General features: G+C 74.4%; 105 protein-coding genes (2 of these 105 cut by a window edge). 50 read left to right on the top strand and 55 right to left on the bottom strand.

Annotated elements, in window-relative coordinates; all coding sequences use genetic code 11:
- From ACLQ20_RS15860 to nadA, 3 genes are all read right to left on the bottom strand, one after another.
- Nucleotides 1-456 carry the 5' portion of a DUF3043 domain-containing protein gene (locus ACLQ20_RS15860; protein WP_151456662.1) on the bottom strand. The gene continues 153 nt to the left of window position 1, outside the view, so 456 of the gene's 609 nt are visible here — the first part of the coding sequence; it begins with the start codon at nt 454-456; its stop codon lies beyond the left edge, outside the window.
- Between the two features lie 73 nt (nt 457-529).
- The gene (murA, locus tag ACLQ20_RS15855; RefSeq protein WP_151456661.1) at nt 530-1,885 is read right to left on the bottom strand and encodes a UDP-N-acetylglucosamine 1-carboxyvinyltransferase; all 1,356 of its coding nucleotides are present in this window, start codon (nt 1,883-1,885) and stop codon (nt 530-532) included.
- Between the two features lie 212 nt (nt 1,886-2,097).
- Nucleotides 2,098-3,297: a quinolinate synthase NadA gene (gene nadA / locus ACLQ20_RS15850; RefSeq protein WP_425856147.1), complete on the bottom strand. Its 1,200-nt coding sequence runs from the start codon at nt 3,295-3,297 to the stop codon at nt 2,098-2,100.
- A gap of 68 nt (nt 3,298-3,365) precedes the next feature.
- Here nadA and ACLQ20_RS15845 point away from each other — a divergent pair, with 68 nt between their 5' ends.
- The 3 genes from ACLQ20_RS15845 to ACLQ20_RS15835 all read left to right on the top strand — a co-directional run bounded on the left by ACLQ20_RS15845 (nt 3,366) and on the right by ACLQ20_RS15835 (nt 6,185).
- Nucleotides 3,366-4,505, top strand: a complete 1,140-nt coding sequence (locus tag ACLQ20_RS15845; RefSeq protein WP_151456664.1) for a glycerate kinase family protein — start codon at nt 3,366-3,368, stop codon at nt 4,503-4,505.
- A gap of 163 nt (nt 4,506-4,668) precedes the next feature.
- The gene (gene erpA / locus ACLQ20_RS15840) at nt 4,669-5,037 is read left to right on the top strand and encodes an iron-sulfur cluster insertion protein ErpA (protein WP_091104634.1); all 369 of its coding nucleotides are present in this window, start codon (nt 4,669-4,671) and stop codon (nt 5,035-5,037) included.
- A gap of 170 nt (nt 5,038-5,207) precedes the next feature.
- Nucleotides 5,208-6,185 carry a carbohydrate kinase family protein gene (locus tag ACLQ20_RS15835; RefSeq protein WP_151456659.1) on the top strand — a complete coding sequence of 326 codons (978 nt, stop codon included), beginning with the start codon at nt 5,208-5,210 and terminating at the stop codon, nt 6,183-6,185.
- Between the two features lie 120 nt (nt 6,186-6,305).
- On the opposite strand, the gene ACLQ20_RS15830 is transcribed toward ACLQ20_RS15835, so the two are convergent.
- Entirely contained in the window at nt 6,306-6,539 is a 234-nt protein-coding gene (locus tag ACLQ20_RS15830; RefSeq protein WP_151456658.1) for a sulfurtransferase TusA family protein, read from the bottom strand.
- Nucleotides 6,536-7,687 carry a cysteine desulfurase family protein gene (locus ACLQ20_RS15825; RefSeq protein ID WP_425856144.1) on the bottom strand — a complete coding sequence of 384 codons (1,152 nt, stop codon included), beginning with the start codon at nt 7,685-7,687 and terminating at the stop codon, nt 6,536-6,538. The genes ACLQ20_RS15830 and ACLQ20_RS15825 overlap by 4 nt, the downstream gene beginning before the upstream one ends.
- A 189-nt stretch (nt 7,688-7,876) precedes the next feature.
- Between ACLQ20_RS15825 and coxB the strand changes: the two genes are divergently transcribed.
- Nucleotides 7,877-8,848 (top strand): aa3-type cytochrome oxidase subunit II, encoded by a 972-nt coding sequence (gene coxB / locus ACLQ20_RS15820; RefSeq protein WP_132236131.1) that lies wholly within the window; start codon nt 7,877-7,879, stop codon nt 8,846-8,848.
- Between the two features lie 10 nt (nt 8,849-8,858).
- Nucleotides 8,859-9,287: a cytochrome c oxidase subunit 4 gene (locus tag ACLQ20_RS15815; RefSeq protein ID WP_357578187.1), complete on the top strand. Its 429-nt coding sequence runs from the start codon at nt 8,859-8,861 to the stop codon at nt 9,285-9,287.
- Between the two features lie 153 nt (nt 9,288-9,440).
- On the opposite strand, the gene ACLQ20_RS15810 is transcribed toward ACLQ20_RS15815, so the two are convergent.
- The 4 genes from ACLQ20_RS15810 to ACLQ20_RS15795 all read right to left on the bottom strand — a co-directional run bounded on the left by ACLQ20_RS15810 (nt 9,441) and on the right by ACLQ20_RS15795 (nt 12,449).
- The gene (locus ACLQ20_RS15810) at nt 9,441-9,644 is read right to left on the bottom strand and encodes a hypothetical protein (RefSeq protein WP_151454495.1); all 204 of its coding nucleotides are present in this window, start codon (nt 9,642-9,644) and stop codon (nt 9,441-9,443) included.
- A 146-nt stretch (nt 9,645-9,790) separates the two neighbouring features.
- Nucleotides 9,791-10,837, bottom strand: a complete 1,047-nt coding sequence (gene trpD, locus ACLQ20_RS15805) for an anthranilate phosphoribosyltransferase (RefSeq protein WP_151454494.1) — start codon at nt 10,835-10,837, stop codon at nt 9,791-9,793.
- Nucleotides 10,838-10,923: 86 nt separating this feature from the next.
- Nucleotides 10,924-11,319, bottom strand: coding sequence for a hypothetical protein (locus ACLQ20_RS15800; RefSeq protein WP_132236139.1), 396 nt, complete (start codon nt 11,317-11,319; stop codon nt 10,924-10,926).
- Nucleotides 11,320-11,504: 185 nt separating this feature from the next.
- Nucleotides 11,505-12,449, bottom strand: a complete 945-nt coding sequence (locus tag ACLQ20_RS15795) for a cytochrome c oxidase assembly protein (protein ID WP_327029172.1) — start codon at nt 12,447-12,449, stop codon at nt 11,505-11,507.
- Nucleotides 12,450-12,557: 108 nt separating this feature from the next.
- Here ACLQ20_RS15795 and ACLQ20_RS15790 point away from each other — a divergent pair, with 108 nt between their 5' ends.
- The 5 genes from ACLQ20_RS15790 to ACLQ20_RS15770 all read left to right on the top strand — a co-directional run bounded on the left by ACLQ20_RS15790 (nt 12,558) and on the right by ACLQ20_RS15770 (nt 17,699).
- A complete protein-coding gene (locus ACLQ20_RS15790; protein WP_151454492.1) occupies nt 12,558-13,157 on the top strand; it encodes an aa3-type cytochrome oxidase subunit III in 600 nt (199 codons plus the stop codon).
- 72 nt (nt 13,158-13,229) lie between these two features.
- On the top strand, nt 13,230-14,063 hold the full coding sequence (locus ACLQ20_RS15785; protein WP_132236145.1) for a cytochrome bc1 complex diheme cytochrome c subunit: 834 nt from the start codon (nt 13,230-13,232) through the stop codon (nt 14,061-14,063).
- A gap of 67 nt (nt 14,064-14,130) precedes the next feature.
- Complete coding sequence (locus ACLQ20_RS15780) at nt 14,131-15,219, top strand: cytochrome bc1 complex Rieske iron-sulfur subunit (protein ID WP_151454491.1); 1,089 nt, start codon at nt 14,131-14,133, stop codon at nt 15,217-15,219.
- The gene (locus tag ACLQ20_RS15775; protein ID WP_151454490.1) at nt 15,216-16,847 is read left to right on the top strand and encodes a cytochrome bc1 complex cytochrome b subunit; all 1,632 of its coding nucleotides are present in this window, start codon (nt 15,216-15,218) and stop codon (nt 16,845-16,847) included. Before ACLQ20_RS15780 ends, ACLQ20_RS15775 begins: the two co-directional genes overlap by 4 nt.
- Nucleotides 16,848-17,024: 177 nt before the next feature.
- Nucleotides 17,025-17,699, top strand: coding sequence for a DUF4142 domain-containing protein (locus tag ACLQ20_RS15770; RefSeq protein WP_151454489.1), 675 nt, complete (start codon nt 17,025-17,027; stop codon nt 17,697-17,699).
- Nucleotides 17,700-17,807: 108 nt separating this feature from the next.
- Here the strand turns inward: ACLQ20_RS15770 and ACLQ20_RS15765 are convergent, their stop codons facing one another.
- From ACLQ20_RS15765 to ACLQ20_RS15745, 5 genes are all read right to left on the bottom strand, one after another.
- Nucleotides 17,808-18,095, bottom strand: coding sequence for an Lrp/AsnC family transcriptional regulator (locus ACLQ20_RS15765; RefSeq protein WP_088999172.1), 288 nt, complete (start codon nt 18,093-18,095; stop codon nt 17,808-17,810).
- Between the two features lie 36 nt (nt 18,096-18,131).
- On the bottom strand, nt 18,132-18,980 hold the full coding sequence (locus tag ACLQ20_RS15760) for a nucleotidyltransferase family protein (protein ID WP_327031265.1): 849 nt from the start codon (nt 18,978-18,980) through the stop codon (nt 18,132-18,134).
- Nucleotides 18,981-19,123: 143 nt separating this feature from the next.
- Nucleotides 19,124-19,666: an NUDIX domain-containing protein gene (locus tag ACLQ20_RS15755; RefSeq protein ID WP_132236153.1), complete on the bottom strand. Its 543-nt coding sequence runs from the start codon at nt 19,664-19,666 to the stop codon at nt 19,124-19,126.
- A gap of 53 nt (nt 19,667-19,719) precedes the next feature.
- On the bottom strand, nt 19,720-21,507 hold the full coding sequence (locus ACLQ20_RS15750; RefSeq protein WP_425856428.1) for a RelA/SpoT family protein: 1,788 nt from the start codon (nt 21,505-21,507) through the stop codon (nt 19,720-19,722).
- Between the two features lie 129 nt (nt 21,508-21,636).
- Complete coding sequence (locus tag ACLQ20_RS15745) at nt 21,637-23,391, bottom strand: DEDD exonuclease domain-containing protein (RefSeq protein ID WP_425856139.1); 1,755 nt, start codon at nt 23,389-23,391, stop codon at nt 21,637-21,639.
- 127 nt (nt 23,392-23,518) lie between these two features.
- Between ACLQ20_RS15745 and ACLQ20_RS15740 the strand changes: the two genes are divergently transcribed.
- Both ACLQ20_RS15740 and ACLQ20_RS15735 read left to right on the top strand, forming a co-directional pair.
- On the top strand, nt 23,519-25,108 hold the full coding sequence (locus ACLQ20_RS15740; RefSeq protein ID WP_425856138.1) for an NYN domain-containing protein: 1,590 nt from the start codon (nt 23,519-23,521) through the stop codon (nt 25,106-25,108).
- A gap of 144 nt (nt 25,109-25,252) precedes the next feature.
- Complete coding sequence (locus ACLQ20_RS15735) at nt 25,253-25,465, top strand: hypothetical protein (protein WP_151454486.1); 213 nt, start codon at nt 25,253-25,255, stop codon at nt 25,463-25,465.
- 75 nt (nt 25,466-25,540) lie between these two features.
- On the opposite strand, the gene ACLQ20_RS15730 is transcribed toward ACLQ20_RS15735, so the two are convergent.
- The 4 genes from ACLQ20_RS15730 to ACLQ20_RS15715 all read right to left on the bottom strand — a co-directional run bounded on the left by ACLQ20_RS15730 (nt 25,541) and on the right by ACLQ20_RS15715 (nt 28,807).
- Complete coding sequence (locus tag ACLQ20_RS15730) at nt 25,541-26,332, bottom strand: ABC transporter permease (protein ID WP_151454485.1); 792 nt, start codon at nt 26,330-26,332, stop codon at nt 25,541-25,543.
- The gene (locus ACLQ20_RS15725) at nt 26,329-27,285 is read right to left on the bottom strand and encodes an ATP-binding cassette domain-containing protein (protein WP_425856137.1); all 957 of its coding nucleotides are present in this window, start codon (nt 27,283-27,285) and stop codon (nt 26,329-26,331) included. Before ACLQ20_RS15725 ends, ACLQ20_RS15730 begins: the two co-directional genes overlap by 4 nt.
- A gap of 83 nt (nt 27,286-27,368) precedes the next feature.
- The gene (locus ACLQ20_RS15720) at nt 27,369-28,214 is read right to left on the bottom strand and encodes a DUF4097 family beta strand repeat-containing protein (protein ID WP_151454483.1); all 846 of its coding nucleotides are present in this window, start codon (nt 28,212-28,214) and stop codon (nt 27,369-27,371) included.
- A gap of 77 nt (nt 28,215-28,291) precedes the next feature.
- Nucleotides 28,292-28,807, bottom strand: coding sequence for a hypothetical protein (locus ACLQ20_RS15715; protein WP_151454482.1), 516 nt, complete (start codon nt 28,805-28,807; stop codon nt 28,292-28,294).
- 234 nt (nt 28,808-29,041) lie between these two features.
- Between ACLQ20_RS15715 and ACLQ20_RS15710 the strand changes: the two genes are divergently transcribed.
- Nucleotides 29,042-30,301, top strand: a complete 1,260-nt coding sequence (locus ACLQ20_RS15710) for a M48 family metallopeptidase (RefSeq protein WP_151454481.1) — start codon at nt 29,042-29,044, stop codon at nt 30,299-30,301.
- The gene (locus ACLQ20_RS15705) at nt 30,298-31,422 is read left to right on the top strand and encodes a glycosyltransferase family 4 protein (RefSeq protein ID WP_132236171.1); all 1,125 of its coding nucleotides are present in this window, start codon (nt 30,298-30,300) and stop codon (nt 31,420-31,422) included. Before ACLQ20_RS15710 ends, ACLQ20_RS15705 begins: the two co-directional genes overlap by 4 nt.
- 13 nt (nt 31,423-31,435) lie before the next feature.
- Here ACLQ20_RS15705 and ACLQ20_RS15700 read toward each other — a convergent pair whose 3' ends face one another.
- The 5 genes from ACLQ20_RS15700 to ACLQ20_RS15680 form a co-directional block, all read right to left on the bottom strand.
- Nucleotides 31,436-33,091 carry a putative bifunctional diguanylate cyclase/phosphodiesterase gene (locus tag ACLQ20_RS15700; protein ID WP_425856426.1) on the bottom strand — a complete coding sequence of 552 codons (1,656 nt, stop codon included), beginning with the start codon at nt 33,089-33,091 and terminating at the stop codon, nt 31,436-31,438.
- Between the two features lie 115 nt (nt 33,092-33,206).
- On the bottom strand, nt 33,207-34,016 hold the full coding sequence (locus ACLQ20_RS15695; RefSeq protein ID WP_151454480.1) for an SAM-dependent methyltransferase: 810 nt from the start codon (nt 34,014-34,016) through the stop codon (nt 33,207-33,209).
- A 194-nt stretch (nt 34,017-34,210) separates the two neighbouring features.
- Complete coding sequence (locus ACLQ20_RS15690; protein ID WP_007072219.1) at nt 34,211-34,879, bottom strand: response regulator transcription factor; 669 nt, start codon at nt 34,877-34,879, stop codon at nt 34,211-34,213.
- Between the two features lie 7 nt (nt 34,880-34,886).
- Nucleotides 34,887-36,581 (bottom strand): GAF domain-containing sensor histidine kinase, encoded by a 1,695-nt coding sequence (locus ACLQ20_RS15685; RefSeq protein WP_425856135.1) that lies wholly within the window; start codon nt 36,579-36,581, stop codon nt 34,887-34,889.
- Nucleotides 36,582-36,595: 14 nt separating this feature from the next.
- Nucleotides 36,596-38,398 carry an AMP-dependent synthetase/ligase gene (locus ACLQ20_RS15680; protein WP_425856133.1) on the bottom strand — a complete coding sequence of 601 codons (1,803 nt, stop codon included), beginning with the start codon at nt 38,396-38,398 and terminating at the stop codon, nt 36,596-36,598.
- A 194-nt stretch (nt 38,399-38,592) separates the two neighbouring features.
- On the opposite strand from ACLQ20_RS15680, the gene ACLQ20_RS15675 reads away from it, so the two are divergent.
- From ACLQ20_RS15675 to ACLQ20_RS15650, 6 genes are all read left to right on the top strand, one after another.
- Nucleotides 38,593-39,048, top strand: a complete 456-nt coding sequence (locus ACLQ20_RS15675; RefSeq protein WP_425856131.1) for an SRPBCC family protein — start codon at nt 38,593-38,595, stop codon at nt 39,046-39,048.
- 31 nt (nt 39,049-39,079) lie between these two features.
- Complete coding sequence (locus ACLQ20_RS15670) at nt 39,080-39,724, top strand: hypothetical protein (RefSeq protein ID WP_151454533.1); 645 nt, start codon at nt 39,080-39,082, stop codon at nt 39,722-39,724.
- A gap of 76 nt (nt 39,725-39,800) precedes the next feature.
- Nucleotides 39,801-40,748, top strand: a complete 948-nt coding sequence (locus ACLQ20_RS15665) for an ROK family glucokinase (protein WP_151454534.1) — start codon at nt 39,801-39,803, stop codon at nt 40,746-40,748.
- A 10-nt stretch (nt 40,749-40,758) separates the two neighbouring features.
- The gene (locus ACLQ20_RS15660; protein ID WP_151454535.1) at nt 40,759-41,466 is read left to right on the top strand and encodes an endonuclease/exonuclease/phosphatase family protein; all 708 of its coding nucleotides are present in this window, start codon (nt 40,759-40,761) and stop codon (nt 41,464-41,466) included.
- Nucleotides 41,467-41,557: 91 nt separating this feature from the next.
- A complete protein-coding gene (locus tag ACLQ20_RS15655) occupies nt 41,558-42,967 on the top strand; it encodes a flavin-containing monooxygenase (RefSeq protein ID WP_327029164.1) in 1,410 nt (469 codons plus the stop codon).
- A 132-nt stretch (nt 42,968-43,099) separates the two neighbouring features.
- Complete coding sequence (locus ACLQ20_RS15650; protein WP_151454554.1) at nt 43,100-43,903, top strand: alpha/beta hydrolase; 804 nt, start codon at nt 43,100-43,102, stop codon at nt 43,901-43,903.
- Nucleotides 43,904-43,972: 69 nt separating this feature from the next.
- On the opposite strand, the gene ACLQ20_RS15645 is transcribed toward ACLQ20_RS15650, so the two are convergent.
- The 4 genes from ACLQ20_RS15645 to ACLQ20_RS15630 form a co-directional block, all read right to left on the bottom strand.
- Nucleotides 43,973-45,391 carry an alpha,alpha-trehalose-phosphate synthase (UDP-forming) gene (locus ACLQ20_RS15645; protein WP_151454537.1) on the bottom strand — a complete coding sequence of 473 codons (1,419 nt, stop codon included), beginning with the start codon at nt 45,389-45,391 and terminating at the stop codon, nt 43,973-43,975.
- 181 nt (nt 45,392-45,572) lie between these two features.
- A complete protein-coding gene (locus tag ACLQ20_RS15640) occupies nt 45,573-46,424 on the bottom strand; it encodes a DUF308 domain-containing protein (protein ID WP_151454538.1) in 852 nt (283 codons plus the stop codon).
- Nucleotides 46,425-46,681: 257 nt separating this feature from the next.
- Nucleotides 46,682-47,353, bottom strand: a complete 672-nt coding sequence (locus tag ACLQ20_RS15635) for a response regulator transcription factor (protein ID WP_151454539.1) — start codon at nt 47,351-47,353, stop codon at nt 46,682-46,684.
- Complete coding sequence (locus ACLQ20_RS15630) at nt 47,350-48,534, bottom strand: sensor histidine kinase (protein ID WP_425856128.1); 1,185 nt, start codon at nt 48,532-48,534, stop codon at nt 47,350-47,352. The genes ACLQ20_RS15635 and ACLQ20_RS15630 overlap by 4 nt, the downstream gene beginning before the upstream one ends.
- A 277-nt stretch (nt 48,535-48,811) precedes the next feature.
- Here ACLQ20_RS15630 and ACLQ20_RS15625 point away from each other — a divergent pair, with 277 nt between their 5' ends.
- Entirely contained in the window at nt 48,812-49,519 is a 708-nt protein-coding gene (locus ACLQ20_RS15625; RefSeq protein WP_425856127.1) for a lysophospholipid acyltransferase family protein, read from the top strand.
- Nucleotides 49,520-49,544: 25 nt separating this feature from the next.
- Here ACLQ20_RS15625 and ACLQ20_RS15620 read toward each other — a convergent pair whose 3' ends face one another.
- Nucleotides 49,545-53,108, bottom strand: a complete 3,564-nt coding sequence (locus ACLQ20_RS15620) for an ATP-binding protein (RefSeq protein WP_192581387.1) — start codon at nt 53,106-53,108, stop codon at nt 49,545-49,547.
- A gap of 163 nt (nt 53,109-53,271) precedes the next feature.
- On the opposite strand from ACLQ20_RS15620, the gene ACLQ20_RS15615 reads away from it, so the two are divergent.
- Nucleotides 53,272-53,481 carry a hypothetical protein gene (locus tag ACLQ20_RS15615; RefSeq protein ID WP_091629607.1) on the top strand — a complete coding sequence of 70 codons (210 nt, stop codon included), beginning with the start codon at nt 53,272-53,274 and terminating at the stop codon, nt 53,479-53,481.
- Nucleotides 53,482-53,534: 53 nt separating this feature from the next.
- Here ACLQ20_RS15615 and ACLQ20_RS15610 read toward each other — a convergent pair whose 3' ends face one another.
- Nucleotides 53,535-54,227 (bottom strand): Crp/Fnr family transcriptional regulator, encoded by a 693-nt coding sequence (locus tag ACLQ20_RS15610; protein WP_121400498.1) that lies wholly within the window; start codon nt 54,225-54,227, stop codon nt 53,535-53,537.
- A 251-nt stretch (nt 54,228-54,478) separates the two neighbouring features.
- Between ACLQ20_RS15610 and ACLQ20_RS15605 the strand changes: the two genes are divergently transcribed.
- The 4 genes from ACLQ20_RS15605 to proC all read left to right on the top strand — a co-directional run bounded on the left by ACLQ20_RS15605 (nt 54,479) and on the right by proC (nt 57,639).
- On the top strand, nt 54,479-54,976 hold the full coding sequence (locus tag ACLQ20_RS15605; protein WP_089003323.1) for a polyadenylate-specific 3'-exoribonuclease AS: 498 nt from the start codon (nt 54,479-54,481) through the stop codon (nt 54,974-54,976).
- 61 nt (nt 54,977-55,037) lie between these two features.
- On the top strand, nt 55,038-55,541 hold the full coding sequence (locus ACLQ20_RS15600; protein ID WP_358116561.1) for a pyridoxamine 5'-phosphate oxidase family protein: 504 nt from the start codon (nt 55,038-55,040) through the stop codon (nt 55,539-55,541).
- Between the two features lie 178 nt (nt 55,542-55,719).
- Nucleotides 55,720-56,748 (top strand): 6-phosphofructokinase, encoded by a 1,029-nt coding sequence (locus ACLQ20_RS15595; protein ID WP_132236203.1) that lies wholly within the window; start codon nt 55,720-55,722, stop codon nt 56,746-56,748.
- Nucleotides 56,749-56,820: 72 nt separating this feature from the next.
- Nucleotides 56,821-57,639, top strand: coding sequence for a pyrroline-5-carboxylate reductase (gene proC / locus ACLQ20_RS15590; RefSeq protein ID WP_358087561.1), 819 nt, complete (start codon nt 56,821-56,823; stop codon nt 57,637-57,639).
- Nucleotides 57,640-57,912: 273 nt separating this feature from the next.
- On the opposite strand, the gene ACLQ20_RS15585 is transcribed toward proC, so the two are convergent.
- The gene (locus tag ACLQ20_RS15585) at nt 57,913-58,491 is read right to left on the bottom strand and encodes a TetR/AcrR family transcriptional regulator (protein ID WP_151454545.1); all 579 of its coding nucleotides are present in this window, start codon (nt 58,489-58,491) and stop codon (nt 57,913-57,915) included.
- A gap of 90 nt (nt 58,492-58,581) precedes the next feature.
- On the opposite strand from ACLQ20_RS15585, the gene ACLQ20_RS15580 reads away from it, so the two are divergent.
- Both ACLQ20_RS15580 and ACLQ20_RS15575 read left to right on the top strand, forming a co-directional pair.
- The gene (locus ACLQ20_RS15580; RefSeq protein ID WP_151454546.1) at nt 58,582-59,028 is read left to right on the top strand and encodes a DUF1772 domain-containing protein; all 447 of its coding nucleotides are present in this window, start codon (nt 58,582-58,584) and stop codon (nt 59,026-59,028) included.
- Nucleotides 59,029-59,232: 204 nt separating this feature from the next.
- Nucleotides 59,233-59,622 carry a hypothetical protein gene (locus ACLQ20_RS15575; protein WP_151454547.1) on the top strand — a complete coding sequence of 130 codons (390 nt, stop codon included), beginning with the start codon at nt 59,233-59,235 and terminating at the stop codon, nt 59,620-59,622.
- A 1-nt stretch (nt 59,623) separates the two neighbouring features.
- Here ACLQ20_RS15575 and ACLQ20_RS15570 read toward each other — a convergent pair whose 3' ends face one another.
- The gene (locus ACLQ20_RS15570) at nt 59,624-60,919 is read right to left on the bottom strand and encodes an exo-beta-N-acetylmuramidase NamZ family protein (RefSeq protein WP_151454548.1); all 1,296 of its coding nucleotides are present in this window, start codon (nt 60,917-60,919) and stop codon (nt 59,624-59,626) included.
- Nucleotides 60,920-61,090: 171 nt separating this feature from the next.
- Here ACLQ20_RS15570 and ACLQ20_RS15565 point away from each other — a divergent pair, with 171 nt between their 5' ends.
- Complete coding sequence (locus ACLQ20_RS15565) at nt 61,091-61,441, top strand: DUF2203 domain-containing protein (protein ID WP_151454549.1); 351 nt, start codon at nt 61,091-61,093, stop codon at nt 61,439-61,441.
- 90 nt (nt 61,442-61,531) lie between these two features.
- Here ACLQ20_RS15565 and ACLQ20_RS15560 read toward each other — a convergent pair whose 3' ends face one another.
- Complete coding sequence (locus ACLQ20_RS15560; protein WP_151454550.1) at nt 61,532-62,479, bottom strand: threonine ammonia-lyase; 948 nt, start codon at nt 62,477-62,479, stop codon at nt 61,532-61,534.
- Nucleotides 62,480-62,622: 143 nt separating this feature from the next.
- Complete coding sequence (locus ACLQ20_RS15555) at nt 62,623-63,576, bottom strand: NAD(P)-binding domain-containing protein (RefSeq protein ID WP_425856122.1); 954 nt, start codon at nt 63,574-63,576, stop codon at nt 62,623-62,625.
- 15 nt (nt 63,577-63,591) lie between these two features.
- Here ACLQ20_RS15555 and ACLQ20_RS15550 point away from each other — a divergent pair, with 15 nt between their 5' ends.
- Nucleotides 63,592-64,032: a DUF4259 domain-containing protein gene (locus ACLQ20_RS15550; protein ID WP_425856120.1), complete on the top strand. Its 441-nt coding sequence runs from the start codon at nt 63,592-63,594 to the stop codon at nt 64,030-64,032.
- A 7-nt stretch (nt 64,033-64,039) separates the two neighbouring features.
- Here the strand turns inward: ACLQ20_RS15550 and ACLQ20_RS15545 are convergent, their stop codons facing one another.
- Together ACLQ20_RS15545 and ACLQ20_RS15540 are read right to left on the bottom strand one after the other, a co-directional pair.
- Entirely contained in the window at nt 64,040-64,471 is a 432-nt protein-coding gene (locus tag ACLQ20_RS15545) for a hypothetical protein (protein ID WP_327029152.1), read from the bottom strand.
- A gap of 78 nt (nt 64,472-64,549) precedes the next feature.
- Entirely contained in the window at nt 64,550-65,044 is a 495-nt protein-coding gene (locus tag ACLQ20_RS15540) for a glutathione peroxidase (protein WP_327029151.1), read from the bottom strand.
- A 169-nt stretch (nt 65,045-65,213) separates the two neighbouring features.
- Between ACLQ20_RS15540 and ACLQ20_RS15535 the strand changes: the two genes are divergently transcribed.
- From ACLQ20_RS15535 to ACLQ20_RS15520, 4 genes are all read left to right on the top strand, one after another.
- Nucleotides 65,214-66,839, top strand: a complete 1,626-nt coding sequence (locus tag ACLQ20_RS15535; protein ID WP_327029150.1) for a glycosyl hydrolase family 18 protein — start codon at nt 65,214-65,216, stop codon at nt 66,837-66,839.
- Between the two features lie 247 nt (nt 66,840-67,086).
- Nucleotides 67,087-67,569 (top strand): hypothetical protein, encoded by a 483-nt coding sequence (locus ACLQ20_RS15530; protein WP_327029149.1) that lies wholly within the window; start codon nt 67,087-67,089, stop codon nt 67,567-67,569.
- An 87-nt stretch (nt 67,570-67,656) separates the two neighbouring features.
- The gene (locus ACLQ20_RS15525) at nt 67,657-69,063 is read left to right on the top strand and encodes a class II 3-deoxy-7-phosphoheptulonate synthase (protein ID WP_151456989.1); all 1,407 of its coding nucleotides are present in this window, start codon (nt 67,657-67,659) and stop codon (nt 69,061-69,063) included.
- Between the two features lie 89 nt (nt 69,064-69,152).
- Nucleotides 69,153-70,190: a threonine aldolase family protein gene (locus ACLQ20_RS15520; protein WP_425856119.1), complete on the top strand. Its 1,038-nt coding sequence runs from the start codon at nt 69,153-69,155 to the stop codon at nt 70,188-70,190.
- 19 nt (nt 70,191-70,209) lie between these two features.
- Here ACLQ20_RS15520 and ACLQ20_RS15515 read toward each other — a convergent pair whose 3' ends face one another.
- Together ACLQ20_RS15515 and pknB are read right to left on the bottom strand one after the other, a co-directional pair.
- A complete protein-coding gene (locus ACLQ20_RS15515; RefSeq protein WP_151456991.1) occupies nt 70,210-71,073 on the bottom strand; it encodes a deoxyribonuclease IV in 864 nt (287 codons plus the stop codon).
- Between the two features lie 2 nt (nt 71,074-71,075).
- The gene (pknB, locus tag ACLQ20_RS15510) at nt 71,076-73,061 is read right to left on the bottom strand and encodes a Stk1 family PASTA domain-containing Ser/Thr kinase (RefSeq protein WP_358116578.1); all 1,986 of its coding nucleotides are present in this window, start codon (nt 73,059-73,061) and stop codon (nt 71,076-71,078) included.
- A gap of 164 nt (nt 73,062-73,225) precedes the next feature.
- Between pknB and ACLQ20_RS15505 the strand changes: the two genes are divergently transcribed.
- Nucleotides 73,226-73,618 carry an Rv2175c family DNA-binding protein gene (locus ACLQ20_RS15505; RefSeq protein WP_425856117.1) on the top strand — a complete coding sequence of 131 codons (393 nt, stop codon included), beginning with the start codon at nt 73,226-73,228 and terminating at the stop codon, nt 73,616-73,618.
- Between the two features lie 130 nt (nt 73,619-73,748).
- Here the strand turns inward: ACLQ20_RS15505 and ACLQ20_RS15500 are convergent, their stop codons facing one another.
- Together ACLQ20_RS15500 and ACLQ20_RS15495 are read right to left on the bottom strand one after the other, a co-directional pair.
- Nucleotides 73,749-74,831, bottom strand: coding sequence for a polyprenyl synthetase family protein (locus ACLQ20_RS15500; protein WP_327029146.1), 1,083 nt, complete (start codon nt 74,829-74,831; stop codon nt 73,749-73,751).
- A gap of 9 nt (nt 74,832-74,840) precedes the next feature.
- Entirely contained in the window at nt 74,841-76,199 is a 1,359-nt protein-coding gene (locus ACLQ20_RS15495) for a helix-turn-helix domain-containing protein (RefSeq protein WP_425856116.1), read from the bottom strand.
- Nucleotides 76,200-76,453: 254 nt separating this feature from the next.
- Between ACLQ20_RS15495 and metF the strand changes: the two genes are divergently transcribed.
- Entirely contained in the window at nt 76,454-77,371 is a 918-nt protein-coding gene (gene metF, locus ACLQ20_RS15490) for a methylenetetrahydrofolate reductase [NAD(P)H] (RefSeq protein WP_151457013.1), read from the top strand.
- Between the two features lie 43 nt (nt 77,372-77,414).
- The gene (locus tag ACLQ20_RS15485; RefSeq protein ID WP_151457012.1) at nt 77,415-78,104 is read left to right on the top strand and encodes a CDP-alcohol phosphatidyltransferase family protein; all 690 of its coding nucleotides are present in this window, start codon (nt 77,415-77,417) and stop codon (nt 78,102-78,104) included.
- Between the two features lie 111 nt (nt 78,105-78,215).
- On the opposite strand, the gene ACLQ20_RS15480 is transcribed toward ACLQ20_RS15485, so the two are convergent.
- The 7 genes from ACLQ20_RS15480 to ACLQ20_RS15450 all read right to left on the bottom strand — a co-directional run bounded on the left by ACLQ20_RS15480 (nt 78,216) and on the right by ACLQ20_RS15450 (nt 84,741).
- Nucleotides 78,216-79,703: a phytoene desaturase family protein gene (locus tag ACLQ20_RS15480; protein WP_425856112.1), complete on the bottom strand. Its 1,488-nt coding sequence runs from the start codon at nt 79,701-79,703 to the stop codon at nt 78,216-78,218.
- Nucleotides 79,704-79,714: 11 nt separating this feature from the next.
- Entirely contained in the window at nt 79,715-80,842 is a 1,128-nt protein-coding gene (locus tag ACLQ20_RS15475; protein WP_425856110.1) for a glycosyltransferase, read from the bottom strand.
- Nucleotides 80,839-81,723 (bottom strand): carotenoid biosynthesis protein, encoded by an 885-nt coding sequence (locus tag ACLQ20_RS15470; protein WP_425856108.1) that lies wholly within the window; start codon nt 81,721-81,723, stop codon nt 80,839-80,841. Before ACLQ20_RS15470 ends, ACLQ20_RS15475 begins: the two co-directional genes overlap by 4 nt.
- Nucleotides 81,720-82,295 carry a GNAT family N-acetyltransferase gene (locus ACLQ20_RS15465; protein WP_132236245.1) on the bottom strand — a complete coding sequence of 192 codons (576 nt, stop codon included), beginning with the start codon at nt 82,293-82,295 and terminating at the stop codon, nt 81,720-81,722. The genes ACLQ20_RS15470 and ACLQ20_RS15465 overlap by 4 nt, the downstream gene beginning before the upstream one ends.
- The gene (locus ACLQ20_RS15460) at nt 82,292-83,056 is read right to left on the bottom strand and encodes a monooxygenase (protein WP_327029142.1); all 765 of its coding nucleotides are present in this window, start codon (nt 83,054-83,056) and stop codon (nt 82,292-82,294) included. The genes ACLQ20_RS15465 and ACLQ20_RS15460 overlap by 4 nt, the downstream gene beginning before the upstream one ends.
- Before the next feature lie 76 nt (nt 83,057-83,132).
- The gene (locus tag ACLQ20_RS15455) at nt 83,133-83,621 is read right to left on the bottom strand and encodes a YbaK/EbsC family protein (protein WP_311411600.1); all 489 of its coding nucleotides are present in this window, start codon (nt 83,619-83,621) and stop codon (nt 83,133-83,135) included.
- A gap of 34 nt (nt 83,622-83,655) precedes the next feature.
- Entirely contained in the window at nt 83,656-84,741 is a 1,086-nt protein-coding gene (locus tag ACLQ20_RS15450; protein WP_327029141.1) for an EamA family transporter, read from the bottom strand.
- A gap of 488 nt (nt 84,742-85,229) precedes the next feature.
- On the opposite strand from ACLQ20_RS15450, the gene ACLQ20_RS15445 reads away from it, so the two are divergent.
- The 9 genes from ACLQ20_RS15445 to ACLQ20_RS15405 all read left to right on the top strand — a co-directional run bounded on the left by ACLQ20_RS15445 (nt 85,230) and on the right by ACLQ20_RS15405 (nt 96,086).
- Nucleotides 85,230-85,679, top strand: a complete 450-nt coding sequence (locus ACLQ20_RS15445) for an SAV_6107 family HEPN domain-containing protein (RefSeq protein WP_132236251.1) — start codon at nt 85,230-85,232, stop codon at nt 85,677-85,679.
- Between the two features lie 89 nt (nt 85,680-85,768).
- Nucleotides 85,769-86,569, top strand: a complete 801-nt coding sequence (locus ACLQ20_RS15440) for a hypothetical protein (protein WP_358116598.1) — start codon at nt 85,769-85,771, stop codon at nt 86,567-86,569.
- Between the two features lie 28 nt (nt 86,570-86,597).
- Nucleotides 86,598-88,160: a DNA polymerase Y family protein gene (locus tag ACLQ20_RS15435; protein WP_425856105.1), complete on the top strand. Its 1,563-nt coding sequence runs from the start codon at nt 86,598-86,600 to the stop codon at nt 88,158-88,160.
- Between the two features lie 339 nt (nt 88,161-88,499).
- Complete coding sequence (locus ACLQ20_RS15430) at nt 88,500-91,991, top strand: error-prone DNA polymerase (RefSeq protein WP_425856103.1); 3,492 nt, start codon at nt 88,500-88,502, stop codon at nt 91,989-91,991.
- 99 nt (nt 91,992-92,090) lie between these two features.
- Entirely contained in the window at nt 92,091-92,264 is a 174-nt protein-coding gene (locus tag ACLQ20_RS15425; protein WP_192581451.1) for a hypothetical protein, read from the top strand.
- Nucleotides 92,265-92,321: 57 nt separating this feature from the next.
- Entirely contained in the window at nt 92,322-93,086 is a 765-nt protein-coding gene (locus ACLQ20_RS15420) for a methyltransferase domain-containing protein (protein WP_151455434.1), read from the top strand.
- Complete coding sequence (locus tag ACLQ20_RS15415; RefSeq protein WP_425856101.1) at nt 93,083-94,264, top strand: alkaline phosphatase family protein; 1,182 nt, start codon at nt 93,083-93,085, stop codon at nt 94,262-94,264. The genes ACLQ20_RS15420 and ACLQ20_RS15415 overlap by 4 nt, the downstream gene beginning before the upstream one ends.
- 51 nt (nt 94,265-94,315) lie before the next feature.
- Nucleotides 94,316-95,575 carry a DNA polymerase IV gene (locus tag ACLQ20_RS15410; protein ID WP_151455425.1) on the top strand — a complete coding sequence of 420 codons (1,260 nt, stop codon included), beginning with the start codon at nt 94,316-94,318 and terminating at the stop codon, nt 95,573-95,575.
- 115 nt (nt 95,576-95,690) lie between these two features.
- Complete coding sequence (locus ACLQ20_RS15405) at nt 95,691-96,086, top strand: DUF3040 domain-containing protein (RefSeq protein ID WP_132236265.1); 396 nt, start codon at nt 95,691-95,693, stop codon at nt 96,084-96,086.
- A 370-nt stretch (nt 96,087-96,456) separates the two neighbouring features.
- Here ACLQ20_RS15405 and ACLQ20_RS15400 read toward each other — a convergent pair whose 3' ends face one another.
- Genes ACLQ20_RS15400 through ACLQ20_RS15390 form a run of 3 tightly spaced genes read right to left on the bottom strand, consistent with a single transcriptional unit; the run spans nt 96,457 to nt 101,291 of the window.
- Complete coding sequence (locus ACLQ20_RS15400; protein ID WP_425856100.1) at nt 96,457-98,919, bottom strand: transglutaminase TgpA family protein; 2,463 nt, start codon at nt 98,917-98,919, stop codon at nt 96,457-96,459.
- Nucleotides 98,920-98,935: 16 nt separating this feature from the next.
- Nucleotides 98,936-100,234: a DUF58 domain-containing protein gene (locus ACLQ20_RS15395; protein ID WP_151455427.1), complete on the bottom strand. Its 1,299-nt coding sequence runs from the start codon at nt 100,232-100,234 to the stop codon at nt 98,936-98,938.
- Between the two features lies 1 nt (nt 100,235).
- Complete coding sequence (locus ACLQ20_RS15390) at nt 100,236-101,291, bottom strand: AAA family ATPase (protein ID WP_151455428.1); 1,056 nt, start codon at nt 101,289-101,291, stop codon at nt 100,236-100,238.
- A 581-nt stretch (nt 101,292-101,872) separates the two neighbouring features.
- Here ACLQ20_RS15390 and leuS point away from each other — a divergent pair.
- Complete coding sequence (gene leuS / locus ACLQ20_RS15385) at nt 101,873-104,707, top strand: leucine--tRNA ligase (protein WP_425856097.1); 2,835 nt, start codon at nt 101,873-101,875, stop codon at nt 104,705-104,707.
- 131 nt (nt 104,708-104,838) lie between these two features.
- Here the strand turns inward: leuS and ACLQ20_RS15380 are convergent, their stop codons facing one another.
- Nucleotides 104,839-105,693: an ABC transporter permease subunit gene (locus tag ACLQ20_RS15380; protein WP_425856095.1), complete on the bottom strand. Its 855-nt coding sequence runs from the start codon at nt 105,691-105,693 to the stop codon at nt 104,839-104,841.
- Nucleotides 105,690-106,604, bottom strand: coding sequence for an ABC transporter ATP-binding protein (locus tag ACLQ20_RS15375; protein WP_425856093.1), 915 nt, complete (start codon nt 106,602-106,604; stop codon nt 105,690-105,692). The genes ACLQ20_RS15380 and ACLQ20_RS15375 overlap by 4 nt, the downstream gene beginning before the upstream one ends.
- 132 nt (nt 106,605-106,736) lie before the next feature.
- Between ACLQ20_RS15375 and ACLQ20_RS15370 the strand changes: the two genes are divergently transcribed.
- Nucleotides 106,737-107,975, top strand: coding sequence for a sensor histidine kinase (locus ACLQ20_RS15370; RefSeq protein WP_425856091.1), 1,239 nt, complete (start codon nt 106,737-106,739; stop codon nt 107,973-107,975).
- Complete coding sequence (locus ACLQ20_RS15365) at nt 107,972-108,628, top strand: response regulator transcription factor (protein WP_334605854.1); 657 nt, start codon at nt 107,972-107,974, stop codon at nt 108,626-108,628. The genes ACLQ20_RS15370 and ACLQ20_RS15365 overlap by 4 nt, the downstream gene beginning before the upstream one ends.
- A gap of 28 nt (nt 108,629-108,656) precedes the next feature.
- Here the strand turns inward: ACLQ20_RS15365 and ACLQ20_RS15360 are convergent, their stop codons facing one another.
- Genes ACLQ20_RS15360 through ACLQ20_RS15345 form a run of 4 tightly spaced genes read right to left on the bottom strand, consistent with a single transcriptional unit; the run spans nt 108,657 to nt 112,152 of the window.
- The gene (locus tag ACLQ20_RS15360) at nt 108,657-109,505 is read right to left on the bottom strand and encodes a phosphotransferase (protein WP_425856090.1); all 849 of its coding nucleotides are present in this window, start codon (nt 109,503-109,505) and stop codon (nt 108,657-108,659) included.
- A 7-nt stretch (nt 109,506-109,512) separates the two neighbouring features.
- A complete protein-coding gene (locus tag ACLQ20_RS15355) occupies nt 109,513-110,196 on the bottom strand; it encodes a TVP38/TMEM64 family protein (protein WP_425856089.1) in 684 nt (227 codons plus the stop codon).
- Nucleotides 110,193-110,915 carry a type 1 glutamine amidotransferase gene (locus ACLQ20_RS15350; protein ID WP_151457254.1) on the bottom strand — a complete coding sequence of 241 codons (723 nt, stop codon included), beginning with the start codon at nt 110,913-110,915 and terminating at the stop codon, nt 110,193-110,195. Before ACLQ20_RS15350 ends, ACLQ20_RS15355 begins: the two co-directional genes overlap by 4 nt.
- Nucleotides 110,905-112,152: a MurT ligase domain-containing protein gene (locus ACLQ20_RS15345; protein ID WP_151457258.1), complete on the bottom strand. Its 1,248-nt coding sequence runs from the start codon at nt 112,150-112,152 to the stop codon at nt 110,905-110,907. Before ACLQ20_RS15345 ends, ACLQ20_RS15350 begins: the two co-directional genes overlap by 11 nt.
- A 355-nt stretch (nt 112,153-112,507) precedes the next feature.
- On the opposite strand from ACLQ20_RS15345, the gene mraZ reads away from it, so the two are divergent.
- On the top strand, nt 112,508-112,774 hold the 5' portion of the coding sequence (mraZ, locus tag ACLQ20_RS15340; RefSeq protein WP_132236289.1) for a division/cell wall cluster transcriptional repressor MraZ. 165 nt of this gene lie beyond the right edge of the window; only the first 267 of its 432 coding nucleotides appear in the window; the start codon lies at nt 112,508-112,510; its stop codon lies beyond the right edge, outside the window.

The raw sequence follows: 112,774 nt of genomic DNA, 5'->3' as shown, positions 1-112,774 counted from the left end.
CAGGAGCGAGTCGACCACCACACCCAGGGCGAGCGCGCCCCAGAGGATGTTGGAGACCAGGCGGACGACCGGCGGCATCGCGGCGTTCGAGCCGATCAGCACGATCAGCGCCCCACCGAAGAACCAGGTGCCGACCGTACGCCGGGAGTCGACCACGTTGCGGGCCAGCAGCCGCTCCGGGCCGCGGTCGCGGGGGCCGCCCTCACGACGGAACTCCTCCGCCGCCTCGGCGCGCAGCTGGCGCTTGCGCTCCCGCTGCTCCTCCTTGGTCAACGGCTTGGTGGCCGCGGCCGGCCGACGGCCGGCGGTGGGCCGCTTCGGGGTGGCCTTGCCCAGCTCCTTCTTGCTCGGGGTGTAGCCCCGGGGCTGGGCAAGCGTGGACTCCTCGTCGGGGGTCACCGGGGTGACGGCCTCGTCGACGAGGTCGGAGGACTTGCGGCGAAACAGCGAGGGCACGCGGAAAGGGTAGCCAAACGACGGCGCCCGGTGCACATCGCGGTGCACCGGGCGCGTACGGGAGTGGTCGACGTTACGGGCGCTCGACGTGCGCGCCCAGGTCGGCCAGCTTCGCCTCGAAGTCCTCGTAGCCCCGGTTGATCAGGTCCACGCCGTAGACCCGGGAGGTGCCCTCGGCGGCCAGCGCGGCGATCAGGTGGCTGAAACCGGCCCGCAGGTCGGGGATGACCAGGTCGGCGGCGTGCAGCTTGCTCGGCCCCGCGATCACGGCCGAGTGCTTGAAGTTGCGCCGGCCGAAGCGGCACGGCGTGCCGCCCAGGCAGTCCCGGTAGACCTGGATGTTGGCGCCCATCGAGTTGAGCGCCTCGGTGTAGCCCAGCCGCTGCTCGTAGACCGTCTCGTGGACGATGGACAGGCCCCGGGCCTGGGTGAGCGCCACCACCAGCGGCTGCTGCCAGTCGGTCATGAAGCCCGGGTGCACGTCGGTCTCCAGCGCCACGGCGTGCAGCTCGCCGCCCGGGTGCCAGAACCGGATCCCGCCCTCCTGGCCCGGGTCGCCCAGCTTCGGCGGCCGGGCGTCGGTGACCTCGTACTCGCCGCCGACGGAGCGGAAGATGTTCAGGAAGGTCATCATGTCGGCCTGCTGCGCGCCGAGCACCTCGACGTGGCCGCGGGTGGCCAGCGCCGCTGCCGCCCAGCTCGCCGCCTCGATCCGGTCCGGGATCGGCCGGTGCGTGTAGCCGTGCAGCTTCGGCACACCCTGGATCTCGATGACCCGGTCGGTGTGCACCTTGATGATCGCGCCCATCTTCTGCAGGATGCAGATCAGGTCGATGATCTCCGGCTCCACCGCGGCGTTGCGCAGCTCGGTGACGCCCTCGGCCATCACGGCCGTCAGCAGCACCTGCTCGGTCGCGCCGACGCTCGGGTACGGCAGGGCGAACTTGGTGCCGTGCAGCCCGTTCGGCGCCGACAGGTGCAGCCCTTCCGGGGTCTTCTCGACCGTCGCACCGAACTCCCGCAGCGCCTGGAGGTGGAAGTCGATCGGGCGCGGCCCGATGTGGCAGCCCCCCAGGTCGGGGATGAAGGCGTGGCCGAGGCGGTGCAGCAGCGGCCCGCAGAAGAGGATCGGGATCCGGCTGGAGCCCGCGTGCACGTTGATCTGGTCCGTGCTGGCGCTCTCCACGTTCGCCGGGTCGAAGACGAGCTCGCCGTCCTCCCCGCCGTCGGTGACCTTGACCCCGTGCAGGCCGAGCAGGCCCCGGACCACCTCGACGTCGCGGATCTTCGGTACGTCGTACAGCCGGCTCGGGCTGTCACCCAGCAGGGCGGCGACCATTGCCTTCGAGACCAGGTTCTTCGCGCCGCGCACGCGGATCCGCCCTTCGAGCGGGGTACCTCCGTGTACGACCAGGACGTCGTCGGTCAACGCAACCTCCAGCGCGTCGGTGCTGCCGTGTTGATGGTGGGGCACACGATTGTCATCGCTACCCGGAATGCGGCCATGTCGAAACGGCCCGCGTGAGTCGTCGCACCGGCAGCATAGCCCTCGGTGACGATCATGGACCCGGTCACATCGTCCCTGAGGGTACTTATCGGTGATCGGACCCTTTTCCGTGCCAATACGGCTACGGAGGGTGATCAGCCCGCTGCGGGCGGCGGGGTGTCGGCCCCGGGCAGGGCCAGCATCTTCTCCAGCGCCACCCGGGCGTGGTGCGCGGTGTCCGGGTCGACGGTGATCTGGTTGACCAGCCGGCCGGCGACCAGCTCCTCCAGCGCCCAGACCAGGTGGGGCAGGTCGATCCGGTTCATGGTCGAGCAGTAGCAGACGGCCTTGTCCAGGAACATGATCTGCTTGTCCGGGTGGGCCAGCGCGAGCCGGCGGACCAGGTTCAGTTCGGTGCCGACCGCCCAGGCCGAGCCGGCCGGGGCCGCCTCGATGGCCTTGATGATGTATTCCGTCGAACCGACGAAGTCGGCGGCGGTGACCACCTCGTGCCGGCACTCCGGGTGGACCAGCACGTTCACCCCCGGCACCCGCTCCCGCACGTCGTCGACGCTGTCCAGCGTGAAGCGGCCGTGCACCGAGCAGTGCCCGCGCCACAGGATCATCCGCGCGTCACGCAGCTGCTGCGGGGTGAGCCCGCCGTTGGGCTTGTGCGGGTCGTAGAGGACGCAGTCGTCCAGCGAGAAGCCCATCTCCAGCACCGCCGTGTTGCGACCCAGGTGCTGGTCGGGGAAGAAGAAGACCTTCGACCCCTGCTCGTACGCCCACTCCAGCGCCCGCTTCGCGTTCGACGAGGTGCAGACCACGCCGCCGTTGCGGCCGACGAAGCCCTTGATGTCCGCCGAGGAGTTCATGTACGTCACCGGGACGGTCTCCGCCGCGATGCCCAGTTCGGTGAGCACGTCCCAGGCGGTCTCGACCTGCGACAGCACCGCCATGTCCGCCATCGAGCAGCCGGCGGCCAGGTCGGGCAGGATGACCTTCTGCGCGTCCGAGGTGAGGATGTCGGCGCTCTCGGCCATGAAGTGCACGCCGCAGAAGACGATGTACTCCGCGTCGGGCCGGGCCGCCGCCTCGCGGGCCAGCTTGAACGAGTCACCGGTCACGTCGGCGAACTGGATCACCTCGTCGCGCTGGTAGTGGTGCCCCAGCACGAAGACCTTGCTGCCCAGCGCCGCCTTCGCCGCCGTCGCCCGGGCCACCAGGTCCGGGTCGCTGGGCGCCGGCAGGTCACCCGGACACTCGACGCCGCGCTCCGTGGCGGGGTCGCTGCCCCGGCCGAGCAGCAGCAGTGCCGTCGCGGTGTTGGAGGGTTCCACCCAGGTCGAAGTCACGTGCCCCATGGTCCCACAGTGCGGCCTCGGCGCAGCCTCCAGCGGTGTGTGCTGCCACACTGCTCGACATGCGCGTGCTGCTCTGTCCGGACAAGTTCGCCGGCACCCTGCCGGCCCCGCAGGTCGCCGATGCCGTGGCCACCGGCTGGCGGGAGGTCGCCCCCGGCGACGACCTGCTCGTGCGGCCCCTGTCGGACGGTGGGCCGGGCTTCATCGACGTGCTCTCCGACGCCCTCGGCGGACGCCGGATTCCGGTGCCGACCGTCGACCCGCTGGGCCGCCCGACGACCGGTGAGATCCTGCTCACCGACGGCGGTGCGACCGCCTGGCTGGAGAGCGCCCAGGCGTGCGGGCTGCACCTGCTCGACGCGGCCGAGCGGGACCCGAAGACCACCTCCTCGTACGGGCTGGGGGTGCTGGTTGCCGCCGCCCTGGAGGCCGGGGCCCGGACGGTCGTGATCGGGCTGGGCGGCTCCGGCACCAACGACGGCGGCGCGGGCATGCTCACCGCGCTCGGCGTGACCCCGCTGGACGCCACCGGCCAGGCACTGCCGTACGGCGGGGGCGCGCTCGGCGCGGCGGACGCCCTCGACGGCGCGCCCCGGCTGCGCGACGCCCGCCTGGTGGCCGCCACCGACGTGGACAACCCGCTGCTCGGGCTGCACGGGGCCAGCAACGTGTTCGGCCCGCAGAAGGGCGCCGACCGGGCCGACGTGCTGCTGCTCGACGCCGCGCTGGAGCGTTTCGCCGCCGTGCTGGAGCGGGACCTGCCCGGCTGCCCCGAACGGCTGGGCGCGCTGCCCGGCGGCGGCGCGGCCGGCGGGCTGGGCGCGGCCGTCCTGGCGCTGGGCGGGCACTGCGAGTCGGGCATCGGCCTGGTCACCCGGGCGATCGGGCTGGACGTCACCCTCGACGAGGTCGACCTGGTGATCACCGGGGAGGGCTCGTTCGACCACCAGTCGCTGCGCGGCAAGGTGGTGGCCGGGGTGGCCGGCGCCGCCCGGGACCGGGGCGTGCCCTGCGTGGTGGTCGCGGGCCGGGTGAGCACCGGGCGGCGGGAGGCCGGGGCGGCCGGGGTGACCGACGCGTACAGCCTGGTGGAGCACTTCGGGGGCGAGGAACGCGGCGGGCTGGCCGCCGCGATGGAGCGCCCGGCCGAGGGGCTGCGGGCGCTCGGCACCCGGCTCGCCCGGCAGTGGAGCCGCTGACCACGGCCGGTGCGGAGGCGCTCCGGGCGGCGGCCCTGGTCACGCCGGACGGGTGGGGCCGGCCGTGGCGGCGTACCATCGGATCTGGACCACACCGGGAATGGCTGGGCGACAGGAGATGTTGGCCAGTGCGTCCGGACCCAACCGCGCAGGGAGATTTCACGTGACCACGCCAGCGCAGACCGAGTCGACCGAGGCCAAGGCCCCCACGTCCGTCGTCCTCACCGACGTCGCGGCGCAGAAGGTCAAGGCCCTGATCGAGCAGGAGGGCCGCGACGACCTGCGGCTCCGGGTCGCCGTGCAGCCGGGTGGCTGCTCCGGCCTGCGGTACCAGCTCTTCTTCGACGAGCGGTCGCTCGACGGTGACGTCGTCACCGACTTCGACGGTGTCGAGGTCGTCGTCGACCGGATGAGCGCCCCCTACCTGGCCGGCGCCACCATCGACTTCGCCGACCGGATCGACGCCCAGGGCTTCACCATCGACAACCCCAACGCGGGCAACTCCTGCGCCTGCGGTGACTCGTTCAGCTGAGCCAGACCTCCGCTGACCACGGCGGGGCCGTCCTCCGGGGCGGCCCCGCCGTCGTCTTCCGGTCGGAAACGAGCCGTCGGGAAGATGACCCGGGGCCGACCGACCGGTCATCCTGAGGGGGCCGGGCCGGTAGGCTGACCGGCGCCCTGCTCCCGACCCCGAGGGTTGACATGAAGATCGCCGTGACCGGCTCGATCGCCACCGACCATCTGATGAGCTTCCCCGGTCGCTTCGCCGACCAGTTCATCGCCGACCAGTTGCACAAGGTCTCGCTCTCCTTCCTGGTGGACGACCTGGTGCTGCGGCGTGGTGGGGTGGCGGCCAACATCGCCTTCGGCATGGGGCAGCTCGGCCTGCGCCCGGTCCTGGTCGGCGCGGTCGGCGCGGACTTCGCCGACTACCGCTCCTGGCTGGAGCGGCACGGCGTCGACTGCGACTCGGTGCACATCAGCGAGGTGGCGCACACCGCCCGGTTCGTCTGCACCACGGACACCGACATGTGCCAGATCGCCTCGTTCTACGCCGGGGCGATGAGCGAGGCGCGCAACATCGAGCTGGCGCCGGTGGCCCGCCGCCTCGACGGGCTGGACCTGGTCCTGGTCGGCGCGAACGACCCGGAGGCGATGCTGCGGCACTCCGCCGAGTGCCGGGAGCGCGGCTACCGGTTCGCCGCCGACCCGTCCCAGCAGCTCGCCCGCATGGACGGCGAGGACGTCGTCGGGCTGATCGAGGGCGCCGAGTACCTGATGACCAACGACTACGAGAAGTCGCTGCTGCAGAGCAAGGCCGGGCTGACCGACGCGCAGCTGCTCGACCGGGTCAAGGTGCGGGTCACGACGCTGGGCAAGGACGGGGTGGAGATCGCCGGGCGGGACTTCGACCCGATCCACGTGCCGATCGCGCGGGAGACCCAGGCGGTCGACCCGACCGGTGTCGGCGACGGCTTCCGGGCCGGCTTCTTCACCGCCCTCTCGTGGGGGCTCGGGCTGGAGCGGGCTGCCCAGGTCGGCTCCCTGCTCGCCACGCTGGTGCTGGAGACCGTCGGCACCCAGGAGTACGAGGTCCGCCGCGACCTGTTCGTCAAGCGCCTGGCCGAGTCGTACGGCGACGTCGCCGCCGAGGACGTCCGCCCGCACCTCGTGCCGTGACGTGACACCGGCGCTGGTCGCGTCGCCGGGCCGCCGGGAGTGGTGAGGAACACCCCCGGCGGCCGCCGGCATCGGCGGGAACGGCGGCGTGGTGCGGGTCGGGCCCCTACGCCACCCGGGTCAGTGGCGGCGGCGGACGTCGAAGGCGGGGCCGTCCGGGCCGGTGACCGTGCCGAGGAACTCGTGGCCGCGCATCCGGCACCAGGCCGGGATGTCCACCGCCGCGGCCGGGTCGTCGGCGAGCACCCGCACCACCGTGCCGACGGGCAGCTCGGGCAGCCGCCGGGCCGCCGCGATCACCGGCAGCGGGCAGCGCTGACCGCGGCAGTCGAGGATCTCCGCCGGCGCCGTCACAGCCCCACCACCCCGGCCTCGGCGCGCAGTCGCGCCACGACACCGGGCAGTTCGGTGAGGAACCTCTCGATGTCGGCCTCCGTCGTCTCCCGGTGGAGCGAGACCCGGACGTTGCCGTGCGAGAGCACCCCCATCGCCTCCAGCACGTGCGACGGCCGCAGCGTCGACGACGTGCACGAGGAGCCCGAGGAGACGGCGAACCCGCGCCGGTCGAGCGCGTGCAGCAGGGCCTCGCCGTCGACGTAGAGGCAGGAGAAGGTCACCAGGTGCGGCAGGCGGTGGTCGGGGTCACCCACCACCTCCACGTCGGGCACATCGGCCGCCACCCGGTCCCGGATCCGGGCCACCAGCGGCGCCAGCCGGGCCGCCTCGGCCGCCGCGTCGGCCGCCGCCGCGCGCAGGCTCGCCGCCGCCGCCACCACCGCCGGCAGGTTGAGCGTGCCCGGCGTACGCCCGGCCTCCCGCTCGTCGGCCGGCCAGGGCGACTCCCAGCGGGTGCCCTTGCGCACGACCAGCAACCCCACCCCGGGCGGCCCGCCCCACTTGTGCGCGCTGGCGGTCAGCATCGACCAGCCCGCCGGCACCGGGGCCCGGCCCACCACCTGGGCGGCGTCCACGCACAGCGGCACCCCGGCCTCGGCGCACTCCCGCGCGGCCCCGGCCACCGGCTGGAGCGTGCCGACCTCGTGGCTGGCGGCGATCAGCGCGGCCAGCGCCACCCCCGGCGCCCGGACCGCCGCCGCCCAGCGGTCCAGGTCGAGCCGGCCGAGCCGGTCCACCGGTACGGACGTGGCCGTGCCGCCCGCCGCGACGTGCTTCTCGGTGGCGTGCAGCACCGCCGAGTGCTCGATCGCGGAGTGCACCAGGCCGGCGCCCACCCGACGCCGGCCGGTCAGGCCCCCCAGCACGGCGGAGTGCGCGGCCGTCGTACCGCTGGGGGTGAAGGACAGCTCGTCGGCGCGGACGCCGAGCGTCTGCGCGCAGGCCTCGCGGGCGGCGTCGAGGAGTTGACGGGCGCGGCGGGCCTGCGTGTAGAGCCGGCCGGGGTCGGCCCAGCCGTCGTCGAGGGCGGCCAGCAGCGCCTGTCGGGCGACCGGATGCAGCGGCGCGGCGGTGGCCGCGTCCAGGTAGACCGGGGATGCGCTCACGCGAGCCAACGTATCGCGCCGGTATGCCCAAGATCCCCCCGATGGGGGCCGACAGCGACCCCAACACGGTCCAGCCCGTCATGGTCGAGTAATCTGCGACCGTCGGTGACGCCTTTGCCGCTGGTGCTGTCGCTCCGCAGGCGGAGGGCAGGGACAAGACACCGCGGCGCGCTAGGGAGGCAGGACCAGGTGGTCGCAAGGAGTTCGGAGGTACGGCCGTCGGCCGTACGGCACAGCGCTTCCCCAGGAGCCGGTGGGCGCCGGGGACGTGGTGCCGGTCGGATCGCCGGGCTCGGCCTCGGCGGAGCGGCGCTGCTGGTCCTGCTCACGGGCTGCGACGTCGGCGCGGCGTTCGGCGGCTTCGGCTGGCCGCAGGGCGGCATCACGCCCGAGTCGCACCGGATGTACGACCTGTGGATCGCCTCGTGCATCGCGGCGCTCGCGGTCGGCGTCTTCGTGTGGGGCCTGATCTTCTGGTGCGTCGTGCGCTACCGCAAGCGGGGCAACGAGCTGCCGGTGCAGACCCGTTACAACATGCCGATGGAGTTCCTCTACACCATCGCGCCGATCCTGATCGTCTCCGTGCTGTTCTACTACACGGCGGTCGTGCAGACCGACGTGGTGCGGACGACCAAGAACCCCGACGTCACGGTCGAGGTGGTCGCGTTCAAGTGGAACTGGCAGTTCAACTACCGCGACGGTCAGGGCCAGGACGCCAACACGGTCGCCTCCGTGCTCGGCACCAGCGAGGTCATCCCGATCCTGGTGCTGCCGACCGACCGGTCCATCCGGTTCGAGGAGACCAGCCGCGACGTCATCCACTCGTTCTGGGTGCCGGAGCTGCTGTTCAAGCGCGACGTCATGCCGGGCAAGATCCGCAACGTCTTCGAGGTCTCGAAGCTGGAGTCCGAGGGCGCCTACGTCGGCCGCTGCGCGGAGCTCTGCGGCAGCTACCACGCCTTCATGAACTTCGAGCTGCGGGTCGTCTCCCCGGAGAAGTACGAGCAGTTCCTGGCGGCCAAGCGGGACGGCAGGTCCACGCAGGAGGCGCTGACGGCCATCGGCGAGGACCCGTACGCGAAGACCACGAAGCCGTTCGAGACCCGTCGCACCGAGGCCAACTTCAACCCGGACGACGCGCCGGCCGGCGCGGGAAGCTGAGGGATCGGGCATGAAGACCGAGTGGCGCATCTTCCTGGTCATCGCCGGGTTCCTGCTCTTCGCCACCGTCCTCTACGGCGGGTGGACCGCCGCCGACTCCGGCGGCCAGGTCGAGTGGGTCGGCACGGTCGCCCTGCTGCTGAGCTTCCTGCTCTGCACGATGTGCGGCGGCTTCTTCTGGTTCGTCTCCCGCCGGATCGACCTTCGGCCGGAGGACCGGCCGGACGGCGAGATCGCCGACGGCGCGGGCGAGATCGGCTTCTTCAGCCCGGGCAGCTACTGGCCGTTCGGCCTGGCGATCGCCGTCGGGATGGCCGGTTTCGGCCTCGCGTTCTGGCAGTTCTGGCTGCTCGGCCTCGGCATGCTGGCGGTCACGTTCTCCGTCTGCGGCCTGCTGTTCGAGTACTACAGCGGCACCCGGCGCACCGCCGAGCACTGATCGGTCGGTCACCCGCGAACGTCCCGAAGGCCCGCCTCCCCGGGGAGGCGGGCCTTCGGCGTGGAACGGGTGGCGCGGGCGCGGGACGTGGTCGGCAGCGGCGCTGAGCGGACACCGCGGGGGACCGACGCCCGCTCAGCGGTGGCGGCGGTTTCAGGCGGCGCGGCGGCGGCTCGCCGGGCGGTGCCGGCCGCTCGGACGCGCCAGGCGGAACGTGAAGGTGGTGACGAGCACGGCCGCGCCGCAGCCCGTGCAGACCAGTTCGGGGCAGTCGGCGCCGTGGCCGTCGGCGCACGGCGGCGCCTCGAACGGCTCGACGCCCTCACAGGTGTCGCAGTAGAGCTCGCGCTCCGACACGGGCGTCTCCTCTCGCTCCGGTCCCGCGGGGGCGCGTCGCACACGCCCGACGGGGATTGCCGCGCTCGACGGCGCAGGACGAATGTGGGAACTACTCAGCTGTAGTTTCCCACGGGGGTCCGACAACCTTCGGCGAGGCCCGGGGCTCAGAGGGCGCGCGCGACCTCGATCCAGCGGTCGAGGACGCGGGCGGCGGCCCCGGAGTCGACGGACTCGGCGGCCCGGTCGATCCCGGCCCGCAGGGCCGCGGTGAGGTCGCCGTCGAGCGGGCCCTGCGTGGCCAGCGCCGCCGCCGCGTTGACCAGGACCGCGTCGCGCACCGGGCCGGTCTCGCCGGCCAGCAGCCGGCGGACCACGTCGGCGTTGAAGGCGGCGTCACCGCCGCGCAGGTCGGCCAGGGTGGCCCGGGGTACGCCGAGGTCGGCGGCGTCCAGCAGCGACTCCCTGACGACGCCGCCCTGGGCCGCCCAGACGCGGGTCGGTGCGGCGGTGGTGAACTCGTCCAGCCCGTCCTCGCCGCGCATCACCAGCACGGAGTCGCCCCGGGCGGCGAAGACGCCGGCCATCACCGGGGCCATCCGGGCGTCGAAGCAGCCGACCGCTCCGGCGCGGGGCCGCGCCGGGTTGGTCAGCGGGCCGAGGAAGTTGAACACCGTGGGCACGCCCAGCTCCCGGCGTACCGGGCCGGTGTGCCGCATTCCGGGGTGGAACCGGGCCGCGAAGCAGAAGCCCATGCCGGCCTCGGCGACGCACCGGGCCACCCCCTCGGGGCCCAGGTCGAGCGGCACGCCGAGGAACTCCAGCACGTCGGCGGTGCCGCAGGAGGAGGAGGCCGCCCGGTTGCCGTGCTTGACCACCCGGACACCGGCGCCGGCCACCACCAGCGAGGCCATGGTCGAGATGTTGACGGTGTGCGCGAGGTCACCGCCGGTGCCGACCACGTCGAGGGCGGTGGCGCGCAGCTCGTCGGGCAGCTCGACCGGGACCGCCCGGCCGAGCATCGCCTCCACCAGACCGGCCAGCTCGGCCGAGGTCTCACCCTTGGCGCGCAGCGCGACGACGAAGCCCGCCATCTGCGCCGGGGCGGCCGAGCCGGCCATGATCTCGCCCATCGCCCAGGCGGTGTCGGCGGTGGCGAGTTCCTCGCCGCGCAGCAGCGCGTTGAGCAGGTGCGGCCAGGTCCGATCGCCCAAGGCGGGCCTCCCGAGCGTGCGAGATGCGGGTGGGATGGAACCGGCACCGGTCGGCCCGGCGCCGTGGCGGGCCGGAGCGGGGGACGTCAGGCGGGTGCGTGCGTCCGCAGCAGCTCGGCCACCGTCGTGCCGGTGGTCACCGGGTCGAGCGGGTGCACCAGGGTGGCGTCGACCTCGGCGTACGCCGCGAGCCACCGGTCGGCGGCGCGGGCGATCACCACGCAGGTCGGGGGGGCGTCGGCCCGGTCGTCCTTGATCTGCCGGGCGATGCCGATGCCGCCGCCCGGGCTCGCCTCGCCGTCGAGCACCAGCAGGTCGATCTCGTAGTCGTCGACGAGCCGGACGCACTCGGCGTAGTCGGACGCCTCGACGAACTCGACCCGCAGGCCGGGCGCGGGGCGCGGCCCGACGGCGAGCCGCATCCGGTCGCGGACCTCCGGGTCGTCGCTGTAGAGCAGGACGGTGCAAAGACGATCGCTCATGCCGGCACTCCGCTTCGCTCCGTGCCGTCGTGCGGCACCATCACACTGAGCTTGATGATTCGTTCGCTGCGCGCTCGTCGGTCGGACTGGCTCCCACCTCGTGGCCGCCCGCTGATCGTACCGGTCGGTGTGAGGTGTGCGACGTCCGCCCGGCGGCGGCGCCGGGGCGTACCGGCCGGCCCGGCTCAGGCCGTGGACTCCGCGGCGCGCTGACGGGCCTCCTGGCGGTCCAGGTCGCGGTCGACGCGGCGGGCCTCCCGCTCGGCGTGCCGCATCCACTGCACGACCAGCACGGCCAGCATGGTCACGCTGACGAACTCGCCGCCGGCCCAGAGGATGCCGCCGGCGACCACCTGGTCCTGCCACGGGTCCGACCAGGTGAGCCCGAGCGACGGGTACCAGTCGCCGCCGAAGAGCGTGCTGCTCTGCATGATGGTGAGTCCGAGCACGGTGTGGAACGGCACGGAGAGCAGCATCAGCAGCGCCCGGGCCGGGTACGGCCAGCGGCCCGGCAGCGGGTCGAGCCCGAGCAGCGGCCAGAAGAACACGCAGCCGGTCATGATGAAGTGCGCGTGCACGACCTCGTGCGCCCACACGTTCTCGAGGGTGTAGCGGTACAGGTCGGTGAAGTAGAGCGCGAACGGGTTCACCACGAAGATGGCGAACGCCACCAGGGGGAAGCTGTAGATCCGGGCGATCCGGCTGTGCACGACCGCCAGCAACCGCTTGCGCGGTCGCGGCGGCAGGGTGCGCAGGGCCAGCGTCACCGGCGCGCCCAGCGCGAGGAAGATCGGCGAGATCATGGAGAGCACCATGTGCTGGACCATGTGCACCGACAGCAGTGCCGTGTCGTACGCGTGCAGGCCGCTGACGGTGACCGCCGCGATGCCGCCGAGGCCGGGGCCGAGGAAGAAGACCGTCCTGGCTACCGGCCACCGGTCGCCCCGGATCCGCAGCCGGTGCACCCCGTAGAGGTAGACGCCGGCGGCCAGCACCAGGCCGACGGCGAGCCAGCTGTCCAGCCTGGTCTCGGTGAACACCGAGGTCACGGTGAACGGTGGCGGGGTGGCCGCGCTCGCCGCCGGCGCGGCGACGGCGGCTGCGGCGGAGATCGGATCGGCGTGCAGCACGCTTTTCAGCCTAGGTCAGGCGAACCGGACTGCCCCGATCGGGCTGTGGATGCCACGGGTTTGGCCCCCCGCTGATCGGCGGCCCCGGTCAAGGGCAATAATGACCGCGTGACTGCGGCCCCAGCCATTGACAAGAGCCGGATCCACTCCCTGACCCGACCCAACATGGTCAGCGTCGGGACGATCGTGTGGCTCTCCAGCGAACTCATGTTCTTCGCGGCGCTGTTCGCGATGTACTTCTCCATCCGCGCGGCGGCGCCGGAGCAGTGGGCGAAGCACACCGAGCACCTCAACATCCCCTACGCGACCACCTTCACGGTGATCCTGGTGTTGTCCTCGGTGACCTGCCAGCTCGGGGTGTTCGCCGCCGAGAAGGGTGACGTCCACGCGCTGCGGCGCTGGTTCACGATCACCTTCGTGATGGGCCTGATCTTCGTCCTCGGCCAGCTCAACGAGTACCGCGAGCTGGTGCACGCGGGCATCAAGATCAACGAAGACGGTTACGGGTCGATGTTCTACCTGACCACCGGCTTCCACGGCCTGCACGTGGCCGGCGGTCTGGTCGCCTTCGTCATCTTCATGATCCGCACCACCATGGGCCGGTTCACACCGGCGCAGGCCACGTCGGCGATCGTCGTGTCCTACTACTGGCACTTCGTCGACGTCGTGTGGATCGGGCTCTACGCCATGATCTACTGGCTTCAGTGATCTTGGCGCGTCACGAACCGCGCCGCTGCTCCGTCCCCTGAGACAAGGTCCAACCGGTTAAGGACACAGGTCATGACTTCTGACAACGACCGCCGACGCGGTCTGCTCGCGCGGCTGCGCGAGCGGCCCGCGGCGCGCAGCAGGGGCCGCCGCCGGCTGGGTGCCGCGGTCCGGCTGTTCGCCGCGCTGATGCTGGCCGGCGGCGCCTACACCGTCTTCGCCCCCGGCGTGCAGGCGCAGGACACCCCGCTCACCGGTGCCGCCGCGGAGGGCAAGGCGCTGTTCGACGTGAGCTGTGTGACCTGTCACGGTCGCAACGCGCAGGGCGTCGAGGGGCGCGGGCCGAGCCTGATCGGCGTCGGCGCGGCCTCGGTCGAGTTCCAGGTCGGCTCCGGCCGCATGCCGATGGCCCGGCAGGAGGCCCAGGCCCAGCGCAAGCCTGAGCTCTTCACCGACGAGGAGACCCGCCAGCTCGCGCAGTACGTCCAGGAACTCGGCGGCGGCCCGGTGGTGCCCGACGGTGACAACCTGCACGCCGACGGGAACGTCGCCGCCGGCGGCGAGCTGTTCCGGATCAACTGCGCGCAGTGCCACGCCTTCGGCGGCGGCGGCGGCGCCCTGTCCTCCGGCAAGTACGCGCCGAGCCTGCGCCCGGCCACCGACCGGCAGATCTACGCCGCCATGCTGAGCGGCCCGCAGAACATGCCGGTCTTCGGCGACAACCAGATCTCCCCGGACCAGAAGGCGGACCTCATCGCCTACATCCAGGAGACCCTGAAGCACGACCAGGACCCGGGCGGCTTCAACCTCGGTCGGTACGGGCCGTCCACCGAGGGCCTGGCGATCTTCCTGGTGGGCATCGTCGCGCTCGTCTTCGCGAGCCTGTGGATTGCGGGCAAGTCGTGACCGGGCGGCTCATCCGATTCAGTGCCGTGGTGCCGCAGCGCGGCACCGCCCGTAGCGAGGTGACGGCATGACCACGCACACCGAGCACCAGGCCCAGCAGGGCCGGGAGCCGCTCGACGTGAACACCCCCGGGCTCAGCCAGTTCGACATCGTCCGGGAGGGCGCGCGCCGGGACGATATCGAGATCGTCCACTACGAGCCGCAGGTGGCGCCGGGCAGCAAGGCCGAGCGCCGGCTGACCCGTACGGTCGCGTCGTTCTTCCTGCTGACCGGCCTGGCGGCGACCGCGTTCCTGGTGATCTACATCTGGTGGCCGTGGGAGTACTCCCCGGGCAGCGGCGGCGACAAGTGGTACACGCCCCTGCTCGGCGTCACCCTCGGCGTGGCCCTGCTCGGCATCGGCTTCGGCATCCTGACCTGGGGCAAGAAGCTGCTGCCGAAGGAGGTCTCGATCCAGGACCGGCACGAGGGTGCCGTCGCCTCGGACGACCGGATCATCACCGGCCAGACCATGCTCTACATGGCCGACGAGCTGGGCGTGAAGCGCCGGCCGCTGCTCGGCATCTCGCTGCTGGCCGGTCTCGCGCCGGTCGGCGCGGTCGCCGCGGCGCCCCTGGTCGGCGGCCTGATCTCCCAGCCGCACAAGAACAACCAGATGTTCAGGACGGGCTTCGCCCCGACCGAGAGCGGCGAGAAGATCCGCCTGGTCCGCGAGGACGGCCGGCCGGTCCGCCCGGCGGACGTCAGCGCGGGCGGCCAGATCACCGTCTTCCCCGGCATCGACCACGGCGTGAGCAACCTGCACGCGGACTCGCCGACCCTGCTGATCCACCTGCGGGACTCCGACGCGCAGAAGTCGCGCCAGGCCAACGAGCGTGAGCAGCACGGCGACTACATGTGGGGCAACTACGCCGCGTTCTCCAAGATCTGCACGCACGCCGGTTGCCCGGCGAGCCTGTACGAGCAGCAGACCAACCGCCTGCTCTGCCCGTGCCACCAGTCGCAGTTCCTGATCACCGACAACGCCCGGCCCATCTTCGGCCCGGCCAGCCGACGGCTGCCGCAGCTGCCGATCGAGGTGGACTCCGAGGGCTACTTCGTGGCCAAGTCCGACTACACCGAGACCGTCGGGCCCGACTTCTGGGAGCGGCCGTGAAGCGGCGCAAGTTTGACAAGGCAGCAGTCCCGGGGAACGTCGCCCGGGGGGTGGACGACCGCTTCCAGGTGGCCACCCCGCTGCGCCGGCTGCTGAACAAGGTCTTCCCGGACCACTGGTCGTTCCTGCTCGGCGAGATCGCGCTGTTCTCGTTCGTCGTCCTGCTGCTGACCGGCGTCTTCCTGACCTTCTTCTACGAGCCGGCGATGACCGAGGTCGTCTACAACGGCAGCTACGCCCCGCTGCGGGGCACGCCGATGTCGGCCGCGTACGCCTCCAGCCTGGACATCTCGTTCGACGTCCGCGGTGGCCTGATCATGCGGCAGATGCACCACTGGTCGGCGCTGCTGTTCATGGCCGCCATCGTGGTGCACATGCTCCGGGTCTTCTTCACCGGCGCGTTCCGCAAGCCGCGTGAGACCAACTGGATCATCGGCTCGCTGCTGTTCTGGGTCGGCTTCCTCGCCGGCTTCACCGGCTACTCGCTGCCGGATGACGGCCTCTCCGGCACCGGCCTGCGGATCGCCTCGGCGATCATGCTCTCCATCCCGGTGATCGGCTCCTGGGTCACCTCGTCGGTCTTCGGCGGGGAGTTCCCGGGCACGATCATCATCAGCCGGTTCTACATCGCCCATGTGCTGCTCGTCCCGGGCCTGCTGCTCGCGCTGATCGGCGCCCACCTGGGCCTGGTCTTCAAGCAGAAGCACACCCAGTGGCCCGGCCCCGGCCGGACCAACGGCAACGTGGTCGGCGAGCGGATGTTCCCCCGCTACGCGATCAAGCAGGGCGGCTTCTTCATGGTCGTCTTCGGCGTGATCGCGCTGATGGGCGGCCTGTTCCAGATCAACCCGATCTGGCTGTTCGGCCCGTACGAGGCGTGGGTGGTCTCGGCCGCCAGCCAGCCCGACTGGTACGTCATGTTCCTCGACGGCTCGACCCGCCTGATGCCCAACTGGGAGATCAACATCCCGATCGGCGACGGGTACGTGATCCCGCCGCTGTTCTGGCCGACGGTCGTGCTGCCGGGCATCCTGGTCGGCCTGTCGACGCTCTACCCGTTCCTGGAGGCCCGGCGCCTCAAGGACACCAGGAGCCACAACCTGCTCCAGCGTCCCCGGGACGTGCCGGCCCGGACCGGCCTGGGCGCCATGGCGCTGGCGTTCTTCGTCGTGCTGACCCTCTCTGGCGCCAACGACGTCATCGCCGACAAGTTCCAGATCAGCCTGAACGCGATGACCTGGGCCGGCCGCATCGGCCTGCTGGTGCTGCCGCCGCTGGCGTACTACGTCACCTACCGGATCTGCCTGGGTCTCCAGCAGCACGACCGGGAGGTGCTCGCCCACGGTGTCGAGACCGGCATCATCCGGCGCCTGCCGGACGGCCGGTTCGAAGAGGTGCACCAGCCGCTCGTGGCCGCCGACGGGCACGGCGACGGCCACGGCGCGCTGCCGTACGCCGGCTGGGTCGTGCCGAAGAAGATGAACCGGCTCGGTGCCCTCGGCCCGGCCATCCGGGGCTTCTTCTACCCGATCGAGAAGCCGGCCGAGGCGCCGGTCTCGCCGGGGCACCCGCCGGTCGAGCCCCGACCGGAACGGGAGGAGATCGGCAGCGGCGAGAGCCGCCGCTGACCCCGCGACACCTCGACGTGGCGCCCACCGGAGTCCTCCGGCGGGCGCCACGTCCGTTTCCGCCCCCCGACGGTCCGACACGGGCGTGTCGGTCGGTCGCCTCCCCGACGGGGGATCGCAGGAATAACCCCGGTCAGCCGGGTATCCGTGCGATCCAACGTCTCAAGGGGGGGAAGCATGTTGGGTATCAAACGCCTCGGCCTGCTGGCCGCGCTGGTGCTGGTGGGGATCGCGCCGGCCGCGGCGGCACAGGCCGCGGTGCAGCCGTCACAGCAGGACACCCAGTACCTGCAGGCCGTGCACCAGGTGAATCTGTTCGAGATCACCGCGGGTGACCTGGCCCAGCAGAAGGGCCAGAGCCAGGGGGTCAAGGACCTGGGCGCCCGGCTCAAGACGGACCACACCCAGCTCGACCAGACGGTGCAGCAGACCGCGTCGCAGCTGGGCGTGGAGTTGCCGAGTGAGCCCACCGCGGATCAGCAGTCCGTCATCGACCAGCTGAACAACGCCAGCGGCGAGGAGTTCGACCGGCTCTGGGTGACCAGTGAGCTGGCCGGCCACGTCCAGGCCATCCAGGCCACCCAGACGGAGATCTCGCAGGGCTCCGAGCAGTCGGTGGTCCAGCTGGCCCAGACCGCCCTGCCGACGCTGCAGGCGCACTACGACGCGCTGGTGCAGCTGGCGGAGCAGCTGGGCATCCCGGTGCCGCAGACCAGCGCCAGCGGTACCCCGAGCCCGGGCGGCACGACGCCGGCTCCGGGCGGCACCACCGAGACCCCGGCTCCGGGCGGCACCACCGAGTCGCCGGCTCCGGGTGGCACCGAGGAGGCGCCGGCTCCCACGCAGAGCTGACGTCCGCGCGCCACGACGGCCGGTCCATCCTCAGGGGTGGGCCGGCCGTTCGGCGTACCGCCCCGGCCGCCACCTGCCTCGCTCCGTCGGCGGCGCCCGGCGTCCGCGTCAGTCGGCGTTCGCGAGGCCGATCGCGAAGGCCTCCTCCAGATCGTGCTGGGAGTACGCCCGGAAGGCGATGTGCGACTCGGTGTTGAGCACCCCGGGCACCTTGGAGATGCTGCCGGCGATCACCTGCGCGATCTGCTCGAACTCCCGGACCCGGACCATCGCGATCAGGTCGACGTGGCCCGCCACCGAGTAGACCTCGCTGACGCCGGGCAGGTTGGCCAGGTTCTCGGCCACCTCGGGGATCGAGTCGGTGGCGCAGTCGATCAGCACGATCGCGGTGATCACGGGACATTTCTCCGTTCGTCGGCGTCGTCGCCCATGCTAGAGGCTTCCCCGGCCCGGGGACGGCGGTGTGCCGGGGACGGTGAGGGCGGTGCCGGCGCGTACCGCGTCGCGCAGGTGCTCGCCGGGGCCGACGGTGGCGCCGGGCCAGACGACTGCCCGCTCCACGTCGCCGTGCACGACGGCGCCCGCGCCGACCACCGCCGAGCGGCAGCGGCCCGTCACCGTGGCCGTCGGGTCCACCAGGTTGCCGCCGCCGGCCGCGTGCAGGTTGGCCGCCAGGTAGTCGGCCGGGGTGCCGGTGTCGTAGAAGGTGCCGGGGTACGGCACGACGGTCAGCGCGCCGGCCGCCTCCGCCGGCCGCCAGAGCGCCCGGACGAGGTCGCCGAACCCGACCGGCAGGCCCCGCACCAGCCGCCACGGCAGCAACGAGAAGCCGGTGAAGACGTGGCCGTCGAAGGTGCCCGGTGCCGCCGGGTCAGGGGCGGGCTGGCCGAGCAGGCGTACGGAGTCGCCGTCCCAGTCGTGCAGCAGCGCGGCGATGTCGGGGCCCGGGGGACGGGCCGGGTCGGCGAGGTAGGCGTCGGCGTTGCCGACCAGCACCCCGCGCCCGGCGATCCAGTCCCGCAGGTTCGCCACGCCGCCGGCGGTGCCGAGCGGGTCGCCCGGCTCGACCGAGAGGTGGGCGCGGTCCCCGACGTGGTCGACGACCTGGTCGCCGAGGTAGCAGGCGTTGACGGCGACCCGGTCGGTCCCGACCAGGCCGAGCCCGGCCAGCCGGTGCAGCGCCCGGTCGAGCAGCGGCACGTTGCCGACCGGGCAGAGCGCCTTGGGTAGCCGCTCGGTCAGCGGCCGCAGCCGGGTGCCCTCGCCGGCGGCGAGCACCACCGCGCAGACCTCCGCCCGGGCGACTGCCGGGCCGTGGCCGGTCCTGGCGGTGGGGTCCGGGACGCGGCCGGTTCCGGTGGCGGCTGCCGGGCTACGACCGGCCTCGGTGGCGGCTGCCGGGCCGCGCTCGCCGGGGGCTGCGGTCACGGCTTCTTGTCGGGCACCGGTGGCGGGAACTGCCCGGCCAGCGGCCCGATGTCGTAGTACGCGAGGAGCCGGGCCGTCGGCCAGGTCAGCTTGGGCAGGTCGTCCAGCGGGTGCCAGGCGGCCTCGTAGACCTCGGCCCCGTCGACCTTCAACTCGGTGCTCGACGCCGGTACCTCGGCGGTGAACACGACGTCCACCCAGCCCTTGGCGTGCACCACGGCGTTCGGCACGGCGGGGCTCAACTGCCGGGGCGACAGCCGGATGCCGGACTCCTCGTGCAGCTCCCGGGCGGCGCCCACCACCGGCGCCTCGCCCTTCTGCAACAGGCCGGCCGGCAGCCCCCAGCCCCTACCGGGCGGCTGACGCAGCAGCAGCAGCCGGCCCGCGCCCTCCGCCTCGCTGTCCCGGACCAGGGTGACCGCGCCGACGATGTACTTCGGCACGGCCAGCCGGACCAGGCGGCGGCGTACCGGCAGTGGCAGCCGGTAGAAGACCTGGTAGGCGACGGCTCGACCGGTGGCGCGCGAGCGGGGGATCATGCGTCCAGGCTAGTGGCCGCGAGGAGCGTTCGGACCACCCGGGCCCGGGGCGGTCACTGCCGGTGGTCCACCAGGTCGATGAGCTGGCGTACGACCGTGTCCGGTTCGATCACCCGGTCGAAGACCGCGACCAGCAGCGTCTCCAGGTCGGGGTAGCCCAACTCCTCCGACAGCCGCAGCAGCGGCAGGTCGCTGGCGAGGCCCCGGTCGTGCTTGCGCAGGGCCAGCCCGATGGTGGCCCGGCCGAGGCGGACCTTGTCGGTGATGGAGATGCCGGGCTCGGTGTGCTCGGCGAACCACCGGCTGATCTGCATCTGCGCCTGCGGCGACTTGACGAAACCGAGCCACTCCCGGCGGGGGCCACGCGGGGCGGCGTCGGCGTCGAAGCCGTTCGCCGCGTCGGTCTCGGTGAAGATCTCCACCACGTCGCCCTCGTCCAGTTCGGAGGAGAGCGGGGCCAGCCGGCCGTTGATCCGCGCCGCGAGGCAGTGGTCGCCCCGCGCGGTGCCCAACTCGTACGCGAGGTCCACCGGGGTCGCCCCGGCGGGCAGCACGACCTGTCGCCCGTCGGCGAAGACCTGGATCTGCGCCTCGGCGAGGTCGCAACGCAGCGACTCGAGGAACTGGGCCGGGTCGGCCGCGTCCTGCTCCCAGTCGAGCACCCGACGCAGCCAGTCGAGCTGCTCCGCCCGGGCCGTGCCGCCGCCGGAACGCGGGAAACGGAAGTCGGCGGCGACCCCGTACTCCGCCGAGCGGTGCATCTCCACGGTGCGGATCAGCACCTCCACGGTGCGGTTCCTGGGCCCGCAGACGGTGGTGTGCAGCGAGCGGTAGAGGTTGTTCTTGGGGGAGGCGATGAAGTCCTTGAACCGGCCGGGGACCGGCCGCCACACGCCGTGGACCGCGCCGAGCGCCGCATAGCAGTCGGTCGCCGGGCCGTCCACCACGATCACGATGCGGGGCAGGTCGAAGGGGGCGCTGTGGCCACCGGCCACGGTGTCCTTCCAGATCGAGTAGAGGTGCCGGGAGCGGGGGGTCACCGCCGCGTCCACCCGGCTGCGGCGCAGGGCCGACTTCGCGTGGGTGACCACCTCGTCGAGGTACGCGTCCCAGCCGGGCCGGTCGTGCACGTGCCGGGCGATCCGGGCGTGCTCGTCGGGCTCCAGGTGCAGCAGCACCACGTCGTCGAGCTCGCGCTTGAGCGTCTGGATTCCGAGCCGGTCGCAGAGCGGGACCAGCACCTCCTGCGTCTTGCGGGCGATCCGCTCCCGGGACGCCGCGGACCGGACGCCCAGGGTGCGCATGTTGTGCAGCCGGTCGGCCAACTTGATGATCAGGACCCGGACGTCCTTGCCGGCCGCGATGATCATCTTGCGGATCGTCTCGGCCTCGGCGGCCTTGCCGTAGAAGGCCTTGTCGAACTTGGTCACCCCGTCGACCAGGTGCGCCACCTCCGGCCCGAAGTCCTCGGCGAGCGCCTGGAGGGTGTAGCGGGTGTCCTCCACGGTGTCGTGCAGCAGCGCGGCGACCAGGGTGATGGCGTCCATGCCGATCTCGGCGCAGATCTGGGCGACCGCCAGCGGGTGCGTGATGTAGGGCTCGCCGCTCTTGCGGAACTGCCCGCGGTGCATGTTCTCCGCGATGGTGTAGGCCCGGCGCAGCACGGAGGGCTCGGTGCCGGGATGGATCGTCCGGTGGGCCCGGACGAGTTGGCTGACCGGGTCGGTGTCGGCGGTGGGCCAGCTCAGCAGCGAGCGCAGCCGGCGGGCCAGCGGCAGCTCGCCCGGTTGGGTCGGAAGCGCGCCCCCCAGGGCGGCGCCGCGTCCGGCGTCGACGTCCACGTGGGACACCTCCTCACCCCGGCTCCGCGGCCGCCGACACCCGGCAGCCGGGAGCAGGCCCACGAAACGGGCAGGACTGCACTTCTCTAACAGCCTAAGGGAGTGGAGGTAGTCCGATCGGTCACTTGGTCATGGGCGTTCGGTCGAGCTTTGGTGGGAAGCGGCGTTCTCGGCCTTGCGCAGCAGGTCGCGGAAGCGGGCCGCACCGGCCACCGGGGACGCCCACCCGGACGACATCTCCACCAGCCTGGTCTCCGGTCGCTCCAACCAGGACAGGATGCGTTCGGTCTCCTCGGCCGAGGCACGCGGGACCGGGCCGTGGCCGGGCGGGACGGTCTCGGCGGTCGCCCGGATCGCGGCGATCGTCGGTCGGGGGTGGACGCCGGGGGGTGAGACCCCCGCCCCGGCCAGCCGGCCGTGCCGCACCAGCGCCAGATCCCAGCCGCCGCGGGCCGCCGGACGCGCGGCGGCCAGCTCGGCGATCCCGGTCAGCGCCGTCAGCCGTTGCATCCGCACGGTCGCCCGCAGCACCGCCGCCAGCCGGGACCGGGCCACCGCCGCCTCCTCGTAGCGCTGGGCGTCCGAGAGCGTGTCGATCCGGGCGAGCAGGGCGTCGACCACCCGCTGCGGGTCGCTGGCGGTGGCGGTGCGGAACGGCGCGACCGCGCGGGCGTCGTACTCCTCTGGGGAGATCCGGTGCTCGCAGGGCGCCGGGCAGCGACCCAGCTCGGCCAGCGCGCAGGCCGGCGTGACCGTGCGCAGCGAGAGCCGGTGGGTGCACTGGCGCAGCGGCACGGCGTCGTGGAAACCGGCGGCGGCCAGCTCCGCCGCCCGACGGGAGCTGAACGGCCCGAGGTAGGCGGCGTCGCCGGGGGAGATGGCCCGGACCACCGACAGCCGGGGGTACGGCCCGTCGGTCAGCTTCAGCCAGAGCACCCGCTCCGGGAACTTCGACCGCCGGTTGTACGGCGGGGCGTGCGCCCCGATGAGCCGCAGCTCGCGGACCTCCGCCTCCAGCGAGTGGGCGCACTCCACCGCCTCCACCCGCTCCGCGGCGGCGAGCATCTCGGAGATGCGGGCCCGCTTCTCCGCCGCCGTGAAGTAGCTGCGCACCCGGGTGGCGATGTCGCCGGAGGTGCCGACGTAGAGCGGCCGGTCGTCGGCGGCCCGGAAGATGTAGACCCCCGGCGCCTTGGGCAGGCCCTCGGCCAGGTGCCGCTTGCGCCGCTGGGTGGGGGTGACCGCCCGGGCGAACTCGATGGCGTCGCCGACGGTGTCGACCCGGTGCCCGCCGAGGCGGGCGATCAGCCCGTGCAGCACGTCGACGGTGGCCTTGGCGTCGTCGAGGGCCCGGTGGGTCGGCTGGGTGGCGGTGCGGAAGTAGGCCGCGAGGGTGCCGAGCTTGCGGTTGGGCACCTCGTCGCGGGTGAGCACCCGACGGGCCAGCGCGGCGGTGTCGAGGACCCGCGGGTTGGGCCAGCGGTAGCCGTGCTTCGCGCACGCGGCCTTGAGGAAGCCCACGTCGTAGGGGGCGTTGTGGGCGACCAGCACGGCGTCGGTGATGAACTCCAGGAAGCTCGGCAGCACCTGCTCGATCGGCGGGGCCGGCACCAGCATGGCCTGGGTGATGCCGGTGAGCACGGTGATGAACGGGGGGATGGGCACGCCGGGGTTGACCAGGGTGGCCAGCACGCCCAGCTCCTCGCCGCCGCGCACCTTGACCGCGCCGATCTCGGTGATCCCGCCGCCGTCCGGCGCGCCGCCGGTGGTCTCCAGGTCGACCACCACGAACGTCGTCGCGTACAGCGGCAGCGCCGGGTCGACCCCGCCCGCGCCGGGGTCGAAACCGGCCAGCGGCTCCTGGACGTACTCGGTCTGTGCCATCGGCGGCACGCTAACGGTCCGGTCCGACACTCCCGTCCCAACGGCATCAGACATCACCACCGGTCTAGGATGAGAGATCGGCTCACTCACCGGGCGGTGGGCCCGGTCGCGGTGGGAGACTTGCCACATGCCCCTCACCGAGCCGCACGACGACCACCTCCGGCAGGAGGATCCGGTCGACGCTGCGCGCGACCCCGGTGAGGGCGCCCCCGCCGGGACCACCCCGCCCGGCGCCGCGGCCGCCGCGGCTTCGGCGCCCGAGTCCGAGGCGTCCGATTTTGCAGCGCCCGAGCCTGCGGCGTCGGCTTCCGAGCCTGAGGCGCCTGCGCCTGCGGCGTCGGCGTCCGAGCCTGAGACGTCTGCGTCGGCGCCCGAGCCTGAGGCTGCCGAGCCTGAGGCGGCGGCGCCCGAGCCGGAGCCCGTGCTGCCGGAGGCGGTCAGGCAGCGCATCGTGGCGCTCACCGCGACGGTGCTGCCCGGGCTGCCCGCCGACGAGGTGCCGGTCCCGCTGCGCCGGGTCGCCAAGTTCGCCCCCAACCGCCGGGCCCGGCTCGGCGCCCCGGCCATCGCCGCCCAGCTCGCCGCGGACCCGCTGTTCCGCCAACGGATCACCGCCCGGGTCCTCGCCGACACCGGCGACCTGGGCGCCGCCGTGCTGGAGGGCACCGCGCCGGCCGCCGCCGACCCGGTCGAGGTGGCCGCGCTGGCCTACCTGGCCCGCCCCCGGGGCTGGCGGGAGCTGATCGAGGCCAGCGGCGCGGCGGTCCGCGCCGAGGCCGACAGCGCGGTGGTCGCCGAGCTGGTCCGCGAGGCCGAGCAGCGGGCCACCCGCGCCGAGCACGACCGGGCGGTGGCCCGGGTCGAGGCGGAGAAGCTCCGCGACGAGCTGGCCCGGGTCCGCGAGGAGCTCGGCCAGCTGCGCGAGGAGAGCCGGCAGCTGACCCGGTCGCTGCGCGAGACGCAGGCCCGCGAGCGCAAGGCCACCGAACTGCTCGCCACCGAGCGGGGGCGGGCCGCCCGCGCGACGGCGGACGCCGACGCCGAGCTGCGCCGGGTGCGGGCCCGGCTGGCCGAGGCGGAGGCGGCGGCGGGGGTCGCCCGGGCCAGCGCCAAGGAGGCCCGCTCCGTCGACGACGCCCGGCTCTGGCTGCTGCTGGAGACCATCGGGCAGGCCGCCGTCGGGCTGCGCCGCGAGCTGGCGCTCGACCCGGTCGACAAGCTGCCCGCGGACTTCGTCGCCGACGCCTTCGCCGACCAGACCGCCGCCCCGGCCGCCGGCGCCGCGACGCGCGCCCGGGACACCGACGACCCGGCCCGCCTCGACCAGCTGCTCGCCCTGCCCCGGGCGCACCTCGTCGTCGACGGCTACAACGTGACCAAGCGCGGCTTCGGCGAGATGTCCCTGGAACAGCAGCGCAAGCGGCTGATCACCGGCCTGGGCGGGATCGCCGCGCAGACCGGCGACGAGGTCACGGTGGTCTTCGACGGCGCCGAACGGATGCACGGCCTGCCGCCGGCGCCGCGCGGCGTACGGGTGCTCTTCTCCCGCAAGGGGGAGACCGCCGACGAGCTGATCCGGCGCCTGGTGCGCGCCGAGCCGCCGGGACGGCCGGTGGTCGTGGTCTCCTCCGACCGGGAGGTCGCCGACGGCGTACGCCGGCACGGGGCGTACCCGCTCGGTGCCGACTCGCTGCTGCGCCGCCTGGCCCGCTCCTGATCGGGGTGCTTGATCGCTTTCGGGCCGTCCGCGACCGGTTGTCCCTTTTCTGTCGTACCCCCTGCCTACCGTCGTGGTGACGGACGGTGCTCGGGCGGCGACGGTGACGCCGCGCCCGGTCACCGCAGCGCATCAGGAGGCGAGATGCTCATCGACTGCGCGGGGTGCGGTATCCGGGGGACCGGCTGCGGCGACTGCCTGGTGACCGCCCTGCTCGACGATTCGTCCCCGGCCGCCGGGCTGGACGGCGCGGAGGCCCGGGCCATCGAGGTGTTCGCCCGGGCCGGGTTCGAGGTGGAGGTCCTGCCCGCTCCCGGGCCGGCCGGGCGGCGCACCCGACGCCGCCGCGTCGCGTGACGGGCCACGGCCGGTGCCCCGACTACGCCCGTTCCCCGGGCCGGTGGCTCGGGGAACGGGCGTCGGTGACGACGGTCAGCGGGACGGGTCCCGGTTGAACAGCTTCTTCGACCAGAGATAGCCGACCAGCGCGATGGCGGCGCACCAGGCCGCCGCGAGCGCGGCGTTCGTCCCCACCGGCCCGCCGGTCAACAGGCCACGCAGGGTCTCGATGATGGGGGTGAAGGGCTGATACTCGGCGAACTGCCGCAGCCCGTCGGGCATCGAGTCGGTGGGCACGAACCCGCTGCCGATGAAGGGCAGGTAGGTCAGCGGCATGGGGAGGTTGCTCGCCGTCTCGACGCTCTTGGAGACCAGCCCCAGCGCGACCGAGAGCCAGATGAAGGCGAAGGCGGTCATGACCAGCACGCCGGCGGCCGCCAGCCAGGCCAGCGCCCCCGTCGTGGGTCGGAATCCGATAAGCAGGGCGACCCCGGTGACCATCGCCAGGCCGAGCATGCTCTGCGCCAGGCTGGCCAGCACGTGGCCGGTCAGCACCGACGCCCGGGCGATCGCCATGGTCCGGAAGCGGGCGATGATGCCCTCGGTCATGTCCATCGCGACCGACACCGCCGTCCCGGTGGCCGCCAGGCCGGCGGTCATCAGCAGGATCCCCGGGGTGACGTAGTTGACGTAGTCGCCCCGGTCGCCCGCACCGCCGCCCAGCCCGGCGCCGAGGGTGCCGCCGAAGACGTAGACGAACAACAGCAGCAGCATGACGGGCATGCCGACGAGCAGCACCGTCATCGACGGGTAGCGCACCCAGCGGCGCAGGTTGCGGCGCAGCATCGTGCCGGAGTCGCGGACGGCGTACGTCACAGTGCTCATCGGGGGGTTCCCACCTTCTCGGGCTGGCCGGTGAGGGCCAGGAAGACGTCGTCGAGATCGGGCGTGTGCACCGACAGCGACTCCACGGCGATCGACTCGCTGTCCAACAGGTCGAGCAGGTCCCGCAGCGACCGGACCCCGCCGTCGCCGGGCACGTGCAGGGTGAGCTCGGCGGCGTCGCGGGACTGCCCGGGCAGCACCCGGACGGCCGTGTCGAACGCGGCCCGGTCGGCGAAACGCAGGCTGACGTGCCCGCCGGGGACGAGCCGCTTGAGCTCCGCCGGGCTGCCCTCCGCCACCAGGCGGCCGTGGTCGAGCACGGCGATCCGGTCGGCGAGCTGGTCCGCCTCCTCCAGGTACTGGGTGGTGAGGAGGATGGTGACGCCGTCCGCCACCAGGTCCCGGACGATCTGCCACATGGCCTGCCGGCTGCGCGGGTCGAGCCCCGTGGTGGGCTCGTCGAGGAAGACGACGCGGGGGCGGCCGACCAGACCCATGGCCAGGTCGAGTCGCCGGCGCATCCCGCCGGAGTAGCTGCCGGCGGGCTTGCCGGCCGCCTCGACCAGGTCGAACATCCTGAGCAGGCCCCGCGCGCGCTGCCGTCCCTCCGCCCGGGGCAGGTGGTGCAGGTCGGCCATGAGCCGCAGGTTCTCCTCGCCGGTGAGCAGTCCGTCGACGGCGGAGAACTGGCCGGTCACGCCGATCGCGGCGCGTACCGCGTCGGGCTCCCGCGTGACGTCGTGACCGGCCACCCGCGCCTCGCCGGAGTCGGCGCGGATCAGGGTGGACAGGATCTGCACGATGGTGGTCTTGCCGGCGCCGTTGGGGCCGAGCAGGGCGAAGATCGTCCCTGCGGCGACGGTGAGGTCGATCCCGTCGAGCACCACGTGGTCGCCGAAGGACTTCCGGAGGGCGGTGACCGTGATGGCCGCCGGGGCCGAGCTGGGTGGCATGTCTTCTCCTTCACGCCGGCCGTCGGGCCGGTCGGGGCGGGCCGGCCGTCGGGGCCGGTCGGGCGGGCGGGCGGAGCGGTGGTTCAGCAGCGGCGGATCACGATGTCGCCGAAGGAGGTCCGGGCGGTCACCCGCACGGCACCCTCGGGCTCGCCGGGCGGTTCGTACGCCTCGAGGTGGTTGTCCACGCGGCCGAGCTGGGTGTGCAGGTCGAGCAGGGCGGCGGTGCCGGAGCGGACGCCGATGTCGAGCCCGCCGGTCGCGGTGCGGACCGACACCGTGCCCGCCGAGACCTCGCCGATGCGGATGTCGCCGTTGGCGGCCGTGGCGGTGACCGGACCGTGCGCCCGGTCCACGGTGGTCTCGCCGTTGGCGGCCTTCACCCGCACCTCGCCGGTGACCGTGCCGAGCCAGCTGTCGCCGTTGGAGTTCTTGACCACGGCGTCGCCGTCGACCTGCTGCACCTGGATCCGTCCTGACCCGGTGCTGATCCGGGCCGCACCGGCCACCTGCCCGACGCGGACGCCGCCGGCGGAGGTGTCGAGGTCGACGTCGGCGGTCTGCTCCAGCTGGATGTCGCCGGTCGCGATCCGGACCCGGCAGCTGCCGAGCCGGCCGCTGCCGCGGAACGCCGCCACGGAGGCGTCGCCGTGCAGGTGCGAGCCGGTGGGCAACCCGATCGTCACGTCGACCGAGCCGGGCTTGCCGAACAGCCCGAACCCGCGCTGCCGGGGCGACCTGACGACGAGCCGGCCGTCGGCGTACTCCACCCGGGTCTGTTCGGCGGCCCGTACGTCGGCTTCGGTGGCGGCGTTGCTCGGGCGGACCTCGACGTGCGTGTCGGTGCGGTCGGTGGCGGTGAGCTGGACGTCACCGACGACGAGGTCGACGGTGGCCGAGATGGGGGTCGGGGTGTCGAATGTGGGCACGGCGCAGTCCCTTCTGGCGGGTGGACGTCCCGGAGCGGGACGGATGGTCGGAGGCGTGCGGCGGACCGGCGGGCGGCTCAGCGGGCCCAGCCGGTGTAGCGCTCCCCGCTGAACGGGGCGCGTCGCTGCGGCTGCCGGCCCGCCCCGCTGGACGCCACCGCGGCCGTGGCCGCCCGGACCAGCCAGGCGTTGACCGAGAGGCCGTCGCGGGCGGCCGCCTCCTCGATGCGGCTCTTGAGGTGTTCGGATAGGCGGAAGCTGATCCGCGAGGTGGCGCCCTCCTCGGCGTCCGCCGCCGGCGGGACGGCCGGCTCGGGGGCCCCGGCCTCGCCCGGCAGCTCCGGGCCGGCCGGTGGTGGCGTCACGACGAAGCTCGGCTCCCGCCCGCGCAGGCGCAGCTCGACCGACCCGGGGGCCAGGTCGCGGGTGATCTCGGCCGCCGCCGCGGTCAGCGCGTCCAGGAGCGCCAGCCGGAGCGCCGAGTCGAGCGGCCCCGCCAGTCGTTCGGCGAGTGCGCGGGCCTCGTCGCCGCCGAGTTCGGCGACGCCGGCCAGTTCCTGCCGGAGGTTGTCGACATACGACGTCAGGTCCATGACGTCACTATGGCATCAAGATGACGTCATGGCAAGCCGTAATGACTTCGGATGGCGTCATGATGGCAATCGGTGACGTCAGGAGGTGGATCCGCCGCCGGGACGTGGCCTGCCGGGCCGCGCGGGCGGCGGCGCGGCGGGCAATAGGATGGGCGGTCACGGCGGAGGGAGCGGCGGCATGACGCGGGTACGGATGCGCACTGCTCGCGACGACGCGGCGCCAGGACGGCTGCGGTGACCCCGCGCGGCTGGGCGCTGCTGACCCTCGCCGGGCTGACCCTCGCCCTCCTCGTCGCGGCGGCGCTGCTGATCCCGTGGCACCGGCCGCCGGCCCCCCGGGCCGACCAGCTCGCCGCGCTGGGCGACCTCCCCGCCGAGCAGGTGGCCCGCAGCCGGGAGTTCCGCTCCGCGCTGCGCCCCGCCGGCTGGGTCGCCATCGCGATCGGCCTGCTGGTGGCCCTGCTGCTCGGCCTGACCCCGCTGGGCAGCCGGCTCGTCGAGCTGGCCGGGCGCCCGTTCGGCGACCACTGGGCCGCCCAGGCCGTCCTCGGCGGGCTCGCCGTGGTGCTCGTCGCCGACCTGGTGACCCTCCCGTTCGCCGCCTGGCGGCAGGCCGTGCTCACCCGCTACGGACTGAGCACCAACGGCTGGAGCGGCTGGACCGCCGACCTGCTCAAGTCGTACGCCGTCAGCGCCGTCATCGGAGCGGTGGCGCTGCTCGGCTTCTACACCGTCGTCCGGCTGTCGCCGCGCTGGTGGTGGGCGTTCGGCGCGGCCGGCGCGGCGACCCTGGTGGTGCTGCTCTCCTTCGTGCTGCCGGTGCTCGTGGAACCGGTCTTCAACAGGTTCACCCCGATGGAACAGGGCCCGCTGCGCACCGAGCTGACGCAGCTGGCGGCCCGGGACGGGGTCCCGGTGCGCGACGTGCTGGTCGCCGACGCCTCGCGCCGCACCCGGGCGGTCAACGCGTACGTCTCCGGGCTCGGGCCGACCCGGCGGGTGGTGGTCTACGACACGCTGCTGCGCGAGGCGACGCCGGCCGAGGTGACCGCCGTGGTGGCCCACGAGCTGGGGCACGCCAAGGACCGGGACGTCGCGGTCGGCACGCTGACCGGTGCGCTGGGCGCCGCCGCCGCGGTGGTCGCGCTCTACCTGCTCGGCTCCGCCGGCCCGCTGCTGCGGCTGGCCGGCGTCGACTCGGTCGCCCAGCCGCGCGCGTTCCCCCTGCTGGTGGCCCTGGTGACGGTGGCCGGGCTGGTCTCCGCGCCGGCGCAGGCGCTGATGTCGCGGCGGGTGGAGGCGCGCGCCGACGCGCACGCGCTCGCGTTGACCGGCGACCCGGCCGCCTTCGAGGCGATGCAGCGGCGGCTCGCCGGCATCAACCTCGCCGACCCCGATCCGCCACGCTGGGAGTACCTCTACTCCGCCACGCACCCGTCCACGGTCGAGCGGATGGCCGCCGCCCGCGCCCACGCCAGGGAGGCCGGCCGATGAGCCGTACGCTGCTGATCACCAACGACTTCCCGCCGCGCCCCGGCGGGATCCAGTCCTTCGTGCACAACCTCGCGGTGCGCCAGCCCGCCGGCTCGGTGGTCGTCTACGCCTCGACGTGGCGGGGCGCGGAGAAGTTCGACGCCGACCAGCCGTTCGAGGTGGTCCGGGACCGCACGCGGGTGCTGCTGCCCACGCCGCTCGTGGCCCGCCGGGCCGCCCGCCTGGCGCGCGCGTACGACTGCGACACGGTGTGGTTCGGCGCGGCGGCTCCCCTCGGGCTGCTCGCCGCGGGCCTGCGCCGCCGGACGGGCATCCGCCGGGCGGTGGCGCTGACCCACGGGCACGAGGTCGGCTGGGCCGCGCTGCCGGCCGCCCGGGCCGCGTTGCGGCGAATCGGGCGCGGCGTCGACGTGACGACCTACCTGGGCGAGTACACCCGGGTGCGGCTGGAGCGGGCGCTGCACGGGGTGACCGAGCTGCACCGGCTCGCCCCCGGGGTGGACGTGGACGCCTACCACCCGTCGGTCGACGGCGAACCGGTCCGGCTCCGGCTCGGGCTGGCCGACCGCCCGGTGGTGGTCTGCGTGTCCCGGCTGGTGCCGCGCAAGGGGCAGGACATGCTGATCCGGGCGATGCCCGAGATCCGCCGCCGGGTGCCCGACGCCGCGCTGCTCGTGGTCGGGGGCGGGCCCTACCGGGCCACGTTGGAGAAGCTGGCCCGCCAGACGGGCGTCGATCGGGACGTGGTCTTCACCGGCTCGGTGCCGTCGGCCGAGCTGCCGGCCCACTACGCCGCCGGCGACGTCTACGCCATGCCCTGCCGCACCCGCAACCGGGGTCTGGACGTCGAGGGGCTCGGGATCGTCTACCTGGAGGCCTCCGCGACCGGCCTGCCGGTGGTCGCCGGCGACTCCGGTGGCGCGCCGGACGCGGTCCGCGAGGGCGAGACCGGTTTCGTGGTCCGTGGCCGCGACGTCGCCCAGCTCGCCGACCGGGTGGCCACGCTGCTCGCCGACCGGGACCTGGCCCGCCAGTTCGGCGCGGCCGGTCGCGCGTGGGTGGAGCGGGAGTGGCGCTGGGAGGCGCAGGCGCAGCGGATGGCCGCCCTGCTCGCCGGCTGACGGCGCCGCGGTCTCAGCGCAGGCGGGCCAGGACGCGCTCGGCGGAGTCCGGGCGGCCGAAGTGCCAGCCCTGGCCGGCGTCGCAGTCGATCGCCCGCAGCCGCTCCGCCTGCCCGGCGGTCTCCACGCCCTCGGCGGTGACGGTCAGATCCAGCGCGTGCGCCAGCGAGACGAGCGAGGCGAGGATCCGCTCGTCGGCCCGGGCCTCCGGCGCCCGCAGCCCGGCCACGAACTCCCCGGCCACCTTCAGCTCGGTCACCGGCAGGTTCCGCAGGTACGCCAGGTTGCAGTAGCCGGTGCCGAAGTCGTCGATGGCGATCCGGACGCCGAGGTCGGCGAGCACCCGCAGCGCCCGGACCGGCTCCTCGGCTGTGCTCATCATGGTGCTCTCGGTGATCTCCAACTGGAGCCGCTCCGGCGACAGCCCGGTGTGCCGCAGCAGCGCGCGCACCTCCTGGACCAGACCGGCGCGGCGTACCTGCCGCACCGCCAGGTTGACGCTGACGAACGGGGCGGGCCCGGTGCCGACGGCCCAGCTCTCGGCCTGCCGGCACGCCTCGGCCAGCACCCAGCCGCCGAGCGGGACGATCAGCCCGGTCTCCTCGGCCAGCCCGATGAAGCTGTCGGGCCGTAGGACGCCCAGCTCCGGGTGCCGCCAGCGCACCAGGGCCTCCATGCCGAGAACCCGGCCGTCGCGCAGCGAGGTCAGCGGCTGGAAGTCGAGGTAGAACTCGCCCCGCTCCAGCGCCGCGGGGATGGCCGCGGAAAGCGCGTACCGGGCCAGGTCCTGGCGGTCCCGGTCGGCGTCGTAGAGCGCCCAGCGGGCGCCACCGGCAGCCTTCGCCCAGTGCAGCGTGCTGTCGGCCGCCCGCATCAGGTCACCGGGGGAGGTGCCGGCGACCTCCCGCTCGACGATGCCGATGCTCGCCGAGACGCTCAGCTCGTGCCCGTCCACCAGCACCGGCTCGCGTACCGCCGCGAGGGCGGCCTCGGCGACGGCGACGGCGTCGTCGGTGCCGGTGGTGCCCTCGACCAGGACGACGAACTCGTCCCCGCCGAGCCGGGCGACCAGGTGCCCGTCGAGGGCCAGGCGGAGCCGGTCCGCCACGGCCACCAGCAGCCCGTCGCCGACCTGGTGCCCGTGCGAGTCGTTGACCACCTTGAAGCGGTCGAGGTCGAGGAAGCAGACGCCGAGGCGCGCCGAGCCCCCGGCGGGCGAGTCGATGGCCGCGCTGAGGCGCTCCGTCAACAGCGTGCGGTTGGGCAGGTCGGTCAGCGGGTCGTGGGTGGCCTGGTGGCGGAAGCGCGCCTCGCTGCTGCGCAACGCCCGCTCGGCCTCCGCCCGGGCGGTCATCGCGGCCCGGCGGATCGTCTCCTGCTCGTCCAGCGTCCGGTCCCGCATCGCGCGGGCGTAACCGGTGGTCACGGCGGCCAGCAGCCGGGCCAGCCGGTCCTTGACCTCCTCCTCCACCAGCCCGAGGTCGCGGGCCAGCCGGAGCTGGACGACCTCGACCGTACGACCCAGCGCCTCGGCCGAGGCGATGTGGGCGGCCACCAGTTCGGTGCCCACCCGGTGGCCGACCCGCAGGTCGATCGGCTCGGCCAGCAGCGCCGCCGCGAGTTCCTCGGTGAGGCGTTGCAGCAGCGCCTCCAGCTGGGCCTGGGTCATCGGCAGGTAACTGGTGCCGGAGACGGCCTTGGCCCATGCCCGGGCGAAGGTGCCCGGGCAGGACGGGTGCCGCACGGTGGTGCCGGTCGGGGCGACGGTGGTCGCCCCGGGCGGCTCAGCCACCGAGTCGCCCGACGCCGCCGATGAAGGCCGCCCGCTCGGCGTCCTCGGCGCTGTCGGGGGAATCCGGGCGCCACTGCGGCACCCAGACCACGCCGGGGTCGACCAGCTCGAAGCCGTCGAAGAGGGCGGTGAGTTCGCCGCGGCTGCGGATCCACAGCGGATTGTCGGTCCGCCGGTAGACCCGTTCGGCGTCGGCCAGCTCGTCGTCGCCACGGCCGTCGCCGCTGGTCTGCGACAGCACCAGGTAGCTGCCCGGCGCCAGCGCCTCGCGCAGCGTCCGCAGCAGTTCGGCCGGCCGGTCGTCGTCGGGCACGAAGTGCAGCACCGCCACGATCATCACGGCGATCGGCTGGTCGAAGTCGAGCAGCCGGCGGACGTCGGGGTGGGCGACGATGCGCTCGGGACGGCGCAGGTCCTCCTGCACCACGACGGCGCGGTCGTTGCCCTCCAGGATCTCCCGGCTGTGGGCCACCGCCACCGGGTCCACGTCGACGTAGACCACCCGGGCGTCGGGGGCGTCGCGCTGGGCGATCTCGTGCACGTTACCGACGGTCGGGATGCCCGAGCCGATGTCCAGGAACTGCCGGACGCCGGCGTCGAGGAGGAACTGCACCGCCCGGCGGAGGAACGCCCGGTTCGCCTGCGCCATCAGCGGGGCCTCCGGCACCGCCGCCACCATCGCCTGGGCCGCCGCCCGGTCGACCGCGAAGTTGTGCGAGCCGCCGAGGTAGTAGTCGTACATGCGGGCCACGCTGGGGCGTTCGATGTCGATCTCGTCGGGTGCCCAGTCCGGCCGCTGCATGCGTTCACCCCTCCTGTCGGTGTGCGGGACACCGTTGCCCGCGCCGGTATTCTGCCGGCTGACCGCCCGGGAGACCATAGCGCGCCGCGAGCCCTTCGACGCCGCCGCTCGATGCGACGACGACGGGTCCGCGCCGCCCTTCGGCGGTCGCGGACCCGTCGGTGGTACGTCGTCGGGCTCCCGGCGGGAGCGGGTCAGAACTTCGGGGCGTCCGGCGCCTCGAGCAGACCGAGCCGCAGCGCGGTCATCAGCGCCTGGGCCCGGTTCGCCGCGCCCAGCTTCTCGTAGAGCTTCGAGATGTGGGTCTTGGCGGTGGACTCGCTGACGAAGAGCTGCTTGGCGATGCCCGCCACGCTCATCCCGTCGGCGAGCAGCCGCAGCACCTGCCCCTCGCGCGGGGAGAGCTGCGGCCCGGACGGGGCCAGCCGGCGCTTCATCGCCTCGGCCAGGTCGGCGGCCGTGAAGGCGCTGGGGGAGGAGGCGGCGTGCCGGGCTGCGGCGACCACCTCGTCCGCCGGCGCGGTCTTGGGCACGAAGGCGCTGGCCCCGGCCTCCAGGGCGCCGAAGAGCTGGTCGTCGCCGGCGTACATGGTGAGCACGACGATGCCCATCGAGGCGCTCGACTTGCGCAGCGCCCGGGTGGCCTCCAGACCGCTGCCGTCGGGCAGCCGCAGGTCCATGATCACCACGTCCGGCTGCAGCGCACCCGCCTGGCGCACCCCTTCCGCCGCCGTGGCGGCCTCCCCGACGACCTCGAACTGCCGGTCGCGCTCGAACGCGTGCCGCAGGCCCTTGCGGATCAGGTCGTGATCGTCGACAAGGAGGACCTTGGTACGGGTGGCCGGTGTCGGACTTGTGGTCATCCTCGGGTTACTCCCCTTCTACTGCCGCTGCGCTACCGCGCACGTTATCGCGCCGGGGCGAGGAGCCGAGCACCACCGCCACGGTCGTGCCGCTCGGTTGCCGCGGCCTGATCTCCAACCGGCCCCGGATACGTTCCGCCCTCTCGGCCATGATCGCAAGACCGTAGTGCCCGTCGGACCGCTGGTCAGCGATCCCCTGACCGTCATCCGACACTTCAATCTGCGCGTACGGGGGGTCGACCTCGCAGGTGACCCAGAGATTCGACGCGCCCGCGTGCTTGCGCGCGTTGGTGACCGCCTCCTGGGCGATGCGCAGCAACTCGGCCTCGGTGGCGGCGGGCAGCCGCGCGGTGGACTCGTCCAGGGACAGGTGCACCCGCAGCCCACCGGAGGCGCCGACCGTGCGGGCGTACTCGGCGATCGCGGCGGCCAGGCCGCCGTGCCGGTCCACCTCGCTGCGCAGCTCGAAGAGGCTCAGCCGCAGCTCGGTGATCACCCGGGTCACCTCGCCGCGCAGCGTGCGCAGCGCCTCGGCGGTCTCCTGCGGGTCCTCGTCGACGTACGCCAGGGCGTTGTCGATCCCGTAGCCGACCATCACCAGTTCCTGCGCCACCCCGTCGTGGATCTCCCGGGCCAGCCGCTGCCGCTCCTCGTTGGTGGCCAGCGAGCGGACCTCGTCGAAGAGCAGCGCCGCCTCCAGCCGCAGCGCGGCCGGGCGGGTCAGCCCGGTCACCCGGGACACCACGCCGGGCGGGTACGCCTGCGCCGCGTCCGCCTCCAGCACCACCAGCCCGATGGTGCGTACCCCGGCCACCAGCGGCACGATCAGGGCGGACACGTCGCCGCCGCGGTGCGACCGGGCCTGCGAGCGGGCGGCGGTGTGCGGCTGCTGGCTGGCCCACGCGTCGGCGATGGCCGAGTCCGCGTCCAGCGTCGTCTCCCAGTCGACCCGTTCCACGCCCACCTGGGCGAGCACCACCAGCCGGCCGCCGCCGCTGGCCGACAGCACGGCCGCCCGGTCCGCCCGGGCCACGGTGCGCAGCTCCTCCAGCAGGTGCTCGGAGATGCCGCCCGGGTCCAGGGTGGCCCCGGGCAGCTGCCGGGCCACGGTACGCAGCTGGGTGAGCAGCCGGGTCGCCTCGGCGTACGGCTGGGGCTTGCCCTCGTTGCGGACCTGCATGACCCGGTGCAGGCCGCTGGCGGCGGCGAGGCCGAGCCCGGCCAGGATCAGCCACTGGGCGCAGATCACCAGGTAGCCGAGTTCGCCGATCTGCCGCTGGCCGTCGGTCTCGGTGAGGGCACCCGCCACCAGCAGGGTGGCCGCCGCGACGGCCAGCAGGGCGACGCCCTCGCGGAACCGGCGGCGCAGCGCGGTGACGGTCACCGGGACCGCCAGGTAGGGCAGCACCGCCGAGGCGCCCAGCCCGCCGACGTCCCCGCCGACGGTGGCCACGGCGGCGACCTGGCTCGCGGCCAGCCCCAGCACCAGCACCTCGGCCACCCGGCTGAGCGGGCCGACGGGCCGGTGTTCGGGCGCCAGCAGGGCGGGCAGCCCGGCGACCGCCAGCAGCGCGATCCACCAGAGCTGGCCGGGGTCGTGCGTGGCGTAGAGGGTCAGGACGGCGACGAGCGCCAGCATGACCACGCGCGCGGCGGCGGCGAGGGGTTGCGGCTGGGGCCGGGGGGGCGTCGAGGCGGGCACGTGACGGATCGTAGTCAGGCCCGGTAGATGTCGGCGATCTCCGCCGCGTACGACTTGTGCACCACCTGCCGCTTGACCTTCAGCGACGGGGTCAGCTCGCCCGTCGCCTCGGTGAAGTCGCGGGGCAGGATCCGGAACACCTTGATCGCCTCGGCCTTGGAGACCGCCTGGTTCGCGGCGTCGACGGCGCCCTGGATCTCGGCGCGCAGCCCGTCGTGGTCGCGCAGCTTCTCGACGGGGGTGTCCGCGGGCAGGCCGGCCGAGGCGAGCCAGCGCGGCAGCGCCTCCTCGTCGACGGTGACCAGCGCGGCGATGAACGGCGCCCGGTCGCCGACCACCACGCACTGGCTGATCAGGGGGTGGGCCCGGACCTGGTCCTCCAGTACGGCCGGGGCGACGTTCTTGCCGCCGGCCGTCACGATGATCTCCTTCTTCCGGCCGGTGATGCTCAGGAAGCCGTCGTCGTCGAGCTGGCCCAGGTCGCCGGTGCGGAACCAGCCGTCCGCGCTGAGCGCCTCGGCGGTGGCCTCCTCGTTGCGCCAGTAGCCCTTGAAGATCAGATCGCCGGCGATCAGGATCTCGCCGTCGTCGTCGATCCGGATGGTGACTCCCGGCAGCGGTCGGCCGACCGAGCCGATCCGGGTGGCGTCGGGCAGGTTCGCGGCGGCGGCGGGGGAGGTCTCGGTCAGGCCGTAGCCCTCGCACACGTTCACGCCGATGCCGCGGAAGAAGTGGCCGAGCCGCGCGCCGAGCGGGGCGCCGCCCGAGATGGCGTCGCGGCACCGGCCGCCGAGCGCCGCCCGCAGCTTGCGGTAGACCAGCTTGTCGAAGAGCGCGTGCTGGACGCGCAGCGCCAGGCCGGGGCCGCCGGGGGTCTCCAGCGCCTCGCTGTACGCGATGGCGACCTGCTCCGCGCGGGCGAAGATCCTGCCCTTGCCGTCGGCCTCGGCCTTCTGCTTGGCCCCGTTGTAGACCTTCTCGAACACCCGGGGCACCGAGAGCACGAAGGTGGGACGGAACTCCTGCAACTCGCCGACCAGGTTCTTGGTGTCCGCGCAGTGCCGCATCGTGGCCCGCGCCTGCACCACGCCGATCTGGATGAGCCGGGCGAAGGCGTGCGCCAGCGGGAGGAAGAGCAGGGTCGAGGCGCCCGGCCGGAACAGGTTGGGCAGCACCGGCACGGCGTTGGCGATGTCGGCGTACATGTTCCGGTGGGTCAGCACGCAGCCCTTGGGGCGGCCGGTGGTGCCGCTGGTGTAGATGACGGTGGCGAGGTCGTCGGCGCGGACGGCGGCCCGCCGCCGGTCGATCTCCGTCGGGTCGACCGCCTCGCCGGCCCGGACCAGTTCGGCCACGGCGTCGAGGTCGATCTGCCAGACGTGCCGCAGTTCGGGCAGCCGGTCCTGGACGCCGGCGACCAGGGTGGCGTGCGCGCTGCTCTCCACCACGCAGGCCACCGCGCCGGAGTCGGACAGGATCCAGGCGGTCTGGTCGGCGCTGGAGGTCTCGTAGATCGGCACGGTGACCGCGCCGGCCGCCCAGATCGCGTAGTCCAGCAGCGTCCACTCGTAGCGGGTGCGGCTCATCAGGCCGACCCGGTCGCCGGGCTGGACGCCGGCGGCGACCAGGCCCCGGGCCGCGGCGACGACCTCGTCGCGGAACTGCCGGCAGGTGACGTCGGCCCAGGTTTCCCCCGCGCCGGTGGGGCGGACGAACTGGACCGCGTCCGGGGCGGCCTCGGCGTTGTCCCAGACCGGGTCGGTGAGGTTGGCCGCGTCGCCGATGGTGACGATCGGCGGGACGGAGAACTCGCGCACCTGCACTCCCTCGTGCTCACACTGGCCGGGCGGGCCGCCACCACGGGTCGGCTCCGTCGAAACCTACCCGCCTCGGCGGCCGGGGCGAAAAGGCAGGTCGCCCAGGCTGCCCGCCGGTCGCCGCCGGACGCTTCGATCCGGCGTGCCGGGGGCGGCGCGGCGTGGGCGCCGCCGGTGCCGGGTAGCCTCCCTGCATGGCGGACACCTCCACCCAGTCGATCGTCGTCGGCGCGTCACCGGAGCGGGTGGCGGCGGTCATCTGCGACTTCCCGAGCTACCCGGAGTGGACCGAGGCGATGCGGCGGGTCGAGGTGATCGAGGAGTACGAGGACGGCTACGCCAGCCAGGTCCGCTTCACGATCGACGCCGGTGTGCTGGCCGACGAGTACGTGCTGGCCTACGAGTACGCCGAGGACCTCTCCCGGATCGAGTGGCACCTGGTGGCGCCCTCGAAGATGCAGAAGTTCCAGCGCGGCTCGTACGCCCTGGACGGCAACCAGGACGGCAGCACGACGGTGACCTACACCCTGGAGGTCGAGCTCTCCGTCGGGATGCTCGGCATGTTCCGCCGCAAGGCCGAAAAAATGATCATGGATACCGCGTTGAAGCAGCTCAAGCGCCGGGTAGAAGCATCCGGTGCGGCGCAGTGACGCGTCCCGCGGCAGGGTAGGGGAGCCGACCATGGGTGCAACGGATCCGGGTTCGGCCCGGGAAGAGGCCGAACGTCTGGTCGCCACGGCGCTGGCCGCCGCCCGGCTGGCCGCGGCCGGCTCGAAGGGCGGCCAGTGGGGTCCGCTCGGTGGGATCGTGTCGAGTGTCCTCGGTCACAGCGGCAGCCCGGGTGCGTCGGCCGGGCCGCCCGCGGGCGGTTTCGCCACCGGCGCGGCCGAATGCTGCGTCTGCCCGGTCTGCCGGGGCATCGCCGCCCTGCGCGATCCGAGTCCCGAGTTCGCCGAGCGCCTCGCCACCGGCGCGGGCGACCTGGCCGCCGGGGTGGCCAGCCTGCTGCGCGCGTTCACCCCGCCCGAGCCCTCCGCCGACGCCCCCGCCGGGCCGGCGGCCACCCCGGCTCCGGGTGGCGGGGACGACCACGTGTGGCGCGAGGCCACCCGTAGCGGGCATGATTCTCAGCCGGCACCGGAACGGGACGTCTGGTCCGCCGCCACGCGGGCGGAGGACGAGGCCGCCCCGGCCGCCGTACCGCCCGTCGACGTCGCCGGGCAGGCCGCCCCGGGGACCGTCCGGACGTCCACCGACGGGCCCGTGGTCCCCACGTCCCGGGCACCGGGGGACGAGGGCGGACAACCTCCGGGCGACGGGGCCTGACCAACGCACATCCCGACCACGCGCCGGTCGTCCGCCGGCGCCGGTGCGGGCAGCACAGCAGAGGGGAGTGGCGGCGGTGACGCTGACCATCGGAGTCGACGTCGGTGGCACGAAGGTGGCCGGTGGTGTCGTGGACGCCGCCGGCACGGTCCTCGTGCAGGCCCGACGGGACACCCCCGCCGATGACGTCGCCAAGACCCGCGACGTCATCATCGAACTGGTCCGCGAGCTGGCCTCCGGGCACGCGATCGAGGCGGTCGGCATCGGCGCGGCAGGCTGGATCGACGCCAGCCGCTCGACCGTGCTGTTCGCCCCGAACCTGGCGTGGCGGGACGAGCCGCTGCGCGACTACGTCAGCGCCGCCACCGGCCTGCCGGTGATCGTGGAGAACGACGGCAACGTGGCGGCCTGGGCGGAGTTCCGCTACGGCGCGGCCCGCGAGGCCGACGACTCGATGGTCATGTTCACCATCGGTACCGGCGTCGGCGGCGGCATCGTGCTCAGCGGGGAACTGCTGCGGGGCGCCAACGGCATCGCCGCCGAGCTGGGCCACATGCTGACGGTGCCGGACGGCCACCAGTGCGGTTGCGGCCGGCTCGGCTGCATCGAGCAGTACGCCAGCGGCAGCGCCCTGGTCCGGTTCGCCCGCGCCGCCGCCCGGCAGGAGCCGCACCGCGCCACCGGCCTGCTGGAACTGGCCGGCGGCGAGGCCGAGGCGGTCACCGGGCCCATGGTCACCGCCGCCGCGCAGGCCGGCGACCCGGTCTCCACCGAGGCGTTCGCGCAGGTCGGCCGGTGGCTCGGCACCAGCCTCGCCGACATGGCGCAGATCCTCGACCCGCAGGTGCTCGTCGTCGGCGGCGGGGTGATCGAGGCCGGGGACCTGCTGCTCGGGCCGACCCGCCGGTCGTTCGCCGACGCGCTCGCCCAGCGCAGCCGCCTCCCCGTCGCCGAGATCCGCCCGGCCGAGCTGGGCAACACCGCCGGCGTCATCGGCGCCGCCGACCTGGCCCGCCGGATCTGAGGCGGTGACCGTGACGCAGAGTTCGGGCGTGCCGCTGCGCGTCGTGTCGTACAACATCCACAGCCAGCGCGACGACACGGCCGCGCTGGCGGCGGTGGTCCGCGACGCCCGGCCGGACGTGGTGATCGTGCAGGAGGGGCCGCGCCGGTTCCGGTGGCGGCAGAAGTCGGCGGCGCTGGCGGAGTCCTTCGGCCTGGTGGTGGCCGCCGGCGGGCTGCCCGCGCTCGGCAACCTGCTGCTGACCAGCCTGCGGGTGCGGGTGGTGGCCGACCGCTGCCAGCGCTTCCCGCTCACCCCCGGCCGGCACCTGCGCGGCGCCGCGTACGCCGAGTGCGTGGTCGCCGGGGCGGCCCGGTTCACCCTGGCCGGGTCGCACCTGTCCACCGACCCGGCCGAGCGGCCCGCGCAGGCCGCGCTGTTCAAGCGCGAGCTGGACGCCGCCACCAGCCCGGTGGTCGCCGCGGCCGACCTGAACGAAGGGCCGGACGGGCCGGCCTGGGCCACTGTGGCGCGCGGGCTGTCCGACGCCGCCGTGGCGATGGACCGGGCCGACCGGCTCACCTACTCCTGCGCGGACCCCCGGCGGCGCATCGACGCCCTCTTCGTCGATCCGAGGATCACCGTGGTCGACTACGACGTGGTGGACACCCCGCAGACCCGCCGCGCCAGCGACCACTTCCCGGTCCTGGTCGACCTGCTGCTGCCGGCCGCCGACTGACCGTCCGTCGCGGCCGGGGCTGGACAACCCGCTCCGTTGTGGAGAGGATGCTGCGCGACCCGGCACTCGTGCCGCACAAAAGGAGATCCCGGTGTCCACCTCCACCGACCACGGCCGGCCCGACCCGGAGGCGAGCACTCTCGCCCTGACCCGCGACGGCCGGCCGGTCTCCGACCGGGGCGACACCGTCTGCGTCGTCGGCGCGGGGGCCAGCGGTCTGACGGCGATCAAGAACCTGAAGGAACACGGCTTCGGCGTCGACTGCTACGAGCGGGAGACCGGCGTCGGCGGCGCCTGGAACTGGCGGCACGACCGCAGCCCGGTGTACGCGAGCACGCACCTGATCTCGTCGCGGCCGTTCACCCAGTTCCCCGACTTCCCGATGCCGGACGACTGGCCGGACTACCCGCACCACAGCCGGCTGCTGTCGTACTTCGAGCGGTACGCCGACCACTTCGACCTGCGCGGGCACATCTGGTTCGGCACCGAGGTCGTCCGGGTGGAGCCCGTGGCCGGTGACCGCTGGGACGTGACCACCCGCAGCACCGGCGGCTACGGCCCGGAACGCACCTCCCGCTACGCGGCCGTGGTGATCGCCAACGGCCACAACTGGTCGCCGAAGCTGCCCCGCTACGAGGGGCTGGAGGAGTTCCGAGGCGAGGTCATGCACGCCTCGTCCTACAAGGACCCGGCGCAACTGCGCGGCAAGCGGGTGCTGGTGGTGGGCGCCGGCAACACCGGCTGCGACATCGCCGTCGAGGCCGCCCAGCAGGCGTCGCGCTGCTGGCACTCGACCCGCCGGGGCTACTGGTACGCCCCGAAGTACGTCCTCGGCCGCCCCGCCGACCAGGTCAACGACGCGCTGCTGGCGCTGCGCGTGCCACTGCGGGTGCGGCAGTGGCTCTACCACTGGACGCTGCGGCTGACCGTCGGCGACCTGACCCGGTTCGGCCTGCCGAAGCCCGACCACCGGGTCTACGAGACGCACCCGATCGCCAACAGCCAGCTCGTCTACTACGTGGGCCACGGCGGGATCGCGCCGGTGCCGGACGTCGTCCGCTTCCACCCGTACGCCGTCGAGCTCTCCGACGGCCGGGAGATCGACCCGGACCTGGTCGTCTTCGCCACCGGGTACCTGCCGCGCTTCGAGTTCCTCGACCCGAAGGTGCTCGGCGACGACGCGGGGGAGGGCCGCCCGAAGCTCTGGCTGAACGCCTTCGTCCCCGGTCGTCCCACGCTGGCCGTGGCCGGGCTGGTGCAGCCGGACTCGGGCATCTTCCCCCTGTCGCACTGGCAGTCGGTGCTCTTCGCCCGGCTGCTGCGGCTGCGCGTGACCCGCCCCGACCGGGCGGCGGCCTTCGCCGCCCGGGTGTCGGCGAAGGCGGGGGAGCGCTACGCCGGGCCCGTCAAGGACAGCAGCCGGCACTGGTTCGAGGTGGGCCACGCCGACTACCTGCGCGCGGTCCAACGCGCGCTGCTTGACCTGGAGGCTTCCCGGTGAGCGCGAGGAGTGCAGCGCAGCGGAGCCCCGCAGTCGCGAACGAAGGGTGGGCGCGGTGAGCGCGAGGAGTGCAGCGCAGCGGAGCCCCGCAGTCGCGAACGAAAGGCCGGAACAGTGAGTCAGGTGCGGATCATGCGCGGGCGGGAGTGGGCCCGCCCGGTCCGCCCGGTCCGGCGTGAGGTGCTCGGCGCGACCCCCGAGGTGGAACAGGGACGTCCGCCGCTGCTCTTCGTACCGGGCTTCGGGCACGGCGCCTGGGCGTTCGCCGAGCACTGGCTCGGCCACGCCGCGTCCCGGGGCTTCCCGGCGTACGCGCTGAGCCTGCGCGGGCACGGCGACAGCGGGCCGGCGCCGGAGGCGACGCTGCGGGCGTACGCCCACGACGTGACCCAGGTGGCGGCGGGCCTGCCGCGCCAGGCGGTGCTGGTGGGGCACGGCGCCGGGGCGCTCGTGGTGGCCCACGCGCTGGCCCGCTACCCGGCCCGGGCCGCGGTGCTGGTCGCGCCGGTGTTCGGCGGCTGGGCGACGTTCGGGGCGGCGCTGCGCCGCAATCCGGTCGGCACGCTGCCGGCGGTGTTCGGCGGGCCGCTGCGGCTACACCGCCGGCAGCTGTTCAGCCGGGAGCTGCCCGAGGCGGAGGCCCGGGGCTACGCGGGCCGGCTGGGGCGGGCCGGCCGGCGCGCCCAGTGGCAGCTGCTGACCGGGCGGGCCGCCGAGCCGGCGGTGGGCGACCCGCCGGTGCTGGTGCTGGGCAGCCCCGACGACCGGATCGTGCCGTCGTCGGCGCTGACCCGGGCGGCCCGGCGGTACGGCTCAGCCCCGCTGCTCTTCCCCGGCATGGGGCACGACATGATGCTCGACGCCCGGTGGCGGGAGCCGGTCGACGCGATCCTGGACTGGCTGGAGAAGGACCCCGCGCCGACCGGCCGGCCCTGACGCCCCGGCCCGACCGGCCGAACGTGACCGACCAGCCGACCCTGACCGCCCCGGGCCGGGCCGGCGGCCTCAGCCGGCGGCGCCCAGTCGGGTCAGCAGCGAGCCGCTCTCGTCGAGGGCGGAGAGGTAGGAGCGGGCCCACGCGCGGATGTCGTGCCGGTGCAGGTGTGCCCGCATGGCCCGCATCCGCGCGCCGAGGTCGTCCGGGCCCGCCCGCAGCGCCGCGAGCAGCCCCTGCTTGAGCCCCTCCAGGTCGTGCGGGTTGACCAGGTACGCCTGCGGCAGCTCGGCGGCGGCGCCGGCGAACTCGCTGAGCAGCAGCGCGCCCGTGTCGTCCACCCGGGCGGCGACGTACTCCTTGGCGACGAGGTTCATCCCGTCACGCAGCGGGGTCACCGCCATCACGTCGGCGACGCGGTAGAGCGCGGCCAGTTCGGCGCGGTCGAACGGCTGGGTCAGGTAGTGGATCGCCGGCTCGCCGACCCGGCCGAACTCCCCGTTGATCCGCCCGACCTCGCGCTCCACCCGTTCGCGGAGGATCTGGTACTGCCCGACCCGTTCCCGGCTGGGCACCGCCACCTGCACGAGCACGGTGTCGCGCACCTTGACGTGCCCGTGGGCGATCAGCTCGCTGTACGCCTTGAGCCGCTGCTCGATGCCCTTGGTGTAGTCCATCCGGTCGACGCTGAGGATCACCTGCTCGGGACTGCCGAGGTCGCGGCGCAGCCGGCTGGCCCGGTCGGCGACGTCGGGCCGGGCGGCCAGCGCGGCCATCTCGGCGGTGTCGATGGAGACCGGGAAGGCGCCGATCCGGACCACCCGGTCGTCGACGGTGATCCGCCGGTCGGTGGCGGGGACGTCCAGCACCTTCGCCACCAGTTGGGCGAAGTTGTGCGCGGCCTGGGAGCGCTGGAAGCCGATCAGGTCGGCGCCGAGCATCCCGCGCAGCAGCTCGGCCCGGCGCGGGAGCTGCATGAACAGCTCGGGCGGTGGAAACGGCACATGCAGGAAGAAGCCGATCCGCAGGTCCGGCCGCAGCTCCCGGAGCAGGCCGGGCACCAGTTGCAGGTGGTAGTCCTGCACCCAGACCACCGCGCCGGGCTCGGCCACGTCGGCCGTGGCCTTGGCGAACCGCTGGTTGACCCGTTGGTACGCCTCCCACCAGCTGCGGTGGTACTCCGGTTGTTCCACGGAGTCGTGGTAAAGCGGCCAGAGGGTGGCGTTGGCGAAGCCCTCGTAGTGGTCGCGCAGGTCGTCGGCGGTCAGCGCAACGGTGTGCATGCGGACGCCGTCCACGTCGGGCAGCGCCGGCGCCGGGCCGGTGCCGCCGGCCCACCCCACCCACGTCGCCGGAGTGTGTCGCAGGAGGGGATGGAGGGCGCTGACCAGGCCGCCGGGACTGCGGCGCCATTCGCAGGCACCGTCGGGCGCCACACTGTCGTCGATGGGCAGGCGGTTGGCCACCACCACGAGGGAACTCTGTCGCATCTCGGGCATTCCGATCAGCAGGGAGTGACCGCCGCAGCGGAGGAACAACCGGGCAGTCAACGAGGGATGTGACGGACAGCGGTATTCCTACTGACAGTAAGTTACACCAGTGTTGCGCACCGGGCTCGGGGCGTCCGTCGTCCCGGGATGCGGGCAGGAGAGTCGGCGGACGGGTCGCCGGTCAGACCACCGCGCCGTCGTCCGGGTCGCGCTCGTCGTCGTCGCCACCGGGGCGCAGCCGCCAGATCAGCGAGACGAAGCCGGCCAGGATGCCGGTGAACCCGAACAGGTTGACCACCGACGGGTCGGCCACCGGGAAGAGCGACGGGAACAGGAAGAGCACGAAGCCGACCACGATGGCCAGCACCCCGACCACCGTGTACTTCGAGAAGCGCGGCAGGGGCGGGGGCGGCGGCGGGGTGTAGCGCTCGTCCTCCGCCTCGTCGTCGGGCAGGTCCGCGCCGAAGGTGTCCAGCCCGTCGAGCAGCGACGGCTCGTCCTGCCGGCCCCGCGACAGGGAGACGCCCGAGATGTCGGCCGCGTACGGCAACCGTCGCACGTCGGTGGCGGTCGGCCCGGCGGGCTCGTCGGGCGTGCCGAGGGTCACCGGGCCGCCGGCGGGCCCGGGCGGGTCGTCCACGTCCTCGGCGGCGGGCCACGGGTTGTCGCCACCTCGGGGGGCGGTGGTGTGGAAGCCGGCGACGATACGGGCCCACTCGGCCTCGATGTCCGGCTCGTCCTCGCGGGGCTTCTCGGGGGCCGTCTCGTCCGCGAGCTGGGTCAGGTAGTCCCGCGCGGTCGTCAGGTGCGACCGGTCGACGTAGAGCCGGTCGACGGGGCGGGGCGGGACGGTGGTGGTGCGGGTGACCGGGTTCAGGTCGGCCGAGGGCTGGAGGTAGGCGGCGATCCCACCGGCGGCCAGGACGTCGAGCAGGTGCTCACCGACGCGCGGATCCACGTCGCCGGCGATGGCGTACTCGCTCGCGTCGAGCCCGTTGTCCCGCCGTCCCCGGCGGGCCCCACCCGCTGACACCGGACATCCTCCTCATCACGCGCCCGCGGCGCGGCCGCCTGAGCCCCCTCGGCGCCGACTCGCACGCCGTGCCTTGAATCGTGACACGTCCGGACCCCGTTCCGGGAGTGCCTTGTGGCGCGGCGTACGAAGTCAGAGGCCCTGTCGCAGGTCGCGACCGGGGATTTATGTCCGTTCTTGCTGAATGTTTTTCATCGGAGCCCTGCCGGCGGCGCCGCCCGAGGGCCGCCGGTGCCGGCGAGCGCCCCGAGCGCCGGTCAGCCCGGGCCGGGCGGTGAGCCGGGCCGCACCAGGCCGCTCTCGTACGCCGCCACGACGAGCTGTGACCGGTCCCGGGCGTGCAGCTTGGCCAGCAGCCGGCTCACGTACGTGCGCGCCGTCGCCGGGCTGATGTGCAGGACCGCGCCGATCTCGTCGTTCGACCGGCCGGCCGCGACCTCGGCCAGCACCTCCCGCTCCCGGGCGGTCAACGAGCCCAGCCGGGCCGGGTCCGGCTCCCGCCCGCCGGCGCGCACCGCCGCCATGACCCGCCGCGTCACCGCGGGGGAGAGCAGCGCCTCCCCGGCCCGGACGATCCGCACCGCTCCCCGCAGCTCGTCGGGGCCGGTGTCCTTGAGCAGGAAGCCGGACGCGCCGGCCCGGATCGCCTCGAAGACGTACTCGTCGGTGTCGAACGTGGTGAGCACGACGACCCGTACGCCGGTGAGCCGCTCGTCGGCGACGATCCGCCGGGTGGCCTCGATGCCGTCGGTGCCCGGCATCCGGACGTCCATCAGCAGGACGTCCGGCCGCTCGGTGACCGCCAGCCGGTACGCCGCGTCGCCGTCGCCAGCCTCGCCGACGACCTCGATGTCCGGCGCCCGGTTCAGCAGCGCGCGCAGCCCCGCGCGGACCAGGTGCTGGTCGTCGACGAGTCCCACCCGGATCACGTGGTCCCTCCCAGGGGTAGTTCGGCGCGTACCTCGAAGCCGCCGCCGGGTCGGTTGCCGGCGGTGACGGTGCCCCCGAGCAGGGCGGTGCGCTCCCGCATGCCGCCGAGCCCGTACCCGCGCGGGGTGTCCTGGCGCTGCCCACGGCCGTCGTCGCGGACGGCGACGGCGAGGGTGCCGGGGCCACGGACGACGTCGATCTCGACGGTGCTCGCGCCGGCGTGGCGCAGGGTGTTGGTCAGCGCCTCCTGGATCAGCCGGTGGGCGGTCGAGTCGACCGCGGCGGGCAGCCCGGTCAGCTCGCCCTGCCGGTGGACGGCGATCCGCAGCCCGGTGGCCCGCGCGCCGGCGGCCAGGGCGTCCAGCCCGGCCAGCCCCGCCACCGGTTGCCGGGGCTCGGCCACGGCCGGGTCGCGCAGGAGACCGAGGGTGGTGCGCAGCTCCCGGGCGACCTGGGTGGTGGCCGAGCGGACGTGCCCCAGGGCGGCACGGGCGGTTGCCGGGTCGTCGTCGAGGGCCTCGTCGGCCACGCCGGCGTGCAGCGAGATGACGGAGATGTGGTGGGCGATGACGTCGTGCAGGTCCCGGGCGATCCGGAGCCGTTCCTCCTCGACGCGGCGCGCCGCCTCCCGGGCGTGGTCGCGTTCCAGTTGCCGCAGCCGCCACCGTTGCTCCCGGCGCCGCAGCCGCCGGGACCGGACCCCGTCGCCGAGGGCGACCGCGGCGGCCATGATGGCGACGCTGGAGGCCAGCTCGAAGCCGATGAGGTACGCGACGCTCGCGCCGTCCGCCGTGCGGAACGCGGTGGAGACGACGAGCAGGCCGAGCCCCACGAGCACCGCCCAGCGCAGTTGCCCGGCCTCGGCCGCCGAGTAGAGCGCCGCGGCGAGGGGGAGGGCCAGCCCGACCGGCGGGTAGCCGGCCACGTAGTAGGCGACCAGGCCGGCGGCGCTCACCACCAGCACGGTGGTCGGCGCGCGGCGGCGCAGGAGCACGAGCGCGCCGAGCCCGACGGCGAACAGGTAGGCGGGGACGTCGCGGCCCCGGTCGCCGCCCAGGTTCGCGGTGATCGCCGCCGCCACGACGGCCGAGACGGCGACGCCGATGAGCAGGTCCAGCACGGCGGCCCGGGGCAGCCGGACCAGCCTGCCCGCTCCCCGCCGCACCCCGGCCACCCGCACACCACGAGCGTAGGTGCCGCAGGCCTTCGCGCGGGGCCGACGGGTGTCCCGACCGACCGTCGCCCCGCGCCGTATCCGCGACGGGCGGCGGTACGTCGACAGGCGACACCGCCCGCCCGCCGGCTGCCCGCCGCCCGGCTGCGGCTGTCCGGAATGGACGCTCCGCGCCACGCGGGCCGGATCACGTTGTGGCGGCACGCATCGGGTTCGTAGGCTCATGCCCACGACGACCCGTGGCGACGCGGCGGCCTCGCGACCACCTCTGGAAAGGACGCCGGTGCTGTACTGGCTGATGAAGTACGTGCTCCTCGGCCCGCTGCTGAGGCTGGTCTTCCGCCCGCAGGTCGAGGGGCTGCACCACGTGCCCGACACCGGGCCGGTGATCCTCGCCAGCAACCACCTGTCGTTCTCCGACTCGATCTTCACGCCGCTGGTCGTGAAGCGGCGGGTGACGTTCATCGCCAAGGCCGAGTACTTCACCGGCAAGGGCGTCAAGGGCTGGCTGACGAAGATGTTCTTCGTCGGCTCCGGCACCATCCCGGTCGACCGCTCGGGCGGCCGGGCGGCCAGGGCGGCCCTGGACACCCAGCTGCGGGTACTGCGCGCCGGTGGCATCGCCGGCATCTATCCCGAGGGCACCCGCTCGCCGGACGGCCGGCTCTACCGGGGCAAGACCGGCGTGGCCCGGCTGGCCCTGGAGAGCGGCGCCCTGGTCATCCCGACGGCGATGCTCAACGCCGACGAGATCCAGCCGCCCGGCAAGCTGATCCCCAAGATCGCCCAGGTGCGGATCCGGTTCGGCCCGCCGCTGGACTTCTCGCGCTACGCCAGGATGGCCGGTGACCGGTACGTCGAGCGCGCGGTGACCGACGAGATCATGTACGAGCTGATGGAGCTCTCCGGCCGCGAGTACGTCGACATGTACGCCCAGAAGGCCAAGAGCCCGCCCGCCGGCCCGGTCCCCCGCGAGCCGGTCCCCGCCTGACGGGCCGCCCGCCCGCTTCGCCCGGTCAGCAGGCCAGGGCGGTGTCGGCGGCGGTCGTCGGGGGGCGGGCCAGGTCCAGCAGGACGGGGGCGTGGTTGCGCAGCGCGAAGGCGCGCAGCTCGGCCAGCTCCGGGCGGCCCGCCGTCGACTCGCCGGCCCGCTCCAGCTCCACCGTCGCGAAGGTCAACGCCAGCATCCGGTCCGTCACGTCCGGGATGCCGGCGTAGATCTCGGCGCCGGCCAGGTGCAGCTCGGCGGCCCGCCGGTGGTCGCCGTCAGCGGCGGCCAGCGCACCGGCCACCGTCCGGCGCGCCGCCTCGGACCAGGGCGTGCGGTGACCCACCCGGTCCAGCATCGCGCGTACCCGTGCCGCCGCTTCCCGCCCGGCGAGGCTGGCCGCGTACCCGGCCGCCGGGATCCACTCGCCGCTGGCGATGGCGGGCACCACCGACCAGGAGTCGGCCAGCTCGTCGATCAGCGCCGTCGCCTCCTGCCGGCGTCCCTGCAGGGCCCGGCAGAGCGCGCCCATCCCCAGCATCGTCCAGTGCGGCCGGTGGAAACCGCTGCGCCGGGCGGCGTCGAGCGCGGCCGCCACGTCGTCGCTGAACGTGGCGGCGGCGTCGTCGTCCGAGTGGGAGCGCGCCTGCGGCACCCGCTCGCCGCGCAGTACCAGCAGGCAGGAGCGCAGGCCGCGGACCTGCATGTCCCAGCTGCCGGTCGGGGTGTCCACGAAGGCCTCGGCGGCGGCCAGCAGCCGGTCGAAGTCGCCCTCGAACCAGGCGCGCATCGCCTCGGCCGAGTAGCTCGTGGTCAGCGTCTGCCCGCTGGCCTTGCGGGTCGGCGACGACGAGAGCAGGGCGTCCGAGCGCAGCCAGTCGCCCTCCTCGCAGACGGCGTAGGCGAGGTTCTGCATGGCCCGGGGCAGGGCGATCAGCTGGTTGGCGCGGCTGAGCTCGACGATCGCGTGCAGGTCGTCCAGGCCGGACCGGTCACCCGCCTGGTAGCGGGCGATTGCCGAGGTGATCCGGGCGTTGGTGCGGGTCTCGGTCAGCCTCAGCCGCTCACCGATCTCCGCCGCCCGGTCGGCTGCGGCGACCGCCGGATCACGCTCATAGTTGAGCATGTGCAGCCGGCCCAGCTCGGCGTAGGCGTCCGCCTTCTGCGGGCTGTCCGGCAGCGGGTCGAAGAGCTCGACGGCCCGGTCCAGGCAGGCGAGCGCGGCGGCCCGGTCGGCGCGCAGCCACGCGGCCTGACCGAGCAGCGTCCAGGCGCGCGCCGCGCAGGCGTCGTCGTCGTGCGCCAGCAGCCGGTCGGCGAGCGCCTGCACCTGCTCGGGCCCGCCGCCGGAGAGGAAGACGTTGCCGTCGCGGTAGAAGGAGATCTCGGTGCTGAGCAGCTCGAGCTGGAGCCGGTCGAGCGGGTCGGAGTCGTCGGCCAGCCCGAGCGCCCGGCCCGCGTGGCTCGCCGCGACGTCGAGACTGTGCAGCGCGTACGCCCGGCGGGCCGCCCGGTGCAGCGCGGCCCGGGCGGGGCCGGCGAACCGGGCCATCTCCATGCCCAGCGACCGGGCGATCTCGTGGGCCGCCCACCGGTGGTGGGCCAGCACCTCCGCCAGGTCGGTGTCCCGGCTCTGCGAGAGCATGTCCAGCCACTGCGCCGTCCGCTCGTGCCGCGCCACCCGCTCGGTACGGGGCAGCCGCTGGTAGCAGACGTCGCGCACCAGCACGTGCCGGAACCGGTACTCGGGCTGCCCGGCCATCGTCGAGGCGGCCTGCTCGTGCACGAAGTCCCGCTGCTCCAGCCGGCGCAGCGCGCGCTCCACCGACTCGACGGGCTGCCCGAGCGCGGCGGCCACGGCCCCCGGCCAGAACTGCACGCCGACCACGGCGGCGGCCAGCAGCACCGTGCGCTCCTTGGCGTCGAGCAGGTCGATGCGGTTGGCGATGACGGCGTGCACGCTTTCCGGCATCGGCAGGTCGAGGTGCTTCTCCATCGACCAGCCCCGCACGGACTGGCGCAGCGCGCCCTGCTCGATCAGCATCCGGACGTACTCGTGGGCGTAGAGCGGGTTGCCGCCGGCCACCTCGATCAGCGGGCTGAGCATGTCGGCGGAGAAGGCCGCCCGGCCGAACATGTGGGCGTAGAGCGCGGCGATGCCCGTGTCCCGCAGCGGGGGCAGGGTGATGGTCACCGAGCCGGTGATCGTCCCCGCCCAGCTCGGGTCCCGGTCGACGAGTTCCGGCCGGGCGGTGCAGAGCAGCAGCAGCGGGACGTCCCGGGCGGCGGTGCCGAGCAGCTCCACGAAGCGCAGCATCGCGTCGTCGGCCCAGTGCAGGTCCTCGAAGACCAGCACGGTCGGCCGTCGGGCGGCCAGGGCGAGCAGGAAACGCCGCCACGCCGACCCGGTCTCCTCGGCCGGCAGCGCGGTCCCCGGCAGCCCGACGAGGGGCCGCAGGGCGTCGACGAGGCGCTGCCGCTCGCCCGGACCGACCAGCTCGCCGACGGCCGAGGCGAGCCGCTGGGCGGCGCTCGACGCCGGGTCGGTGTCCAGGATGCCGGCCTCGGACTTGACGATGTCGGCCAGCGCCGCGAACGTCACGTTCTCGCCGAACGGCGGGCACCGCCCGATCCGCCAGGTCAGCGGCTCGTCGACCAGCTGGTCCACATGCCGGTACAGCTCCCGGACCAGCCGGCTCTTGCCCAGCCCGGCCCGGCCGAAGACGGTCACCACCTGCGGGCGGCGGTCGCGCAGCGACCGGTGCAGGGCGTTGACCAGCATCCCCAGCTCGTGTTCGCGGTCGATCAGCGGCGTGACGTCCGGCTGCCGGTCCGTCGGCTGCCGGCGGACCGGGGACAGGGCCAGCCACACCTCGGTCGTCGTGGAGCGCCCGCGCAGGGTGACCGGCGGCTGCTCCGAGTAGCGGATCGCGTCCCGGGTGAGGGCGTGCGTCACGCCGCAGACCAGCACCCCGCCCGGCGGCGCGACCGACTGCATCCGGGAGGCCGTGTTGACCACGTCGCCGGCCACGATCGCCTGGCCGCCGTCGCGGGCGGCGGCGACGTCGACCAGCGCCTCGCCGGTGGCCACCCCGACCCGGAAGCGCAGCGCGTCGGCACCGGTGGGGGCGAAGCGGGTCAGCACCCGTTGCAGCTCCAGCCCGGCCCGCACGCAGCGCAGCGCGTCGGTCTCGGTCGCCACGGGCGCGCCGAACAGGGCCATCACCGCGTCGCCGATGTACTTCTCCACCACCCCGCCGTACTGCCCCACGACGCGACGGGCGGCCGAGAAGAACCCGGTCTGCATGCCGCGGACCAGCTCCGGGTCGGCCCGCTCGACGTACGGGGTGAAGTCGATCAGGTCGACGAAGAGCACGCTGACCCGGCGGCGGTCCTCCTGCGGGGCCGGCTGTCGCTCGCTGCCCGGCCGGGCGGCGCCGCAGGAGGTGCAGAACGCCACGTCCTGGGCGAGCGGGCGCAGGCAGTGCGGACAGACCGCGCCCAGCTCGTTGCCGCAGCCGCCGCAGAAGCGGTCGCCCGCGGCGGCCGTGCGTCCACAGCGGTCACACTGCGTGGCGATGACGCCCTCCACTCGCGATCCCGCCGGCGCCGTGATCGGCACCGTTCCGGTGTCAGTATCGCCGTCCGCCCAGCTGTCGGGTACCGGGCTGTTGGCTTGTGGACAGTCCACCGGGCGGCCCTACGGTTACAGTCAGGCGGCTGAATGTCGACCATTGACCACAGGGGGATTCCCGATGGTGTACGTGATGTTGCAGAGCGACTGGACCGACGGCAGCGGGGTCAGCCACCTCGCGGGCGACTCCGTCGACGTGGACGCCGCCACGCTGGCCGCGCTCCAGGCGCAGGGGATCGTCAGCGAGCAGTCCGGTGGCGGCAAGGACGGCACGGAGTGGGTCGGGCCGGGCAGCACCAACTGGGTCGGGCCGGGCAGCAACACTCCCTGACACCCCGCACGAAAGGGCCGGAGCGGCTGCTCCGGCCCTTTTTCGCGTACGCCTCAGCGCTCGCTCATGCCGGCACGGCGGCGCAGCGCCGCGACGTCGGTGACCACGATCCGCCGGCCCTCGGTGCGCAGCCAACCCCGGTTGGCGAACGACCCGATCGCCTGGTTGACGCTCTGCCGCGAGCCGCCGGCCATCTCCGCGAGCTGGCTCTGGTTGAGCTCGATGGTGATCATCGGGGCCTGACTCTCGCCGGCCAGCCGGACCAGGGTCTTGGCCACCCGGCCGGGCAGGTCCAGGAAGACGTGGTCGGCGTTCTGCTCGGTCAGCCGGCGGATCAGCCCGCCGAGCGAGCGCATCACCGCGTCGAGGATGCGCGGGTTGGAGTGCACCAGCTCCATGAACGCGCCCCGGGACAGCGCGAGCGCGGCGCAGTCCTCGATCGCCTCGGCCGAGGCGGAGCGGGTGGAGGCGTCGAGCAGGGAGACCTCGCCCAGCACGTCCGGCGGACGGATGACCGACAGCACGGCGCGTTCGCCGGTCGGCGCGGTGCGGAAGACCGCGACCGCGCCCCGACGCAGGACGATGAGGGACTCGCCGGGGTCGTTCTCGACGAAGAGCAGTTGGCCCTTGCGGTATGTGCGGGGGACCGCCGCGGCGATCACCCGCTGCCGGACCTCCGGCTCCAGCCCGGCGAACATCTCCACACCCGTGAGCGCGTCACCAGGCTCCGGCAGGCGCATCTCCACGGTCCAACCCCTCCCCGGTCAAGGACCACAACTCGCTCACCGGGTGAACCTGAAGGCCCTCGACGAGGTGAACTGACACCGGTTCGGCGTCCGGTAGCGGTACACATCAGATCATGACGGTCCGGTCGCTTGCTGTACACCCCTCGAAGCACTTCCGTGACACTCCCGAGCTGCGACGACCGGCGTGGTGGGGGGCGTTCCGACCGCCCCGGTCGTCGGGACGCCGAGGGCGTGGGCGAGGATGACGGGCGATGGTCTACCGCTATTTCTACGACTGCGAGTTCATCGAGGACGGCCGGCTCGTCGACCTCGTGTCGATCGGCGTCGTCGACGAGTACGGCCGCGAGTTCTACGCCGTCTCGACCGAGTTCGACGACTCGCGGGCCGTGCCCTGGGTGCGCCGCAACGTGCTCGACAAGCTGCCCTCCCCGGCGAACCGCGCCTGGCGTTCCCGCGAACGCATCCGCGACGAGCTGTACGACTTCCTCGTCGAGCCGGTCCGCGACCGCCCGGGCGAGCAACTGGAGCTGTGGGCCTGGTACGCCGCGTACGACCACGTCGCCCTGGCCCAGCTGTGGGGCGCCATGCCGGCGCTGCCCCGGGAGATCCCCCGGTTCACCAAGGACCTGCGCCAGCTCTGGGACGACCGGGGCCGGCCGCCGCTGCCGGACGCCGACGCGGCACGGCACGACGCGCTGGTCGATGCCCGGCACAACCTGGCCCGGTGGCGGGCGATGACCGGTTCGTAGGTTTGGTCGGTTCTGTCCCGGGCACCGGTGCGACGTCGAGCCGATGTGAGGGAGAGTCCCAATGACCAACGAACCGACCAACGCCGCCGAGGCCCGGCGCCGGGTGACCGAGCTGGTCCGCGAGGCCCGCATCTGCATGCTGACCACGATCGCCGTGGACGGCCGGATGGTGAGCCGCCCGATGGGGTTGCAGGAGGCGGAGTTCGACGGCGATCTGTGGTTCTTCGCGTACGCCGACTCCGCCAAGGTCCGGCAGATCCGCGTGAACCCCGAGGTCAACGTCTCCTTCTCCGACTCCCGGCGCAACTCCTGGGTGTCGGTCGCGGGCACGGCCCGGGAGGAGTACGACCGGGCGAAGGCCGAGGAGCTGTGGAACCCGGTGCTCAAGGCCTGGTTCCCGGACGGGCTGGCGACCCCCGGACTCACCCTGCTCAAGGTGCACGCCGGATCCGCGGAGTACTGGGACTCTCCGTCGAGCACGGTGGTGAACCTGTTCGGTTACGCGAAGGCGGCGGTGACCGGCAAGCCGCCGGAGGTGGGGGAGAACCACGAGGTCAGCTACTGACCGGTAGGCCGCCCGCCGGTGGGATCGGCCCGGGGCGCGGTGTCGGCGTACGCCTGCGGCGACTACAGTGCGCACTGACGGCCCGCCCCGGGCCGGCAACGGCGCCGATGGTCTTGATTCGACACATATCCTGGGGCAAATCGGGCTTCACCTGATGCTCCCAGGAGGATGAGCGATCATGCGTATCGGCGTGCTCACCGGCGGCGGCGACTGCCCAGGTCTCAACGCGGTCATCCGGGCGGTGGTCCGCAAGGGCGTCGCCAGCTACGGCCACGAGTTCGTGGGTTTCCGGGACGGCTGGAAGGGCCCGTTGGAGGGCCTGTCCCGCCCCCTGGGCATCGCGGAGGTCCGCGGCATCCTGCCGCGCGGCGGCACCATCCTCGGCTCGTCCCGGACGAACCCCTTCAAGATCGAGAACGGCGTCGAGCGGATCAAGGAGAACCTCGCCGCGCAGGGCGTGGACGCGCTCATCGCGATCGGCGGCGAGGACACCCTCGGCGTGGCCACCAAGCTGCACGAGCTCGGGGTCCACGTGATCGGCGTGCCGAAGACGATCGACAACGACCTCGGCGCCACCGACTACACCTTCGGCTTCGACACCGCCGTCAACATCGCGATGGAGGCGATCGACCGGCTGCACACCACCGCCGAGAGCCACCACCGCACCCTGGTGGTCGAGGTGATGGGCCGGCACGCCGGCTGGATCGCCCTGCACGCCGGCCTGGCCGGTGGCGCCAACGTGATCCTGCTGCCGGAGCGGCAGTTCGACGTCGAGCAGGTCGCCGGCTACGTCGAGAAGCGTTTCCAGCACCAGTACGCCCCGATCGTCGTGGTCGCCGAGGGCGCCCAGCCGCTGGACGGCCAGATGGTCCTGCACAACCAGGAGCTCGACGCGTTCGGCCACGTCCGCCTCGGCGGCATCGGCCAGTGGCTCGCCGAGCAGCTGGAGGCCAAGACCGGCAAGGAGGCCCGCACCGTCGTGCTCGGGCACATCCAGCGCGGCGGCACCCCGAGCGCCTTCGATCGGGTGCTCGCCACCCGGCTCGGCCTCCAGGCGATCGACGCGGTCCACGAGGGCGACTGGGGCAAGATGGTCGCCATGCAGAGCACGGACATCGTCCGCGTTCCGCTGGCCGAGGCCACCCGCGAGCTGAAGACCGTGCCGCTGGAGCGGTACGCCGAGGCCGAGGTCTTCTTCGGCAGCTGATCCATCCCCGGCGTCGCGGCGGGCCGTCCGGCCCGTCGCGACGCCGGCTCACGGCGAGGGGGTACGACGGCGATGGCGGGTTCGGTGCACACGGTCGCGGTGATCGGGGCCGGCAAGATCGGCGAGCTGATGCTCTCCGGGCTGCTGCGCTCGGGCTGGCCGGTGGACCGGCTGCTCGCCACCGCCCGCCGCCCCGCCCGCGCCGAGGAGCTGACCGCCCGCTACGGGGTACGGGTGGTCGACAACCTCACCGCCGTGGCCGAGGCGGAGGTGCTCGCCGTCTCGGTCAAGCCGCAGGACGCGGCGACGCTGCTGGAGGAGATCGGGCCGAAGGTGCCCGCCGACAAGCTGGTCATCTCGCTCTGCGCCGGCCTGCCGACCAGCTTCTTCAACCGCCGCCTGCCCGAGGGCACGCCCGTGGTGCGGGTGATGACCAACACCCCGGCCCTGGTCGACCAGGCGATGACGGCGATCTCCGCCGGCGCCCACGCCACCGGCACGCACCTGGCGCTGGCCGAGGAGATGTTCAAGCCGCTGGGGTCGACCGTCCGGGTGCCCGAGTCCCAGCAGGACGCGGTGACCGCGCTCTCCGGCTCCGGGCCGGCGTACTTCTACCTGCTGGTCGAGGCGATGATCGACGCCGGCATCCTGCTCGGCCTGCCCCGGCAGGTCGCGCACGAGCTGATCGTGCAGACCGCCATCGGCTCGGCCGTGATGCTGCGCGACTCCGGCGAGCACCCGGTGAAGCTGCGTGAGGCGGTCACCTCGCCGGCCGGCACCACCATCTCCGCCGTGCGCGAGCTGGAGAAGCACGGCGTACGCGCGGCGCTGCTCGCCGCCCTGGAAGCGGCCCGCGACCGAGCCCGCGAACTGGCCGCCCAGGCCGACTGACTTCTTCGGCGTCGGCCGCCTCCGGGGGCTCTCCGAGCCCGTGGCGCAGCCGGCCCGTGGTGCCGATTCTGGGCGGAGCGGACCGGCCCGGTTAGGGCGCGTATCGGGTCGTCATCAATGGGCATCGCAGCTTCCGGGGCGGGTGCCCGTCTAGGCGTGGGCCCGGCGATCTGCGGCTGCGCCCGTGTGGGCGCGAGTGACCGGAAGCGATGCGGTGGGCATGCAGCGGCGGGGGCCCGAGGGCCCCGGCTGAATGCCCGCCGGGATGGTGTGTCAGACCACGGCGAGCCGGTCCACCAGCAGCTCCACCCTCGGCTCGGTGTCCTCCGGCGGCAGCCGTCCCGCTCGGGTCAGGGTGGCCAGCCCGTGCAGGGCCGCCCAGAACACCTCTGTGAACAGTGCCGGGTGGACGCCGTCCCCGGCGACCTCGCCGAGGCTTTCCAGCAGGGCGGCGAAGGCGTCCTTAAGAGGTAGTGGGGTGTCCTCGCTCGCGAAGGCCAGGCCGCCGTCGAGCTCGAACATGGCGTCGTAGACCGCCGGGTTGCGTGCGGCGAAGTCGAGGTAGGCGCGGGCGAGGGCGGTGACCCGGGCGCGCGGGCCGTCCGCGGCGGAGGTCGAGGCCCGCAGCGCCGCAGCCATCTCGGCGGCGCCGTCGAGGGCGACGGCGCCGATGATCTCGCGTTTGCCGCGGAAGTGGCTGTAGAGGACGGGCTGGCTGTATTCGATGCGCTCGGCGAGCCGGCGGGTCGTGACCGCGTCCCAGCCCTGCTGCTCGGCGAGTTCGCGGGCAGTCGCCACGATGAGGCGCTCGCGCGCCGCCCGTTCGCGCTCCTTGCGTTCCTGTACCGACATGATTCGATCCTAGCATCGCTAGATAATCAAGCGACAGCAGTGCTAGCGTTGACTCATCAGCTAGCAGCACTAGATCTCAGAAGGGTCATCATGCTCAACGCACTCGAGGTCTTCGCCATCGTGGTCGTCGGCCTGATGGTGGGGGTGGAGTTCTCCGTCGCCTTCGTCATCAACCCGATCCTCAACGCACTTCCCGGTGACAGCGGCCAACTCGGCCGCTCCCACGGGGGCCGGATGCTCGGCGCCGTGATGCCGGTCTGGTACATCACCTCGCTCGTCCTCGTCGCGGTCTGTGCCATCGCCGGATGGCGCTCCTACGGCAACGGCCTCGTCGTCACCGCCGGCGCGCTGCTGATCCTCAGCGTGATCATGTCGATCCTGCTGCTCGTCCCGATCAACAACCGGGGCAAGACGTGGACCCCTGACAACCGGCCCGCAGACTGGAAGCAGCAGATGAACCGCTGGGACCGCCTCCACTACGTCCGCGTCGCCGTCATCATCGCCGCCTTCGCCCTGCTGGTGGCCGCCCTCACCTGAGCCCGCAGGCCGACACCGCCGGAGCTGGCGCAGGGCCTCGCCCAGTGGCAGGCGTTCTCGACCAGGGTCGGCAACCACCTCTCCACCGGCGACACCGGCGACGACCTGTCACTGCCCCACCCCCGGAGCTCCGAGAAGAGGACGCCGTGAACACCACCCCCCGAGCGGCTGAGCTACAACGCGGTCCAGCTCGCCTGCCTCGGGGTGTTCCTGCTCGTGCTCCCGAGCCTGCCCAAGCTGCTGTCGCCCCTGATGCGTCACCCCTTGGCGGTCGGTCTTCCCCTGGCCGCCCTGGTGCCCCTCGTCGCCGTGGGGGCAGCGGCCGCCGGCCGGCTCGGCCTGCCGGCCGTACTGACCCTTCCCGCCCCGGCGCTCTCCCTCGGGCTGTTCGTGGTGGTCGGGGTCCTGGCGTTCGTCGAGCACCGGGAGTTGGCAGGCGACGGGGACGGCGACCTCGTCACCTCCCCCTTCGCCCCCGTGCCGGGAGCACCGCGGGTGGGCGAGAGGCGTCGACGACTGGCCGCTCTCGTGCCGTCCTGCTCGGTCCCCGTCGCCTACCTCGTCCTGGCCGCCGTCAGCTGGGTCTTCGCCTGAGTCACCGGTAGAGCAGGTGGGGCTTGCGGCGGCGGTCGAAGTCCGCCAACTCGTCGGCCCAGGCGCCGACCACGTCGTCCACGTCGGCGCCCGCGTCGATCATCGTGCGCAGCCGTGGCGACCCGGTGAGCTTGTCGATCCAGTACGGACGCACGGCGTCCCACGAGTCGCGCCGCCACGCGAACGCCTCGTACTTGTGCGCCTCCACCAGCATCGCGACCGCCGTGCGGATCGGGTCGTACTTCGCGCGGTCGACGACCTTGACCTCGACGCCGGCGCAGAGCTTGTTGAGCAGCGCGGGCTTCTGCCCGGCGGACGTCGGCGTGAAGTACGCCTCGCGGAACTCGACGCCGGGCAGCTCGCGGGCGTTGAGCCGGTCGGACCAGTGGTAGTCGAAGTCCTCGGCCAGCCCGCCGATCAGCTCGAACGGCTTGCAGGTGCCACGGCCCTCGGTGAGCGAGGCGACGCCCTCGAACAGGCCGGTGCCGGGGTAGACCAGCGCGGTGTCCGTGGTGGGCATGTTCGGGCTGGGCAGCACCCAGGGCAGGTCGGTGTCGGCGGCCAGCCTGTCGCGCTTCCAGTGCCGGCACTTCACGACGTGCAGGTCGACCTGGCGGCCGGCCTCGGCGGGCAGGAACTCGGCGTTGAAGAACCGGGCCAGCTCGCCGACGGTCATGCCGTGCTGCTGGACGATCTCCTTCAGGCCCACCCCGGAGGTGAAACCGGCGGTCATCATCGGCCCGTAGGCCCGGCCGCCGACCGGGTTCGGCCGGTCCAGCACCACGTACCGCTTGCCGGTCCGGGCCGCGGCCATCATCGAGGTGTACATGGTCCAGATGTACGTGTAGAAGCGGGCGCCGACGTCCTGGATGTCGAAGACGACGGTGTCGACGCCGGCCTGGGTGAACATGGTCTCCCACTTGGCCAGCGAGGCGCCGTACGCGTCGTAGACGGTGACCCCGGTGCGGGCGTCGATGCCGGTGCCCTCGCTGCCGCCGGCCTGCGCCGAGCCGCGGAAGCCGTGCTCGGGGCCGAAGGCGGCGGCCAGCCGCACCGTGCCGGAGGCGTGCATCAGGTCGACCAGGTGCCGGTAGGCCGAGTCCACGCCGGTGGGGTTCGAGATCACCCCGACCCGCTGGCCGGCGAGTTCGGCGAAGTCGGACCGGACGAGCACGTCGAGCCCGGTCTCCACGTGGCGGATGCCGGGCGCGGCGTGACCAGCCGCGCCGGGTGCCGTCGCCGCGACCGCGCCCGCGGTCACCGCACCCGCTCCGGCCAGGAACTTCCTTCGCTCCATGTCGACCCTCCCGTCGGTTTGGTCGAAACTTAGCTACACGTTGATGCCCCGTCAAGGAAGGTTAGCTACAAAGCGGGGGTGGATGGGTCCGGCCGGCGGCGCTGTCGGACCTGCCGCCCCGGCGGCGCGTGGTGCGGTCCCACCGGTCGGGCGGTGCTCCATACTGGCCCGGTGTTCACCCTCGCCCAGGCCCGCCACCTGATCGCCACCCTGCGCCCGCGCGTCGACGAGCTGATCCGGCTGCGGGCCGACCTGGCCGAGCTGCGCGTCGACCTGGCTGACCGGGGCGCCAGCCCGCTCGGCGGGTTGGCCGAGGTCAAGGGGCTGGAGGCGCGGCTGCACGCCCTCGTCGAGGAGTTGCACTCCCACGACATCCAGGTCAAGGGGATCGCGCCGGTCCTGCTCGACTTCCCCGGCGAGCGCGACGGTCGGCCGGTGCTCTGGTGCTGGCTGGAGGGGGACACCGACGTGCGCTGGTACCACCGGATGGAGTGCGGCTTCGCCGGTCGCCGCCCGCTCTGATCCGGCCCGGCGGGGGACCGGTCGGCCCGTCGGCCGCGCCGGTGGTGCGTCGGCCCGCAGTTCGACGGCCTCGTCGACCCCCCGCGTGCGTCAGGCCAGGGACGCGAGCATGGCCGGGGAGACGTTCCCGCCGCTGAGGACCAGCACGGTACGGGTGCCCGGTCCGGCGTCGACCAGGCCGGCCCGTAGCGCGGCGAGGGTGACGGCGGCGGACGGTTCGATCAGGAGCTTCGTCGCGTCCAGCAGCTCCCACCAGGCGGCCCGGATGTCCTCCTCGGACACCTCGACCACCTCGTCCACGAGGGCGCGGACGTGCGCCAGGGTGTGCCGCCCCGCGAACGGCGCCGCCAGCCCGTCGGCGATCGACGTCGGCCGTACCGCCAGGGCGTCGCCGCCGGTGCGCAGCGCGTGGCCGACGGCGTTGGCAGTGGCCGGCTCGACCCCGACGACGCGGGCGGTGGGGACGGCCGCCCGGACGGCCGACGCCACCCCGCTGATCAGCCCGCCGCCGCCCACCGGCACGAGGACCAGCTCCGGCGGCGGGCCGTCGGCCAGGATCTCCCTGCCGACGGTGGCCTGGCCGGCGATGACGTCCGGCTCGTCGAACGGGTGCAGAAGGTGGTATCCGCGTTTTGCCGCGAGGGCCTGGCAGGTGCCCAGCAGGTCCTCGGTGAGGACGACCTCGCCGCCGTACCGCCGGACCGCCTCGATCTTGGTCGGCACCGCCTGCGGTGGCATGCAGACGACCGTCGGCAGGCCGAAGGTACGGCCGGCGAAGGCCACGGCCATCGCGTGGTTGCCGGCGGAGAAGGCGGTCAGCCCGGCGGGCGCCCCCTCCCGTTCGACGCGGGCGAGCAGCGCGTTCAGCGCGCCCCGCACCTTGAAGCTGCCGGTGTGCTGGAGGTTCTCCGCCTTCACCGCGAGGTCGAGCCGGAGCGGGTCGCCGAGGCGGGGGCAGGGCAGCAGCGGCGTGCGGGCGACCCGCCCCGCGATGCGCTTCTCGGCCGTGACGATGTCGTCCACGGTGGTGAGCTGCACCGTCGCAGCCTAGCCCGGCCCGCCCGGCCGCACCGCTCGCCCGGCCGCACCGCCCGTGGTGCGACCGGGCGTGGTGCCTGCGGCAGAACCGTCGCGCCACGATGGGCGGACGGTGCGGCGGCGCCGGCCGGAGGGGCGAACGATCAGCGGGTGGCCTCGGTCAGGGCGGCCCGCACCCTGGCGGCGTCGGCCGGCGCCTCGCGCTCCCAGTCCGCCGGGTCGGCCGAGTAGATGGTCCCGTAGGCGGGGGTGTCCGGCTGGTAGCGCCAGCTCTCGGCGAGGGCGCCGGCGTCCACGGCGTCGTAGCCGATCCGGTCGAGGAAGGCGGTGGCCTCCGCCTTCGCGCCCGCGTCGTCGCCGGCGATGGGCAGCGCGCTGCGGTCGTCGGCGCCGGTCGGCCGGGCCAGCGCGTGCAGGTGCTTGAAGAAGATGTTGTTGAACACCTTGACCACGCGCGACTGCGGCAGGTGCCGCTGGAGCAGTTCGCTGCTGGTGGTGGAGCCCGAGTCGAGCTCGGGGAACCGGCCGTCCCGCTCCGGGTAGTAGTTGTTGGTGTCCAGCACGAGCTTGCCGGCCAGCGGCTCGACCGGCACGTCCCGGTACGCCTTCAGCGGGATGGTGACGACCACCAGGTCGCCGGCCTCCGCGGCCTCGCTGGCCGTGGCCGCCCGGGCGCGCGGGCCCAGCTCCTCGACGAGATCCTTCAGGGTCTCCGGGCCGCGCGAGTTGCTCAGCACCACGTCGTAGCCGGCGGCCACCGCCAGCCGCGCCACCGTGCCGCCGATGTGTCCACTGCCGATCAGTCCCACAGTTGTCATGTCGGTCCCCAACCTCGTTCGCGGCGACGGTATTCCCCACCGGTATGGTCGACAATTCCGTCTGGTGTCTGGCGTGTGGCGGGCCGGCCGGCGGGATCGGACCGGGCTGCGTCCCCGCCGCGCGCAGCGGCGGTGACGGCCTGCGCCGCCCGCCCAACGTACTGCCGGCGCGGGGGCGGGGGGCCGGCTTCGGGACAACGCCCGCCGGGCGGCCCGCAACGCCGTCGCGGCGGGAACGGTGTCGGCCCCGGCGGCTAGCCTGCCTCCACTTGCGAACACGGATTGGGGAGTGCGATGGGCGCGTGGGCGGCGGGACCGTTCGACAACGACGTGGCAGCGGACTGGTGCGGCGGCCTCGACGAGGCGTCGCCGGAGCGACGGCCCCTGCTGGTCGAGCAGGCGCTGCGCGAGGCGGCGGGGGAGGGCGACTTCCTGGACTCGTGGCCCGGCGCCAAGGCGGTCGCGGCGTCGGCGGTGGTCGCCGCGCAGCTTCCCGGTGGCCCGCCGGTCGACTCGGCGTACGCGCCGGACTTCCTCACCGCCGGCGGGCGCCTCACGCTCTCCGCGGAGCTGCCGGCGCTGGCCCTGCGGGCGCTGGACCGGGTGCTCGCCGACGGGTCCGAGCTGGCCGAGCTCTGGGACGAGGCCGGGGAGCTCGACGAGTTCGCCGCCGCGCTCGCCCCGATCCGGGCCGCGCTGGCCAATCCGACCGGGTCCGTCGTCGTCGAGGGTTGAGGCGAGGTCACGGCCGGCGGGGGCCGGGCGGAGTGCGCCCCGACCGACCACCCGGATCGCCGTCGCGCCGGACCGCCGCCACCACCCGTTCGACGCGTACGCCGGTCGTCGGGTCGGTCCAGACGAACACCACCGGCCTGGCCGCCGCGAAGAGTGCCCAGACGAACGGCGGCAGGTCCTCGGGCGACATGCGGATGTAGGACGTCGCGCCGCCGACCCGACCGAGCAGGTGCTCCAACGTGAAGCGGTGCCGTCCCGAGCCGTCGAGGTGCTCGTGAGCCGGCGGGACGTGGCGCAGGCGGCTGTGGTCGCGCAGCACGTCGTCGGGCACGGCGGCGTCGAGCACCACCCGACCGGCGTCGAGCGGACGCTGGATGCTGACGTGGTGCTCGGGCGGGACCTGGCCCGGTGTGAGCGCCGGCTGCACCGCGAAGAACATCCCGCCCCCTCCACTCGGACCAGGTGTCGCCGATCGTAGTCCGTTCGGCACACAGTGGCACGGCCGAGGCGGGTGCCCTCAGACCGCCGGGGGCAGCACCTTCTCGATCGCGGCGCGCAGGTCCGCCGAGCCGGGCTCGACGGTGGGCGCGAACCGGGCCGCCACCGTGCCGTCCGGGGCGACGAGGAACTTCTCGAAGTTCCACCGCACGTCGCCGGCGTGGCCCTCCGCGTCGGCCGTGTCGACCAGCGCCGCGTAGAGCGGGTGGCGGCCGGGGCCGTTCACGTCGACCTTCTCGGTCAGCGGGAAGGTCACCCCGTAGTTGACCTGGCAGAAGTCGCTGATCTCGGCGGCGGTGCCCGGCTCCTGGCCGGCGAACTGGTTGCAGGGCACGCCGAGCACCACCAGGCCGCGGTCGGCGTACTCGTCGTGCAGCTCCTGGAGGCCGGCGTACTGCGGGGTGAGGCCGCAGCGCGAGGCGACGTTGACCACCAGCAGCGCGCGTCCGCGGTACCGCGCGAGGTCGGCCGGACCTCCGGCCAGGGCGTCGATCCGGGTGTCGAAGACGGTCATGGGTCGAGGCTACGCGCCGTCGCCGGGCCGTCGCCCGGGGGAGCGGGCGGAGGGCTGGTCGCGCTCCCAAGGCAAATCGATACATCGACATCTTGACGAATGGATGACGGCGTGAGTAGCGTCTCACCAACAATCTGGAAAGTTTCCTAACTGTTTAGGGAGACGCCGCATGAAGAGATCGCTCCGCCGGGCCCTCTGGGTCGGCGCCGTGATGGCGGTGACCGCCGCCACGGTCCCGATGGCCAGTGCGTTCGGCGCCGGCAGCGTGACCGCCGGCTTCGCCAAGGCGCAGGACTGGGGGACCGGTCACGAGACGCGGGTGACCGTCACCAACGGGACGAGCGCCCCGGTGAGCACCTGGCGCATCGAGTTCGACCTGCCGTCGGGCACCAGCATCAGCAGTTCCTGGGACGCCGACGTCACGCGCACCGGCAACCACTACGTCGCGGTCAAGAAGAGCTGGGCCGGCCCGATCGCGGCGGGTGCCTCGTTCAGCTGGGGCTACAACGGCACCGGCGCGTACAAGGCGCCGCTGAACTGCACGATCAACGGCGCGGCGTGCGGCGGCGGCACCCCGCCCCCCACCACCGCGCCGCCGACCACCACCCCGCCGACCACGGCGCCGCCCACCACCCCGCCGCCGACCACGCCCCCGCCGACCACCCCGCCGCCGGGCCCGGGCGGCAAGAAGGTCGTCGGCTACTTCGCGCAGTGGGGCGTCTACGCCCGCAACTACCACGTGAAGAACATCCACACGAGCGGCTCGGCCGCCAAGCTGACCCACATCCTGTACGCCTTCGGCAACACCACCGGTGGCCGCTGCACCATCGGTGACAGCTACGCCGACTACGAGAAGGCCTACACCGCGGCGGACAGCGTCGACGGCGTCGCAGACACCTGGGACCAGCCGCTGCGCGGCAGCTTCAACCAGCTGCGCAAGCTCAAGAAGATGTACCCGAACCTGAAGGTGATCTGGTCCTTCGGTGGTTGGACCTGGTCGGGCGGCTTCACCCAGGCCGCGCAGAACCCGGCCGCGTTCGCCGAGAGCTGCCACAACCTGGTCGAGGACCCGCGCTGGGCGGACGTCTTCGACGGCATCGACGTCGACTGGGAGTACCCGAACGCCTGCGGGCTCACCTGCGACAGCAGCGGCCCGAACGCCTTCAAGAACGTGGTCAGCGCGCTGCGGTCGAAGTTCGGCTCGTCCGCGCTGGTCACCGCCGCGATCACGGCGGACGGCAGCAACGGTGGCAAGATCGACGCCACCGACTACGCCGGCGCCGCGACGCACCTCAACTGGATCATGCCGATGACGTACGACTACTTCGGCGCCTTCAACGCGCAGGGCCCCACCGCCCCGCACTCCCCGCTCACCTCGTACGCCGGCATCCCGCAGCAGGGCTTCTGGTCGGACGCGGCGATCCAGAAGCTCAAGAGCAAGGGCATCCCGTCGGACAAGCTGCTGCTCGGCATCGGCTTCTACGGCCGGGGCTGGACCGGGGTGACCCAGGCCGCCCCGGGTGGCACCGCCACCGGCCCCGCCCCGGGCACCTACGAGCAGGGCATCGAGGACTACAAGGTCCTCAAGAACACCTGCCCGGCCAACGGCACCGTCGCCGGCACGGCGTACGCCAAGTGCGGCAGCAACTGGTGGAGCTACGACACCCCCTCCACGATCAACGGCAAGATGACGTACGCGAAGAACCAGGGCCTCGGTGGCGCGTTCTTCTGGGAGCTCTCCGGTGACACCGGCAACGGCGAGCTGATCGGCGCCATCAAGGGCGGTCTCGGCTGAGCCGAGGGCCGACGCACCACCCACACGGCGGGGAGGGACCACGCACCGGTCCCTCCCCGCCCGCTGTGTCCGGGCCGACGCGGGGGAGTGTTCCGCGTCGGCCCGGCCGGGCGTCCGGTGGCGTTCGGCCACGGGCACGCGCGTGCCGGTGACCGGGCGGTTCGGGCGCGGCGGCGTCCGGGCACGTGCGTCGATGTGACAGACTCGCCGCTCAACGGGCTCGATGTCCACGGCGACGGAGGTGGCGATGCGCGCGACGCGCGGGAGGCTCGCGGCGGGCGCCGTGCTGCTCGGGACCCTTCCCCTCGTCCTGCTCGGCTGCGGTATCGGCGAGGAGGAGGATCCGGCGACCAAGCCTGGGCGGGCCCCGGCCGAGGAGGCCACCACAAAGTCGCGGGAGCGGGTGCAGGCCTACCTCGACGCGATGACCGCCAAGGACGTCGCGGCCGGGCGCAGCCAGCTCTGCGCCGCCCTCCAGGAGAGCTTCGACGCCGCCGCGACCGGCCCCAACGGCGACTTCGCCGACCACTTCACGGTGCCGCAGGCCGAGATCACCGACATCCGCTCCGGGCCCCGGGGCCAGGAGGTGAGCACGTCGATCTCGGTCGCCGCCGGCTCCCGCACACTCACCCGGCCGCTGCTGTTCACGGTCACCCGCGACGGCGCCGACTGGTGCATCGCCGCCGAGGCGCCGGGCGGCAACACCCCGGCCCCCGCCGCCACCCCCTGACCCGACTCCCGGTGAGCCCGCTCTCACCTGCCGGAACCATCCCCCTCGCCGGTCGGTCGCCGGGCCGCTCGCCGTACGCTTTCTGTCATGCGCCATGAGTGGCATCAGCTGAGCCATCCCGCGGTGGGCAGCCCTGGGCTGCAGACCAGCCGTCCGACCGTCGACTCCGCCGAGGACGCGGCCCTCGGCCTCGACCGCTGGCGGGAGCTGCCGCGCACACAGATCCCGCCGTGGCCGGATCCGGCGGAGGTCGCCGAGGTCTGCAAGGTGCTCGACACGGTGCCCTCGGTGGTGGCGCCCTACGAGGTCGACCAACTGCGGCAGCGGCTGGCGCTGGTGTGCGAGGGCAAGGCCTTCCTGCTCCAGGGCGGCGACTGCGCGGAGACCTTCGTCGACAACACCGAGAGTCACCTGCTGGCCAACGCCCGCACCCTGCTCCAGATGGCGATCGTGCTCACCTACGGCGCCTCGCTGCCGGTGGTCAAGGTGGCCCGGGTCGCCGGGCAGTACACCAAGCCCCGGTCGCTGCCGACCGACGCGCGCGGGCTGCCCGCCTACCGCGGCGACATGATCAACTCGCTGGAGGCGACGCCGGAGGCACGGGCCGCCGACCCGCAGCGCATGATCCGGGCGTACGCGAACTCGGCCGCCGCGATGAACATGCTCCGCGCGTACCTGGCCGGCGGGCTGGCCGACCTGCACGCCGTGCACGACTGGAACAAGGGCTTCGTCAAGAACTCCCCGGCCGGCGAGCGCTACGAGGCGATCGCCCGCGAGATCGACCGGGCGCTGGCCTTCATCCGGGCCTGCGGGATGACCGACGACGAGGCGCTGCGCACCGTCACCCTCTACTGCTCGCACGAGGCCCTCGCCCTGGAGTACGACCGGGCGCTGACCCGGGTCTCCGACCGCCGGGCGTACGGCCTGTCCGGGCACTTCCTGTGGATCGGCGAGCGCACCCGGCAGATCGACGGGGCGCACATCGACTTCATCTCCCGTATCGCCAACCCGATCGGCGTGAAGCTCGGCCCGACGACGACCCCGGACGAGGCCATCGAGCTCTGCGAGAAGCTCAACCCGGAGAACGTCCCCGGCCGGCTCACCCTGATCAGCCGGATGGGCAACCACCGGGTCCGCGACGCCCTGCCGCCGATCGTGGCGAAGGTGACCGCCGCCGGCGCCAAGGTGGTCTGGCAGTGCGACCCGATGCACGGCAACACGCACGAGTCGTCCAACGGCTACAAGACCCGGCACTTCGACCGCATCGTGGACGAGGTGCTCGGCTACTTCGAGGTGCACCGGGGCCTGGAGACCCACCCGGGCGGGCTGCACGTGGAGCTGACCGGCGAGGACGTCACCGAGTGCCTCGGCGGCGCCCAGGGCATCGAGGACCTCGACCTGCCCGGCCGCTACGAGACCGCCTGCGACCCGCGACTGAACACCCAGCAGTCGCTGGAGCTGGCCTTCCTCGTGGCGGAGATGCTCCGTGGCTGACGTGCGAGCCCCTCAGCCGGCAGCCGGAGGGATGACAGTGGCTGACGCGAGGAGTGAGCTTGTGAGCCCCGCAGTCGGCAGCCGAAAGGATGACAGTGGCTGACGTATTCGTCGATCTTCGTTCGGACACCGTGACCCGGCCCACGCCGGGGATGCGGGAGGCGATGGCCGCCGCCGACGTCGGCGACGACGTCTACGGCGAGGACCCGACCGTCAACGCGCTGGAGGCCGAGGTCGCCGCGCTGTTCGGGCACGAGGCGGCGCTGTTCGCCCCGAGCGGGTCGATGGCCAACCAGATCGCCCTGCAACTGGTGGTGCCGCCGGGCGACGAGCTGCTCTGCGACGCCGACGCGCACGTGGTGACGTACGAGATCGGGGCCGCTGCGGCGTACGGCGGCATCTCCTCGCGGACCTGGTCACCGGTGGGCGCGGACATCGACCCGGACGTCGTCGCCGCGATGGTCCGTCCCGAGGGCTACCACGCGGTCCCCACGCGGGCGATCGCCGTCGAGCAGACCCACAACCGGGGCGGCGGCGGGGTGATCCCGCTGGCCACCCTGCGCGAGCTGCGCCGGGTCGCCGACGACGCGGGCGTGGCCCTGCACTGCGACGGGGCCCGGATCTGGCACGCGCACGTCGCCGACGGTGTGCCGCTGGCCGGGTACGGCGCCCTCTTCGACACCCTGTCGGTCTGCCTCTCCAAGGGGCTCGGCGCGCCGGTCGGCTCGCTGGTCGTCGGCAGCGCCGACAAGATCGCGCGAGCCCGGGTGATCCGCAAGCGGATGGGCGGCGGGATGCGGCAGGCCGGCATCCTGGCCGCCGCCGGCCGGTACGCGCTGGCCCACCACGTCGACCGGCTCGCCGCCGACCACGCGAAGGCGGCCCGGCTCGCCGAGGCGATCGCCCCGTTCGGGGTGCTGGCCACGACCGTCCGGACCAACCTGGTGCCGCTGGACCTGACCAAGGCGCCGCTGGACGCGCACGCCCTGGCCGCCGCCGCCCGCGCCGAGGGCGTCCTGGTCTCGGTGCTCGGCCCCCGCACCGCCCGCCTGGTCACCCACCTGGACGTCGACGACGCCGGCATCGAGCGCGCCGTCGAGGTTCTCACCCGCGTCCTGCGGGGCTGACCGCCCCGCCGGCCCCGCGTCAGGGGTGCAGGCGCCTGAGGGTGGCGATGTCGGCGGCGTGGCCGACGTGCTTCTCCGTCGGCGTCTCCACCACGACCGGGACGCCGGCGGTGGCCGGATGCGCCATCAGCTCGGCGAACGCCGGCTCGCCGATGGTGCCCTTGCCGATGTTCTCGTGCCGGTCCCGGGTGGAACCGCAGAGGTCCTTCGAGTCGTTCGCGTGCACCAGCCGAAGCCGGTCGGCCCCGACCGTCGCCACGAGCGTGTCCAGCGTCGCGGTCATGCCGCCCTCGGCGGCCAGATCGTGCCCCGCGGCCCAGGCGTGGCACGTGTCGAAGCAGACCCCGAGCCAGGGGTGCCGCTCCACCGCGTCGAGGTAGGGCCCGAGCTGCTCCACCCGCGAGGCGAGCGAGCGACCGCCGCCCGCGCTCGGCTCGACCAGCAGCCGCGGGCCGTCCGCTGCCGCCGCCTCGTCGAGCAGCGGCAGCAGCGTCTCGCGTACCTGCCGCATGGCGGCCTCGGCGTACCCCTCGTCGACCGCGCTACCGGCGTGGAAGACCACGCCCTCGGCGCCGATCGCCCGGCCCCGGCGCAGCGCGTGGGCGAGCGTCTCCGCCGAACGCTCGACCGTGTTGGCGGTGGGGGAGCCGAGGTTGACCAGCAGGGACGCGTGGATGAAGACGGGCACGCCCCGCTCGCCGCAGCCGTCGCGGAACGCCACGTCCTGGGCCGGGTCGCCGGGCGGCAGCGCCCAGCCCCGCGAGTTGGACACGTAGACCTGCACGACCCGCGAGCCGGCCGCGTCGGCGTACGGCAGGGCGGCCCTCGCCAGGCCGCCGGAGGTGGGCGTGTGCGAGCCGACCAGCCGCTGCGGTGCCGGCATCGCTACATGCATCCGAGGGTGACCGGGGTGGCCGGCGGCACCTGCGTGTTCTCCGGCGGGTTCTGGAACCGGGTGATGCCGTTCGGGTTGAACTGGATCGCCACCGGGAAGCCCTGGCTCTCCAGGAGCTGCTTGGCCTGCTGGCAGGGCAGGTCGATGACCCGGGGCACGGCGACCAGCGGCGGGCCCTTGCTGAGTTCCAGCTTGACCTTCGCTCCCCGCTCCACCCCGGTGCCGTCGGCCGGGCTCTGCCCGAGGATCTCGTCCCTGGGCTTGTCGGAGTCCTTGTAGGTGGGCTCCACCAGCTCCAGGCCCAGCTGGGCGAGGATCGTCTTGGCCTCACCCAGGCTCTTGCCGACCAGGTTGGGCACGGAGATCGGGGCCTTGCCCTTGCTGAGGACGACCGTGATCTTGTCGCCCGGCTTCACCTCGGCGCCGACCTTCGGGTTGGTCTCCAACACGACGCCCGCGGGCAGGTTGTCGTCGTAGCGGGCGGTGCCCTTCGCCACCACCAGCTTCGCGTCGAGCAGGTCCGCCTCGGCGAGCTCGAACTCCTTGCCCACCACGTCGGGCACCGGGAAACGCTCCGGCCCCAGCGAGAGGGTCAGCGTGATCGTGCCGCCCTTGACGATCCGGGTGGCCGAGGCCGGGTCCTGCGCCAGGACGGCGTCCTTCGGGACCTTCTCGTCGTAGCGCGGATCGGCATAGCTGAGGACGACCCCGACGCGGGCGGCCTGCGCCTCCGCGTCGGCCTTGGTCATCGCCACCAGCTGCGGTGCCTCCGTGTAGCGTCCGGCCGCCAGCCACCAGCCGCCGCCGGCGACCAGCAGGACCAGCACCACCGCGGCGGCGATGACCGCCCTGCGGCCGCGCGGGTCGCCCATCACCCGGGTGCGCAGCGCGGACAGCCGCGACCACAGGCTCTCGTCCTCGTCGGGCTCGGCCCGGCGACGGCCCGCCCGGGGGGCGGCGCCCTCCGGCAGCCGGGCCCAGGCGGGCCGCTGGGCCGGCTGGACCGCCGCGACCATCATGGTCGGCCCGGCCATCGGCTCGTCGGACACCCGGCGCAACACGGCGGTACGCGTGTTCGCGTCGCCCAGGTCGTCCCGGACCGCCTGCACCTCGGCCAGCAACGCGCCGGCGTCGGTCGGCCGGCCGCCCGGATCACGCCGGGTGGCCCGGGCGACCAGTTCGTCGAGCGCCCTGGGCAGGCCGGGCACCAGGGTCGACGGCGTCGGGACGTCGTTGTCGACGTGCTGCCAGGCGACGTCGACCGGACGGTCCCCGTCGTAGGGCACCCGACCGGTGAGCATCTCGAACAGCACGATGCCGGCGGAGTAGACGTCGGTGCGGGGGTCGGCGTGCCCGTCGGTGACCAGCTCCGGGGCCACGTACGCGACCGTGGCCATCAACTGGTTGCCGTTCTCGTCGTCGGCGCTCGCCTCGACCGCCTGGGCCAGCCCGAAGTCGGCGACCTTGACGACGCTGTCGACCAGGTTGGCCGCGCCGCCGGTGGGGGCCTCGGCGACCAGCACGTTCTCCGGCTTCACGTCGCGGTGCACCAGCCCCGCCCGGTGCGCGGCGGCGATCGCGGCGAGCATCTGCTCGGCGATGGCCAGCGCCTCGTCGGGGTTGAGCCGACGCCGCTCGGCGAGCACGTCGCGCAGGGTGCGACCGCGGACGTACTCCATCACGAGGTAGGGCAGGCCCGAGTGTTTGCCCTGGTCGTAGACGGCGACGACGTTGGGGTGGGTCAGCCGGGCGATGGTCTTCGCCTCGTCGGTGAACCGCTCCACGAAGCCCGCCGTCCGCGCCCCTGGTTCCGGGGCCTGGGACGGGTGAATGATCTTGAGTGCGACGGTGCGCTCGAGGCGTTCGTCGGTGGCGGTGTACACGGTCGCCATGCCGCCACGGGCCACGCGACCGCGGATGCGGTAGCGCCCGTCGATCAGCGAGCCCAGCAACGTGTCGGCGACCTGTGTGTCCATCGGCAGGGAGTCTATGTGTCCAGGGGGTGAAGGTTGAACAGGATGCTACAGATGGGGTGCGACCAGGACTGCCCCGCCGCGCTCGCTTCCCCCGCCGGCCCTGCTCAGCCGGCTCGTGGGGGTGCCGTTGACCCCGATCGGGCGGGACATGGCAGGGTGGTCCGGTGACCGACTCAGTACCCGCCGACCGGGCCGTGCCCGGCCCCGAATCCGCCGGCCCCGCCGATGCCGCCGACTGGCTGACCCTGCCGGACGTGGCCGAACGCCTCGACGTGTCGATCAGCAAGGTCCACCAGATGATCCGGGACCGGGAGCTGATCGCGGTACGCCGCGACGGCGTCCGCCGGATACCGGCCGACCTGGTGGCCAACCAGACGGTGCTGAAGCACCTGCCCGGCGTGCTCAACCTGCTGGCCGACGGGGGCTACGACGACGAGGGTGCGCTGCGCTGGCTCTACGAGCCGGACGACACCCTGCCGGGCGGCAACCCCGCGAAGGCGCTCGCCGGCGACCAGGCCCGCGAGGTGAAGCGCCGGGCCCAGGCCCTGGGCTTCTGACCCCGCCCCTGCCCCTCGCCCCCGCGCGGGGTGGGCGCCGGCTCCCCGACTCCGTCCCTCCTGCCGACGCCGGTCCGGGCCGACCGGGGCAGCGGTCAGTCGGGGCGGCGCGGGTGGGCCGGTCAGCGGGTCAGTCGGCGCGGCGGGTGGCGGCGATGGCCAGGTCGACCAGGGCCTGCCGGGCCTCGGTGTCCAGGTCGACGGCGGCCAGCGCCGCCAGCGCGGTGTCGGTCAGCACCCCGATCCGCTGCTCCGTACGCGCCAGCGCCCCGCTGCCGTCGATCAGCTCGCGCAGCCGGGTGACCCCGGCCTCGTCCAGCCCGGGGTCGCCCAGCCCGCCGAGCAGCAGTTCCCGGCCCGCCCCGTCGGTCGTCTCCAGGGCCGCCGCCACCAGGTAGGTCCGCTTGCCCTCACGTAGGTCGTCACCGGCCGGCTTGCCGGTCTGGGCGGGATCGCCGAAGACCCCCAGCACGTCGTCGCGGAGCTGGAACGCCTCGCCCAGCGGCAGCCCGTACGCGGAGTACGCCGCCCGGACCTCCGCCGGCGCGTCGGCCAGCGCGGCGCCGAGCAGCAGCGGCCGTTCGACCGTGTACTTCGCCGACTTGTAGCGGGCGACCTTGCCGGCCCGCTCCACCGAGGTGTCCCCGGTGACCTGGGTCAGCACGTCGAGGTACTGGCCGACGGTGACCTCGGTGCGCATGGCGTCGAAGACCGGCCGGGCCCGGGCCACCGTGCGCGGGTCCAGGCCGGCGGAGTGCAGCAGGGCGTCGGACCAGACCAGGGACAGGTCGCCCAGCAGGATCGCCGCCGCGTCGCCGAAGCCGTCCGCGTCGCCGCCCCAGCCGGACGCCCGGTGCCGGGCCGCGAACCGCCGGTGCACCGCCGGCTCGCCGCGCCGGGTGTCGGAGCGGTCCATCAGGTCGTCGTGGATGAGCGCGCTGGCCTGCACGAACTCCAACGCGGCCAGGGCGGTGACCACCTGGTCGGTGTCCACCCCGCCGGCTCCCCGGAACCCCCAGTAGGCGAACGCCGGGCGCAGTCGCTTGCCGCCGCCGAGGACGAACGCCTCGATCGCCTCGGCGAGCGGAGCCAGGGCGTCGTCGACCCCGGCCATCCAGGCGCGCTGGCTCGCCAGGAACTCGGTCAGGGCCTTGTCGATCCGTTGGCGCAGCCCGGCGCGGTCGACGGGGGAAACAGGAGCAGCGTGGGTCACGCCACGACGCTAGCCGGTCGGGGCGGACCCCGTCGCGGCACCGGGGGGCCGACGCGCCGCACGCCACGTGGGAGCCTGCCGGCCTGCCGGCCCAGGTGGCGGCCCCGGCCGGGGCAGGTACGGAGCCGCCGCGGCGGCGAGCGCCCGGTACCGCCGGACGGCCGGCTCGTCGCCGTGCCCGGCCAGCCGCCGGCGTACGTCGGCCAGTTGGCCCAGCGCGCGGGGCGACCCGGCGCGGACCGCGTCGAGCAGCGCCTCGCCGGCCACCGCGCAGGCCCGCTCCACCTCGCCGAGTTGCAGGTAGCCCCGGGCCAGCCAGCCGCCGTAGATCGCGGAGGTGCGGGGGCCGCGCCGCCGGACGGCGTGCAGGGGCGCCTCGGCCGGGAGCGGTCGGCCCAGAGCGACCAGCGTGCGCCCGGTCATCGCCGCCAACTCCGGCCCGTCGAGCCAGTAGAGCCACGGTGGCTCCCGGCCCGGCTCCGGTGCGTCGGTCACCCGGCGGGCCGCGTCGAGCGCCTGCCGGGCCGCCCCCGCCCGGCCACCGAGCGCCGCGGCCAGGGCCACCCGGTGCAGCAGCAGGGCCCTCAGGCCGGGGCTGGCCGACCGCCGTGCCCCCGCGTACGCGGTGCGGGCCAGCACCAGCGCGCCCTCCGGGTCGCCGACGCCGGTGAGCAGGTGGCTGGCCGAGCCGAGCACGTGCCCGGCGAGCGACGGGTCGCCGGCCGTCGCGGCGGCGCGCAGTGCCAGCCGGTACGCGTCCAGGGCACCGGCGGCGTCCCCCGCGTCCGCGGCGAGCCAGCCGGCGAGCTGGGCGGACTCGGCCAGCTCGGGCAGCAGCCGGGGGCGTGCGGAGGGGGCGCACCCGGACAGCGCCCGCACCGCCCGTCCCAGCCGGTACGCCCCGAGCCCGGCCAGGTCGGCCCCGCCGACGAGGTCGTCGAGCCGGCGCAGCTCCGCCAGCCGTAGCGGCCCCGCGCCGTCGCCCCGGGCGGCGGGCCGGGCGGGTGTGCCGGGCAGCAGCACGGCGCGTGGGTCGGCGAGCCAGCGCTGGGCCAGGGCGAGCAGCGCCGCCCGGGGCCGGGACCCGCCGAAGGCCGGCGGCGGACCGAGACTGCGGGTGCGGGCCGCGGCGGTGGCCAGCAGGTCGGCCGGCACCGCGAGGACGACGGCGAGCCAGCCCAGCCAGAACTCGCCGGGGAGGCGCAGCTGCCGCTCCCACCGGGAGACCTCGTGCCGGCTGAGGGTCGGCACGCCGGACGCGGCGCAGAGCTCGGCCGCGACCCGCAGCTGGCTCCAACCCCGGGCCAGCCGGAGTTGGGCGAGCAGCGGCCCGAGCAGTTGCGGGCCGGGCGGCGGGGGCGGCGTCATCGGTCCTCCGGGACGGTGTCGGCGAGGCGGCGGCGCGGGCCCCGGAACGGGACCGGTGCGCCACCGGTGGATGCTGACCCCCGCGCGTGCCCCCGGCGGGTCGGCCTTCCGGCCGGGCCCACCCCGCGCAACCCCATGACTACTCCGGGGGTACGACGCTTTCCGGCCCCGGCGGGGCCGGCGGCCGTGCGGTCCGGCGTCCACCAGTGTGGGAAGGTCTCGGCCTGGAGGGCCCGGCCCGCTAGAGTCGGGGCGTGGCGCTCGGTCTTCCATCGGTCCTTCCCAATCCGCAGCCGGCGATCGGGGAGCTCATCCGTGACCGCCAGCCGACCTTCTCCTTCGAGTTCTTCCCGCCCAAGACCCCGCAGGGCGAGCGGCTGCTGTGGCAGGCGATCCGCGAGCTGGAGTCGCTGCGTCCGTCGTTCGTCTCGATCACCTACGGCGCGGGCGGGTCGACCCGCGACACCACCGTCGCGGTCACCGAGCGGATCGCCACCGAAACCACCCTGCTGCCGATGGCCCACCTGACCGCGGTCAACCACTCCGTGGCCGAGTTGCGCCACGTCATCGGCCGGCTCGCCGGGGTCGGGGTGCGAAACGTGCTCGCCGTGCGGGGCGACCCGCCGGGCGACCCGGGCGGCGACTGGGTGCGCCACCCCGAGGGCGTGCTCTACGCCGAGGACCTGGTCCGCCTGGTGCGCGACGCCGGCGACTTCAGCGTTGGGGTGGCGGCCTTCCCCTACAAGCACCCGCGTTCAACCGACGTCGACAGCGACACCGAGCACTTCGTGCGCAAGTGCCGGGCCGGCGCTGACTTCGCGATCACCCAGATGTTCTTCGACGCCGACGACTACCTGCGGCTGCGCGACCGGGTCGCCGCCACCGGCTGCGACACCCCGATCCTGGCCGGCGTGATGCCGGTGACCCAGATCGGCACCATCGAGCGCTCCACGCAGCTCTCGGGGGCGCCCTTCCCGCCGGCCCTGGCCGAGCGGTTCGCGAAGGTCGCCGACGACCCGGAGGCGGTGCGCCGGCTCGGCGTCGAGCAGGCCAGCGAGATGTGTCGGCGGCTGCTCGACGAGGGCGTGCCGGGGATCCACTTCATCACCCTCAACCGCTCCACCGCCACCCGCGAGGTGTGGCAGAACCTCCAGGTCGACGCGCGGGTGTGACCCCGGTGCCGCGACACCTGAGCGGCGGTGCGACGGTTGTTCCGTGGTGGGCACACAGCTGAACTGGGACGAGTACGCCACGGCCTGGGCACGGCTGCACGGGGGCTTCGACCCCCGGGCGGCGGCCCCCGTCGTCCGCGCCTGGCTGCGGTTCGCCTACCACGTCGGGTTCGTGCTGGGCCGGCTGCGGGTCGGCCCGACCCCCGTCACCGTGGTCGGCGTGCTGCTCTGCGCCTGCGTGCCGCTGTTCGCCGTACGGCCACAGAACGGCCCCTTCCTCGCGGCGCTGTTCGTGCTGCTCGCCGCAGTGGCGGACAGCGTCGACGGCGCGGTGGCGGTGGCCACGAACCGGACCACCCGGCTCGGCTACGTCTACGACTCGCTGGCCGACCGGCTCGGCGAGGTCGCCTGGCTGGCCGCGTTCTGGCTGATCGGCGCGCCGGGGGCGCTCGTCGTGACCGCCGGCGCGCTCTCCTGGCTGCACGAGTACGTCCGCGCCCGGGCGGTCTCCGCCGGCATGCGGGAACTCGGCGCGGTGACCGTGGGGGAGCGCCCCACCCGGGTCTCGGTGGCCCTGGTCGGGCTGCTGCTGGCCGGGCTGACCGGGCTGATCGAGCCGGACCTGCCGGCCGGCACGATCACCATGGCGACCGCCGTCTGGGTGCTGTTGGCCGGGTTCGGCCTTGGCCAGCTGCTCTCCGCCGTCCGCCGCGCCCTGATCGACGCCGGCTGATCGCGCGCGGGCCCGTCCGGACGGCCTCTGACCGGGTGCCGTGGTGTCAGGAAGGGGCCCTTCCGCTACCTCAGGCGTTGATCAGTGCCCTTCCTTACCCGGCAGCCGGTGCTACCAGGCGGGGCCGATGTCGTCGGCGACGATCTGGGCGGAGAGGGTCACCATCGGCAGGCCGCCGCCGGGGTGGCTGGAGCCGCCGACCAGCCACAGCCCGTGCGCCGGCCCCCGGTTGGCCGGGCGCAGCAGGCCGCCGGCGGTGCCGTAGATCGATCCCCCGGGCGCGCCGGTCGCGTCGTCCAGGTCGGCCGGGGTGCGGACCTCCCGGAACACCAGCCGGTCCCGCACGTCGACGCCCCGCTCGGCCAGCACGTCGAGGACCCGGTCGGCGTACGCCTCGGCGAGGCCGGGCCGGCGCCAGTCGACGGCACCGGTGGCGGTACCGTGCCGGGGTGCGTTGACCAGCACGAACCACGCCTCGTGGCCGGCCGGCCGGACCACCGGGTCGTTGGCCACGGTGACGAAGACGGTGGGATCGGCTGCCGGTCGGGCCCGCACGCCGCGCCCTGGGTGGCCGAAGACCGCGTCGAACTCGGCGTCGTAGTCGCCGGGGAAGAACACGTTGTGGTGGGCCAGCCCGGAGTCCCCGGTCAGGCCGAGCAGCAGCACGAAACCGGCCAGGCTGCGGTCGGTCAGCCCGGTCAGCCGGCGCGGGCTGGGCAGCAGGTCCCGGTAGAGGGTGAGCGCGTCGACGTTGGCCACCACCACGTCGGCGGGGACGGGGGCGGTGACGCCGCGCAGGCGTACGCCGTGCACCCGGCCGCCCGCGGCGTCGATCCGGGTGACCGTGGCGCCGGTCCGCACGACCACGCCGAGGTCCAGGCAGCGGGTGAGCAGCGCGTCGGCGAGCGTGCCCAGCCCGCCGCGCAGGTACCAGCCGCCGAAGGTCAGCTCGGCGTAGGGCACGGCGACCAGCGCGGCCGGCGCCCGGCGCGGGTCGGCGCCGGTGTAGGTGGCGTACCGGTCCAGCAGCATCCGCAGCCGGGGGTCGGAAAGGTGCCGTCGGCCCAGCCCGCGCAGCGTCCGGCCCGGCCCGATGGCGGCCAGGTCGCCCAGCCGCCAGGCCAGCGCGGCCAGGTCCCGCGGGGAGTCGATCGGGCGGCGCAGGATGTCCCGGTCCGAGGCCTGCCACACCCGCGCGGCCCGGCGCCACAGCCGCTGCCAGTCCGCGGCGGCCCGGTCGCCGAAGGCCGCGCCGATCCGGGCGGCGAACTCGGCCGGGTCGGCGCACGAGTCGAGGGCCGGGCCGCCGCCGGGGAAGACGTGCCGGACGATCGGGTCCACCGGCGTCAGGTCCAGGTACTCGTCGAGTTTCGCGCCGGTCGCCTCGAACAGGTCGTGGAAGACGTCGGGCAGGGTGAGCAGGCTCGGCCCGGTGTCGAAGTGGAACGCGCCCGCCGGCGTGTCGCGGACGTACCGGCCGAGCTTGCCGCCGACGGTGCCCGCGCGTTCGAGCACGGTGACCTGGTGCCCGGTGGCGGCCAACCGGGCGGCGGTGGCCAGCCCTCCCACCCCGGCGCCGACGACCACGATCCGCGCCATGCCGCGCCTCCCTAGGTGACGGGGCGGCCGCGCCAGGACAGGCGACGCCGCTTTCGCAGATGGTACGACCGCAGGGTCAGCCAACCGAGGACCACGACCGACACGGGGTGTGCCAGCGCGTCGGGCCACCACCGGCCCCCGGTCGCCCGGGCGCTGACCGCCCGTCCGGTGACCCCGAGCAGGTAGGCGGCGAGCGCCGCGGCGGCCACCGTCGGCGCGCCGGCGGCCAGGGCGACGACCGCCAGCAGCGGGGGAGCGGTGTAGAGCAGGAGCAGCAGGGCCACCACGGCGGCCGCCGCCCCCGGGTTGCCGAAGGTCGCCCAGAGCGACTTCGAGTAGCCGTCGCGCAGCTGCGGCCAGTCCTCGTACATCCGGCAGGCGGCCAGCCGCGAGCCGTCGGCGAGGGCGATCCGGCCGCCGGCCCGCTTGACCGCGCGGGCCAGCTCGACGTCCTCCAGGACCTTCCCGGCCACCACGGCGTGCCCGCCGGCGGCCTCGTAGCCGGCCCGGTCCACCACCAGGAACTGCCCGCCGGCGGCGGCCAGCGACGGCCGCCGCGAGCGCTCCATCGCCCGCAGCGGCAGGAAGGTGAGCCACAGCCACTGCAACAGCGGCTGGACCAGCCGGTCGGCCACCGTCGCCACCAGGATCCGGGGGTACGGCGACAGCAGCGTCACCCGCGCGGCGCGCAGCTCGGTGACGGCCGCCGCGACCGCGTCCGGGGCGAGCACCACGTCGGCGTCGACGAAGACCAGCGCGGTCGCCGCGGGGTCGGCCCGGGTGGCCAGCTGCCAGCAGGCGTGCGGCTTGCCCAGCCAGCCCGGCGGCGGGGCGACCCCGTCGAGCAGGGTGACCCGGGGGTCGTCGCCGGCCACCGCGCGGACCACGTCCGCGGTGCCGTCGGTGGACCCGTCGTCGAGCACCACCACGCGCAGCCGGGGCACGCCCCGCTGGGCGAGCAGCGCGCGCAGGCACGGGGTGACCCGCGCGGCCTCGTCGCGCAGCGGCAGCAGCACCGCCACCGGCTCGGTGACCGGCGCCGGCCGCTCGGCCGGGCGGCGCAGCCAGCGGCCGGCGTTGAGCAGGGTGTGCGCGGTCAGCGCGGCCACGCCGAGCAGCAGCGCGAGGACGGCGGTCATGCCGTCGCGTCGACGCCGGGGCGCTGCGGCTGACGGGTCCCGTGCCGGTCGTCGCGGCGGGAGCGGATCAGCGTGACCGCCAGCGGCACGGCGGCCACCGACATGCCGACCGCGCCCCACAGGGCCGAGGCGGGCAGGTCGAGGAAGACCGCGTGGGCCAGCACGCTGGAGAAGTACGTCCACAGCCAGAGCGCGAACATCGGGCCGTCCCGCCCGTCGGTGGTGGCCACGGCGGGCCCGGCCAGCGGGCGCAGCGCGCTCATCATCAGCACGGCGAAGAGCAGCCAGCCCAGGTAGTTGCTCACCGGGATGCCGGGCAGGCCGGGCAGCGCGGGGGTGGCGTCCCGCCAGACCCAGTAGCCCTCGGCCACCATCTGCGGGTCGAGGAAGAGGTCCCAGGCGGCCAGCCCGACGGCCGCCAGCGCGATCCGCCGGACGGGGAACCGCCCGCCCCGGCGTCCCGGCGCGTCCCCGGCGCTCGGCCCGTCCCCGGCGCCGGGCCTGGCGCTGGCGTCGCCGCCGGTCAGCCGGGTGGCGGCCAGCCAGGCCGGCCAGGCCATCCAGGTCCAGGCCAGCGGGATGATCAGCGGCACCCCGGCCAGCTTCGGCCCCAGCTCGCCGGAGTAGTCGTAGCTGCCGAACGGGAAGCCGGTGGCCACGCCGAGCGCCTCGATGGCGAACCCGCCGACCGTGGCCACCGCGACCAGCGCCGCCGCCGTACGCGGGCCCCGGCTGAACAGCGCGTGGCCGACCGAGAGCAGGTAGCCGAGCACGACGGTGGCGACGGTCAGCCGGGCCCGGGTCTCCCCGGTGGTCAGCGGGTAGCAGATCTGCGCCAGCACCAGCACGGCCAGCAGCGCCCAGGACAGCCGTCGGGTCATGGCACGGGCCGGCCGGGCGGGGTGGGTGTCGGCGGCTCCAGCGGCAGGTCCCGGCCGAGCACGCCGAACGGGCGCTCGTCGCCGGGGAAGTGGAAGTCGCGCAGGACGTCGGCGAAGCCGAACCGGCGGTACAGCCGCCAGGCCCGGGACCGCTGCTCGTCGGCCTCGGGGGTGGAGAGCAGCGTGGTCGTTCCCTCCGCCAGGCTGAGCAGGGCCCGCAGCTGCCGCGCGCCCAGGCCGTGCCCCTGCGCGGGCGGGCGGACGTGCAGCTCCACCACCTCGAAGCAGTGGGTCAGCCAGCGTTGCCGGGTCGGGGCGTCCAGTGCCCGCCAGACCTGGTCGTGCCACCACTGCCCGGAGCCGCCCAGGTAGCCGTAGCCGAAGCCGGCCAGGTGGCCCTCGCTGGTCAGGCTGGCGACGGCGCGGAAGCCGGGCCGGCGTACGTGGGTGGCGATGTAGCCGCGTCGGGACTCCAGCAGCTCAGGGCGGTAGCCCATCGCCTCGCCGTAGACGGCCACCACGTCGTCCAGCCGTCGGACGAGATCGTCCGGCGTCCACCGCACCAACCTCATGCCCGTACACCCTCCGCCGCTCCCGGGTCGCCGTCCGCGACCCACCCCAGCACCGCCCGGTCACCCACCACGTCGCGCACCTCGAACCGCGCGAAGAGTTCCTCCGCGTACCACCCCTCGGTGGGGGTCCGCATGATCGCCGCCCGGTGCTCCGGGTGACGGTACGCGAACGCCACGAGGTCCGCCGGGTCGCGCCACACGCTCACCGTGCCCTGCCAGCCCAGCGGGGCCTCGCCGATGCCGAAGCGGGCCAGCAGGCCGGGCGCGGCGTGCAGCGCGGCGGCCACCGGTGGGATCGCCCGCCAGAAGGTGGCCGCCCGACGGGGCCGCAGCCGGGCCCGGGTCAGCGCCAGCACCGGGCCGGTGACCCGGCCGCCGGGCGGCTCCCCGAACGGCCGGCGCCCCGACCATTCGCCCCGGCTGCTCAGCGGGCGCAGGTCGACCCGGACGGACGCGCGGGCGATCCGCGCCCAGGCGCGTCCCACCGGCGAGCCGTCGAAGCCGGCCGCGGCGGCGGGGGAGTCCCACACGGTCAGCGCCGCCCACCGGGTGAGGTCGGCGTCGCCCGGCCCGAAGCCGGTGCCGGTCCCGGTGCCGAGCAGCTTGCCGAACCGCACGCCGGGCACGGCCCGCAGCCGGCGGGGGTCGACCGCCATCCGGGTCAACGCCCGGGGCAGCGCGGCGCGGGAGGTGCGCCACACGTGCAGGGTGACCAGCTCCGGGACGTCGGCCCCCACGGTTCGCGCGCTCCGCTCGCTCACGCCACCGCCTCGCTCCGCTCCACGGCGGCGCGAGGCGCCGCGCTGCTGAGCCCCATGGTTCGCTCGCTCCGCTCGCTCACGCCACCCCGGTCGGGACGCCGCCGGTGACCCGCAGCAGCTCCGGGTACGTGGTGGGGAAGACCGCCTGCGGCACGCCGCCGGCCGCCCAGATCTCGTCGTACGACTCCAGGGCGGTGTCCACCAGGGTGCGCAACGGGCGCGGGTGGCCGACCGGGGCGACCCCGCCGATCACCTGCCCGGTGTGCGCGCGGACGAACTCCGGGGTGGCCCGGCGCAGCCGGCCGACCCCGATGGACGCGGCCAGGCCGGCGGTGTCCACCCGGTGCGCGCCGGAGGTGAGCACCAGCAGCGGCGCGCCGTCCGCCTCGAAGACGAGCGAGTTGGCGATCTGGCCGACCGCGACGCCGAGTGACTCGGCGGCGGCAGCGGCGGTGTGGACCGCGTCGGGCAGCAGGCGGACGAGGCTCGGCGCGCCGGACCCGTCCCGGGCGCCCGCGGCGTCGAGCACGTCCTGCACCGCCCGCACGTTCGGGTGTGGCTGCATGTCGACCATTCTTCCCGGTACGCCGGTCGGCGGCTCAGCCGGCCGTGCCGGGCCCCGACCGGGCGGGGCGGGGCGACGTCCGGCCGGCTCCGGGCGGGACGGTGGCGGCGTCCGGGGCGGGCGGCCCGGTGTCCGGGGTGGGCGGAGCGGTGTACTGGGCGGGCGGAGCGGTGTCAGGGGTGGGCGGAGCGGTGGCCCGGGCCGGGGCGACCCGGGCCGTCTCGGCCAGCGCGACGCCGACCAGCACCAGGAGCCCGCCGGTGAGCTGGGCGGTGTTGAGGGCCTCACCGGGGCCGATGACGACCCAGGCGACCGCCGAGGCGAGCACCGGCTCGGCCATGCCGATGATCCCGACGCTGGTCGCGGGCAGGTGCCGCATCGCCCCGGCCACCAGCAGGTACGGCGCGATCGAGCCGAGCACCACCGCGTACGCGCAGAGCAGCGCCACGGGCACGCCCCCCTCGGTGTCGGCGGCCAGCGGCTCCCAGCCGCCGGTGCCCACGGTGACCGCGCGGGTGAGCAGGCCCGCCACGGCGGAGGCGCCGAACGCCCAGGTGCACAGCGACAACGTGTCCCGGCGCGCCGCTCCGTGTGCGCCGAGCACGTAGTAGGCGGCGAGGAAGACCGCGGCGCCGAGACCGGCGAGCACGCCGAGGCCGTCCAGCTTCAGTTCGCCCCACACCTCGGCCACGCAGCCGAGACCGACCAGGCTCAACGCCAGACCGGCCCAGAGCCGCGGGCGCACCCGGTGGCGCTGACCGAACCGGGCCCAGAGGGCGACCAGCAGCGGGGCGGTGTACTCGAACAGCAGCCCGATCCCGACCGGCAGCCGGGAGATGGCGACGAAGTAGAGCATCGGTACGGCGAAGAACCCGGCCAGCCCGTACCCGATCAGCAGCGGCAGCTGGCCGGGGGTGGCCCGGAGCCGGCGGGCCCCCGGACGCAGCAGCACGCTCAGCACCAGCAGCCCGGTGACGGCGCCGGCGGCGCGCAGCAGGGTGAGCTGCGGGGCGTCCAGGCCGGCGCGGAGCACCAGCTTGGAGACGGTGCCGTTGACGGCGAAGAGCCCGGCCGAGGCGAGCACCATGGCGACCCCGAGGACGGGGCGGGGGGTTGTCACGAGCGGAGGCTACCGCCGCGGTCCCCTGCCGGCGTCCAGCACGGCCGCGGCGGCGGACGCCGGGGCCGACACCTGCCGGGACGTCGACCGAGGTCCGCGCGTCACACGTTGCATTTTCGTCGGAGGGAGGGTGTACTGTCAGCAGTAGTTAGAACGAGTGTTCGATTGCCTCGAACGCCCGTTCCAACCATCCGGGGCGGTGTTTCGCGGCGCGGCTCCGGGCGTGCGGCTCCGCGGGCCGCACCTGGGTCCCGGGCAGTCGCGAGTCCGGGCCCGTCAGGCAGGAGCGTCGCCCGCCGCCCACGACCCCCGGGCGGCGGGCGACGAACCCGCCGGTAACGCCGGCCGGGTGTGGTGTGGGGAAGCGTCCACACCCGGCCGGCCACCCCACCGGTGCGTCTTCCTCCGCACCACTCGACCCGGCGTCCCGCCGGCGGCCCAGGGCCGTCTCCGGGACGGCGCCTCGGCCACGTGGAGGAGACAGTCCCATGCCGACCAACCCGGCTCAGGCACCGACGGTGCCGGCGCACGTGCTGCCGCACCGCACCCCCGCCCAGCTTCTCGCGGTGGCCCGGCGCGGGCTGGCCGAGGCCGCCCAGACCCGTCCCGACGGCCTCCGCTACGCCGCCGCCCACCTGGCCGCGCTCCGCGCGGCCGCGGCCGTGCTCGCCGCCCGGGCGCGTCCCGCCCCCACCCGACGCCACCGGGTGACCAGCGTCTGGATCCTGCTCTCCGGTGTCGCCCCCGAGCTCGACGAGTGGGCCCGGTTCTTCGCCCTCGGCGCCGGCAAGCGGGCCGCCGCCGAGGCCGGCATCCCACGGGTCGTGACCGCCCGGGAGGCCGACGACCTGCTGCGCTCCGCCGAGCAGTTCGTCACGGTCGTGGAGGCCGCGCTCGGCGTGGCCCACCAACCGGCACTCGACGGCCTCGCGGCCTGACCCGGGGCACCCGGCCAGCCGACGGCGACCGGGTGCCCCGGCGCGGCACGCGCACGTCTGATCCGACAGCACGACGGGGGGTAGGTCCGATGGCGGGCCGGATGGTGGTCGGTTCCGCCGCACTGGCCGGTCTGGTGCGCCCGGCGAGCGCGCCGGACCCGGCGACCGGTCACCGGCTGTTGCCGGTGGCCCCCGAGCTGACCGGGCTGCTGCCCAACCGGGGACTGCGACGGGGCAGCACGATCGCGGTGGCCACCGGCCAGCCCCGGCGCAGCGGCGGCACCTCGCTGGTCCTGGCGCTGCTCGCCGAGGCGTCCCGGGCCGGCTCGTGGTGCGCCGTGGTCGGGGTCCCGACGTTCGGGGCGGGCGCCGCCGCCGAGTTGGGCATCGCCCTGGACCGGCTCGCCCTGGTGCCCCACCCGGGCCCGGAGTGGGCCACCGTCATCGCCGCGCTGATCGACGGGGTGGACGTCGTGGTCGCCGCCGTGCCGACGACGGTCTCCGCCTCGGTCGCCAACCGGCTGGCCGCCCGGGCCCGGCAGCGCGGCAGCGTCCTCGTCCCGTACGGGCGGTGGGACGGCGCGGACGTGACCCTCCAGGTGGTCCGGGGCGCCTGGGAGGGGCTCGGGCAGGGGCGGGGCCGGCTGCGTCGCCGCGAGGTCACCGTCTCCGCGCGGGGCCGCGGGGCCGCCGCCCGCCCCAAGGAGATCAAGGTCTGGTTGCCCGGGGACGGGCTCACCCGGGTCATTCCCCGCTCCGCTCCCGCCGCCGCCGTCTCCGCCACCGGCCGGTCGACCGCCGGCCGGCTCCGCCAGGTCGGCCCGGCCGTCGCCTCCACGCCCACCGCCCCGGCCCGTCGCGCCGCGCTCACCCTGGTCGGTCCGACGTGACCGCCGCGCTCACCCTGGTCGGTCCGACGTGACCGCCGCGCCCGTGCGGACCCTGCTGCTCTGGTGCCCGGACTGGCCGGTGCTCGCCGCGGAGATCGTCGACGGGGTGCCGGCCACCGACCCGGTCGCCGTGCTGCACGCCAACCGGGTGGTCGCCTGCTCCGAGCGGGCCCGCGCCGAAGGGGTGCGCCGAGGGCTGCGCAAACGTGAGGCCCAGGGCCGATGCCCCCAGCTCACCGCCGTCGAGTACGACCCTGGGCGGGACGCTCGGGCGTTCGAACCGGTGGTCGCCGCCGTCGAGGAACTGGTCGCCGGCGTCGAGGTGGTACGCCCCGGCGCGTGCGCGGTGGCGGCCAGAGGGCCGAGCCGCTACCTCGGGGGCGAGGAGGTGGCCGCCGAGCGGATCGTCGAGCACGTCGCCCAGGCCTGCGCGGTGGAGAGCCAGGTCGGCATCGCCGACGGGGTCTTCGCCGCCGGGCTGGCCGCCCGCGACGGACGGGTCGTTCCGCCCGGCGGGGCACCGGGGTTCCTCGCCGACCTGCCGGTCGAGGCGCTCGGCCGCCCGGCCCTGGCCGACCTGCTGCGCCGGCTCGGCGTACGCACCCTGGGCGACTTCGCCGCGCTGCCCGCCGGCGACGTGCTGGCCCGGTTCGGCTTCGACGGTGCGTTGGCACACCGGCTGGCGGCCGGGCGGGACCACCGTCCACTCGCAGTCTGGCAACCCCCGGTCGACCTCGCGGTCACCGCCGACCACGACGAGCCGCTCGACCGGGTCGACGCGGCGGCCTTCGCCGCCCGGGCACTGGCCGAACGGCTGCACGACCGGCTCGCCGCGCACGGGCTGGCCTGCACCCGTCTCGGCATCGAGGCGGTCACCGCGCACGGCCAGGAACTGCACCGGGTCTGGCGGCACGACGGGCTGCTCACCGCCGCGGCCATCGCCGACCGGGTGCGCTGGCAACTCGACGGCTGGCTGTCCGGCAGCACCGGCCGGGCCGGCACCCGCCCGACCCGCCCGACGGCGGGCATCATCCGGCTGCGGCTGGTCCCGGACGGGGTGGTCCCACAGGCCGGCCTGCAACCCGGCCTGTGGGGGGAGACCGGCGAGGAGCGGGAGCGGGCGCACCGGGCGTTGAGCCGGGTGCAGGGCATCCTCGGCCCCGAGGCGGTCGTCACCGCGGTGCTCGGCGGCGGGCGCTCACCGGCCGACCAGGTGCGCCTGGTGCCGTGGGGCGACGAACGCCTTCCGGCCCGGCCCGTCCCGCCGCCGTGGCCGGGCCGCCTGCCGCCACCAGCACCGGCCGTGGTGCTGCCCGACCCGCTCGCCGCGGTCGTGCACGACGCCGCCGGCACACCGGTCGAGGTCAGCGCGCGGCTCCAGGTCAGCGCCGAGCCGGCCCGGCTGACCGTGGGCGCCGCCCGGCCGGTCGAGATCGTCGGCTGGGCCGGCCCCTGGCCGGTCGACGAGCGCTGGTGGGCGCCGTCCGAGGCCCGCCGCCGGGCCCGGTTCCAGGTCTGCCTGGCCGACGGTACGGCCCTGCTGCTCGCCGTCGAGGCCGGGCGGTGGCTGGTGGAGGCGATCTATGACTGAGCGCCTGCCCGCGGTCATCGACCGGCCCCCGCCCCGCCCTCACCGCCCCGCTCGCCCCGACGCCCTGCCAACGGGGCGGCTCGGCCGGCGTGGAGTCTTGCTGGCGGCTCGGTCCGGGCGTGTTGAACCCCTGCCGACGGCTCGGTCCGGGCGGTCCGATCCCCTGCCGGCGGGTCGGTTCGGCCAGCGTGAGGCTTCGCCAGCCGTCCCGCCGACGCTGTCGAGTTGCCCCGTTGACGGGACCGCCGGACGCAGGCTCTCGGATCTTGGTGAGTTTCGGCCCCTCCAGGGGCTCAAACTCGCCAAGATTTCTTCGGCTGCCCGCCCGGAGGAGCTCTGATGAGCTTCCACAACCCGAAGCTGCCCTGGTCGGAGTTGGAGCGTGTGCTCTCCGGTCGGGAATCCGGCACCGGCCGATCGGGCGCGGGTCGGCCGGGTGCGGGGCGGACGGGTACGGGCCGAGCGGGTACGGGCCGGTCGGAGGCGGAACGAGGGGGTGCGGGCGGGCCGGGGGAGGGGCGGGTCGGGGAGGGCAGCCGGGTGCGCGACGAGCGGCACCTGCACGTGGTCGACCCGTTGGCCGTGGACGCCGACGGCGGCGACTCTCCCGCCTGGAGCCGCAAGCGGGAGCACTACCAGCCGCCCGAGGTGGCCCGCCCCGACGACGCGGTGCCGTACGCCGAGTTGCACGCGCACACCAACTTCAGTTTCCTCGACGGTGCCAGCCACCCGGAGGAACTGGCCGAGGAGGCGGCCCGGCTGGGCCTCACCGCGCTCGCCGTCACCGACCATGACGGCTTCTACGGGGTGGTGCGCTTCGCCGAGGCGGCCCGCGCGCTGCACCTGCCGACGATCTTCGGCGCCGAACTCTCCCTGGGCCTGCCCGGGCCGCAGAACGGCGAGCCCGACCCGCTCGGGCGGCACCTGCTGCTGCTCGCCCACGGCCACGAGGGGTACGCCCGGCTCGCCTCGACCATCGCCCGCGCCCAGCTGCGCGGCGGGGAGAAGGGCCGCCCGGTCTACGGCGAGCTGGAGGAGATCGCCGCCGAGTTGCGCGACCACGTGCTGGTGCTCACCGGCTGCCGCAAGGGGCACGTGCCGTCGGCGCTGCTCACCGAGGGGGTGGACGCGGCGGCCCGCGAGCTGGACCGGCTGACCGCCCTGTTCGGTGCGGAGACGGTGGCGGTGGAGCTGACCGACCACGGGCACCCGGTGGACGCCGACCGCAACGACGCGCTCGCCGAGCTGGCGGCGGCGGCCGGCCTGCCCACGGTGGCCACCAACAACGTGCACTACGCCACCCCGGGCCGGCGGCGGCTGGCCACCACCGTCGCGGCCGTCCGGGCCCGGCGCAGCCTGGACGAGATCGACGGCTGGCTGCCCGCGGCCGGCACCGCCCACCTGAGAAGCGGCGCCGAGATGGCGGCCCGGTTCGCCGCGTACCCGGGTGCGGTGGCCCGGGCCGCCGAGTTCGGGGCCGAACTCGCCTTCGACCTCCAGCTCGTCGCGCCGCGGTTGCCGGCGTACCCGGTGCCGCCGGGGCACACCGAGATGAGCTGGCTGCGCCACCTGACCCACGCCGGCGCCCGCGAGCGCTACGGCCCGCCCGAGGCGCACCCCAGGGCGTACGCGCAGCTCGACCACGAGCTGAACATGATCGAGGAGCTGGGCTTCCCCGGCTACTTCCTGGTGGTCTACGACATCGTCACGTTCTGCCGCGAGCAGGACATCTACTGCCAGGGGCGGGGCTCGGCGGCCAACTCGGCGGTCTGCTACGCGCTGCGGATCACCAACGTGGACGCCGTCCGGCACCGGCTGCTCTTCGAGCGCTTCCTCGCCCCGGAGCGCGACGGCCCGCCCGACATCGACGTGGACATCGAGTCCGACCGCCGGGAGGAGGTGATCCAGCACGTCTACGCCCGGTACGGCCGGGAGCACGCCGCGCAGGTGGCCAACGTCATCTCCTACCGGCCCCGCTCGGCGGTGCGGGACGTGGCCAAGGCGTTCGGGTTCTCGCCTGGCCAACAGGACGCCTGGAGCAAGCAGATCGACCGCTGGGGCTCCGTGGCCCCGGTCGACGTGGCGGACATCCCCGAGCAGGTGGTCGCGTACGCCAACGAGTTGCAGACGTTTCCCCGGCACCTGGGCATCCACTCCGGCGGCATGGTGATCTGCGACCGGCCGGTGATCGAGGTGTGTCCGGTGGAGTGGGGGCGGATGCCGGGCCGCAGCGTGCTCCAGTGGGACAAGGACGACTGCGCCGCCGTCGGCCTGGTCAAGTTCGACCTGCTCGGGCTCGGCATGCTCTCCGCGCTGCACTACGGCTACGACATGATCGGGATGAGCCTGGACCTCGGGGACATGACGCTGGACGACCCCGAGGTCTACGACATGCTCTGCCGGGCCGACTCGGTCGGGGTGTTCCAGGTGGAGAGCCGCGCGCAGATGGCCACCCTGCCCCGGCTGAAGCCCCGCGAGTTCTACGACCTGGTGGTCGAGGTGGCGCTGATCCGGCCCGGCCCGATCCAGGGCGGCTCGGTGCACCCGTACATCCGGCGCAAGAACGGCCAGGAGCCGGTGACCTACCCGCACCCGCTGATGCGCAACGCGCTGGAGAAGACCCTCGGCGTACCGCTGTTCCAGGAGCAGTTGATGCAGCTCGCCATCGACCTGGCCGGCTTCGACGCGGCGGGGGCCGACCAGCTGCGCCGGGCGATGGGCGCCAAGCGCTCCGCCGAGCGGATGGCCCGCATCGCCGACCGGCTCTACGCGGGCATGGCCGAGCGGGGCATCACCGGCGAGCTGGCCGACGACGTCTTCCACAAGCTCTCCGCGTTCGCCAGCTACGGCTTCCCGGAGAGCCACGCGATGAGCTTCGCCTACCTGGTCTACGCCAGCTCCTGGCTCAAGCGCTACCACCCGGGGCCGTTCCTGGCCGCGCTGCTCAACGCCCAGCCGATGGGCTTCTACTCGCCGCAGACGCTTGTCGACGACGCCCGCCGGCACGGGGTGGAGGTGCGTCGGCCGGACATCAACGCCAGCGGCGCGCTGGCGGTGCTGGAGTCCACCCCGCGGACCCGGTGGGGCAGCGCGCCGGGGGAGCCGCCGCACGCCTGGGGGCTGGACGGGCCCGCCGTCCGGCTCGGGCTCTCCGGCGTGCGTACCCTCGGCGACGGGGTGGCCGAGCGGATCGAGGCGGAGCGGGCGGCGCGCGGGCCGTACCGCGACATGCCGGACCTGGCCCGGCGCGTGGGTCTCACCGCCGCGCAGCTGGAGGCGCTGGCCACCGCGGACGCCTTCGCCTGTTTCGGGCTGTCCCGGCGGCAGGCCCTCTGGGCCGCCGGCGCGGCGGCCCAGGACCGGCCGGGCCGGCTGCCGGGCACGGTGACCGGCGCGACCGCGCCCACCCTGCCCGGGATGGAGGCGGTGGAACGGCTGGTCGCCGACGTCTGGGCGACCGGGTTGTCGCCGGAGAGCCACCCGGCGAGCTTCATCCGCCCCCGGCTCGACGCGCTCGGCGCGGTGCCGATCGCCCGGCTCGGCGGGGTGGAGCCGGGGCGACGCATCCGGGTCGGCGGGATCGTCACCCACCGGCAGCGGCCCGCGACCGCCGGCGGGGTCACCTTCCTCAACCTGGAGGACGAGACGGGGATGCTCAACGTCACCTGCTCCCCGGGCCTGTGGCAGCGCTACCGGCGGGTGGCCCGCACGAGCGCCGCGCTGGTGGTGCGGGGGCGGTTGCAGCGGCACGAGGGAGTGATCAACCTCACCGCCGACCGGCTGGACGCCATCGAGCCCCCGGTCAGTCCGCCCTCGCGCGACTTCCGCTGACGGCAGTGATCCACATTACGGTTTTCCGCGCCGGATGGAGGGACACTCCAGCTCGCGTGGGCAGAGTGGCCCGCGCGAGCACGAGGGGGACGAACGATCATGGGAAACAACGACCGTAGCGGTGGGGTGGCGAACTCCCGGCGGACCCGGCTCGGCGCCGGTTGGACCCCGAGCCACCACACGGAGCCGCGCGAGTACGAGATCGTCGAGGGCCCGGTGGCCAACGCCCTGCGGTCGCGGGCCGAGGACGACGCCGCAGCCGGCGAGTCCTGATCTCCCACCCGGAGCAGGCCGGGCCGCCACAGGTGCGGCGCGGTGCGGCTGGACCGGGTGACTAGGCTCGACCGGGTGGAGCAGACCCCAGGCCGGCTCGCCGGGCCGCCGCTGACCCCCCGTACCGCCGTGATCTGGTCGGTGCTGCGCGCCGAGCTGGAGCGCCGCGCCGGCACCGCGCTGACCGTGCTCGACGTCGGCGGCGGCACGGGCGGCTTCGCCGTGCCGCTGGCCCAGGCCGGGCACCGGGTCACCGTGGTCGACGCCAGTCCCGACGCGCTCGCCGCACTGACCCGCCGGGCCGCGGAGGCCGGCGTGGCCGAGCGGGTCCGCGCCGTGCAGGGCGACGGCGACGCGCTCGCCGGCCTGGTCGAGCCGGGCAGCGCCGACCTGGTGCTCTGCCACGCCGTGCTGGAGGTCGTCGACGATCCCGCGGCGGTGGTGGCGGCGTTGGCCGCCGCGCTGCGGCCGGGCGGCGCCGCGAGCGTGCTCGTCGCCGGCCGGGCCGCCGCCGTGCTCGGCCGGGCCATGAACGGGCACCTGGACGTCGCCGCCGCGCTGGCCGCCGATCCGGCCGGCACCGCCGGCACCCGGGACACCCTGCGCCGGCGCTACGACGCCGACGGCGCCGCCGCGCTGCTCACCGCCGCCGGGCTTGCGGTCGAGCAGATCCACGGCGTACGCGTGCTCGCCGACCTGCTCCCCGCCGCCGTCGCCGACGGCCAGCCCGCCGCCCTGGTCGAGTTGGAGCGGGCGCTCGCCGCGCGGGCGCCCTGGCGGGACCTCGCCGCCCAGCTGCACCTGTTCGCCCGCCGCCCGTGACCGACCCGCCCCGCCCGCCGCGCCCGCCCGCGCCCACGCTGGAGATCGTCGGGCCGCGCTACGGCGACGCCAGCCTCGCCGACGTCCTGCCGTCCGCGCTCGCCGTGCTCGACGTGCCCGGCGCCACCGACCCGCTCGGGCTGCGGGCCGCGCTGCCCGGGGTACGCCGGATCGCGGTGCTGCTCGTCGACGGCCTCGGCTGGCACCAGATCCCGACCGCCGCCCCGTACGCGCCGACCCTGGTGGGGCTCGCCGCCACCGTCGGGCGGCAGCTGACCTCCGGCTTCCCGTCGACCACGCCGACCAGCCTGGTGACGCTGGGCACCGGCGCCGCGCCCGGCGCGCACGGCGTACTCGGGTTCACGGTGCGGGTGCCGGGGACCGACCGGGTGCTCAACCACATCGAGTGGGCGGCCGATCCGGCGCCGCTGCGCTGGCAGCCGGTGCGTACCCAGCTGGAGCGGGCCCGCGCCGCCGGGGTCGCGGTGACCGTGGTGAGCCGGCCGGAGTTCGGCGGCAGCGGGCTGACGCTGGCCGCCAACCGGGGCGGCGACTACCGCGGCGCGGCCGGCGTCGACGCGCTCGCCGAACGGATGCTCACCGCCCTGACCGCCGGGCCGGGGCCCACCCTGGTCTCCGGCTACCACCCCGACCTGGACCGGCACGGCCACCTCAGCGGTGTCGACTCGGCGCCCTGGCGGATCGCCGCCGCCGAGGTGGACCGGCTGCTGGCCCGGCTCGTCGACGGGCTGCCGCCCGACGCCGCGCTGCTGGTCACCGCCGACCACGGCCAGCTCGACGTGCCGGCCGAAGACCGCTTCGACCTGGACACCGACCCCCGGCTGCGCGCCGGGCTGGAGGTGGTCGCCGGGGAGCCGCGGGTCCGCTACCTGCACGTCACCCCCGGCGCCGTGGACGACGTGGTGGCCTCCTGGTCGGCGGTGCTCGGCGACGCGGCCCGGGTGCGTACCCGCGACGAGGTGGTGGCCGCCGGCTGGTTCGGTCCGGTGGCGGAGGAACACCTGGCGCGCATCGGCGACGTGGTGGTGATCTGCAACGGCACGTACGCGGTGACCGCCTCCCGCTCCGAGCCGCCGGCGGTCTCCCGGCTGGTGGCGTACCACGGGGCGGACACGGCGGCCGAGATGGCGATCCCGCTGCTGGTCGTACGCGGCTGACGCGCCGGCCCGCCGGGCGGAGATGTCGCAGGTCCGGGCTAGCCTGCGGGGATGGGCCGCAGCCAGTCGTTGCCCCGGGGTGGCGATCCCCGGTTCGGGCCGGACGCCGACGATTCCGGCTGCCCGATCCTGCACGTCGACATGGACGCCTTCTTCGCCTCGGTCGAGGTCCGTCGCCGGCCGGAGCTGCGCGGTCGGCCCGTCGTGGTCGGCGGGACCGGCCCGCGCGGGGTGGTGAGCTCCGCCAGCTACGAGGCCCGGCGCTACGGCGTACGCAGCGCCATGCCCACCGCCCGGGCCCGGGCGCTCTGCCCGCACGCGGTCTACCTGCCGCCGGACTTCACGCAGTACTCGGCGGCCTCCGCCGCGGTGATGCAGATCTTCCGGGACGTCACCCCCCTGGTCGAGCCGCTCTCCCTGGACGAGGCGTTCCTCGACGTGGCCGGCGCCCGGCGGCTCTTCGGCCCGCCGGCCGCCATCGCCCGGCGCATCCGCGAGCGGGTCGCGGGGGAGCAAGGGCTGAGCTGTTCCGTCGGCGTCGCGCCGAGCAAGTTCGTGGCCAAGCTCGGCTCGACCCGCGCCAAGCCCGACGGCCTGCTCGTCGTCCCGGCCACCCGGGTGCTCGAGTTCCTGCACCCGCTGCCGGTGTCGGCGCTGTGGGGCGTGGGAGAGCGGTCCACCGAGACGCTGCGGCGGCTGGGCCTGGCCACGATCGGCGATCTCGCCGAGGCCCCGGTCGGCATGCTGCGCAAGGCGCTCGGCGACGCGTCCGCCGCCCACCTGCACGAGCTGGCCTGGGGGCGCGACCAGCGCCGGGTCAGCCCCGAGCAGGCGGAGAAGTCGATCGGCGCCGAGGTGACCTTCGACGTGGACGTCACCGACCCGCTGGAGATCCGCCGGGCGCTGCTCGCCCTCGCCGAGAAGGTCGGCATCCGGCTGCGCCGGGCCGGGCAGGTCGGGCGCACCGTGTCGCTCAAGGTGCGGCTGACCGATTTCCGCACCGTCAGCCGCTCCCGCACGACGGGCGTGCCGACCGACGTCGCCAGGGAGATCTTCGACACCGTCTGGGCGCTCTACACCGCGCTCGACCCGGTTGAGCCGGTCCGTCTGGTCGGCGTACGGGTCGAGGGGCTCGCCGCCGCGCGGGAGACCCCACGGCAGCTCACCCTCGGTGCGCCCGAGCGGGGCTGGCGGGAGGCGGAGGCCGCAGCTGACGCCGCCGCTGCCCGTTTCGGGCGGTCCGTCATAGGTCCGGCCAGTCTGCTCGGGGTCCGCGAGGGGCGACGAAATGAAAATCCACCCCGGCCGTAGGTCGTCCCGCTTTCCGACGCGCGAGGGCCCTCGTAGACTTGCGGGTAAGCAGCCGGTTGGCTGCCACGGTCTGTCGGCCCGACCGGGCCGACCAACGTGACCGGGGAGGAGTGCCGTGCCGCTCTCGGAGCACGAGCAGCGGCTGTTCGAGCAGATCGAGCGGTCGCTTGCCGAGGACCCCAAATTCGCCTCGGCCGTGCGCGCCAGCGATCCGCGCTTCCACGCGCGGCGTCGCCTGCTCGTCGCTGCCGGCGTGATCATCGCTGGGCTGGCCCTGTTGGTCTATGGCGCGGTGATCAAGCTTCCGCCGCTGGCAGTGGCGGGTTTCGTCGTCATGCTGGCCTCGGCCGCGTTCGCGGTGCAGTCGCACCGTCGGGGGCAGTCACCGGACCTGCACGTCGTGGGCGGGACGACGAGTCGTCGTCGCCCCCGCGGCCGGTCGGGTCGTCGGCCCTCGATCCTGGACCGGATGGAGGACCGGTGGCGGCAGCGCCCGGAGGGGCACCGCTGAGCCCGGCCCGCCCCTGAGGCGGGCCGCGCGACAAACAGTCGGCCGCCGGGACGCCCGGCGGCCACCGACGATTCCGCACGCCCCGGGGCGTGCATCCTCCGCATCTCCCGATGTCCGGCATCCGGCCGGCCCCGTCGGCCCTGAGCCCGGTCGGCCCTGACGGCCGTGACGCCGGTCGGCCTGACGGCCGTCGGCTGGCGGCCCGACGGCCCGACCCCCGGGGGTATCGCGCCGTGACGGCCCGGCACCCGGCATAGCGGACCTGGAGAACCTGGAACGCTCGCCGATTTAGGCCCGTGCCGCGACGGCGGCCCCGCGAACGCGACGGGCCGGCGGGGCGGGTGCCCCTACCGGCCCGTTCGTCCGTCGGTCAGCGGGCCATGCGGCCGGCCAGCAGGCGACGCGGGTTCCAGCGCAGCAACCGGTGCCGGGCCCGACCGCCCGCCGCCACCAGCCGGGACGACGCCTCGGCCGTGCCCGTGCGCCAGCGCAGCAGCACCGACGGCGGCAGCACCGCCGCCACCAGGCGGGTACGCCGGTCGGTCTGTGCGGCCAGCGCGGCCCGTACGGTGCGCAGGGCCGGCAGGAGCTGCTCGCCGGTCAGCGGATCGCGGGCGTAGCGGGCGCGTTCCTCGGCGCGGCCGAGCAGGCGTACCGCCGTGGTCGCCCCCGCGTCGGCCGTGAGCGCCTCCCGGGACAGCCGGTCGGCGGTCGCCCGGGGGGTCTCCGTCCGGTCCACCCGGACCCGGTAGTCCACAAGCGTGTCCAGCAGTTCGTCCCAGGCGGCGTGCGCGTCCGCCCGCGCCCGCTCCGCGTCCGCCACCACCACCATGCGTCGCCCGTCGGCGGGCGCGTCGCCGGTGGCCCCGGGGCGCACCGCCGCCGCGGCCGGTTTCGCCGGGCCGCTGCGCTTGCGGCGCAGTGCCGTGCGGCGCAGCGCCGGCAGGGCGAGCAGAGCGAGCAGGGCCAGCACCGCCGCGGCGGCGTACCAGGGCCAGACCGGAGCCTGGTCGGTCGGGGCCGTGCCGTCGAGGGCCAGGCCGGAGTCGATGTCCTCCTCGGGGCCCTCCGGCCCCGCCGGGCCGGCCGACGGGTCGACGTCGCCGGGGGCACTCGTCGGGCCTGCGGTCGGCGTCTCCGCCTCCGGGGCGTCGATGTCCGGCGCCCAGGCCGACCGGGTCGAGCCCTGCACGCCGTACGCCGGGGTCGGGTCGAAGGGCACCCAACCGACCTCGTTGAAGTAGACCTCCGTCCAGGCGTGCAGGTTCCGGTTGGTCAACGTGTACGTGCCGTCGCCGGAGTTGCTGCCGTTGGCGAAGCCGAACGCCACCCGCGCCGGGACGCCGGCGGCCCGGACCAGCCACGTCATCGCGGCGGCGTACTGCTGGCAGAAGCCGACCTTGTTGTCCAGGAAGTCGACGATCTCCCGCCCGCTGGTGCCGCCCTTGGTGCTGAGCGAGTAGGTGAAGCCGTTGTCCGCGGAGAAGTGGTCGTAGATCGCACGGACCTTGTCGTACTCGGTGTCCTTGCCCCGTACCAGGGTGGAGACCAGCTCCTCGACCTCGGGCACCGGCGGCGGCGCGGGATGCAGGCGCCGCACGGCGTGGTCGGCCGGCAGCGGCGACGACCGGCGCAGGGCCGCCGGTGTGTAGGCCGAGCGAACGTACTCGAACGAGTAGCGCTTGTCGCGCGAGTTGTCCCGGTGGGAGAAGACCACCTGGAGGCTGGGGTCGTACGCCCAGTTGCCGTTGAGGCCCTCGGAGCGCACCGGTTCGGTGTAGACCGGCAGCAGCGGCATGTTGAGGGTCTTCGTCACCTCGACCGTGGCCTGGTACGTCCGCTGCTCGACGCCCCGCGCGGACGGCGCCGGCAGGTCGTCGACGGGCCGGCCCGTGGGGGTGCCCTCGCGGAAGCCGCTCGGCGTGAGCTTGTCGGCCACGCCGAAGCGCAGGTAGAAGGGGCGGGGCTCGTTCGTGGTGACCTTGACCAGGTCGGCGACCTCGGACTGGTTGAGCTGCCCGCTCAACGCCGCGAACAGGTCGATCCGGCCGGTGCCGCCCTGCCCGGAGCGCCCGTTGCCGTTGCCGTTGCCCGAACCGCCCAGCGTGTCCAGCAGCCCGCCCGTCATCCCCGGCACGGCCAGCGGCAGCACCACGGCCAGGGCCACACCCACCGCCGCCAGCCGCCGGCCGGCGGCGGCCAGCGGCGAGGCCTCCCAGACGTCGACGTCCCGCCCGTCGCCGGTGAACCGCCGGCCGAACCGGCGGACCCGGTCGACGTTGTCGGTCACCAGCAGCCAGAGGAACCCGACGGCGCCGACGACGAACGGCACCGCCGGGACGCTGTCCACGTAGACCGCGACGGGCACCGAGTAGATCGCCAGCATCGGCAGACCGGCCAGCGCCGGCCGGCGCAACCCGACGGTGAGCACGTCGACCACCACGGCCACCCCGCCGATCCCGAGCACCGTGACGAACAGCAGCGGGTCGGTGTCGGGGACCTTGACGCCGTACGAGCGCATGTCCTCCAGCGAGCCGTCGAGCAGCTCGCCGAAGTGCGTGAAGGTCGACGGGGTGGGCACGATGCCCAGCAGTTCGGTGCCGCCGGGGAAGAGCCAGGTCAGGGCCAGCGTCAGGCCGGCCAGCATGCCCAGCGCCTGGCCCCAGAGCGGAACCCGCGCCAGCCGGGCGAGCGCGGCCACGGCGGCGACCACGGCCACCGCGATCGTCGCCTGGATCAGCCACGTCCAGCGTTCGAAGATGGCCGACAGCGGCGCGGCGGCGAGCAGTGTCGCCGCGGCGGCCACGAAGCCCAGGTTCCGGTGGGCGATCATGAGGGGACCCTTCCGTTCATCGCATGCCGCCGGCCACCGTCTCGGCCATGGCCGCCCGCAGCGCGAAGCCCTGCGAGCCGCGGGCCGCCTGCGGCCACAGCGCGGGCAACTGCGTGCCGTGGTCGACGCCGATGACCCGCCAGCCGCTCTGCAACATGGCCAGCGCGGCGGCGCCGTGGGCGTGGTCGGCCTCGGCCCGGGCCTTGGCGGGCAGGTTGAGCCAGGTGGAGCTGTCGAGCAGGAAACCGACGCAGGTGGCCCCGTTGCCCCGCAGCCCGGCCAGTAGCTCGGCCTCGGCCGTGCTCACCGAGCCGAAGAGGCCGATGATCAGGCCGCCGTCCGCCCGTTGCCGGACCCGCTGCACCAGGGTGGTGAGCTCACCGTTCTTGTCGAGCCGGACCTCGGCGAGGTGGTCGAGGAGCACCCCGTCGCCGGCCGCCTCGGACGCGTCCACGTCCGCGCCGGAACCCGTGACCAGACGCAGCTTGTAGCCAGCCTGCCGCAGGTGCACCGCGATGCTGGCCGCGGCGGAGACCGCCCACTCGAAGGAGGCCGTCGGCCCGTCGCCGCGGTGGCCGTACGCGCGGGTGTCCAGCACGACGGTGGCCCGGCTCTCCCAGGGCTGTTCCTCCCGGCGCACCATCAGCTCGCCGGTGCGGGCGGTGGACTTCCAGTGCACCCGGCGCAGGTCGTCGCCCATCCGGTACTCCCGGGTGGCGGCGTCGTCCTCGCCGTGCACCGCCACCGAGCGGGCCCGACTGTCGCCGCTGCCGGCGTACTCGCCGGGCAGGCGCACCGAGGGCAGCGGCGTGACCTGCGGGATGACGGTCAGATGATCGGTGCTCGGGAAGGCGCGGCTCAGCTCGCACAATCCGAACGGGTCGGTCATCCGGACCACCAGCGGGCCCACCTCGTAGCGGCCACGCACGTCGGCGCGCACCGTGTAGGCCACCGAGCTGGCCTGGTGGGCGCCGAGCCGCTCCAGCACCACCCGGGGCCGGCTGCCCAGCGCGTACGGCAGCCGGTCCTCCAACAGCAGGGTGCCGGTGGGCAGGCGGGACATGTTCTGCAACCGCAGCACCACCCGGGAGCTGGCCCCGACGGGCACCCGGTGCGGGTCCAGCGACCGGTTGCAGGCCAGCTTGTAGCGGCTGCGCCCGACGTAGGCCGCGGCGAGCAGCGGCAGGATGGCCAGCAGCACGGCCACCCGGAGCAGGTCCTTCTCGCCGAGGATGCCGGCCGAGACCGCCGCCGCGACCGCGGCCGCCAGGAACGAACGGCCGCGGGTGGTCAGCCCGCGCAGCCCGTCGCGCACGTCACCGCCTCCGCGGCTCGTACGTGGCTCGGCCGTTGCCCTCGCCCGTGGGGCGGGTGTCGTACGGGGAGCGCCCGCGGTCGTGCGGCAGCGGCAGCCGGTGCACCAGCTCGGAGACGATCGCGTCGGTCGTACGCCGGGCGAGCTGGGCGTCGGCGGTGGGGATGATCCGGTGCGCGAGCACCGGCACGGCCAGCACCTGGAGGTCGTCGGGCAGGACGTAGTCGCGCCCCTCCAGGGCGGCCACCGCGCGGGCGGTGCGCAGGAGCTGGAGGGTCGCCCGCGGGGAGGCGCCCAGCCGCAGGTCGGCGGCCTCGCGGGTGGCGGTGACCAGGTCGATCGCGTACTGCTTGACGGCGTCGGCGACGTGCACCTGCCGGACGTGGCCGATCAGCTGCCGCACGGTGTTGGCGTCGGCGACCGGACGCAGCTCGTCCAGCGGGTCCGTCGCGCCGTGCCCGTCGAGCATCGCCAGCTCGGCGCTCGGGTCCGGGTAGCCCATCGCGATGCGGGCGGTGAACCGGTCGCGCTGCGCCTCGGGGAGGGGATAGGTGCCCTCCATCTCGATCGGGTTCTGGGTCGCGACGACCATGAACGGCGTCTGGAGGTGGTAGGTGACGCCGTCGACGGTGACCTGGCGCTCCTCCATGCACTCCAGCAGCGCCGACTGCGTCTTCGGCGAGGCGCGGTTGATCTCGTCGCCGACGACCAGGTTGGCGAAGACCGCACCGGGGCGGAACTCGAAGTCGTGCGTCTCCTGGTTGTAGACGCTGACCCCCGTGACGTCGCTGGGCAGCAGGTCGGGGGTGAACTGGATGCGGCGCACGGAGCAGTCGATCGACCGGGCCATGGCCTTGGCGAGCTTGGTCTTGCCGACCCCGGGCACGTCCTCGATGAGCAGGTGGCCCTCGGCGAGCAGGACGGCCAGGGCGAGCCGCACGGTGGCGGTCTTGCCCTCGATGACCTGCTCGATGTTCGACACGATGGCTTCGCTGGCGGCACGGAACTCGTCGTGCGGCAACACGCCGCCCACCTCGTCCCTGGTCTGTTGTGTCACGGGCCTCCTCCTCGTCGCCGGACGGCAGCTCTGTATAGAGCAGCTGGACCCGCCGTAGGGTTCGCGACGCCGAGCCTCGTCTGCCGCAGAAATCTCACTGGTCTCTCAGGCTAACCATGTTTGTCGCCGTCGCCGACCCCCGCAGGTAGACGGTCGGTTACGCACCGAACATTCGCCGGGTCGGGGGATCGGACCGTCGCTCTCGGTGCCGTTGATGATCACAAAGGGCTGCCGCGGCGCGTACGTCCGGGGTCGCCGTCCCGACCCGTGGCGGCGGGCGACGTGCGGGACCGGACGGCGGGGTACACTCCCGGGCATGGCCGGATTCTTCCTGCTTCTTACCGGGCCGTGCTGATGCGCTGACGCGCGACAGCACGGCGGCCCCTCCTGCGCGAGGGGCTTTTTTGTGCCCTCCGCCGGACGCCCCGGCGATCGGCACCCGGCACCGGCGCCGGCCCTCGGGCGGCGCGGCGCCGGCGGCGGACAGACCCGAGCCAGACCGACATGACCGCGCCGAGCGAGGTCAGCACCCAGCCCGGCCGTGGCGTGGCCGGCGGCGACGAGCGAAGCGAGGAGACGCCATGAGTGAGGCAGCACCGGCCGACATTCCCCCGTTCCGGTACACCGCGGCCCTGGCCGAGGAGATCGAACAGCGCTGGCAGGACGCCTGGGCGCGGGAGGGGACGTTCCACGCCCCGAACCCGACCGGCCCGCTGGCCGACCCCGGTCATCCGCGCGCCGGAGCGGAGAAGCTGTACGTCCTGGACATGTTCCCGTACCCGTCGGGCGCGGGCCTGCACGTCGGCCACCCCCTGGGCTACATCGGCACCGACTGCTTCGCCCGCTATCAGCGGATGGCGGGGCGCAACGTGCTGCACGCCATGGGCTTCGACGCGTTCGGCCTGCCCGCCGAGCAGTACGCGGTGCAGACCGGCACCCACCCGCGGACCACGACCGTGGCCAACATCGAGCGCTACAAGGCGCAGCTGCGCCGGCTGGGCCTGGCCCACGACGAGCGCCGCTCGGTGGCCACCATCGACACCGAGTTCTACCGGTGGACGCAGTGGATCTTCCTGCAGGTCTTCAACTCCTGGTACGACACCGGGGCGGGGCGGGCCCGCCCGATCGCCGAGCTGATCGCCGAGTTCGAGGGCGGCAACCGGCCGACGCCCGACGGGCGGCCGTGGGCGGAGCTGTCCGTCGCCGAGCGCCGGGCCGTCGTCGACGACCACCGGCTGGCGTACGTCTCGCAGGCGCCGGTCAACTGGTGTCCGGGGCTGGGCACCGTGCTGGCCAACGAGGAGGTCACCGCCGACGGCCGCTCCGAGCGCGGCAACTTCCCGGTCTTCAAGCGCAACCTGAAGCAGTGGATGATGCGGATCACCGCGTACGGCGACCGGCTGCTGGACGACCTGGACACGCTGGACTGGCCCGAGCCGATCAAGCTGATGCAGCGCAACTGGATCGGCCGCTCCACGGGCGCGCACATCGACTTCCCGACCGCCGTCGCGCCGATCCGGGTGTTCACGACCCGGCCGGACACCGTCTTCGGCGCCACCTACATGGTGCTGGCCCCCGAGCACGAGCTGGTCGACGCGCTGGCGCCGGCGGCCTGGCCCGAGGGGACGAAGGACGCGTGGACCGGCGGGCACGCCAACCCACGCGCGGCCGTGGAGGCGTACCGCAAGGCGGCGGCGGCCAAGACCGACGTCGAGCGGCAGGCCGACACGAAGGAGAAGACCGGCGTCTTCGTCGGGGCGTACGCCACCAACCCGGTCACCGGCGGTCAGGTCCCGGTCTTCGTCGCCGACTACGTGCTGGCCGGCTACGGCACCGGTGCGATCATGGCGGTGCCCGGCCAGGACGAGCGGGACTGGGCGTTCGCCGAGGTCTTCGACCTGCCGATCGTGCGTACCGTGCAGCCCTCGGAGGGCTTCGACGGCAAGGCGTACACCGGGGACGGCCCGGCGGTCAACAGCGCCGCGCCCGAGCGCGGCCTGGACCTGAACGGCCTGGGGGTGACCGAGGCGAAGGCCCGGATCATCGAGTGGCTGGAGGCCAACGGCCACGGCACGGGCGCGGTGACCTACCGGCTGCGCGACTGGCTGTTCTCCCGGCAGCGTTACTGGGGCGAGCCGTTCCCCATCGTGTACGACGAGACCGGCGCGGCCATCGCCCTGCCGGAGGAGATGCTGCCGGTCGAGCTGCCCGAGGTGGACGACTTCTCGCCGCGCACGTTCGACCCCGAGGACGCCGGCAGCAACCCGGAGACCCCGCTGTCGCGCCGGCGCGACTGGGTCGAGGTGGAGCTGGACCTGGGCGACGGCCCGAAGCGCTACACCCGCGAGACCAACGTGATGCCGCAGTGGGCCGGCTCGTGCTGGTACGAGCTGCGCTACCTGGACCCGACGAACTCCGAGCGCTTCGTCGACGCGGAGAACGAGGCGTACTGGATGGGGCCGCGCGGCGAGGGCGACTGCGGTGGCACCGACCTGTACGTCGGCGGCGCCGAGCACGCCGTGCTGCACCTGCTGTACGCGCGGTTCTGGCACAAGGTGCTGTACGACCTGGGGCACGTCTCGTCGTTCGAGCCGTTCCGCAAGCTGTTCAACCAGGGCTACATCCAGGCGTACGCGTACACCGACGCCCGGGGCGCCTACGTGCCGGCCGAGGAGGTCACCGAGCGCGAGGGCGGCTTCTACCTGGGCGACACCCAGGTCAACCGCGAGTACGGCAAGATGGGCAAGTCCCTGAAGAACGTGGTCACGCCCGACGAGATGTGTGCCGCGTACGGGGCGGACACGTTCCGCGTCTACGAGATGTCGATGGGCCCGCTGGAGGTGTCCCGTCCGTGGGAGACCCGGGCGGTCGTCGGGTCGTACCGGTTCCTGCAGCGGGTCTGGCGGGCGGTCGTCGACGAGCAGACCGGCGCGCTGCGGGTCACCGACGCGCCCGCCGACGAGGCGACCCGGCGGCTGCTGCACAAGGTGGTCGACGGGGTCCGCGGCGACATGGAGGCGATCCGGTTCAACACGGCGATCGCCAAGCTGATCGAGCTGACCAACGGGCTGACCCGGCTGGCGGAGACCCCGCGCGAGGTGGCCGAGCCGCTGGTGCTGATGCTGGCGCCGTTCGCCCCGCACGTCGCCGAGGAGCTGTGGCACCGGCTGGGGCACGACACCTCCCTGACGTACGCGGACTTCCCGACCGCCGACCCGGCGCTGCTGGTGGCCGAGACGGTGACCTACCCGGTGCAGATCAACGGCAAGGTGCGGGGCCGCGTCGAGGTCCCCGCCGACGCGTCCGAGGAGACCGTCCGCGCGGCGGCTCTGGAGGCGGTCGCGTCCTCGCTGGCCGGCAAGGAACCCCGCAAGGTCATCGTCATCAAGGGCCGCATGGTCTCCGTGGTGGCCTGACGCCGCGCCGTGCGCTGTCGATCATGCAGTTGTGGTGGGGGACAAGGTCCCCGGGGCGGGATTAGCCGGGCACCACGACTGCATGATCGACGCGCCGGGTCGGGCCGGGCCGCGCGCTGGGGCGGGCCGGGTCAGGGGTCGCGGCGGTGGGTCAGGGTGATCGCCGCCAGGGTGGCGGCCGCGGACCAGGCGGCCAGGGTCAGCCAGGAGCCGGTGACGGTGGCCGGGTACGGGTCCAGGTTGACGACGTCGGGATGCACCTCGAGCAGTCGTAGCCAGGCGGCGAGGGGCAGGGCGTTGTACGCCTCGGCGATCCACCGGTGCTCGTCGCTGTCCACCGTCATCGGCACCAGCACGAGCACCGCCGTCGCGGCGGCCACGGCACCGGCGGCGTGCCGGGTGAGCGCGCCCAGACCCATCCCGACCAGCGCGCACACGGGCACGAGCGCGGCGCTCGCCACGACCGCGCGCAGCACCCCCGGCTCGCCGATCGACCAGCCGGCGTCCCGGTCGGCGAGGATCGCCTGGGACACCCAGAACGACGTCGTCGCGGTGACCGTGCCGAAGACGAGCATGACCCCGGCCAGCACGGCGGCCTTCGCCGCGACCAGCGCGCGGCGGGCGGGGACGGCGGCGAACGTGGCCCGGATCAGCCCGCTCTGGTGCTCGCCGACGATGGTCAGTGCGCCGATGGTGGCCGAGGCGAGGATCAGCAGCAGGTAGCCGGCCTCGGGGAAGGCGTCGCGCACCGGCCCGTACATGCGGAACATCTCCCGGCGCTCCTGCGGGTACGTCGGCCAGTTCCGGTGGTCGGCGAGGCTGGCGTTGACGCTGACCCCGACCACGAACAGGAAGACCAGCGGCAGCGTCCAGCGGGTCGAGCGCAGCGACCACAGCTTGATCCACTCGGCGGCCAGCAGGTCGCGGAACCGGGCCGGGACGTCGGTATTGGTCGGTCGGCGGGTCGGCGCGGTCACGGCGGTCATCGGGTCCCCTCCCCGGCGAGATACTCGACGCTGTCGGCGGTGAGTGCCATGAAGGCCTCCTCCAGTGAGGCGGTGCGGGCGGTCAGTTCGTGCAGCCCGACGCGGTGGGCGAGCGCGAGGTCGCCGATCCGCGCGGCCGTCAGGCCGGTCACGACGAGCGCCCCGGCGTCGTCCGGGCGGACGTGCGCGCCCTCGGCGGTGAGCACGGCGGACAGCGTCGCCGGGTCGGGCGTACGGACGGTCACGTCGGCCCGGGTGCTCCCGGCGGCGAACTCGGCGAGGCCCTGCTCGGCGATCAGCCGGCCCCGGCCGATCACCACGAGCCGGTCCACGCAGTTCTGCATCTCGCTCATCAGGTGGCTGGAGACGAAGACCGTGCGCCCCTCGGCCGCCAGCCGCCGGAACAGGTCCCGTACCCAGCGCACCCCCTCCGGGTCGAGACCGTTGAACGGCTCGTCGAAGAGCAGGACGGGCGGGTCGCCGAGCAGCGCGGCGGCGATCCCGAGCCGCTGCCGCATGCCGAGCGAGAAGCCGCCGATGCGCCGCCGGGCGACGGCCGACAGCCCCACCTCCCGGAGCACCTCGTCGACCCGGGCGCGCGCGATGCCGTTGCTGCGGGCCAGGGCCGACAGGTGGGCGACGGCGCTGCGCCCGCCGTGCACGTCCCCGGCGTCGAGCAGCGCGCCGGCGTGGCGCAGCCCGCGTGGCCGGTCGGGGAAGCGGACCCCGTCCACCGTGACGGTGCCGCTGGTCGGCGCGGTGAGCCCGATGATCATCCGCAGCGTGGTGGACTTGCCGGCCCCGTTGGGGCCGAGGAACCCGGTCACGTGGCCGGGTCGCACGGTCAGGGTGAGGTCGTCGACGGCCGTCGTGCGGCCGTACCGTCTCGTCAGGGACTGAAGTTCGATCACCTGCCCCACGCTGCCGGGCGGCGGCCGGCGGGGCGTCGCCCCGGCGGCCACACCCGGCGGCCAGTGACCCGCCCCGGGGCGTACGCCCGTGGGCCGATGCGCGGGCGGCGACGGGCTGTCTACCGTGTGCGCATGGACGCCACTGTGCCGCTGCCACGCCGCGCCGCGTCGCTGGCGCGGGCGGTCCTGCCCTGGGTCGGCGTCGCGCTGCTGCCCGTCACCGTGCTGCTCGCCCCGGCCGTCGCGTCGAGCCGGGGTGGCGTGGGGTTCGGCGACTGGTGGTTCTCCGAGCGCTACCTGGTGCCGTTGCTGGCCGTGGTCCCGCCCGCCGGCCTGCTGCGCCGCCGCCCGGTGCTCGCCCTGGCCCTGATGGTCGTCGCGGCGTGCGTGGTCACCGCAGCCGTCAACGTTCCGGAGGGCGGCTACCTGACCGACATCTGGTACGCGCAGTTCCTGGCCATCGACCTGGTGGTGGGGCTGATCGCGGCGCACCGGTCGCGCCGCGTCTCGGTGCCGGTGGCCGTCGCGGTGCTCGTCGTGCAGATCACCGCCGGCTTCGTGAACCCCGCCAGCGACCCCATCAACCGGGCCACGCTCGCCGTGCTGGCGGTCGTCACCGCGTGGACGGTCGGCAACTCGGTCCAGGCCCGGCGCGGCTACGCCGCAGCCGTCCGGGCGCACACCGCCGCCGAGGCGGTCACCGCCGAGCGGCTGCGCATCGCCCGCGAGCTGCACGACATGGTCGCGCACAGCATCGGGGTGATCGCCATCCAGGCCGGCGTGGGCGCCCGGGTCATCGACACCCAACCGGCCCAGGCCCGCGCCGCGCTCGCCACCATCGAGGCGACCAGCCGCGACACCCTGGCCGGCCTGCGGCGTACGCTCGGCGCGCTGCGCCGCCCGCAGTCGGAGTCGGCGTCGCTGGACCCGACGCCCGGGCTGGACGATCTCGACCGACTGGTCGCGGCTGCCGCCGACGCGGGGGTGCGGGTGGACCTGCGGCGCGTCGGCGAACGGCGGCCCGTCCCGGCCGAGGTCGACCTCGCCGCGTTCCGGATCGTGCAGGAGGCGCTCACCAACGTGGTACGGCACGCGGACACCGACCGGTGCCGGGTCACCGCCGAGCACGGCCCCGACGAGGTGGCCGTGGAGATCGTCGACGAGGGCCGGGGCGCCCGGGTCGGCGGTGAGGGGCACGGAATCCTCGGCATGCGCGAACGGGTCGCTCTGCTGGAAGGCCGGTTCCACGCCGGGCCCCGCCCCGAGGGCGGCTTCCGGGTGGCGGCGTGGCTACCGGCAGCCCCCGCAGCGCCGGCACCCCCCGCAGCGCCGGAGTCGGCCGGGGCGCGGGCCGGGGCGGGGGACCGGTGAGCGTCCGGGTGCTGCTCGTCGACGACCAGCCGCTGGTCCGCGCCGGCCTGCGGGTGCTCATCGCCGACGCCCCCGACATCGACGTCGTCGGCGAGGCGGGTACGGGGGCCGAGGCGGTGCGGCTGGCCCGCGAGGTCGTGCCGGACGTGGTGCTGATGGACCTGCGGATGCCCGGCATGGACGGCATCCAGGCCACCCGCGCGATCACCGCGCACGGCGGCGCCACCCGCGTCCTCGTGCTCACCACCTTCGACGACGACGAGCACGTGCACGCCGCGTTGCGCGCCGGCGCGAGCGGGTTCCTGGTCAAGGACATGGCGCTGGACGACATCCTCGGCGCGGTCCGGGTGGTCGCCGCCGGGGACGCGCTGATCGCCCCCGGGGTCACCCGCCGGCTCATCGCCGAGTTCGCCCGCCGGCCGACCCCCGCCGCCCCGACCCGGGCCCTCGACGGCGTCACCGAGCGGGAGCGCGAGGTGCTGACGCTCGTCGGCCGGGGCCTGTCCAACGGCGAGATCGCCGCCGAGCTGGTGATCAGCGCGGCCACCGCCAAGGCGCACGTGGCCCGGCTGTTCAGCAAGCTGGGCGCCCGCGACCGGGTGCACCTCGTCATCGCCGCCTACGAGGCCGGGCTGGTCTCCCCGGCGGGATGAGGCGCGCGACCGGACGCGCTCGGGGCGCTCAGCGCAGCGCGGCCGCCACCACCGGGCGGTGCTCGCCCAGCCAGTCGTACCAGCGGCGCACCGTGTCGGCGACCCCCGCGTCGCGGAGCCGGCACATGGCCGGATCGCCCCGCTCCGCGCCGGCCGCGATCCCGCGCCAGGTCCCGTCGATCTGGGCGAGCATCACGTCGACCAGTTCGGCGCGGGGCAGCGCGGGCGACCCCGGGCCGGCCGCCTCGTAGGAGTCGCAGAGCAGCCGGGCGCGCCGGCCCAGCTCCACCGGGTCGGCTGCCGGCCCCACCGCCGCCCAGTGCCAGGCGGCGAAGGCGACGTCCTCGACCCGCCGGCCGGGCGCGGCCAGGTCCCAGTCGATCAGCGCCACGGGCAGCGGGCCGGCGGGAGCGTCCCGGTACACCGTGTTCTTGGGGGAGAGGTCGCGGTGGCAGACCGTCTCGGCGTCGGCGGCCAGCGGGCTGCCCGCGCAGGCGTCGTGCAGCCGCCGGAGCAGCACGGCCAGCCGGGTCAGCGCCGGGTCGGCGAAGTACGCCGGATCCTCCCTGTCCCGCCACGGCACCCGGCCGTCGACGTGGCTGAGCACCTGCCGACCCCGCTCGTCCGTGCCGAGGTGGCGGGGCGCGACGTCCGCGCCCACCCGCTCCAGGTGTCGCAGCAGCGCGGCGACGAACTCGGCGTTCTCCGGCGGCGTACGCCGGACGGTGTCGCCGACCCGGACCACCTCGGCGATGAAGCCGCCCCGCAGCCGCTCCTCGGCGGCGGGTGGGTCGACGCGACCGGTGGCGCCGGCCGGCTGCCGCCCCTCGTGCTCCGGTCCCGTGGCCCCGCCCGCTCCGGGCGATCCGCCGCGCACGCCGGCCTCAGCTCGGCCCGAGCCGGCGCTGCCGCTCGGCGCGCCACCAGCGGTGGATCAGCACGACGCTGGCGATCAGGCCGAGCGCGGCCGGCGCGACGCCGAACCAGTTGACGTCGCCCGGGGAGGTGACCGTCGCGCCCACCGCCGCGTAGCCGAACGCGGTGGGCGCGGAGGCGATCACGCTGCCGGCGAGGAACGGCAGCACCCGGGCGCCGGTGGTGCCGTAGCCGTAGCTGACCAGCCCGAAGCCGGCGATCGGCAGCAGCCGTACGGTGACCACGCCGAGGATGCTCTGGCGGGCGAACCAGCCGTCCAGCCGGGCCAGCCGGCCGCGTACCCGCTCGGCGACGAAGTCCCGCCCGAGCAGGCGGCCGACCGTGAAGCCCAGCGCCGCCGCGAGCAGGGCGGCGCCCAGCGCGTACGCGGCGCCCTCCAGCGCACCGAAGATCGCGCCCGAGGCGAGCGTGATGAAGGTCCGGGGGACCAGCGCGACCAGCAGCAGCGCCCCGCCGAGGACCGCCGCCACGGGGGCGAGGCCGCCCAGCCGGTCGGCCAGCCCGGGCAGTTCCCGCGCCTCGGGCAGGTCGACGACGAGCAGCACCGCCCCGAAGGAGGCGAGCAGGAGCAGCAGCAGGGCGAACCGGACGGCCGACGGCTGCCGCAGCAGCCGCCGGACGGCCGGGGTCATGCCCGGGCGGCGGCGGCCACCGCGGTGCGGCGCTCGGCGCGCAGCCGGTCCGACCAGGTGTCGTCGAGCGGCGGGAGCTGGTGCGCGCCGGTGGCCCAGCGCAGCAGCAGGTCCGCCAGGGCGGGGTTGCGAGCGAGGGCCGGGCCGTGCGAATACGTGCCGAGCAGCTTGCCCCGCCACGCCCCCTCGGTGGCGCCGTCGTTGCCGACCCCGGCGGTGACCCGGGCCAGCGGGGAGACCCCCGGGCCGAGGTGGGTGCGCCCGCCGTGGTTCTCGAACCCGGTCAGCGCCGGCACGCCCAGCCGCGGGTCGATGTCGCCGGCCAGCTCGCCGACGGCGCGGGTCGGCCCCCGGTCGGAGGAGAGGTCGAGCAGCTCCAGCCCGGCGCAGAGGGTGCCCTTGGCGAAGAAGGAGGTGCCGAGGAGCTGGTAGCCGGCGCAGACCCCGAACACGACCGAGCCCTGGGCGACCGCCCGGTGCAGGCCGCCGTCGGCGAGCAGCCGCTGCGCGCCGAGCGCCTGCGGGCCGTCCTCGCCGCCGCCGATGAGGTAGATGTCGGCGGTGGAGGGGAGGCGCTGGTCGGAACGCACCTCCAGCACCTCGACCGGGAAGCCGCGCTGCCGCGCCCGGCGGGCGAGGATCAGGGCGTTGCCACGGTCGCCGTAGGTGGAGAGCAGGTCGGGGTAGATCCAGACGATGCGCAGGCTCTCAGTTGACACGGTCCAACTCCGCTCGGATGTCCTGGAACGCGGTGTAGTTCGCGATGACCTCCAGGCGCCCCGGGGGCACCGACCGGACGGCGTCGTCGAACGTCCGCACATGCTGGAAGGGCACGTCGTTGACCTCGAGCCGGACCGCGAGGTCGTACGCGCGGTCCCCGGTGATCAGCACCTGCCGGCCCCGTAGCGGGGCGAAGTCGACGTCGAAGAGCCAGGAGGTGTCCAGCCCGTCGGGGTCCCGGGCGTTGATGGAGAGCAGCGTCGGGGCGACGTCGGCCATGTCGAAGGCCTCCAGCCAGCTGGCCGGGTTCTTCGCCAGCAGCAGCCGGATGTTGCGCCCGTCCCGGTCGACCTGGGCGTAGCGGCCCGCGACGGAGGTGACGCTGCCGAGCTGGAGCACCGCGTCCACGGGCCGGACGCCGAACTCGGCGGCGACGGCCAGCGCGGTCGCGGCGTTGCCGACGTTGACCTTGCCCGGGAGCTGGAGCTTGACCTTGTGCCAGGCGCCGGTCGGGTCGAGCACGCCGTCGTCCTCCACCGTCCACTGCGGCTCGGGCCGGCGCAGCGGGCAGCCGCTGCACCACCACTGGTCGCCGGAGCGCTGGATGGTGGAGCCGCACTCGGGGCAGACCCAGGAGTCGTCGTGCCAGCGTTGCCCGGCGCTGAACCAGGTGACCTGCGGCGGGGCGATGCGGTGGTCGTGGTTGGGCGGCGGGGTCGCGGCCCAGACCACCATCGGGTCGTCGGCGTTGGCGACGACGCGGACGTTGGTGTGCCGGACCAGCGCGGCGCGCCAGAGCTGCGCCATCATGGCGACCTCCTTGGCCCGGTCGAGCTGGTCGCGGGAGAGGTTGAGCAGCGCCACCACGTGCGGCTCGGTGGCGTCCAGCACCTGGGCGAGGTAGTGCTCGTCCACCTCCAGCACCGCGTAGGGCGTGCTGCCGGCCTTGGCGAGCGCCGAGGTGTGCCCCGTCGGCATGTTGGCGCCGAACGAGTTGGTGGCGACGCGGCCGAGCACCCCGACCGCCGCCGCGGTGAGCCGGGTGGTGGTGGTCTTGCCGTTGGTGCCGGAGATCAGGGCGATGGCGCGCCCGGCCGACAGGTGGGCCAGCAGGTCCGGGTCGATCTTCAGGCCGATCCAGCCGCCGATCACCGAGCCGTCACCGCGCCCCGCGGCCCGCGACAGCGCCGCGGCGGTCCGCGACACCGAGCTTGCCACCTTTGCCCGCAGGGGCATCTTCGCGTCCGTCACCCGAGCGAGGTTACCGGACCGGCGACCCCGCCAGATCGCCGCCGACGGCGAACCGTTCGGCCGGGGTGGTCCGGCGGGGTGGTCGGGACGCGCTCAGCCGGACGGAGTCGATCTATGTCGGAAAGCGGACCGGCCCGGGGCACCCCGCGGCCCTCCACTCCGCTCCACCCCCGTTGACGTGCGGTTTTGCGCGCCGAAAGGCCGCGCCACGCGGGCGATTCTGGTTGCGGGTGGAGGGAAGTGGAGTAGAGTGGGGCGCAGTGGTGAGGCCGGGAGGGCCCACCGGCCCGGGGGGTCAGCGGCGCCGCGAACGCCGCTCAAGGGCGAGGGGGTTGGGCCGATGTTTCTCGGCACCCACACCCCGCGCCTGGACGACAAAGGCCGGTTGATCCTCCCGGCGAAGTTCCGGGACGAGCTGGCGGGGGGTGTCGTGATAACCAAAGGGCAGGATCGCTGCCTCTACGCCTTCCCGATGCCCGAGTTCCAGCGGATCGCGGAGCAGTTGCGCGCGCAACCGATGACGAACAAGGCGGCCCGAGCCTACAGCCGGGTCTTCTTCGCCAGCGCGCACGACGAGGTTCCCGACAAGCAGGGCCGGGTGACGATC

The organism is Micromonospora sp. DT46, assembly GCF_049841735.1.
GTDB classification, from domain to species: Bacteria; Actinomycetota; Actinomycetes; order Mycobacteriales; family Micromonosporaceae; genus Micromonospora; species Micromonospora reichwaldensis.
The sequence above is the reverse complement of the archived record's forward strand: the minus strand, read 5'-3'. Positions and strand labels throughout refer to the sequence as shown.

Excerpts from the sequence above, each read along its gene's own strand:
- ACLQ20_RS15585 (WP_151454545.1), bottom strand. The coding sequence starts at position 58,491 with ATGTCGGTACAGGAACGCAAGGAGCGCGAACGGGCGGCGCGCGAGCGC.
- ACLQ20_RS15580 (WP_151454546.1), top strand. The coding sequence starts at position 58,582 with ATGCTCAACGCACTCGAGGTCTTCGCCATCGTGGTCGTCGGCCTGATG.
- ACLQ20_RS15475 (WP_425856110.1), bottom strand. The coding sequence starts at position 80,842 with ATGACCGCCGTCCTCGCGCTGCTGCTCGGCGTGGCCGCGCTGACCGCG.
- ACLQ20_RS15570 (WP_151454548.1), bottom strand. The coding sequence starts at position 60,919 with ATGGAGCGAAGGAAGTTCCTGGCCGGAGCGGGTGCGGTGACCGCGGGC.
- ACLQ20_RS15740 (WP_425856138.1), top strand. The coding sequence starts at position 23,519 with ATGCCCCTCACCGAGCCGCACGACGACCACCTCCGGCAGGAGGATCCG.
- ACLQ20_RS15410 (WP_151455425.1), top strand. The coding sequence starts at position 94,316 with ATGGGCCGCAGCCAGTCGTTGCCCCGGGGTGGCGATCCCCGGTTCGGG.
- ACLQ20_RS15785 (WP_132236145.1), top strand. The coding sequence starts at position 13,230 with ATGACTTCTGACAACGACCGCCGACGCGGTCTGCTCGCGCGGCTGCGC.
- ACLQ20_RS15370 (WP_425856091.1), top strand. The coding sequence starts at position 106,737 with ATGGACGCCACTGTGCCGCTGCCACGCCGCGCCGCGTCGCTGGCGCGG.
- ACLQ20_RS15540 (WP_327029151.1), bottom strand. The coding sequence starts at position 65,044 with ATGACCGTCTTCGACACCCGGATCGACGCCCTGGCCGGAGGTCCGGCC.
- ACLQ20_RS15400 (WP_425856100.1), bottom strand. The coding sequence starts at position 98,919 with ATGATCGCCCACCGGAACCTGGGCTTCGTGGCCGCCGCGGCGACACTG.
- ACLQ20_RS15695 (WP_151454480.1), bottom strand. The coding sequence starts at position 34,016 with ATGCAGCGGCCGGACTGGGCACCCGACGAGATCGACATCGAACGCCCC.
- ACLQ20_RS15690 (WP_007072219.1), bottom strand. The coding sequence starts at position 34,879 with ATGACCACAAGTCCGACACCGGCCACCCGTACCAAGGTCCTCCTTGTC.
- ACLQ20_RS15835 (WP_151456659.1), top strand. The coding sequence starts at position 5,208 with ATGAAGATCGCCGTGACCGGCTCGATCGCCACCGACCATCTGATGAGC.
- ACLQ20_RS15780 (WP_151454491.1), top strand. The coding sequence starts at position 14,131 with ATGACCACGCACACCGAGCACCAGGCCCAGCAGGGCCGGGAGCCGCTC.
- ACLQ20_RS15735 (WP_151454486.1), top strand. The coding sequence starts at position 25,253 with ATGCTCATCGACTGCGCGGGGTGCGGTATCCGGGGGACCGGCTGCGGC.
- ACLQ20_RS15345 (WP_151457258.1), bottom strand. The coding sequence starts at position 112,152 with ATGCCCCTGCGGGCAAAGGTGGCAAGCTCGGTGTCGCGGACCGCCGCG.
- ACLQ20_RS15515 (WP_151456991.1), bottom strand. The coding sequence starts at position 71,073 with ATGCCGGCACCGCAGCGGCTGGTCGGCTCGCACACGCCCACCTCCGGC.
- ACLQ20_RS15525 (WP_151456989.1), top strand. The coding sequence starts at position 67,657 with ATGCGCCATGAGTGGCATCAGCTGAGCCATCCCGCGGTGGGCAGCCCT.
- ACLQ20_RS15605 (WP_089003323.1), top strand. The coding sequence starts at position 54,479 with ATGGTCTACCGCTATTTCTACGACTGCGAGTTCATCGAGGACGGCCGG.
- ACLQ20_RS15670 (WP_151454533.1), top strand. The coding sequence starts at position 39,080 with ATGGGTGCAACGGATCCGGGTTCGGCCCGGGAAGAGGCCGAACGTCTG.
- ACLQ20_RS15650 (WP_151454554.1), top strand. The coding sequence starts at position 43,100 with ATGCGCGGGCGGGAGTGGGCCCGCCCGGTCCGCCCGGTCCGGCGTGAG.
- ACLQ20_RS15715 (WP_151454482.1), bottom strand. The coding sequence starts at position 28,807 with ATGGACCTGACGTCGTATGTCGACAACCTCCGGCAGGAACTGGCCGGC.
- ACLQ20_RS15530 (WP_327029149.1), top strand. The coding sequence starts at position 67,087 with ATGCGCGCGACGCGCGGGAGGCTCGCGGCGGGCGCCGTGCTGCTCGGG.
- pknB (WP_358116578.1), bottom strand. The coding sequence starts at position 73,061 with ATGGACACACAGGTCGCCGACACGTTGCTGGGCTCGCTGATCGACGGG.
- ACLQ20_RS15550 (WP_425856120.1), top strand. The coding sequence starts at position 63,592 with ATGGGCGCGTGGGCGGCGGGACCGTTCGACAACGACGTGGCAGCGGAC.
- ACLQ20_RS15430 (WP_425856103.1), top strand. The coding sequence starts at position 88,500 with ATGAGCTTCCACAACCCGAAGCTGCCCTGGTCGGAGTTGGAGCGTGTG.
- ACLQ20_RS15770 (WP_151454489.1), top strand. The coding sequence starts at position 17,025 with ATGTTGGGTATCAAACGCCTCGGCCTGCTGGCCGCGCTGGTGCTGGTG.
- leuS (WP_425856097.1), top strand. The coding sequence starts at position 101,873 with ATGAGTGAGGCAGCACCGGCCGACATTCCCCCGTTCCGGTACACCGCG.
- ACLQ20_RS15600 (WP_358116561.1), top strand. The coding sequence starts at position 55,038 with ATGACCAACGAACCGACCAACGCCGCCGAGGCCCGGCGCCGGGTGACC.
- ACLQ20_RS15380 (WP_425856095.1), bottom strand. The coding sequence starts at position 105,693 with ATGACCGCCGTGACCGCGCCGACCCGCCGACCGACCAATACCGACGTC.
- ACLQ20_RS15615 (WP_091629607.1), top strand. The coding sequence starts at position 53,272 with ATGGTGTACGTGATGTTGCAGAGCGACTGGACCGACGGCAGCGGGGTC.
- ACLQ20_RS15730 (WP_151454485.1), bottom strand. The coding sequence starts at position 26,332 with ATGAGCACTGTGACGTACGCCGTCCGCGACTCCGGCACGATGCTGCGC.
- ACLQ20_RS15520 (WP_425856119.1), top strand. The coding sequence starts at position 69,153 with ATGACAGTGGCTGACGTATTCGTCGATCTTCGTTCGGACACCGTGACC.
- ACLQ20_RS15465 (WP_132236245.1), bottom strand. The coding sequence starts at position 82,295 with ATGAGGTTGGTGCGGTGGACGCCGGACGATCTCGTCCGACGGCTGGAC.
- ACLQ20_RS15355 (WP_425856089.1), bottom strand. The coding sequence starts at position 110,196 with ATGACCCCGGCCGTCCGGCGGCTGCTGCGGCAGCCGTCGGCCGTCCGG.
- ACLQ20_RS15800 (WP_132236139.1), bottom strand. The coding sequence starts at position 11,319 with ATGAGCGATCGTCTTTGCACCGTCCTGCTCTACAGCGACGACCCGGAG.
- ACLQ20_RS15495 (WP_425856116.1), bottom strand. The coding sequence starts at position 76,199 with ATGACGCCGCCCCCGCCGCCCGGCCCGCAACTGCTCGGGCCGCTGCTC.
- ACLQ20_RS15535 (WP_327029150.1), top strand. The coding sequence starts at position 65,214 with ATGAAGAGATCGCTCCGCCGGGCCCTCTGGGTCGGCGCCGTGATGGCG.
- ACLQ20_RS15480 (WP_425856112.1), bottom strand. The coding sequence starts at position 79,703 with ATGGCGCGGATCGTGGTCGTCGGCGCCGGGGTGGGAGGGCTGGCCACC.
- ACLQ20_RS15755 (WP_132236153.1), bottom strand. The coding sequence starts at position 19,666 with ATGATCCCCCGCTCGCGCGCCACCGGTCGAGCCGTCGCCTACCAGGTC.
- ACLQ20_RS15705 (WP_132236171.1), top strand. The coding sequence starts at position 30,298 with ATGAGCCGTACGCTGCTGATCACCAACGACTTCCCGCCGCGCCCCGGC.
- ACLQ20_RS15445 (WP_132236251.1), top strand. The coding sequence starts at position 85,230 with ATGCCGACCAACCCGGCTCAGGCACCGACGGTGCCGGCGCACGTGCTG.
- ACLQ20_RS15815 (WP_357578187.1), top strand. The coding sequence starts at position 8,859 with ATGAAGACCGAGTGGCGCATCTTCCTGGTCATCGCCGGGTTCCTGCTC.
- ACLQ20_RS15470 (WP_425856108.1), bottom strand. The coding sequence starts at position 81,723 with ATGACCCGACGGCTGTCCTGGGCGCTGCTGGCCGTGCTGGTGCTGGCG.
- ACLQ20_RS15455 (WP_311411600.1), bottom strand. The coding sequence starts at position 83,621 with ATGCAGCCACACCCGAACGTGCGGGCGGTGCAGGACGTGCTCGACGCC.
- ACLQ20_RS15725 (WP_425856137.1), bottom strand. The coding sequence starts at position 27,285 with ATGCCACCCAGCTCGGCCCCGGCGGCCATCACGGTCACCGCCCTCCGG.
- proC (WP_358087561.1), top strand. The coding sequence starts at position 56,821 with ATGGCGGGTTCGGTGCACACGGTCGCGGTGATCGGGGCCGGCAAGATC.
- ACLQ20_RS15645 (WP_151454537.1), bottom strand. The coding sequence starts at position 45,391 with ATGCGACAGAGTTCCCTCGTGGTGGTGGCCAACCGCCTGCCCATCGAC.
- ACLQ20_RS15700 (WP_425856426.1), bottom strand. The coding sequence starts at position 33,091 with ATGACCCAGGCCCAGCTGGAGGCGCTGCTGCAACGCCTCACCGAGGAA.
- ACLQ20_RS15675 (WP_425856131.1), top strand. The coding sequence starts at position 38,593 with ATGGCGGACACCTCCACCCAGTCGATCGTCGTCGGCGCGTCACCGGAG.
- ACLQ20_RS15745 (WP_425856139.1), bottom strand. The coding sequence starts at position 23,391 with ATGGCACAGACCGAGTACGTCCAGGAGCCGCTGGCCGGTTTCGACCCC.
- ACLQ20_RS15440 (WP_358116598.1), top strand. The coding sequence starts at position 85,769 with ATGGCGGGCCGGATGGTGGTCGGTTCCGCCGCACTGGCCGGTCTGGTG.
- ACLQ20_RS15595 (WP_132236203.1), top strand. The coding sequence starts at position 55,720 with ATGCGTATCGGCGTGCTCACCGGCGGCGGCGACTGCCCAGGTCTCAAC.
- ACLQ20_RS15425 (WP_192581451.1), top strand. The coding sequence starts at position 92,091 with ATGGGAAACAACGACCGTAGCGGTGGGGTGGCGAACTCCCGGCGGACC.
- ACLQ20_RS15545 (WP_327029152.1), bottom strand. The coding sequence starts at position 64,471 with ATGTTCTTCGCGGTGCAGCCGGCGCTCACACCGGGCCAGGTCCCGCCC.
- ACLQ20_RS15845 (WP_151456664.1), top strand. The coding sequence starts at position 3,366 with ATGCGCGTGCTGCTCTGTCCGGACAAGTTCGCCGGCACCCTGCCGGCC.